The sequence below is a fragment of the Massilia consociata genome, from assembly GCF_042432755.1.
Classification (GTDB): Bacteria; Pseudomonadota; Gammaproteobacteria; order Burkholderiales; family Burkholderiaceae_D; genus Telluria; species Telluria consociata.
Window position 1 is genome coordinate 228,716 of record NZ_JBHLWP010000001.1, and the last position, 110,424, is coordinate 339,139.

103 protein-coding genes and 1 pseudogene (1 of these 104 running past the window's edge) are annotated in these 110,424 nt (G+C 66.6%); 58 read left to right on the plus strand and 46 right to left on the minus strand.

Annotation, left to right across the window (positions count from 1 at the left end):
• From ACFFJK_RS01025 to ACFFJK_RS01045, 5 genes are all read left to right on the plus strand, one after another.
• Positions 1–726, plus strand: the final stretch of a protein-coding gene (locus ACFFJK_RS01025) for an AMP-binding protein (RefSeq protein ID WP_379677207.1). The gene continues 969 nt to the left of window position 1, outside the view; the window shows 726 of its 1,695 coding nt (coding positions 970–1,695); its start codon lies off the left edge, out of view; its stop codon occupies positions 724–726.
• A 456-nt stretch (positions 727–1,182) separates the two neighbouring features.
• Positions 1,183–1,596, plus strand: a complete 414-nt coding sequence (locus tag ACFFJK_RS01030; protein WP_379677208.1) for a GreA/GreB family elongation factor — start codon at positions 1,183–1,185, stop codon at positions 1,594–1,596.
• Positions 1,597–1,651: 55 nt separating this feature from the next.
• Positions 1,652–2,038, plus strand: a complete 387-nt coding sequence (gene grpE, locus ACFFJK_RS01035) for a nucleotide exchange factor GrpE (protein ID WP_379677210.1) — start codon at positions 1,652–1,654, stop codon at positions 2,036–2,038.
• 77 nt (positions 2,039–2,115) lie between these two features.
• Positions 2,116–3,039, plus strand: coding sequence for a universal stress protein (locus tag ACFFJK_RS01040; RefSeq protein ID WP_379677211.1), 924 nt, complete (start codon positions 2,116–2,118; stop codon positions 3,037–3,039).
• Between the two features lie 358 nt (positions 3,040–3,397).
• Complete coding sequence (locus tag ACFFJK_RS01045; protein ID WP_379677213.1) at positions 3,398–3,646, plus strand: hypothetical protein; 249 nt, start codon at positions 3,398–3,400, stop codon at positions 3,644–3,646.
• Positions 3,647–3,677: 31 nt separating this feature from the next.
• Here ACFFJK_RS01045 and ACFFJK_RS01050 read toward each other — a convergent pair whose 3' ends face one another.
• Complete coding sequence (locus ACFFJK_RS01050) at positions 3,678–4,289, minus strand: response regulator transcription factor (RefSeq protein ID WP_379677214.1); 612 nt, start codon at positions 4,287–4,289, stop codon at positions 3,678–3,680.
• Between the two features lie 4 nt (positions 4,290–4,293).
• Entirely contained in the window at positions 4,294–5,874 is a 1,581-nt protein-coding gene (locus ACFFJK_RS01055) for an ATP-binding protein (protein ID WP_379677215.1), read from the minus strand.
• Between the two features lie 312 nt (positions 5,875–6,186).
• Between ACFFJK_RS01055 and ACFFJK_RS01060 the strand changes: the two genes are divergently transcribed.
• From ACFFJK_RS01060 to pncB, 6 genes are all read left to right on the plus strand, one after another.
• Positions 6,187–6,447, plus strand: a complete 261-nt coding sequence (locus tag ACFFJK_RS01060) for a hypothetical protein (protein WP_379677216.1) — start codon at positions 6,187–6,189, stop codon at positions 6,445–6,447.
• Positions 6,428–6,808 (plus strand): universal stress protein, encoded by a 381-nt coding sequence (locus ACFFJK_RS01065; protein WP_379677217.1) that lies wholly within the window; start codon positions 6,428–6,430, stop codon positions 6,806–6,808. The genes ACFFJK_RS01060 and ACFFJK_RS01065 overlap by 20 nt, the downstream gene beginning before the upstream one ends.
• A gap of 429 nt (positions 6,809–7,237) precedes the next feature.
• The gene (locus ACFFJK_RS01070; RefSeq protein ID WP_379677218.1) at positions 7,238–8,116 is read left to right on the plus strand and encodes a hypothetical protein; all 879 of its coding nucleotides are present in this window, start codon (positions 7,238–7,240) and stop codon (positions 8,114–8,116) included.
• 62 nt (positions 8,117–8,178) lie between these two features.
• A complete protein-coding gene (locus ACFFJK_RS01075) occupies positions 8,179–8,814 on the plus strand; it encodes an N-acetyltransferase (RefSeq protein ID WP_379677320.1) in 636 nt (211 codons plus the stop codon).
• Between the two features lie 147 nt (positions 8,815–8,961).
• On the plus strand, positions 8,962–9,486 hold the full coding sequence (locus ACFFJK_RS01080) for an SET domain-containing protein (protein WP_379677219.1): 525 nt from the start codon (positions 8,962–8,964) through the stop codon (positions 9,484–9,486).
• A complete protein-coding gene (gene pncB, locus ACFFJK_RS01085; protein ID WP_379677221.1) occupies positions 9,483–10,676 on the plus strand; it encodes a nicotinate phosphoribosyltransferase in 1,194 nt (397 codons plus the stop codon). The genes ACFFJK_RS01080 and pncB overlap by 4 nt, the downstream gene beginning before the upstream one ends.
• Before the next feature lie 45 nt (positions 10,677–10,721).
• Here pncB and ACFFJK_RS01090 read toward each other — a convergent pair whose 3' ends face one another.
• Positions 10,722–12,314 (minus strand): methyl-accepting chemotaxis protein, encoded by a 1,593-nt coding sequence (locus tag ACFFJK_RS01090; RefSeq protein WP_379677222.1) that lies wholly within the window; start codon positions 12,312–12,314, stop codon positions 10,722–10,724.
• Positions 12,315–12,515: 201 nt separating this feature from the next.
• On the opposite strand from ACFFJK_RS01090, the pseudogene ACFFJK_RS01095 reads away from it, so the two are divergent.
• From ACFFJK_RS01095 to ACFFJK_RS01105, 3 genes and pseudogenes are all read left to right on the plus strand, one after another.
• Positions 12,516–12,683, plus strand: a pseudogene (locus tag ACFFJK_RS01095) (helix-turn-helix domain-containing protein); the annotation flags it as partial.
• Positions 12,684–12,734: 51 nt separating this feature from the next.
• The gene (locus tag ACFFJK_RS01100; RefSeq protein WP_379677321.1) at positions 12,735–13,265 is read left to right on the plus strand and encodes a GAF domain-containing protein; all 531 of its coding nucleotides are present in this window, start codon (positions 12,735–12,737) and stop codon (positions 13,263–13,265) included.
• 115 nt (positions 13,266–13,380) lie between these two features.
• Positions 13,381–13,845: a DUF4019 domain-containing protein gene (locus ACFFJK_RS01105; protein WP_379677223.1), complete on the plus strand. Its 465-nt coding sequence runs from the start codon at positions 13,381–13,383 to the stop codon at positions 13,843–13,845.
• 17 nt (positions 13,846–13,862) lie between these two features.
• Here ACFFJK_RS01105 and ACFFJK_RS01110 read toward each other — a convergent pair whose 3' ends face one another.
• From ACFFJK_RS01110 to ACFFJK_RS01130, 5 genes are all read right to left on the minus strand, one after another.
• A complete protein-coding gene (locus ACFFJK_RS01110; protein ID WP_379677224.1) occupies positions 13,863–14,990 on the minus strand; it encodes an L-dopachrome tautomerase-related protein in 1,128 nt (375 codons plus the stop codon).
• Positions 14,987–16,213 (minus strand): DNA topoisomerase IB-related protein, encoded by a 1,227-nt coding sequence (locus tag ACFFJK_RS01115; protein ID WP_379677225.1) that lies wholly within the window; start codon positions 16,211–16,213, stop codon positions 14,987–14,989. Before ACFFJK_RS01115 ends, ACFFJK_RS01110 begins: the two co-directional genes overlap by 4 nt.
• 86 nt (positions 16,214–16,299) lie before the next feature.
• Positions 16,300–17,943 carry a Na+/H+ antiporter gene (locus ACFFJK_RS01120; RefSeq protein ID WP_379677226.1) on the minus strand — a complete coding sequence of 548 codons (1,644 nt, stop codon included), beginning with the start codon at positions 17,941–17,943 and terminating at the stop codon, positions 16,300–16,302.
• Positions 17,944–18,049: 106 nt separating this feature from the next.
• Positions 18,050–20,311, minus strand: coding sequence for a hybrid sensor histidine kinase/response regulator (locus tag ACFFJK_RS01125; protein ID WP_379677228.1), 2,262 nt, complete (start codon positions 20,309–20,311; stop codon positions 18,050–18,052).
• Positions 20,308–21,468: a pyridoxal phosphate-dependent aminotransferase gene (locus tag ACFFJK_RS01130; protein WP_379677229.1), complete on the minus strand. Its 1,161-nt coding sequence runs from the start codon at positions 21,466–21,468 to the stop codon at positions 20,308–20,310. Before ACFFJK_RS01130 ends, ACFFJK_RS01125 begins: the two co-directional genes overlap by 4 nt.
• A gap of 196 nt (positions 21,469–21,664) precedes the next feature.
• Here ACFFJK_RS01130 and ACFFJK_RS01135 point away from each other — a divergent pair, with 196 nt between their 5' ends.
• From ACFFJK_RS01135 to ACFFJK_RS01150, 4 genes are read left to right on the plus strand one after another with little or no spacing between them, the layout of a single operon-like run.
• Entirely contained in the window at positions 21,665–24,049 is a 2,385-nt protein-coding gene (locus tag ACFFJK_RS01135; protein ID WP_379677230.1) for a bifunctional salicylyl-CoA 5-hydroxylase/oxidoreductase, read from the plus strand.
• A gap of 22 nt (positions 24,050–24,071) precedes the next feature.
• A complete protein-coding gene (locus ACFFJK_RS01140) occupies positions 24,072–24,926 on the plus strand; it encodes an enoyl-CoA hydratase family protein (RefSeq protein ID WP_379677231.1) in 855 nt (284 codons plus the stop codon).
• A gap of 4 nt (positions 24,927–24,930) precedes the next feature.
• Positions 24,931–26,097 carry an acyl-CoA dehydrogenase family protein gene (locus ACFFJK_RS01145; RefSeq protein ID WP_379677232.1) on the plus strand — a complete coding sequence of 389 codons (1,167 nt, stop codon included), beginning with the start codon at positions 24,931–24,933 and terminating at the stop codon, positions 26,095–26,097.
• Complete coding sequence (locus tag ACFFJK_RS01150; protein ID WP_379677322.1) at positions 26,097–26,489, plus strand: RidA family protein; 393 nt, start codon at positions 26,097–26,099, stop codon at positions 26,487–26,489. Before ACFFJK_RS01145 ends, ACFFJK_RS01150 begins: the two co-directional genes overlap by 1 nt.
• Before the next feature lie 153 nt (positions 26,490–26,642).
• Here ACFFJK_RS01150 and ACFFJK_RS01155 read toward each other — a convergent pair whose 3' ends face one another.
• On the minus strand, positions 26,643–28,085 hold the full coding sequence (locus ACFFJK_RS01155; protein WP_379677233.1) for a serine hydrolase domain-containing protein: 1,443 nt from the start codon (positions 28,083–28,085) through the stop codon (positions 26,643–26,645).
• Between the two features lie 250 nt (positions 28,086–28,335).
• Between ACFFJK_RS01155 and ACFFJK_RS01160 the strand changes: the two genes are divergently transcribed.
• Together ACFFJK_RS01160 and ACFFJK_RS01165 are read left to right on the plus strand one after the other, a co-directional pair.
• Positions 28,336–28,569, plus strand: a complete 234-nt coding sequence (locus tag ACFFJK_RS01160; RefSeq protein WP_379677234.1) for a hypothetical protein — start codon at positions 28,336–28,338, stop codon at positions 28,567–28,569.
• Positions 28,566–28,790, plus strand: a complete 225-nt coding sequence (locus ACFFJK_RS01165) for a hypothetical protein (RefSeq protein WP_379677235.1) — start codon at positions 28,566–28,568, stop codon at positions 28,788–28,790. The genes ACFFJK_RS01160 and ACFFJK_RS01165 overlap by 4 nt, the downstream gene beginning before the upstream one ends.
• A 39-nt stretch (positions 28,791–28,829) precedes the next feature.
• On the opposite strand, the gene ACFFJK_RS01170 is transcribed toward ACFFJK_RS01165, so the two are convergent.
• From ACFFJK_RS01170 to ACFFJK_RS01180, 3 genes are all read right to left on the minus strand, one after another.
• Positions 28,830–29,027, minus strand: coding sequence for a hypothetical protein (locus ACFFJK_RS01170; RefSeq protein ID WP_379677236.1), 198 nt, complete (start codon positions 29,025–29,027; stop codon positions 28,830–28,832).
• A gap of 66 nt (positions 29,028–29,093) precedes the next feature.
• Positions 29,094–29,534 carry an FKBP-type peptidyl-prolyl cis-trans isomerase gene (locus ACFFJK_RS01175; protein ID WP_379677237.1) on the minus strand — a complete coding sequence of 147 codons (441 nt, stop codon included), beginning with the start codon at positions 29,532–29,534 and terminating at the stop codon, positions 29,094–29,096.
• Between the two features lie 89 nt (positions 29,535–29,623).
• Positions 29,624–30,259 (minus strand): class I SAM-dependent rRNA methyltransferase, encoded by a 636-nt coding sequence (locus tag ACFFJK_RS01180; RefSeq protein WP_379677238.1) that lies wholly within the window; start codon positions 30,257–30,259, stop codon positions 29,624–29,626.
• Between the two features lie 119 nt (positions 30,260–30,378).
• Here ACFFJK_RS01180 and ACFFJK_RS01185 point away from each other — a divergent pair, with 119 nt between their 5' ends.
• A complete protein-coding gene (locus tag ACFFJK_RS01185) occupies positions 30,379–30,702 on the plus strand; it encodes a hypothetical protein (protein WP_379677239.1) in 324 nt (107 codons plus the stop codon).
• A 99-nt stretch (positions 30,703–30,801) separates the two neighbouring features.
• Here the strand turns inward: ACFFJK_RS01185 and ACFFJK_RS01190 are convergent, their stop codons facing one another.
• The gene (locus ACFFJK_RS01190; RefSeq protein WP_379677240.1) at positions 30,802–33,072 is read right to left on the minus strand and encodes a xanthine dehydrogenase family protein molybdopterin-binding subunit; all 2,271 of its coding nucleotides are present in this window, start codon (positions 33,070–33,072) and stop codon (positions 30,802–30,804) included.
• On the minus strand, positions 33,069–33,560 hold the full coding sequence (locus ACFFJK_RS01195) for a (2Fe-2S)-binding protein (protein ID WP_379677241.1): 492 nt from the start codon (positions 33,558–33,560) through the stop codon (positions 33,069–33,071). The genes ACFFJK_RS01190 and ACFFJK_RS01195 overlap by 4 nt, the downstream gene beginning before the upstream one ends.
• A 215-nt stretch (positions 33,561–33,775) precedes the next feature.
• On the opposite strand from ACFFJK_RS01195, the gene ACFFJK_RS01200 reads away from it, so the two are divergent.
• Positions 33,776–35,713: a diguanylate cyclase domain-containing protein gene (locus ACFFJK_RS01200; protein ID WP_379677323.1), complete on the plus strand. Its 1,938-nt coding sequence runs from the start codon at positions 33,776–33,778 to the stop codon at positions 35,711–35,713.
• 34 nt (positions 35,714–35,747) lie between these two features.
• Here ACFFJK_RS01200 and ACFFJK_RS01205 read toward each other — a convergent pair whose 3' ends face one another.
• The 8 genes from ACFFJK_RS01205 to ACFFJK_RS01240 form a co-directional block, all read right to left on the minus strand.
• Positions 35,748–37,082 (minus strand): erythromycin esterase family protein, encoded by a 1,335-nt coding sequence (locus ACFFJK_RS01205; protein ID WP_379677242.1) that lies wholly within the window; start codon positions 37,080–37,082, stop codon positions 35,748–35,750.
• Between the two features lie 11 nt (positions 37,083–37,093).
• Complete coding sequence (locus tag ACFFJK_RS01210) at positions 37,094–37,924, minus strand: hypothetical protein (RefSeq protein WP_379677243.1); 831 nt, start codon at positions 37,922–37,924, stop codon at positions 37,094–37,096.
• Entirely contained in the window at positions 37,921–38,634 is a 714-nt protein-coding gene (locus ACFFJK_RS01215; protein WP_379677244.1) for a phosphoribosyltransferase, read from the minus strand. The genes ACFFJK_RS01210 and ACFFJK_RS01215 overlap by 4 nt, the downstream gene beginning before the upstream one ends.
• Before the next feature lie 198 nt (positions 38,635–38,832).
• The gene (locus tag ACFFJK_RS01220; RefSeq protein WP_379677245.1) at positions 38,833–39,303 is read right to left on the minus strand and encodes an Hsp20/alpha crystallin family protein; all 471 of its coding nucleotides are present in this window, start codon (positions 39,301–39,303) and stop codon (positions 38,833–38,835) included.
• 170 nt (positions 39,304–39,473) lie between these two features.
• Positions 39,474–40,316 (minus strand): S-formylglutathione hydrolase, encoded by an 843-nt coding sequence (gene fghA, locus ACFFJK_RS01225; RefSeq protein ID WP_379677246.1) that lies wholly within the window; start codon positions 40,314–40,316, stop codon positions 39,474–39,476.
• Between the two features lie 82 nt (positions 40,317–40,398).
• Positions 40,399–40,989 carry a chromate transporter gene (locus tag ACFFJK_RS01230; protein ID WP_379677247.1) on the minus strand — a complete coding sequence of 197 codons (591 nt, stop codon included), beginning with the start codon at positions 40,987–40,989 and terminating at the stop codon, positions 40,399–40,401.
• Positions 40,986–41,585: a chromate transporter gene (locus tag ACFFJK_RS01235; RefSeq protein WP_379677248.1), complete on the minus strand. Its 600-nt coding sequence runs from the start codon at positions 41,583–41,585 to the stop codon at positions 40,986–40,988. Before ACFFJK_RS01235 ends, ACFFJK_RS01230 begins: the two co-directional genes overlap by 4 nt.
• 74 nt (positions 41,586–41,659) lie before the next feature.
• Positions 41,660–41,836, minus strand: coding sequence for a hypothetical protein (locus tag ACFFJK_RS01240; RefSeq protein WP_379677249.1), 177 nt, complete (start codon positions 41,834–41,836; stop codon positions 41,660–41,662).
• 202 nt (positions 41,837–42,038) lie between these two features.
• On the opposite strand from ACFFJK_RS01240, the gene ACFFJK_RS01245 reads away from it, so the two are divergent.
• Both ACFFJK_RS01245 and ACFFJK_RS01250 read left to right on the plus strand, forming a co-directional pair.
• Positions 42,039–42,254, plus strand: coding sequence for a hypothetical protein (locus ACFFJK_RS01245; RefSeq protein WP_379677250.1), 216 nt, complete (start codon positions 42,039–42,041; stop codon positions 42,252–42,254).
• 415 nt (positions 42,255–42,669) lie between these two features.
• Entirely contained in the window at positions 42,670–44,754 is a 2,085-nt protein-coding gene (locus ACFFJK_RS01250) for an ATP-dependent helicase (RefSeq protein WP_379677324.1), read from the plus strand.
• Between the two features lie 246 nt (positions 44,755–45,000).
• Here ACFFJK_RS01250 and ACFFJK_RS01255 read toward each other — a convergent pair whose 3' ends face one another.
• Entirely contained in the window at positions 45,001–45,849 is an 849-nt protein-coding gene (locus tag ACFFJK_RS01255) for an SIR2 family NAD-dependent protein deacylase (protein WP_379677251.1), read from the minus strand.
• The gene (locus ACFFJK_RS01260) at positions 45,836–46,483 is read right to left on the minus strand and encodes a phosphohydrolase (protein ID WP_379677252.1); all 648 of its coding nucleotides are present in this window, start codon (positions 46,481–46,483) and stop codon (positions 45,836–45,838) included. The genes ACFFJK_RS01255 and ACFFJK_RS01260 overlap by 14 nt, the downstream gene beginning before the upstream one ends.
• Before the next feature lie 121 nt (positions 46,484–46,604).
• Between ACFFJK_RS01260 and glpD the strand changes: the two genes are divergently transcribed.
• Entirely contained in the window at positions 46,605–48,236 is a 1,632-nt protein-coding gene (gene glpD, locus ACFFJK_RS01265) for a glycerol-3-phosphate dehydrogenase (protein WP_379677253.1), read from the plus strand.
• Between the two features lie 55 nt (positions 48,237–48,291).
• A complete protein-coding gene (locus ACFFJK_RS01270; RefSeq protein WP_379677254.1) occupies positions 48,292–48,906 on the plus strand; it encodes a glutathione S-transferase family protein in 615 nt (204 codons plus the stop codon).
• Between the two features lie 98 nt (positions 48,907–49,004).
• Here the strand turns inward: ACFFJK_RS01270 and ACFFJK_RS01275 are convergent, their stop codons facing one another.
• Together ACFFJK_RS01275 and ACFFJK_RS01280 are read right to left on the minus strand one after the other, a co-directional pair.
• Complete coding sequence (locus tag ACFFJK_RS01275) at positions 49,005–49,865, minus strand: CheR family methyltransferase (protein ID WP_379677256.1); 861 nt, start codon at positions 49,863–49,865, stop codon at positions 49,005–49,007.
• On the minus strand, positions 49,865–54,766 hold the full coding sequence (locus ACFFJK_RS01280) for a response regulator (RefSeq protein WP_379677257.1): 4,902 nt from the start codon (positions 54,764–54,766) through the stop codon (positions 49,865–49,867). The genes ACFFJK_RS01275 and ACFFJK_RS01280 overlap by 1 nt, the downstream gene beginning before the upstream one ends.
• Positions 54,767–55,116: 350 nt before the next feature.
• Here ACFFJK_RS01280 and ACFFJK_RS01285 point away from each other — a divergent pair, with 350 nt between their 5' ends.
• Positions 55,117–55,851 carry an autoinducer binding domain-containing protein gene (locus ACFFJK_RS01285; protein ID WP_379677258.1) on the plus strand — a complete coding sequence of 245 codons (735 nt, stop codon included), beginning with the start codon at positions 55,117–55,119 and terminating at the stop codon, positions 55,849–55,851.
• Here ACFFJK_RS01285 and ACFFJK_RS01290 read toward each other — a convergent pair.
• Positions 55,826–56,110 (minus strand): helix-turn-helix domain-containing protein, encoded by a 285-nt coding sequence (locus tag ACFFJK_RS01290; RefSeq protein WP_379677259.1) that lies wholly within the window; start codon positions 56,108–56,110, stop codon positions 55,826–55,828. The two genes, ACFFJK_RS01285 and ACFFJK_RS01290, sit on opposite strands and share 26 nt — an antisense overlap.
• Before the next feature lie 154 nt (positions 56,111–56,264).
• Between ACFFJK_RS01290 and ACFFJK_RS01295 the strand changes: the two genes are divergently transcribed.
• Positions 56,265–56,849: an acyl-homoserine-lactone synthase gene (locus tag ACFFJK_RS01295; RefSeq protein WP_379677260.1), complete on the plus strand. Its 585-nt coding sequence runs from the start codon at positions 56,265–56,267 to the stop codon at positions 56,847–56,849.
• Here ACFFJK_RS01295 and ACFFJK_RS01300 read toward each other — a convergent pair.
• Positions 56,846–58,921 carry a prolyl oligopeptidase family serine peptidase gene (locus ACFFJK_RS01300; protein ID WP_379677261.1) on the minus strand — a complete coding sequence of 692 codons (2,076 nt, stop codon included), beginning with the start codon at positions 58,919–58,921 and terminating at the stop codon, positions 56,846–56,848. The genes ACFFJK_RS01295 and ACFFJK_RS01300 overlap by 4 nt on opposite strands.
• Before the next feature lie 100 nt (positions 58,922–59,021).
• Here ACFFJK_RS01300 and ACFFJK_RS01305 point away from each other — a divergent pair, with 100 nt between their 5' ends.
• The 5 genes from ACFFJK_RS01305 to ACFFJK_RS01325 all read left to right on the plus strand — a co-directional run bounded on the left by ACFFJK_RS01305 (position 59,022) and on the right by ACFFJK_RS01325 (position 72,627).
• Entirely contained in the window at positions 59,022–62,024 is a 3,003-nt protein-coding gene (locus tag ACFFJK_RS01305) for a response regulator (protein ID WP_379677263.1), read from the plus strand.
• 126 nt (positions 62,025–62,150) lie between these two features.
• The gene (recC, locus tag ACFFJK_RS01310; protein WP_379677264.1) at positions 62,151–65,558 is read left to right on the plus strand and encodes an exodeoxyribonuclease V subunit gamma; all 3,408 of its coding nucleotides are present in this window, start codon (positions 62,151–62,153) and stop codon (positions 65,556–65,558) included.
• Positions 65,555–69,274 carry an exodeoxyribonuclease V subunit beta gene (gene recB / locus ACFFJK_RS01315; protein ID WP_379677265.1) on the plus strand — a complete coding sequence of 1,240 codons (3,720 nt, stop codon included), beginning with the start codon at positions 65,555–65,557 and terminating at the stop codon, positions 69,272–69,274. The genes recC and recB overlap by 4 nt, the downstream gene beginning before the upstream one ends.
• Complete coding sequence (gene recD / locus ACFFJK_RS01320; RefSeq protein ID WP_379677266.1) at positions 69,261–71,213, plus strand: exodeoxyribonuclease V subunit alpha; 1,953 nt, start codon at positions 69,261–69,263, stop codon at positions 71,211–71,213. The genes recB and recD overlap by 14 nt, the downstream gene beginning before the upstream one ends.
• A 289-nt stretch (positions 71,214–71,502) precedes the next feature.
• Entirely contained in the window at positions 71,503–72,627 is a 1,125-nt protein-coding gene (locus ACFFJK_RS01325; protein ID WP_379677267.1) for an RDD family protein, read from the plus strand.
• Between the two features lie 37 nt (positions 72,628–72,664).
• On the opposite strand, the gene ACFFJK_RS01330 is transcribed toward ACFFJK_RS01325, so the two are convergent.
• Both ACFFJK_RS01330 and ACFFJK_RS01335 read right to left on the minus strand, forming a co-directional pair.
• On the minus strand, positions 72,665–73,606 hold the full coding sequence (locus ACFFJK_RS01330) for a serine hydrolase (protein ID WP_379677268.1): 942 nt from the start codon (positions 73,604–73,606) through the stop codon (positions 72,665–72,667).
• Between the two features lie 306 nt (positions 73,607–73,912).
• Positions 73,913–74,932, minus strand: a complete 1,020-nt coding sequence (locus ACFFJK_RS01335) for a sulfate ABC transporter substrate-binding protein (protein WP_379677269.1) — start codon at positions 74,930–74,932, stop codon at positions 73,913–73,915.
• A gap of 229 nt (positions 74,933–75,161) precedes the next feature.
• On the opposite strand from ACFFJK_RS01335, the gene ACFFJK_RS01340 reads away from it, so the two are divergent.
• The 4 genes from ACFFJK_RS01340 (at position 75,162) to ACFFJK_RS01355 (ending at position 77,379) form a co-directional block, all read left to right on the plus strand.
• Positions 75,162–75,698: a GNAT family N-acetyltransferase gene (locus ACFFJK_RS01340; RefSeq protein ID WP_379677270.1), complete on the plus strand. Its 537-nt coding sequence runs from the start codon at positions 75,162–75,164 to the stop codon at positions 75,696–75,698.
• A gap of 105 nt (positions 75,699–75,803) precedes the next feature.
• The gene (locus ACFFJK_RS01345; RefSeq protein WP_379677271.1) at positions 75,804–76,427 is read left to right on the plus strand and encodes a YcbK family protein; all 624 of its coding nucleotides are present in this window, start codon (positions 75,804–75,806) and stop codon (positions 76,425–76,427) included.
• A 126-nt stretch (positions 76,428–76,553) separates the two neighbouring features.
• Positions 76,554–76,844 (plus strand): DUF378 domain-containing protein, encoded by a 291-nt coding sequence (locus ACFFJK_RS01350; protein WP_379677272.1) that lies wholly within the window; start codon positions 76,554–76,556, stop codon positions 76,842–76,844.
• A gap of 73 nt (positions 76,845–76,917) precedes the next feature.
• Positions 76,918–77,379 carry a metallophosphoesterase family protein gene (locus ACFFJK_RS01355; protein ID WP_379677273.1) on the plus strand — a complete coding sequence of 154 codons (462 nt, stop codon included), beginning with the start codon at positions 76,918–76,920 and terminating at the stop codon, positions 77,377–77,379.
• A gap of 72 nt (positions 77,380–77,451) precedes the next feature.
• Here ACFFJK_RS01355 and ACFFJK_RS01360 read toward each other — a convergent pair whose 3' ends face one another.
• The 3 genes from ACFFJK_RS01360 to ACFFJK_RS01370 all read right to left on the minus strand — a co-directional run bounded on the left by ACFFJK_RS01360 (position 77,452) and on the right by ACFFJK_RS01370 (position 81,084).
• Positions 77,452–79,224, minus strand: coding sequence for a glycoside hydrolase family 16 protein (locus tag ACFFJK_RS01360; RefSeq protein ID WP_379677274.1), 1,773 nt, complete (start codon positions 79,222–79,224; stop codon positions 77,452–77,454).
• A 232-nt stretch (positions 79,225–79,456) separates the two neighbouring features.
• The gene (locus ACFFJK_RS01365; RefSeq protein WP_379677275.1) at positions 79,457–79,966 is read right to left on the minus strand and encodes a hypothetical protein; all 510 of its coding nucleotides are present in this window, start codon (positions 79,964–79,966) and stop codon (positions 79,457–79,459) included.
• 173 nt (positions 79,967–80,139) lie between these two features.
• On the minus strand, positions 80,140–81,084 hold the full coding sequence (locus tag ACFFJK_RS01370; RefSeq protein WP_379677276.1) for an alpha/beta hydrolase: 945 nt from the start codon (positions 81,082–81,084) through the stop codon (positions 80,140–80,142).
• Positions 81,085–81,172: 88 nt separating this feature from the next.
• Between ACFFJK_RS01370 and ACFFJK_RS01375 the strand changes: the two genes are divergently transcribed.
• Positions 81,173–81,586 carry a hypothetical protein gene (locus tag ACFFJK_RS01375; RefSeq protein WP_379677277.1) on the plus strand — a complete coding sequence of 138 codons (414 nt, stop codon included), beginning with the start codon at positions 81,173–81,175 and terminating at the stop codon, positions 81,584–81,586.
• A 69-nt stretch (positions 81,587–81,655) separates the two neighbouring features.
• On the opposite strand, the gene ACFFJK_RS01380 is transcribed toward ACFFJK_RS01375, so the two are convergent.
• The 5 genes from ACFFJK_RS01380 to ACFFJK_RS01400 all read right to left on the minus strand — a co-directional run bounded on the left by ACFFJK_RS01380 (position 81,656) and on the right by ACFFJK_RS01400 (position 85,739).
• Positions 81,656–82,135 (minus strand): hypothetical protein, encoded by a 480-nt coding sequence (locus ACFFJK_RS01380; protein ID WP_379677279.1) that lies wholly within the window; start codon positions 82,133–82,135, stop codon positions 81,656–81,658.
• Complete coding sequence (locus ACFFJK_RS01385) at positions 82,113–82,562, minus strand: hypothetical protein (RefSeq protein ID WP_379677280.1); 450 nt, start codon at positions 82,560–82,562, stop codon at positions 82,113–82,115. The genes ACFFJK_RS01380 and ACFFJK_RS01385 overlap by 23 nt, the downstream gene beginning before the upstream one ends.
• Before the next feature lie 208 nt (positions 82,563–82,770).
• On the minus strand, positions 82,771–82,971 hold the full coding sequence (locus ACFFJK_RS01390; protein ID WP_379677282.1) for a hypothetical protein: 201 nt from the start codon (positions 82,969–82,971) through the stop codon (positions 82,771–82,773).
• Between the two features lie 123 nt (positions 82,972–83,094).
• Entirely contained in the window at positions 83,095–84,054 is a 960-nt protein-coding gene (locus ACFFJK_RS01395; RefSeq protein WP_379677283.1) for an alpha/beta hydrolase fold domain-containing protein, read from the minus strand.
• An 8-nt stretch (positions 84,055–84,062) separates the two neighbouring features.
• The gene (locus tag ACFFJK_RS01400; RefSeq protein ID WP_379677284.1) at positions 84,063–85,739 is read right to left on the minus strand and encodes an electron transfer flavoprotein-ubiquinone oxidoreductase; all 1,677 of its coding nucleotides are present in this window, start codon (positions 85,737–85,739) and stop codon (positions 84,063–84,065) included.
• A 174-nt stretch (positions 85,740–85,913) separates the two neighbouring features.
• On the opposite strand from ACFFJK_RS01400, the gene ACFFJK_RS01405 reads away from it, so the two are divergent.
• The 7 genes from ACFFJK_RS01405 to ACFFJK_RS01435 all read left to right on the plus strand — a co-directional run bounded on the left by ACFFJK_RS01405 (position 85,914) and on the right by ACFFJK_RS01435 (position 91,391).
• On the plus strand, positions 85,914–86,690 hold the full coding sequence (locus ACFFJK_RS01405) for an SDR family oxidoreductase (RefSeq protein WP_231060823.1): 777 nt from the start codon (positions 85,914–85,916) through the stop codon (positions 86,688–86,690).
• Between the two features lie 39 nt (positions 86,691–86,729).
• A complete protein-coding gene (locus ACFFJK_RS01410) occupies positions 86,730–87,155 on the plus strand; it encodes an acyl-CoA thioesterase (protein WP_379677285.1) in 426 nt (141 codons plus the stop codon).
• 556 nt (positions 87,156–87,711) lie between these two features.
• On the plus strand, positions 87,712–88,692 hold the full coding sequence (locus tag ACFFJK_RS01415; RefSeq protein WP_379677286.1) for an HD domain-containing protein: 981 nt from the start codon (positions 87,712–87,714) through the stop codon (positions 88,690–88,692).
• Positions 88,693–88,694: 2 nt separating this feature from the next.
• Positions 88,695–89,630: a nucleotidyltransferase domain-containing protein gene (locus tag ACFFJK_RS01420; RefSeq protein WP_379677287.1), complete on the plus strand. Its 936-nt coding sequence runs from the start codon at positions 88,695–88,697 to the stop codon at positions 89,628–89,630.
• A 301-nt stretch (positions 89,631–89,931) separates the two neighbouring features.
• On the plus strand, positions 89,932–90,111 hold the full coding sequence (locus tag ACFFJK_RS01425; RefSeq protein ID WP_379677288.1) for a hypothetical protein: 180 nt from the start codon (positions 89,932–89,934) through the stop codon (positions 90,109–90,111).
• Positions 90,112–90,141: 30 nt separating this feature from the next.
• Complete coding sequence (locus ACFFJK_RS01430; RefSeq protein ID WP_379677289.1) at positions 90,142–90,747, plus strand: 4'-phosphopantetheinyl transferase family protein; 606 nt, start codon at positions 90,142–90,144, stop codon at positions 90,745–90,747.
• 146 nt (positions 90,748–90,893) lie between these two features.
• The gene (locus ACFFJK_RS01435; RefSeq protein ID WP_379677290.1) at positions 90,894–91,391 is read left to right on the plus strand and encodes a DUF421 domain-containing protein; all 498 of its coding nucleotides are present in this window, start codon (positions 90,894–90,896) and stop codon (positions 91,389–91,391) included.
• Between the two features lie 27 nt (positions 91,392–91,418).
• On the opposite strand, the gene ACFFJK_RS01440 is transcribed toward ACFFJK_RS01435, so the two are convergent.
• The gene (locus tag ACFFJK_RS01440) at positions 91,419–92,018 is read right to left on the minus strand and encodes a LuxR C-terminal-related transcriptional regulator (protein ID WP_379677291.1); all 600 of its coding nucleotides are present in this window, start codon (positions 92,016–92,018) and stop codon (positions 91,419–91,421) included.
• A 176-nt stretch (positions 92,019–92,194) separates the two neighbouring features.
• Between ACFFJK_RS01440 and ACFFJK_RS01445 the strand changes: the two genes are divergently transcribed.
• The gene (locus ACFFJK_RS01445) at positions 92,195–92,893 is read left to right on the plus strand and encodes a CoA transferase subunit A (protein ID WP_379677292.1); all 699 of its coding nucleotides are present in this window, start codon (positions 92,195–92,197) and stop codon (positions 92,891–92,893) included.
• 20 nt (positions 92,894–92,913) lie between these two features.
• Complete coding sequence (locus ACFFJK_RS01450) at positions 92,914–93,564, plus strand: 3-oxoacid CoA-transferase subunit B (protein ID WP_379677293.1); 651 nt, start codon at positions 92,914–92,916, stop codon at positions 93,562–93,564.
• 79 nt (positions 93,565–93,643) lie between these two features.
• On the opposite strand, the gene ACFFJK_RS01455 is transcribed toward ACFFJK_RS01450, so the two are convergent.
• From ACFFJK_RS01455 to ACFFJK_RS01475, 5 genes are all read right to left on the minus strand, one after another.
• Complete coding sequence (locus ACFFJK_RS01455; protein WP_379677294.1) at positions 93,644–94,696, minus strand: S41 family peptidase; 1,053 nt, start codon at positions 94,694–94,696, stop codon at positions 93,644–93,646.
• A 45-nt stretch (positions 94,697–94,741) separates the two neighbouring features.
• Positions 94,742–95,158: an energy transducer TonB gene (locus ACFFJK_RS01460; RefSeq protein WP_379677295.1), complete on the minus strand. Its 417-nt coding sequence runs from the start codon at positions 95,156–95,158 to the stop codon at positions 94,742–94,744.
• A gap of 86 nt (positions 95,159–95,244) precedes the next feature.
• Entirely contained in the window at positions 95,245–96,519 is a 1,275-nt protein-coding gene (locus tag ACFFJK_RS01465; protein ID WP_379677296.1) for a TonB family protein, read from the minus strand.
• On the minus strand, positions 96,516–96,950 hold the full coding sequence (locus ACFFJK_RS01470; RefSeq protein WP_379677298.1) for a BlaI/MecI/CopY family transcriptional regulator: 435 nt from the start codon (positions 96,948–96,950) through the stop codon (positions 96,516–96,518). Before ACFFJK_RS01470 ends, ACFFJK_RS01465 begins: the two co-directional genes overlap by 4 nt.
• 159 nt (positions 96,951–97,109) lie before the next feature.
• Positions 97,110–98,432: a dicarboxylate/amino acid:cation symporter gene (locus ACFFJK_RS01475; RefSeq protein WP_379677300.1), complete on the minus strand. Its 1,323-nt coding sequence runs from the start codon at positions 98,430–98,432 to the stop codon at positions 97,110–97,112.
• Positions 98,433–98,762: 330 nt separating this feature from the next.
• Between ACFFJK_RS01475 and ACFFJK_RS01480 the strand changes: the two genes are divergently transcribed.
• The 4 genes from ACFFJK_RS01480 to ACFFJK_RS01495 all read left to right on the plus strand — a co-directional run bounded on the left by ACFFJK_RS01480 (position 98,763) and on the right by ACFFJK_RS01495 (position 101,648).
• Positions 98,763–99,020 carry a DUF4212 domain-containing protein gene (locus ACFFJK_RS01480; RefSeq protein WP_379677301.1) on the plus strand — a complete coding sequence of 86 codons (258 nt, stop codon included), beginning with the start codon at positions 98,763–98,765 and terminating at the stop codon, positions 99,018–99,020.
• Positions 99,021–99,030: 10 nt separating this feature from the next.
• On the plus strand, positions 99,031–100,839 hold the full coding sequence (locus ACFFJK_RS01485; protein ID WP_379677302.1) for a sodium:solute symporter family protein: 1,809 nt from the start codon (positions 99,031–99,033) through the stop codon (positions 100,837–100,839).
• 116 nt (positions 100,840–100,955) lie between these two features.
• Positions 100,956–101,315: a hypothetical protein gene (locus ACFFJK_RS01490; protein ID WP_379677303.1), complete on the plus strand. Its 360-nt coding sequence runs from the start codon at positions 100,956–100,958 to the stop codon at positions 101,313–101,315.
• Positions 101,316–101,348: 33 nt separating this feature from the next.
• Positions 101,349–101,648, plus strand: a complete 300-nt coding sequence (locus tag ACFFJK_RS01495) for a hypothetical protein (RefSeq protein ID WP_379677304.1) — start codon at positions 101,349–101,351, stop codon at positions 101,646–101,648.
• A 190-nt stretch (positions 101,649–101,838) separates the two neighbouring features.
• On the opposite strand, the gene ACFFJK_RS01500 is transcribed toward ACFFJK_RS01495, so the two are convergent.
• Both ACFFJK_RS01500 and ACFFJK_RS01505 read right to left on the minus strand, forming a co-directional pair.
• Positions 101,839–102,219 (minus strand): hypothetical protein, encoded by a 381-nt coding sequence (locus ACFFJK_RS01500; protein ID WP_379677305.1) that lies wholly within the window; start codon positions 102,217–102,219, stop codon positions 101,839–101,841.
• 32 nt (positions 102,220–102,251) lie between these two features.
• Complete coding sequence (locus ACFFJK_RS01505; RefSeq protein WP_379677306.1) at positions 102,252–103,046, minus strand: 3-hydroxybutyrate dehydrogenase; 795 nt, start codon at positions 103,044–103,046, stop codon at positions 102,252–102,254.
• 150 nt (positions 103,047–103,196) lie between these two features.
• On the opposite strand from ACFFJK_RS01505, the gene ACFFJK_RS01510 reads away from it, so the two are divergent.
• From ACFFJK_RS01510 to ACFFJK_RS01540, 7 genes are all read left to right on the plus strand, one after another.
• Entirely contained in the window at positions 103,197–104,099 is a 903-nt protein-coding gene (locus ACFFJK_RS01510) for an alpha/beta fold hydrolase (RefSeq protein ID WP_379677308.1), read from the plus strand.
• A gap of 11 nt (positions 104,100–104,110) precedes the next feature.
• Positions 104,111–104,461: a RidA family protein gene (locus ACFFJK_RS01515; protein WP_379677310.1), complete on the plus strand. Its 351-nt coding sequence runs from the start codon at positions 104,111–104,113 to the stop codon at positions 104,459–104,461.
• Between the two features lie 15 nt (positions 104,462–104,476).
• On the plus strand, positions 104,477–106,729 hold the full coding sequence (locus ACFFJK_RS01520; protein WP_379677311.1) for a RelA/SpoT family protein: 2,253 nt from the start codon (positions 104,477–104,479) through the stop codon (positions 106,727–106,729).
• Positions 106,730–106,821: 92 nt separating this feature from the next.
• Positions 106,822–107,628, plus strand: a complete 807-nt coding sequence (locus ACFFJK_RS01525; RefSeq protein ID WP_379677312.1) for an MlaE family ABC transporter permease — start codon at positions 106,822–106,824, stop codon at positions 107,626–107,628.
• A gap of 10 nt (positions 107,629–107,638) precedes the next feature.
• Entirely contained in the window at positions 107,639–108,571 is a 933-nt protein-coding gene (locus tag ACFFJK_RS01530) for an MlaD family protein (protein ID WP_379677313.1), read from the plus strand.
• Positions 108,568–109,212 carry a hypothetical protein gene (locus ACFFJK_RS01535; protein WP_379677314.1) on the plus strand — a complete coding sequence of 215 codons (645 nt, stop codon included), beginning with the start codon at positions 108,568–108,570 and terminating at the stop codon, positions 109,210–109,212. Before ACFFJK_RS01530 ends, ACFFJK_RS01535 begins: the two co-directional genes overlap by 4 nt.
• Positions 109,213–109,387: 175 nt before the next feature.
• Positions 109,388–110,194 carry a trypsin-like serine protease gene (locus ACFFJK_RS01540; RefSeq protein WP_379677315.1) on the plus strand — a complete coding sequence of 269 codons (807 nt, stop codon included), beginning with the start codon at positions 109,388–109,390 and terminating at the stop codon, positions 110,192–110,194.
• Positions 110,195–110,424 lie beyond the last annotated feature (230 nt).

Sequence of the window (110,424 nt, forward strand, 5' to 3'; positions counted from 1 at the left end):
GTGATCGAGCAGGTCGAGAAAGCCTGGGGCATCCGCATCCGTGACGGCTTCGGCCAGTCGGAGAGCACGGCGCAGATCGGCAACTCGCCCGGTCAGCCGATCAAGCCCGGCTCGATGGGCCGTCCGTTGCCCGGTTACCGGGTGGCGCTGCTCGACATCGACGACCAGCCCGCCACGGAAGGCGAAATCTCCCTCAGGCTCGACCCGGCCCCGCTGGGGCTGATGATGTGCTACGAAGGCGACGAAGCCAAGACCGCCGACGTCATGCGCGCCGGCCATTACCACACCGGCGACACCGCCACGGTGGACGAGGACGGCTACTATTTCTACGTCGGCCGCAACGACGACGTGTTCAAGTCGTCCGACTACCGCATCAGCCCCTTCGAGCTCGAAAGCGTCCTGATCGAACACGAGGCCGTACTGGAGGCGGCCATCGTGCCGAGCCCGGACCCGGTGCGACTGTCGGTGCCGAAGGCCTTCGTCACCCTGCGCCAGGGCGTGGCGCCGAGCCGGGAGGTGGCGGCATCGCTGTTCGCGTTCGCGCGTGAGCGCCTGGCGCCGTACAAGCGCATCCGCCGCATCGAGTTCCGCGAACTGCCCAAGACCATCTCCGGCAAGATCCGGCGCGTCGAGTTGCGCAAGGAAGAAGCGGGCCGCAACGATGAGACCGGGGCGCAGGGCGGCGCGCAGGGTGTCGAGTATCGCGAAGAAGCCTTCGCCGGCTGAACCCGCGGCAGCGCGGGCAGGCGGCGCGCGCCACGGCAGGGCGCCCGCCGCTCGCGCTGTTGACGAAAAAAACAGCTCGTATATACTGATTCACATCTTGCCAACCTGGGCTGTGTGAGCCTGTCCGAGGTTACCTGACGTGAACAAGCGCTGTATCGCATTATCCCGCATGTGCCTCGCCATCGACCGGCGAGCACGGCGCGTGCCTTCCGCACTTGCGTCCGCCCATCCCGATCACCTGCTGCCGCTCGGACTGAGCGTATTCCACGCTCGTCTCGCGCAATTGTCGACGCGCGATCTCGCCTGCCTCTCCTGAGCTCGGCGAGAGCCGGCGAAGCCTGAGCTTCCCGGACTCTCCCGAGCCATCCACAAGCATCGTCCAAGGGGCTCCTGCATTGCGCAGCGGGCTCCATTCGTTACTGTCGGCCAGCCTGCACAGGCTGGGAAAGGCATGCCATGTGTTCCACGCGTTACCTGAGCCAGCACGACCTGGCTGTCCTGACGAGGTTCGTCGCCGCCCGTACGCCAGGGGCGGCTTCCGACGACCCGGTCGGCCGCCGCCTGGCGGCCCTGCTCGAATCTTCCATCGTGCTTCCTGAAACGGACAGCGCGCGTCGCCATGTCTCGCTCGGCGCCACCGTGCGCTACCGCGCGCAGGGCGAGCGCGACACCAACTCCATCCTCATCGCCTGTCCGCAGGACGCCAACGCCTTGCTGGCGCGCGTCTCGATCCTGACACCCCTGGCGCTCGGGCTGCTCGGCCACGAACAGGGCCGCAGCGTCAGGATCGACCTGCCGCTCGCGCGCTCGCAGATCGTCGATATCGTCGAGGTACGGCCGCCCTGCACGGGCCACCACCTAGTTCGCTGAGGCGGGCGCACCGCGCCTCATTGATCGTGTTTGCACAAGCTGAAAGGAGGCATCCATGACTGATACCAACATCACCCAAGCGCACGATAGCCGGAGCGTTCCACCACAGGCGGGCAAGGAGGGCGCCCGATGCGCCATGCCGCCCACAGCCCAGCCCGGCATCGAGGAGCGCATCGCCGAGACCGGACTGCGGATCGCGGCGCTGCAGCGCCGGCTGGACGGGGCGCTGGCCGACGTGCGCCATGCACGCCGCCGTGCAGCGGCCGACCTCGCGCTGGCCAGCAACTACGCATTGGCAGACATGGCCCGGGCGCTGCTCCCCTTCAAGGACGCGCTCGAGGCCGCGCTCGCGGTCGAGACCACGGACGTTCCGGCGCTGCGCAGAGGCCTCGAGCTCGCCGGCAGGCAGCTCGAGGCGGCGCTGGCGCGCCGGCACGCCTGAGCCTGCGTAAGGACGACATGATCCCGCTTATCTCGCCCCTACCGAACCGGGGCATGCCTTGTTCAAAGGAGGTACACGTGCGTCGAATCAACAGGATCCTGCTGGCGATCCACCAGGCCCAGCCGGGCCGCGTCGAACTGCGCGCTTCCCTGCTGGGGCCGCAGCTGGACATCGGCTCCTTCGATGTGATCGCGGTGAAACGCGCCTGCACCGGCATGCGCGGCGCGACAACCACCTTCAGCCATGTCCAGGTAGACGGCAACAGGCTCAGTGCGCTGGTCGACGGACAGCCGCGCCTGCTTGGCGCCGGCGTCTTTCCCGACGAGCTCGAGAATGTGTGGACGGTACAGCGGGGCAACCCGGCCGACGTCATTGCGGGAACGGCCGAGCGCATCGGCGCGGACCTGACCCTGCTGGCGGGAGCCGGCCGCCCCGCGCTGCCGCAGTGGGTGCGGCCGGCGCGCAACGCGGACGTGATCCGCCTGTGCCGCAGCCCGGTCCTGCTGGTGCATACGGAGCCCAGGGACGTCTACCGCAGCGTCGTCGTGGCCACCGATTTTTCCCGTGCTTCCTTGTCCGCCGCGCGCACCGCGGCGCTGCTCGCGCCGGCTGCCCGCTTCGTGTTCGTGCACGCCTGCCCGCTGCCGGGCGAACTGATGATGATGCGCGAGCTCGAGCTGCCGGTGCGCGCGATCCGCGGGTGCCAGGATCACAGCGCGGCGGCGGTGCGCAGGCGGCTCGACGAATTCGTGGACCTGTTCTTGCAGGACCTGCCTGCGGGCGAGCGCGAAGTGCATGTCGGCAGGCCCTGTCATGTGATCGAGGAGTGCGCGCAGCGGCACGACGCGGACCTGGTGGTGCTGGGCAGGGGAGCGACCCATCCGGGGGCGCGGCTGTCGGTGTCCAAGCTCATGCCGAAGCTGCTGGACGAGGGCCGGCGCGACCTCCTGGTCGGTCCCGACCATTTCGGCGACGATACCGACCGCCGCCTCGCCGCATAACGGGCGGCATCAGGGAAACCCGTACGCGGTTTGCGGATGGCAGGCGCGGCGCCAGGGACGATAATGCCCGGTGGCGTCCGCCGTCATGCGCGGGCGCCTCCTTCCTTTTCCTTCACGTTCAGCGGGCTTCAACCCAAGCGATCGATACGATGTGGTCTTCCACGACAACGGTGATGTTCCGGATGCGCCGGATGCGGGGTCCCGCCGGCCTCTGCCGGGCTCGGAGAATGCGCGAGCGCGCCGCCCCAGGCGGCTGCGCCGCATTTTCCGAGCAGCCCGGCAGCAACGGGCCATGGCGCGCGTGCGCCATGGCGTGATCACGTTTGTCCGCGCAGGCGGATTCGTTGGGAGGCAACACATGATGCACCAGAGACCCCGGCCGCTCCAGGCCGATCCGGCTGTCCAGGCACAGCTTCGCATGCAGGGCCGCGGCAAGCGGCGGCTCGTCAAGCACATCCTCGAGCGCAATGCGCGATGGCGGCGCCTGGTCGCCAGGACGATGACGGCCCTGATGGCCGCGGTGCTCGCCGGCCAGCTCGCACTGGGCGAGCAGGCCGCGCTCGCGGCCGTGGAGCCGGACCGGCCGGCGCCTGTCCTGGCCGCCTGACCGGCGCGGCCGCCTGCCGCAGGCCAGGCGGCTAGGCGACGGGATTCTGCAGGTACTGGCGCACCAGGTCCGCAATGCTGCCGACCCCGAGCTTTTCCATCACCCGCGCCTTGTGGACTTCCACGGTGCGCACGCTGATCCCGAGATCTTCGGCGACTTCCCGGTTGTGGCGGCCGGCCACGACCAGTTCCATCACCTCGCGCTCGCGCGGGGTGAGGCTGGCATGGCGCCTGAGGTATTCCTCGCTCGCGCGACTGCCCTGCGGCTGGCGTTCCTGCCGCGCGAAGGCTTCCTCGATCGCATCCACGAGCTGTGCTTCCTGCAGCGGCTTCTCCAGGAAATCGACGGCGTGCGAGCGGAATGCTTCGCGCGCCGAATTCACGTCGCCGTGTCCGGTGATGATCAGGACCGGCAGGCGGCTGCCCAGTTCCAGCAGCTTTTTCTGCAGGTCCAGGCCGTCCATCCCCGGCATACGGATATCGAGCAGCAGGCAGCCGCGCCGCTCGGCCGACCAGGAACGCAGGAAGGAGGCCGCATCCGAGAAGAAGGCCGTCCGGTAGCCGTGCAGGCTCAGGAGCAGGCCGAGGGCGTCGCGCACCGCGGCGTCGTCGTCGACAATGTAGACCGTCTGGTTGCTGGGCATGGTGCTAGATCCTTTCGCCGGCCGCCGCCTGGGCCGGCAGGGTGATTTTCAGGATGGCGTGGCGCCCCGGTTCGACACTCAGCGTCCCGCCGTGGGTTTCGACGATCGAGCGGCTGATCGCCAGGCCGAGCCCGAGGCCGCTCGACTTGAGCGAGATGAAGGGCTCGAACAGGCGCGCCCGGATCTTGTCGGCGATGCCGGGACCATTGTCGGCGATCCTGATCCAGACCGAAGCCCCGTCGACGCCCGCGTCCACCGCGATGCGCCGCTCGATCCCGGCAGGCATCTGGGCCAGTGCCTGGATCGCGTTGGACAGCAGGTTGCGCAGCACGATCTCGAGCTGGACCCGGTCGCCGAGCAGGCCGGCTTCGGGGATGTCCCCGAGCGCAAGGCGCACGTTTTCCCTGCCCGCCTGCTCCGCGAACGAGTCGACCGCGCCCCGGACCAGGGCGGGAAGCGACAGGCGCTCGAGCGCGGTGGTCCCGGTGCGGAAGAATTCGCGCAGGCGCTTGAGCACTTCCGAAGCGCGCTGCGATTCGGCGACCATGGCCCGCATCGTCTTCTGCAGCAGTTCGTCGCTGTCGCCGCGCTGCATCAGGCGCTCGCAGGCGCTGCCGTAGATCGAGAGCGCGGTCAGCGGCTGGTTCAGTTCGTGCGCGACGGCGCCCGCCATCTCGCCCGCCGTCGCCAGGCGCAGCGAATGGCGCAGTTCATGGCTGGCGCGCCGCGCGACGTCGACCGCGATGCCGATCAGGAAGCCGGACAGCGTCAGCGTCAGCACCAGCATCTGGACGTTGGGCATCTGGGCCGGGTAGGCGATCGGGCGCAGGGCGGCGATCGTGACGCCCACTTCGAGGACCAGCGCGGCCGTGACGGCCCCGGCCATGCCCTGGCGCGCGGCGGCCCAGGCCAGCGGCATGATCAGGAAGTAGTAGGCCAGCGATTCCGGCGCCGGCCTTTGCAGCGCCACCGCCAGCACCAGGGCGATCAGGGTGATGTACGCGGCGGTTTCCCGGCACAGGATGCGGCCGAGATAGTCGGCGCGCCGTTCCCTGTCGAGCAGGAACTGGCTGACCGGTACCACCACCAGCATCCCCGCGGTTTCGGCGATCGCGTAGCGCGTGACCACGTCCAGCCAGGGGCGGGTGCCGACGACGTCCACCCCGTGCAGCATGCTTGCGTACACGACGGCGCCCGCCAGGCTGCCCAGCGTGACCAGCACCGACCACAACAGCAAGCCGTTGTGGCTGGCGTAGCAGGCGCTGCCCGGAAGATACTTGCGCATGGCCGCGCCCAGCGCCAGGTAGATCGGCACCGGCAGCAGGCCGGTCAGCCAGGACAGGCCGGGTTGGGCGGGCAGTGCCGGGGTGATGGTGGCGGCCAGCAGGGCCAGCGCGACCAGCGGCAGCACCGCCCTCGCACCGGCACTCAGCACCAGGTAGAGGGCCAGGCCGGCAGCCGGATGCCAGACCGGGGAAATCGTCTGGTAGCGGGCTTCGGGACCGCTGACCACGTCGAGAGCGATATAGGCAAGGCAGAAAGCACCGCCGAGCCAGGCTGCCCGGACGGTACGGAGATCAAACATGTCGGCTTCCTCGGCCGCGCACCGAACGGCTGACTGCAACAGGCCTCGCCGTTGCCGCCGGGGCGCGCGCGCGATGTCAACGCTGGGATACAGCTAGGGATTTCCCTTACGCGGACCACGGATGTGGTGACCATCAACCGCTCATTATACTGTAGACATCAAGCGAACATGGAGGCCATGGACGCGCGGAGGAACGGATGTCGGATTTGCGTATGGGCGCGGGCGCGCAGGAATGCATGGTGGTGTCGGTGCAGTGGTCGGACCAGGCCATGCGGGTGGCGCAGCGCGCTGGTCCACACGCACCATTACGGCATGCGGCATTTCTTGCGCGGCATGAAGGGCGAGGACTGCGTGCGTCACGAACAGGGCCGACTGGAGCAGATCGCGCTGGCGGTGCGGCGCCAGACCGGCTTCACGTTCGAGACCGCGGTGCGCAGCAGCTTCCTGGACGGGCACACGGACATCCGCGCCGGTGGCGGGCAGGCCAGCCTGGCGGTGGTCGGCGCCTGCGACGCCCGGGGCATGCGGCGGCTTGCCCGCCGCCCTGGACAGGGTGCGCACAATCGCTCTTGATGCGGACATGGTGCTGCTTGCCGTGCTGGACCGGAACGGCGAGTTCCGGCTGCGCCGGGCACGGGCCGGCGAGGACCGGATCGCCGCATTCCTCCAGCAGCAGCGCGAAGACGCGCTCGGACGCCTTGCACGGCTGCAACTGCCGTCAAGCCTGGCGCCCGTCAGCTTCACCCGCATCGTCGAACATGGCTTCTGGCCGACGGTGGTGCAGTACGTGGAGCGCCGTGTCGGCGCCGATTTGCTGGTCCTGCCGAACGACGCGGCGCCCCGGCTGCGGCGCTGGTTCTTCCGCAGCCTGGCAGGCGAGGCAATGGCGCGCTCGGATTGTGACGTCCTCCTGATACCGCATGGCGCCGCGTGAGGCCGCATGCGCTCGTCCCCGGGCGATCCCCTGGCAGTCACATGCGACGAGCCGCCCCGGCCCTGCAGAGCAGGAAGCGCGCACGGCGGGCTGGCGCTTTGTCGAACGTGCCGGGCCATGCGACGCACGGTTGTCGGTCCTGGTCGTCCGGCAGCCGCTGGTATCCGCGATCGTCTCGAATGCAAACCTGGCGGGGCCGGACGTGCTCGCCCTGCCGTCTGCGCCGGATGGCTGCTGGCAGGCGTGGCGCTGGCAGTCGGACATGCGCGAGGTGCTGGCCAGGAGCGCGTGCGACATACTCGCGATCCCTCCGGGCCGTTGACCCTTTAAGGGAATCCCTTACGCGCGCCCGCCAATAGGCAGCCCATCCGTTTTCGCCGATACTGCGGCCGGCCCGATACCGGGCCGCACCGTTTCGATTGGATTCCCATGGACCTGAACAAGAACTTCATCAAGATGAAACGCCCGTGCGCGGAAGGCTTCCGCTGGTTCCTGAAACACCATGCGTCCGGCGCCGACTACCAGCCGCTGCTAGACGCCCTGGTGGCCGACGGCAGGGCCGACGACGCGTGCTGGCTGCTGTCGCAGTTCGGCCCCAGCGACGCGGTCCTCGAGGTGGAGGCGATCGATGCCGACGCGCTGGTGTTCGCGGGGGCGCTCGAGGTGCGCGGCAATATCGAGGTCGGGACCATCCTGAAGACCGGTCGCGGCATCCGCGCCGGCGGCGGCATCCGGGCAGGCGGGTCGATCGCGGCGGGCGAGGATATCCGCGTGGCCGGCGGCATCCAGTCGGTCGGAAGCCTGGACGCCGGCGGCAGCGTCGACGCGCGCTGGGGCATCCACGTGCTGGGCGACCTGCGCGCAGGCGGCAACCTGCGGGCCGGCTGGGATATCGCGTGCGGCGGCAAACTGGTGCTGGAAGGGGAGTGCTGTGCCGGCCACGAAATCGTGCTCGGCGGCGCGGCGCACGCCCGCAAGGGCTTGCGTGCCGGCGGTGGGATCACCGGCCAGGACAGCATCCATGCGGGCCAGGGCATCGAGTCCGGCGCCAGTGTCGCCTGCGGCGGGCACCTCGAAGCGGCCTGGGGCATCAAGGCCGGCGCCGCGATCACGGCGCAAGCCGCGATCCGCGCGGGGGAGAGCATTCAGGCGGGGGAAGAGATCAGGGCCGGCGAAAGCTATGGCGTGTATGCCGGACTGGCGGTCCGGCAGGAATGCTGGGAGGCCAGCGGACAGGTGCGCGCCAGTTCCAGGCCGGAGCGGCTTTTCAGCGGATACTGGGTAGTAGAGGAACGGCGTCATGGCTAGCGACCGAATGGTTGGCCGCTGCACGGCGCCTGGCCGTGCGCGGGGCGCTCCCGGTGTCTAGCCTGGCACTGCCGGGGGCCGGCTGGTGGCAGTGGCCGTGGCCGGCGGAACTGAGGATCGACGTCGCCCACCGCCCCGAGGACCTGGAGAAGGAACTGGACGAACTATACCGACGGATGCAGCGGCCCGGCCACCGCCTGCATGGCATGGCCGCCGTCGCGGTCGATTTCCCTGGTCTGGTGTTCCGCCACCGCGAGGCCGACGGCGAACATTACGTGTATGCAGAAGACCTGGTCCGGCGCCGCCTTGCGGGCTACACGGTGTTCAACCGGCTGGTGGAGCTGGACCGGCGCGCCGACCGCCACCTGCGCGCCCCGCATTCGAAGTATGCAAGCGCGTACCAGCGTCGCGGCATCGCAACGGCGGTCTACCGCTGGTGGCTGCGGACCGGGAACTGCCTGATCAGCGGCGCGCGGCAGTCGGCCGGCGCGCATGCCCTGTGGCAGTCGCTGGCGCGCGACGCCAGCCTGGTTCATGCGGAGTTGCGCGACAAGCAGCTGGGTTACCTGGCGCCGGAGACGGACCCCTGGCGGCGCGACGATTTCAGCACCCGCATGATCCTGCTCGGCGCCGGCTGGGACCTGGAGCGCCTGGCGGCGTGCACCGGCATGCACGGGTGCGGACAGGCTGGCCGCTGACGGCGGTAGCGGTATGGCGGACGACAAGGGTAGTGCGAATTCCGTCAAAGTGTGCGGCACGCCGGCGCGGATTCGCCGCATAATGTGACCGATCGATAACATGCGTCGCCGCCGCCAAGCGGCTGGCCACCCTTGATACCCGACTCGATGACCACCACTAAACGCTCCGCCACCTCCAACCCCGCCTACGAAGTCAGGAAGTCCCCCATCCACGGCAATGGCGTCTTCGCGCTGAAGCCGATCGGCGCCGGCGAGCGCATCATCGAGTACCGGGGCGAACGCATCACCTGGGACGAGGCGACCCGCCGCGCAGCCGAGGCCGGTGGCCCCATCAACCATACCTTTTACTTCACGCTGGCCGACGGGCGTGTGATCGACGGCGGCAGCCGCGGCAACGCGGCGCGCTGGATCAACCATGCCTGCTCGCCCAACTGCGAAGCCTTCGAGGACGAGGGGCGCGTCTACATCCACGCGATGCGCGACATCGAACCGGGCGAAGAGCTCAACTACAATTACGCGCTGATCTACGACGAACGCCACACGCCGGCCCTCAAGAAGCTGTTCGCCTGCCGCTGCGGCACGCCGGGCTGCACCGGCACCATGCTCGCGCCCAAGAAGCGCACCAGGAATCGCGCACCCGCGAGCACGTCGTCGGGCGAGGCAGCAGCATGAGCCACGTCGTCCGCAGCCTGCTGGAAACCGACCTGTACAAGTTCACCATGTGGCAGGCGCTCCTGCACAGCCATCCGGGGGCGAACGGCGAGTACGAATTCCGCTGCCGGAACGAGCCGGCCTATCCGCTCGCCGAGCTGAAGGACGATCTCGAGCGCGAGCTCGACCACCTGTGCTCGATGATGTTCACCGAAGAAGAGGTGGCCTACCTGCGCGGGCTGCGCTTCATCAAGAGCGACTTTGCCGACTTCCTGACGCTGTTCCGCTTCCAGCGCAAGTTCATCCATGTCGGTACCGACGGCCCGCACCTGACCATCCGCGCCACCGGCCCGATCGTGCATGTGATGGGCTTCGAGATCTTCGTGCTCTACATCGTCAATGAGCTGTATTTCCGGCGCTTCGACCGCGAGGCGGCCCTTAAGGAGGCCCGGGTGCGCCTGGCGCAGAAGGTCGACGAGCTGCGCGCCTTCGGCAAGGAGCCGCCGCGTGCCACGCCCTTCGAATTCTTCGACTTCGGCGTGCGCCGGCGCTTTTCCGGGGACTGGCACGACGAAGTCGTGGCGACCATGGCGCGCGAGCTGCCGCAGTACTTCAAGGGCACCTCGAACGTCTACCTGGCGCGCAAGTACAACCTGGTGCCGATCGGGACCATGGCGCACGAGTACCTGCAGGCCTACCAGTCCTTCGGCGTGCGCCTGCGCGATTTCCAGAAGGCGGCGCTGGAAGACTGGGTGCAGGAATACCGGGGCGACCTGGGCACCGCGCTGACCGACGTGGTCGGCATGGACGCCTTCCTGAACGACTTCGACCTGTACTTCGCCAAGCTGTTCGACGGCCTGCGCCACGATTCGGGCGACCCGGTCGAGTGGGGAGAAAAGGCGCTGGCGCACTACGCCCGGCTGCGCATCGACGCGCGCACCAAGCGCCTGGTGTTCTCGGACGCGCTGACGGTGCCGAAGGCACTGAACCTGTACCGGCATTTCGCCGACCGTACGATGCTCGGCTTCGGCATCGGCACCAAACTCACCAACGACACGCCGTACCCGGCGCTGAACATCGTGATGAAGCTGGTGCGCTGCAACGGCCAGCCGGTGGCCAAGCTGTCGGATACCGCCGGCAAGTCGATGTGCACCGACGAGACCTTCATCGCCTACCTGCGGCAGGTGTTCAACCACCAGGGCGGCGGTTGATGTAGGGTGGGCGGCACAGCCGACCACCCATCGGTCTCAAGCGAATCAGGCGGCAGCCGATGCCAGGCGGCGCCGTGGCGTCGCGCCCGGCTCTTCCAGCTGGAAGGTATTGACCACCGCCGCCAGTTCGGCCGCCTGGGTGCGCAGCGACTGCGCCGCCGCCGCGGCTTGCTCGACCAGCGCCGCGTTCTGGAGCGTCATCTCGTCGAGGCGGGCGATGGCGCCGTCGACGCGCTCGATGTCGGCGCGCTGCGCCCCGGTCGCCGCGCTGATGTGGCCCATGATGTCGGTGACGCGGTGCACGCCGTCGACCACCTTGCGTATCGTTTCGCCGGCCTCGCCGACCAGCGCCGTGCCGGCGCCGACCTTGTTCACCGAATCCTCGATCAGCGCCTTGATCTCCCGGGCCGCCGCCGCCGAGCGCTGCGCCAGGTTGCGCACTTCGCTCGCGACCACGGCAAAGCCGCGGCCCTGTTCGCCGGCGCGTGCCGCCTCCACCGCGGCGTTCAGCGCCAGGATGTTGGTCTGGAAGGCGATGCCGTCAATGACGCCGATGATGTCGACGATCTTCTTCGACGAATCGTGGATCAGCCCCATGGTCGTGACGACCTGGTCCACCGCCGCGCCACCCTGCACCGACACGCTCGAGGCTTCGCGCGCCAGGGTGCTGGCCTGGGCCGCGTAGTCCGCGTTCTGGCGCACCGATTCGATCAGCTGCTTCATCGAGCCGGCCACCTGCGCCAGCGCGGCCGCCTGGGTTTCGGTACGGGTCGAGAGGTCCAGGTTGCCCGACGCGATCTCGGACGAGGCCGAAGCGATGGCATCGGTGCCGCCACGAACCTTGGCGACGATGCCGCCCAGCGCGTCGCGCATCGCGCTCATGGCGTACAGCAGGCTCGACGGCCTGGCGCGGGCGGTATCGACCGGACGGTGCAGCTCGCCGCTGGCGATGGCGCGCGCGACGCTGGTGGCGTAGGCCGGCTCGCCGCCCAGCTGGGTCAGCAGGCTGCGCACCAGCACCAGGCCGACGAGCACGCACAGCACGACCGACAATGCGCTCAAGCCTGTGATCCAGTAGCGCGTGCCGGAGGCTTCGGCCCTGGCGCCGGCGATCGCTGTCGCGGTGCGCCCCTGCAGGCTCTTGAGCAACACGTCGATGTCGGCCACGATCTGGCGGCGCAACGGACTGCATTCCTCGACCAGGAAGGTGCCGAAAGCCTCCATCTCGCCGCTGGCGCGGAAGGCGCGTGGACGCTCCAGTTCGCGCGCCATGGTCAGCATGCCGTCGCGCACCTTGGCGTACTGCTGGTCGTCGCGCAGGATCGGGTCAAGGCGGGAGAGGGCGGCCAGGTACTCGGCCTTGCGGGCATCGAGCAGGTCCAGTTCGCGGTTTGCGGCTGCCCCATCCTTGAAGATGTAGGCATTGCGGGCGGCGATGCCGGTCTGGACCAGCGCTTCGCGCGCCGCGTACAGCGGCTCCAGTTCGGTATTGCGGATCGTGTCGGCTGCCTGCAGTGCGCGTTCGATGCTGTCGATACGCGACACTGCGAAGGCCGCCAGGACGAGGGTGACAAACAGGATCAGGCCAAATGCCGCGTAAAGCCGCGTTGCGATGCCAGTGTGTCGGAAAAAATCCATGGGTCTTCCTTTATGAAGATGGCCTGTTATTGGACGACAAATAAAAATTGCCGAATTTGCCGGGTAGTTTGTCTGTGTAATTGCTTTTATGCAACTGAAATTGAGGAATTTGTCTATATCACCAGGTTATGCGCTTGAATCGGGATTGTCCCGGAGGATTTCGGCAAATCAGGTATACTGTCGGCATCTATAGGACCGCCAATGCAGAGCAAGTTCATCGAAGAGGATCCGATCCTGACCACGAGCGCCGCAGCCCGGATTCTTGGGGTCGCGACAAGTACCGTTCAATTATGGATGGAAAGTGGTGCTATTGCGTCTTGGAAAACCCCGGGCGGCCACCGCCGCACGCGCCAGAGTACGATTACATCAATGCTGGAGCGCGCCGGTCCCTTGTCCGGCGTCCTGTCCGGAGAGTCCCGGGTGCCCGATCCGACCGATCCCGAATACTTGGTGGAGGGCGATCCTTCCTACCCGACCGGGCCGGAAGAGGGGCGCCGGCTGGCGGCGCTTGCCGCGTCCGGCCTGATCGATACGCCTCCTGAAGAGCGCTTCAACCGCATCGTGCGCCTGGCCGCCACCGTCACCGGTTCGCCAATCGCGCTGGTCTCGCTGCTGACCGCCCGGCGCCAGTGGTTCAAGGCACGGATCGGCCTGGGGCCGCAGGAAACGCCGCGCGAGTGGGCCTTCTGCTCGCATGCGATCCTGCAGGATGCGCCCTTCATGGTGGAAGATGCCTCGACCGACGAGCGCTTCCGCGAGAACCCGCTCGTGCTGGCCGAGCCGCACATCCGTTTCTATGCTGGCGTGCCGCTGCGCGACCGTTCGGGCCTGCCGATGGGCACGCTGTGCGTGATCGACCGCGAGCCGCGCCGCCTGCGCTCGGCCGAATTGCAGGCGCTGTGCGACCTGGCCGACATCGCTTCGTCCGAAATCCAGAAAAAGCCCACCTGAGACGCTGCCGGGAAGGGCAGCCGGCACAGGTGTGACATTGCGCGACAATGTGGAGCGAGCGGGGCGGTATGCTGGTGGTTCCACGCATTCTGCCAGCCACGCACAGGAGACCGCCATGCGCCTTGCGACCGCCGTACTGTCCTTTTCCGTCCTGTCGGCCCTGGTGGCCGCGTCCGCCGTCCCCGCCGCCGCCCAGGAGGCGGCCGGCCAGGAAGCTGCCAGCCAGGCAGCCGCCGGTATTGCCGGCGCGACCCGGGCGGCACAAGCCTGGCTGGCCCTGATGGACGAGGGCCGGACTGCCGACACCTGGACCCAGGGCGCCGCCTTCCTGCGTGGCGCCGTCACCCAATCCCAATGGAACGAGGCACTGCGTGCCGTACGTGTACCGCTCGGAGCGGTCAAGTCGCGCAGCCTGGCCTCGACCACCCTCTCCCGTACGCTGCCGGGCCTGCCCGCCGGCGAGTATGTCGTGCTCGAGTACCGGACCGACTTCGCCAACCGGGCCGGCGCGGTCGAGACGGTGACGCCGATGCGCGAGGCGGACGGCAGCTGGAAGGTCGCTGGCTACTTCATAAAATGAGCATCAGGGACGGGGCGTCACAGTTGCACACCGGGCCCGGACTGCAGGCGCCATAGCCGGGTCGGCAGCGCGGCAGGCGCGTCGGGCTTGAAGAAGGCCGAGTCCTGGATGTGCGAGGCGGTCACGTAGATGGCGCCGTCCGGCCCCTGGGTAAAGGTGTCGGGCCAGCGCAGGCGCGCATCCTGGACCAGCACCTGCGGTTCGCCCGCCGGCCCGGCATCCAGGTCGCGCACCTTGACCGCATCGTCCTCCACAGCGCTGAGCAGCATCTTGTTGGTGCCGCGCGGGATCAGGAGGCCGTCCGACACGCCATTCCTGCCGAACTCTTCGACTGCATCGCCTATTTCCGTGTCCGCGTCCCCGCCCTGCAGGCCCTCGCCGGTCAGCACGTCGGTTGCGATGCGGTACAGGGTATCGCCCTTGATCGCCTGCCAGTACAGCCAGCGCCCGTCGTCGGACAGGGCGATGCCGTCGGCCGAGAATTCCACGCCGCGCCCGTCCGGGCGCCGCAGTTCCCTGCCGTCGGCCTTGACGTTCAGTCCCTTCTTCATCTGGGTCGAAGGATGGCCGTCGAGCAGGCGCATAACCTTGCCATTGCCATTGCCATTGCCATTGCCATTGCCGCTGCCCAGGTCGACCACCAGGATGGCGCCGACCACGCCGGAATCGGTGATGAAGGCGTACCTGCCGTCGTTCGAGAAACGCACGTCGTTCAGGTAGGAGCCCTGCGGGGCGGCGACCTCGTCGAAGACGATGCTGCGCACGACACGGTCGGTCGCCAGGTCGACCTGCACCAGCTTGGCGCCGCCGGAAACCAGGTGTGCCTGGGCCGGCGCGGCCGGGTCCAGCACCCACAGGCTGCCGCGGCCGTCGGCCACGATGCTCTGCACGCATACCCAGTGCTCGTCCGGAGGCAGTTCGTCCTTGCGCGCATTGCGCCAGGCGTTCCATGTCTCGTCCGGATAGGGGCGCAGCGTGCCGTCCTGCAGCAGTTCCGCCACCGAGACCGCCGTGTCCTCGGTCCAGCGCGGGAAGTTGACGAAGATGCGGTTGTCTTCGGACACCGACACGCCGGTGATCTGGTGCTCGAACGCGGCGACCTGTTCGATGGTCCATGCTTCTGCGTTGCCTGCGCTGTTGTTCATGCTGCTCCTCTCATCGGTTCGGTGGTTGTCGGGGGCGCCGGACGGGCGGCCCGGACCCGCTTTCCGGCCCGGGTTCCAGTCTTGCCAGCAGGCTTGCTTGCAGCCTTCTTCGCCGGCCGGGGATTGGCCAAGGCCTGCTCCTGTTCGTGCCGCAGGCGCTGCTGCAACATGGCCAGCACGGCGGCTTCTTCCGGCTGCAGCGCGTGCAGGTCGTCGAGCAGCTCCCGCTCGGTGCGTTCGCTCAGCGCCTCGAGCACCGTGCCGTCGAGGTAGGCGTCGAGCACCGCCGGGTGCACGTAGCACTTGCGGCAGATGCTGGGCGTGTTGCCGAGCTTTTCGGAGACCGACTCGATCGCGCGCACGATGTTCTTCTTGGCCTGGGCCTCGGAATCGAACTTCTCGAACTCCTGCAGGGCCAGGGCGGCCAGCACCGTGCCGGACCATGTGCGGAAATCCTTGGCGGTGTAGTCTTCACCCGTGATCGCGCGCAGGTAGTCGTTGACGTCGCTCGAATCGACGCTGTGGGTCTCGCCCTCGTCGTCCACGTACTGGAACAGTTCCTGGCCGGGCAGGTCACGCGTGCGCTGGATGATCCGCGCCAGCCGCCGGTCCTGCACGTGCACCTTGTGGTACACGCCGCTCTTGCCGCGGAAGCGGAACTCGACGTGGCTGCCGTCGACCCGCACGTGGCGGTCGCGCAGCGTCGTCAGGCCGTAGGATTTGTTGGTGCGGGCATACTCTTCATTGCCCACGCGCATCATCGTCGCCTCCAGCAAGTACACGATGGTGGCCAGCACCTTTTCGCGCGGCAGGCCGGGCAGGCCAAGGGCGCGGTCGACTTCCTTGCGGATGGCCGGCAGCGCCTGGCCGAAATTCAGCATGCGTTCATACTTGGCCTCGTCGCGCACGGTGCGCCATTTCGGATGGTAGCGGTACTGCTTGCGGCCCCGGGCATCGCGGCCGGTCGCCTGCAGGTGGCCGTTGGCCTGGGGACAGATCCAGACGTCCGTCCAGGCCGGCGGGATGATGAGCGACTTGATGCGCGCCAGGGTGGCTTCGTCGGTGACGGGCTCGCCTGCGGCATCGAGGTAGCGCCAGGCTTCTCCCGTCTTCTCGCGCCGGATGCCGGGCCGGTCGTCGTGCACGTAACGCAGCCCGGCGGCCTTGGCGGCGGTGGGCGGATCCTTGAGCGGGGTGGTGACGCCGGGTTCTTCGCTTTGCATGGCAGGCTTTCGCTGGGAGAAGGTCGCTTCATCCTACGCCGAACCGGGCCGGCGCACCGTTCGGGACCTAACCGAGACCCGGCCGCTCAGCGATAGCGGGCCTCGACCAGGTCGATCTCGCGCAGCAGCTTGCGGGCGGTCTCGTCCGAGATTTCGCGGCGGCGCGCCATGGCCAGCAGCACCTTGCGTTCGGCCGCCAGCGCGGCCAGGCGGTAGTGGCGCTCCGCCTGTTCAGCCACCCGGACGCGGGCCGGGTCCGAGCCGGGCATGACGCCGCCGAGCCGGTGCTGGTACAGGCCGCGCACCTGTTCCGCCGCGCTGGCATGCAGGTCGGCGTCCTTCTCGTCGACCGGGGCGGGGCGGCCCGCCGCGTCGATCGCGCCCAGCGCCGCCAGCAGCGCGGCCTGGCGGGCCCGGTCTTCCTCCGCATCGATGGCGGTTTCCGGCGGCAGTTCGAGTCCGCGCAGCACGCGCGGCAGGCCGATGCTGGCCACCGTGAGCGAGACCACGATGACGGCGCTGGCGAGAAAGATCGCCAGGTCGCGCCCCGGGAAGGGCGCGCCGCCGGGCAGTGCCAGCGGCAGGGTGAGGATGCCGGCCAGCGTGATCGCGCCACGCACGCCGGCCAGCGACATCGCCAGCAGCAGGCGCTTGTCCATCCTGACACCTTCGCGCCCCTGGCGCCGCGCCGCATAGTTGCTCAGGCGCAGCGATACCCAGACCCAGGCGAAGCGCAGGAGGATGAGTCCGGCGCTGATCGCCAGGGCCGTGCGGATCAGCCACCACGGGTCGCGCGGCACCGCCAGGTCCGGGCTCTGCAGCGCGGCGCGCACGATGTCCGGCAACTGTTCGCCCAGCAGCACGAACATCACGCCGTTGAGCGCGAACTGCACCGTGTCCCAGACCACGTTGCGCCGCACCCGCGTGGTGGCCAGGGCGCGCCCGCCCAGTTCCACGTAGCTCATGGTGATGCCGGCGGCGACGGCGGCCAGGATGCCGGATGCCCCCAGGTGCTCGGCGGCCAGGTAGGCGCCGAAGGGCAGCAGCAGATTGAGCAGGATCGAGGCGCCGGGTTCGTCGCCGAAGCGCGCGCCCAGCAGGCGCTGCAGGGAGGCCATGCCGAGGGTGAGCAGGATGCCGGTGGCGACCCCGGCGAATGCCAGCCACAGGAAGGTCAGGGTGGCGCTGCCGAGCGAGAAGACCCCGGTCATCGCTGCCGCGACGGCAAAACGGAAGCACACCAGGCCGCTGGCGTCGTTGAGCAGCGATTCGCCTTCCAGGATATGCATCAGCCGCGGCGGGATCGGCACCCGCGCCGCGATCGACGACACCGCCACCGGATCGGTCGGCGCCAGGATGGCGGCCAGCGCGAAGCACACCGGCAAGGGCAGGGCCGGCACCAGCCATTGGATCAGGAAGCCGGCGCCGACCACGGTGAACAGTACCAGCCCGAGCGCCAGCTCGAGGATCACGCCCTTGTCGCGGAACAGCCCGACCTTGGGAATGCGCCAACCATCGAGGAACAGCAGCGGGGGCAGGAACAGCAGGAAGAAGATATGGGGTTCCAGCCTGACCGGATGCCAGCCGAAGCCCGCGATGGCCGCGCCGAGGCCGATCTGCACCAGCGGCAAGGGCAGCGGGATCGGCAACACGGCGGGCAGCACCCGCACCAGGTAGGCGCTGGCCACCACCGCCAGCAGCATCGCCAGCACCACCCCCACTTCACCCATGCGCGCTCCTTCGCCGACGCTCGTTCGCCGGCCAGGCACGATGATAGGCGAACGGCCGGATCGGGCGCGTACGATGGCGCCGGGGCGCCGGGCGCCCCGGCGCCCCTTAGCGCGCTGCCTGCTCGCGGGTACTGTTTGCGCCCACCTGGGCCAGCAGTTCGCTCAGCTGCACGGTGTTGACGGGCTTGACCATGTAATGGTCGAAGCCTGCGTGGCGGGCCGCGTCGCGGTCCTGCTGGCGGCCGTAGCCGGTCGCCGCGACCAGGGTGGCGTCGGCGGTCTGCGGCAGGCGGCGCAGGCGGCGCGCCAGCTCGTTGCCGTCCATGTCGGGCAGGCCGATGTCGAGCAGGCAGACCTGGGGCGCCAGTACCCGCGCCACCTCGAGTGCGTCATGGGCGTTGTACGCGATCTCGACCCGGTGGCCGGCGGCGGACAGGAACAGGTTGAGCGTGTGGGCGGCGTCGAGGTTGTCGTCCACCACCAGCACCCGCAGCGGCGCGGCCGCCGCGCCTGGCTGCTGCCGCCCGTCCGCGCCCGCGGCCGCGAGCGGCGCCGGGGCCTGCGCCGCGAAGCGCGGCAGGCGCACGGTGAAGGTGCTGCCCTTGCCCAGGCCGGGGCTGGCCGCGGCAACCTTGCCACCGTGCAGCTCGACCAGGCTCTTGGCCAGTGCCAGGCCCAGCCCCAGGCCGCCCTGCGAACGGTCGGGCGTGCGCTCGGCCTGCGTGAACAGGTCGAACACCCGCTCGACCAGTGCCGGCTCCATGCCGATGCCGTCGTCCGTCACCGCCAGGACGTACTCGTCTCCTTCCTCGCGCAGCTGCAACTGGATGTGGCCGCCTTCGGGCGTGTACTTGGTGGCATTGTTGAGCAGGTTCGCGACCACCTGCACCAACCGCTTGTGGTCGCCCTTGACGCTCGCCGGGTCGCTCGGGAGGTCGAGCACCACTTTATGCCGGCGCGCCGCGATCAGGGGACGGATCTGCTCGGCCGCGTCGTCCACCACGCTGCGCAGGTCCAGTACCTGGGTCGACAGCGACACCAGGCCGCGCGTGACGCGCGAGACGTCGAGCAGGTCGTCCACCAGGCTGGTCATGTGCTCGACCTGGCGTGCGATGATCGCGCAGGTCTGCGTGATCTGGGCGTTGTCGGAGTGCAGGAGCTTGAGCAGGTGGGCGCCGGTGCTGATCGGCGCCAGCGGGTTGCGCAATTCGTGGGCCAGCATCGCCAGGAATTCGTCCTTGCGCTGGTCGGCCGCGCGCAGCTCGCGCTCGGCCTGGCTGCGCGCCGTTTCCTTCTTCTGCAAGGTGGCGGCCATCTCGTCGAGGGCGGCGGCCAGGCGGCCGATCTCCTCGCGGCCATACCTGATGCCCGTGCGGGCTTCGAGGTCGCCGGCGGCGATGCGGCGAGCGGTATCCATCAGTTTGCGCACCCGCTGGACGATCAGGATGTCGCCCGCCAGCCAGGCCGCCAGCAGCGCCAGCATGGTGGTTGCCCCCAGTCCCAGCAGCGACATCAGCTGGGTCTCGCGCGCCGAGGCGGTGATGGTCTCGACCGGCACGCCGATCGTCACCGTGTACTCGGACAGCGCGGGGCCGCCCACGCGCGCGAACGCGTGCAGGCGCTCGATGCCGTCCTCGCCGCGCATCACGATGGCGCGCTGGGCCGGGTCGCGCATCGCCGCCAGCAGCGTCGGGCTGATCTTCTGCCCGAACCAGCGCTCCGGATCCGGCCTGCGCGAAATGAGCAGGCCGCCGGAATCGGCGGTTTCGAGGATCGAGCCGGCCGGCAGGTTGATGTCGCTGACAAACGTATCGAGCCCGGCCAGGTCCATCGCCGCGAATACCACGGCCACCACCTTGCCGCTGCGGTCGATCACGGGGTAGGTGAGGTTGATGGTGTGCTTGCGGATGACGCGCCCGAACACGTAGTCGCCGGCGATGAAGCGCCGTTCGGCGACGGCGCGCTTGAAATGGCGCCGGTCACCCAGGTTCACCGGATGCAGCATCGGTACGGCGCTACAGGTCACGTCGCCGTTGAGCTGGATCAGGCCGAAGTTGACGTAGCCTTCGTTGCGGTCCAGCACGTCGGCCAGCAGGGCATTGCAGCGGTCCGCGGGGCCCATCAGGTCGGGCACGCTGACCAGGTCCACCAGGATCTGGCGCGCGCGCTCGATCGACTCCGCCTCGTTGGCCGCCGCCAGGCTGGTCAGGCGCTGCAGGTTCTCCTCGGAGGCGCGGATCGCGGCTTCGCGCTCGCGCAGGCCGCCCAGCACCGTCATGACGGCGATCGGCGTGATCGCCAGGGCGACCAGCAGCATCAGCCGGCTGCGCAGGCTGTTGAGGCGGAAGCGGGCCGGCCGGCTGTTCATGCGCGGGCGGCGGCGCGCAGGTACTCGCCGTAGGCGACGATGCGCCGCACGCCTTCGCGCAGGGTGACGATGTCGTCGGAAATGTAGCCGATGCGGATGAAGCCCGGCACGCCGAGCGCGTCGCCCGGCATCAGGGCCACCCCTTCCTCCTCCAGCAGCGATTCGGCGAAACCCAGCGTGTCCGAGGTCAGGGCGCGGATGTCGCCCCACAGGTAGGGGCCGGAATCGGGCGGCGCCATCGTGATCCAGGGCACCGGCGCGAGCATGTCCAGCACCAGGTCGCGGCGCGCGTGATAGTCCTCCAGCATGCCTCCGGGGCGGCCGCCGGCGAAGGCGGCGCGCGCCGCCACCTGCGACAGCCAGGGCGCGGCAGCCGTGATCGGTCCCTGCAGGGTGTGCATCGCGCGCGCCAGCGGCCGCGGCGCCAGCGCGAACCCGACCCGCCAGCCCATCATGGCGTAGCTCTGCGACGCCGAGAAGATGGTGACGACGCCCAGCTTGCGCCAGTCGCACAGCGAGGCCAGGCTGGTGTGGTTGCCGTTGAAGATCAGGTGCTCGTAGCTTTCGTCGACGACGATGTGGCCGCTGGAGCGCTGCGCCCAGTCGCGCAGGTGGCCGAGTTCTTCCAGCGTGTACACCTTGCCGGTCGGGTTGTGCGGATTGTTGACGATCAGGACGCGGGCTGGCCCGAGGGCGTCGAGCGCCTCGGGCGTGAGGCTGTCCGGCAGGTCGGCCAGCACGATGCGCAGGCCGAGCAGCTGGGCGGTCGTGACGTAGGCCGGCCAGTGCGGACGGAACACGATGACGGTGTCGCCCGGGTCGGTGAGGGCGAACAGCGCCTCGTAGAGGGCCTGCTTGGCGCCATTGGTGACGACCACCTCGTCCGGGGTGGCTTCGATGCCGTTTTCCGCGCGCAGCTTGGCGCACAGCGACGCGCGCACGTCCACTGCGCCGCCCACGTCGGTGTACGGCAGGATGCACTCGCGCCCGGCCTCGTGGGCGATCGCTTCGCGCACCGCGGCCGGCGCCGGGAAGTGGGAAATGGCGATGGAAAAATCGATAACGGGCTCGCCGGCTTCGCGGAGAGCGTCGGCACGCCCGTGCATGGCGGTCGTGGCAAGTGGTCGGGAACGGTTGATCCGGTCGGAGAGTTTCATCGTTATGATGGCCAAAAAGTGACGGTTGCCAGTTGCACGGGACCGGTCCTGTGCGGATATGTTGCCATATTGTACTAAAGTGGTGGAAAGCTGACGCACCGGAGCACATCCTGCCGTGCGCTCGGTGCCCAGCATTGGTTGACACCTAAAGCATTCGCGCATGTAATATACGCGCAACACCAGATCGGGAGCGGGAATGAATATCGTGTGCGTGGGTGGCGGCCCGGCCGGGCTGTATTTCGGGTTGCTGGCCAAGCGCCGCCACCGAGACTATACCGTGACCGTCGTCGAACGCAACCGGGCAAGCGACACTTTCGGCTGGGGTGTCGTATTTTCCGACCAGACCCTCGGCCACCTGGCCGCTGCCGACGAGGAGAGCGCCCGCGCCATCCTGCAATCCTTCAACCACTGGGACGACATCGACGTCCATTTCAAGGGACGCACCGTGCGTTCGGGCGGGCATGGTTTCTGCGGCATCGGGCGCAAGCGCCTGCTCAATATCCTGCAGGAGCGTTGCAGCGCGCTCGGGGTGCGCATGGTGTTCGAGCACGAGGTGCTTGACGATGCCGGCCTGGCGCGTACCTACGGGGCCGACCTGGTCGTGGCCTGCGACGGCGTCAACAGCGCCACCCGCAACCGCTACGCCGCCACCTACCGGCCCGAGCTCGAGCGCCGCCAGTGCCGCTTCGTGTGGCTGGGCACCCGCAAGCGCTTCGACGCCTTCACCTTCGCCTTCGAAGAAACCGAGCATGGCTGGTTCCAGGCGCACGCCTACCAGTATGACGGCGACACCTCGACCTTCATCGTCGAAACGCCCGAGGAAACCTGGCACGCGGCCGGCCTCGAAGCCATGAGCCAGGAACAGGCGCTGGCCTTCTGCGAGCGCCTGTTCGCGCGCCATCTTGACGGCCAGCCGCTGATGGCCAATGCCGCCCACCAGCGCGGTTCCGCGATGTGGATCCGCTTCCCGCGCATCGCCTGCCGCCAGTGGGTGCACTGGAACGACATCGAAGGGCGCCGCGTCCCGACCGTGCTGATGGGGGATGCGGCGCACACCGCGCACTTCTCGATCGGCTCGGGCACCAAGCTGGCGCTGGAAGACGCGATCGAGCTGGCGCGCTGCCTCGACGACCCCGGCGCCAGCCTGGAGCAGGCGCTGGCGGCCTACGAGTCCGCGCGCCGGGTCGAGGTGCTCAAGCTCCAGAGCGCGGCGCGCAACTCGATGGAATGGTTCGAGAACGTCGTCCGCTACACGGCGATGGAGGCCGAGCAGTTCGCCTACTCGCTGCTCACGCGCAGCCAGCGCCTGTCGCACGAGAACCTGCGCCTGCGCGACCCGGCCTACGTCGGCGGCTTCGAGCGCTGGTTCGCGGCACGCGCAGCAGCGCAGGCCGGGGTGCAGGCCCCGCAGGAGCCGACACCGCCGATGTTTACGCCATACAAGGTGCGCGGGGTGCTGCTGAAGAACCGTGTGATCGTCTCGCCGATGGCGCAGTATTCGGCGGTGGACGGGACGGTGGGCGACTTCCACCTGGCCCACCTGGGTGCCCGCGCGCTGGGCGGCGCCGCGCTGGTGATGGCCGAGATGACCTGCGTCTCCGCCGATGCGCGCATTACCCCCGGCTGTCCCGGCCTGTACGCGCCGGAACACACCGCCGCATGGAAGCGCATCGTCGATTTCGTCCACGGCAACGCCGACGCCCTGATCGGGGTGCAGCTCGGCCACGCCGGCGCCAAGGGCTCGACCCGGCCGATGTGGGACGGCATCGACCAGCCGCTGGAAAGCGGCAACTGGCCGCTGGTGTCGGCGTCGGGCCAGCAGTACCTGGCGGGCGTCTCGCAGGTCGCGCGCGAAGCCGCGCGCGAGGACCTGGATCGCATCAAGCGGGATTTCGTGCGCGCCACGCGGGCCGCCGCCGAGGCGGGCTTCGACTGGCTGGAGCTGCACTGTGCCCACGGCTACCTGCTGTCGAGCTTCATTTCGCCGCTGACCAACCGTCGCGACGACGAATACGGCGGCGGCCTGGAAAACCGCTGCCGCTATCCGCTGGAAGTGTTCGCCGCCATCCGCGCCGCGTGGCCGCAGGACCGTCCGATCAGCGTGCGCGTGTCGGCGCACGACTGGGTCGAGGGCGGGATCACGCCGGACGACGCGGTAGCGGTGGCGCGCCTGTTCAAGGCGGCGGGCGCGGACATGATCGACTGCTCGTCGGGGCAGGTCAGCAAGGACGAAAAACCCGTGTTCGGCCGCATGTTCCAAACCCCGTTCGCCGATCGCATCCGCAACGAAGCCGGCATCCCGACGATTGCGGTCGGCTCGATCTACGAGGCGGACCACGTCAACGGCATCGTCGCGGCCGGCCGCGCCGACCTGTGCGCCGTGGCGCGCCCGCACCTGGCCAACCCGGCGTGGACGCTGCTGGAAGCCGCGCGCATCGGCTACGGCGGCGCATCCTGGCCGCGCCAGTACCGTCCCGGCAAGCTGCAACTCGAACGCAACCTCGAGCGCGAGCGCCAGCTGCAGGCGGCGAACAACGGCTTGTCGCCGCAGCAGCTGGCGGCCCGCCTGCTCGAAGGCTAATTTACTTTCAGGAGCTATGCACATGCATTACCTTCCGGGTGAGGCGCACCGGCTGCCGGGCAGCCGCGCCAGCCTCGCCGCTTACCAGTCCATCCACTTCCAGTACGCCGTCCAGGACCGGGTGGCGACCGTCCTCCTGAACCGGCCGGAGCGCAAGAACCCGCTGACCTTCGATTCCTACGCCGAGCTGCGCGACCTGTTCCGCGCCCTGGCCCACGCCGACGACGTCAAGGCGGTCGTGATTGCGGGCGCTGGCGGGAACTTCTGCTCGGGCGGCGACGTGCACGAGATCATCGGGCCGCTCACGAAACGCGACATGCCGGGCCTGCTCGCCTTTACCCGCATGACGGGCGACCTGGTCAAGGCGATGCGCGCCTGCCCCCAGCCGATCGTGGCCGCCGTGGATGGCGTCTGCGCCGGCGCCGGGGCGATCCTGGCGCTGTCCTCGGACATCCGCTACGGCACCGCGCGCAGCAAGACGGCTTTCCTGTTCACCCGGGTCGGCCTGGCAGGCTGCGACATGGGCGCCTGCGCGCTGCTGCCGCGCGTGATCGGCCAGGGCAGGGCGGCCGAACTGCTCTACACCGGCCGCGCCATGCCGGGAGACGAGGCCGAGCGCTGGGGCTTCTTCAACCGCTTGTGCGAGCCTGACACCGTGCTGGCCGAGGCCAAGGCCTTTGCGGCAACGCTTGCCAGTGGCCCGACTTTCGCGCACGGGATGACCAAGAAGATGCTGCAGCAGGAGTGGAACATGGGCGTGGACGAGGCGATCGAGGCCGAAGCCCAGGCGCAGGCGATCTGCATGGCCACCAACGACTTCCACCGTGCCTACCACGCCTTCGTGGCCAAGGAACGGCCTCGCTTTGAAGGGGATTGAGGACATGCCGGACCGCGACTACCTCGACTGGCCCTTCCTGGAGCCGCGCCACCGCGCGCTGGCGCTGGAACTCGACGCCTGGGCCGGCCAACACCTGGCGCATGCGCACGGGCGCGACGTCGATGCCGTGTGCCGTTCGCTGGTCGCCGAGCTGGGGCGCGGCGGCTGGCTGCGCCATGCCATCGGCGGCAACGGTGCGCCGATCGACACCCGCGCCGTCTGCCTGATCCGCGAAACGCTGGCACGCCATGCCGGCCTGGCCGATTTTGCCTTCGCCATGCAGGGCCTGGGCAGCGGCGCCATTTCCCTGTTCGGCACCGGCGCGCAGCAGGCTGCCTGGCTGCCGCGCGTGGCAGAAGGCAGGGCGATCGCCGCCTTCGCGCTCTCGGAGCCGCAGGCCGGCTCCGACGTGGCGGCGATGCAGTGCGCGGCCCGCCGCGAAGGCGGCGACTACGTGCTCGACGGCGAGAAGACCTGGATCTCGAACGGCGGCATCGCCGATTTCTACGTGGTGTTCGCCCGCACCGGCGACGGCGGCGGCGAGGGAGGACGCGGTTCGCGCGGCATCTCGGCCTTCATCGTCGAGGCCGACGCGCCCGGTCTCACGATCGCCGAACGCATCGACGTGATCGCCCCGCATCCGCTGGCTCGCCTGCGCTTCGACGGCTGCCGCGTGCCGGCGGCGAACCGCATCGGCGAAGAAGGCCAGGGATTCAAGGTGGCGATGTCCACGCTCGACGTGTTCCGCACCTCGGTGGCAGCGGCCGCCCTCGGTTTTGCGCGGCGGGCGCTGGACGAAGGCTTGCAGCGGGCGCGCCGGCGGGCCATGTTCGGCAAGACCCTGGCCGACTTCCAGCTCACGCAGGCCAGGCTGGCCCAGATGGCGACCGACATCGATGCCGCGGCGCTGCTGACCTACCGCGCCGCCTGGCTTCGGGATCAAGGTAAAAGGGTGACCAAAGAAGCGGCGATGGCCAAGCTGACCGCCACCGAAACCGCCCAGCGGGTCATCGACGCTGCGGTGCAGCTGTTCGGCGGGCAGGGCGTGGTCAGCGGCGAGACCGTCGAAAGCCTTTACCGTGAAATCCGTGCGTTGCGCATCTACGAGGGGGCAAGCGAAGTGCAGCTCCTGATCGTCGCGCGCGAACTGCTGGCCGGGGAGGGCGCATGATCGAGATCCTGCAGCCGCCGGGCTGGCCGCGCCCGAAAGGCTACGCGAACGGCATCGCGGCAAGCGGCCGCCAGGTCCACGTCAGCGGCATGGTCGGCTGGGATGCCGGGGGCCGCTTCCAGACCGACGACTTCGTCGGCCAGACGCGCCAGGCGCTGGAAAACATCGTGGCCGTGCTGCGCGAGGCCGGCGCCGGGCCGCAGCACATCGTGCGCATGACATGGTACGTGCTCGACCGCCGCGAATACCTGGACGCCGGTGCGGCGCTGGGGGCGGCCTACCGCGACGTGATCGGCCGTCACTACCCGGCCATGAGCGCAGTGCAGGTGGCGGCCCTGATGGAAGAGCGCGCGCGGGTCGAGATCGAAGTGACGGCGGTGGTGCCCGATTGAATTCGCTGCCCCGGGCGCCCACGAGCTGCCGTAAACGACGCGTCCGGGCGCGACGAAGCGGGCCGCCATACTGGCAATAGCCTCCACCATGGCCGTTGCCTGCACCGATGACTCCGGGTACGGACCGGCTCCGCGAGCACCGGTGCTTCAGGCTTACCAGAGACCGGTCACGCGGGTATAAGCCCGCGACGACGATCCCACCACGGTGTGGCCGTTGTCGGCATCGATCGGGCGCACTTCGAGATTGCGCGACAGGACGAACAGCAGCTTGTCCGATTCGGCATACAGCGGTTCCCACTGGCCGGGGCGCAGGGCGATCATCAGCTGGCCGTCGCGTTCGGCGACATGGAACTTGCCCAGGCCAGCGATCGCATACTGGCCGACCAGGGCCTTGCGCGCCTCCGGCGTGAGGGCGACCGCCGGACGCAGCACGGTCTGGTTGCCGGCCCATTTGTATTCATGGGCGATCGCGCGCATCAGGCCGGCCGCGAGCTCACCGCCATTGTCGCCGTTGGTCAGGATCACCGCACCGTTGCCGCCCTCGACGAAGGCGACCAGCGAGGACTTGAAGCCCATGTTGCTGCCGCTATGGCCGAACGCCTTGCCTTTGTCCTGGATCTGCAGGCCCAGCGCGTAGTCGTTCATCACCGGCGCGAGCATGGTGCGCGTCATGGCCGGCGACAGCACGCCGTTGTCGCGTCCCGCCGCTGCCTGCTGGATGGCGATCGCGAACTTCGCCAGGTCGAGCGGCGTGCTCCACAGGCCGGCCGCGGACTGCTCGGGATACGTGTAGGCGCCGCCCGGGAAGGGCTTGCCGTCGCGGTCGTGCGGCCGCGCGGCTTTTGCCGACAGCGCGGCAGGCAGCGGCTGGGCATAGCTGCTGTCGGTCATGCCCAGCGGCCCCAGCACCAGTTCGCCCATCAGGACATCGAAGGGCTTGCCGGCGCGATCGATCATGGCTTGCTGGAATACGGTGTAACCGCCGCCGGAATAGCGCCACGCCGAACCCGGCGCGGCGTCGACCCGGACCGCCCTGGTGTTGGCCGGCCCCGTGCCGTCCAGCACCTGGACCAGGGAAGGTACCGGCTTGCCGGCAGCGTAGCCGGGGAAGCCCGAAACGCTCATGCCGCCGGTATGCGACAGCAATTGACGCAGGCTGGGCTTGCCGGCGCCGGCAGGCAGCTTCCAGCCCGCGAGCGCCGTCTCGATGGGGGCATCGAGATCCAGTTTGCCCTGTTCCACCATGCGCAGCGCCGCCATCGCCGAGACCGGCTTGCTGATCGACGCCGCCTGGAACAGGGTTTCCGGCGTGACGGCCGGCCCGCCGGTCCAGGCGACACCGTAGCTGCGCGTCCACGCCACCTTGCCGTCATGGATCACGGCGACACTCACGCCCGGCACCTTCAGGCGGACCATCGCGTCCTGCAGGCTTTCGGTCTTGACCGGCGCGTCCGCCAGCGCCACCTGCGGGCGCAGGCCGGCCTCGATGCGGGCGATGGCGGCGCCATCGTCGGCATGGGAGAACGGCGCCGCCAGGCACGCAGCCATCAGGAGACACAGGTGAATCCGGGGCGGCGCGGGTTGGCTGGGACGCATGTCTTACTCCATAAAAATTTACACAATGGCAATTAGTATAGAGATCGAGGACATGGTCAACAAGGAATAAGGCAATTCTATGCGGCAGGCATGTCGATCGAAGCCCTGGACGACCGGCTCATCCGTTACACTGACTGCCGGCGCACGGGGGGGGCAAACGAGCGGGCCAGGCCATCGACGGCAAGGCTGTGCCCGCCACACGGCGCGTCCCTCATCATTGCAACGACATGTACACGAAATCGACACAAGTATGCTGAAATCAGCCCTGGCGACCGTCCTGCGCAAGTACTGGATGTTGGCGATCGGTATCGTAATCAACAGTGTCCTGTTCCAGTACTGGCATGGCCATCTCTCCGCTTCGGTGGCGCTTCTCACGGTACTCGTTACGGTACTGGCCGTTCTCGTCGTTGCGCTGCCGGTCGAACTGCATGCAATGCGCAGATCCGATGCGCGCATGCCGGCTCGCGCTTCTTCGTCATCATGATGGATGCGCGGGTCTACTGGGTTCTCCTGCTCGCGCTGGCGGGAGTCGTCGCGCTCTGCCTCGCCGTCCGTTTCCGGGACCAGCGCTGGCCACGGGTGATCGCCGCGACGGCTGTGGGGGCGATCGTGTCGCTTTATATTGGTGACGCCGGCGCTACCCGGTCCATCCTGCTTGCCGGAGTCATCCTGGCTGTCGGCTCCGCGGCAGCGCGTCGTCGCTAGCCGTGCCGGCGCGCCGGAAGCCGGCGGCTGCCGATGGCATCAAGCCAGCGCTTCCTTGGCAGCCTGTTCCGGCGTCAAGCCATCGTAGAACTGGTCGGTAAACCATTCCACCTGTTCTTCGATATGCTCCTGCGCCTGCTTGACGGTGGCGCCGCCGGCAACCAGGAAGCCTTCCACTTCAATGCACCACTGGATGAACGCCAGGGTTTCTTCGTCCAGTTCTTCTTTCTTCGCCATCTTCATTTCTCTCTGCGGTTTCGTGCATGGCAGGGCGGCATCGGGCCGGATGCCGCCTGCGCGGGTTCAACGTACGTCGAGCAGTTCGACGTCGAAGATCAGGTTGGCGTGCGGCGGGATCGGGCCCGCGCCACCGGCGCCGTAGCCCATGTCGGGCGGCAGGATCAGCGTGCGCTTGCCGCCGACCTTCATGCCTTGCACGCCTTCGTCCCAGCCCGGGATGACCTGGCCGCCGCCGACCCGGAAGCTGAACGGCTCGCGTCCCTCCGACGAGTCGAAACGGGTGCCGCGCTGCGCCTCGGCATCCGGCTGGTACAGCCAGCCGGTGTAGTGGACGACGGCGGTGGAGCCGGCCGTCGCTTCCTTGCCGGTGCCGGCCACGGTATCGATCTTCTGGAAGGCCACGGCGGGGGCCACCGCCGCAGGCGGCGTGTCGGCGCGCTTGCAGCCGGACAGGGTGAACGACATGGCCAGGCCAAGGGCGCAGCAGGAAAGGAGGTGTTTCATCTTGATCTCTCGTGGTAAGTGCCGATAACTGTGCGGGATGCCGCCGCAGCATACAGGGCGGCCGCCATCGTGACAATGCCGGCGCAGCTTCAGCGCGGGTAGGTGAATCCAGTGCGGATATCCATCGGCAGCAGGCGCCCGCCCTCGCGTACCATCAGGCGCTGGGGCGGCTCGTCGCCGGCCAGCACGCGCCGCGTGATGGGCAGCCCTTCGGCCTTGCGCACCAGTTCGTCGGCTCGCTCGTAGACGTTCGGGCAGCCCGTGGCCTTGACGAGCGCCTGCACGATCGGCACCTTCCACAAGTCGACGCCGGCGCCGTTGAACTGGCAGACCAGGTAACCCCCGGCGCCGCCATAGCTGTGCGCCAGCAGGCCCGGCAAGCCGTCCCGGTCGCCGTCGACGAGCTGGACCAGCGCCTGCGGATCGGCGCCGCGCAGTGCCTCGATGCGGCCATCGACGGCAGCATGGACGCGGCGCTTCATCATGGCGTGGTCGACGGGCTCGTCCTCGCGCAGGGTCCAGATGCGGGCGGCGACCTGGGATTTGGCATTGTAGGCGGCGCGCGCCAGGAACTGGCGCGACGAGGATTGCACGATCGCCGTGGCGCCGGGCTTGTTGCGCTCCTGGGGCTTGCCGTCGACCCGTTCGACGGCAGAGAGATAAATCCAGGGGTCGCCGGACAGGAGACTTTTCTCCTTGCCCTGTTTGATGGTGATGATGAGCATACGGGGCTTTCGTTTCCAGGTCCGCGATGATACAGCACGCGGCTGCGCGCACCGAGGTGAGCGCCGGGCCGCGGGCCTTTCTGGTACGGTGGACGCCACCAGGAACCGATGGAGGCAGCATGAACAACCAGATCGTACGGGTGATCGAGAACGTCGAGGATGCGGAGCGCGCACGCCAGGCACTGCTGGACGCCGGCTTTGACCGCGACGGCATCGAGATCAGCCATACCGGCGACGAAGCCGGTCCTTCCGAAGCCAATTTCACGGTGGGCGACTCGCCCGCGGTGAAAGGCGGCACCGATTACAAGGATGTCTACACGCCGGGGCTGGAAATCGGCAAGTGCATCATCACGATCACCGCCGACGAATCCCGGCTGGAAAAGGCCGCGTCCATCCTCGAGTACCACGGGGCCAAGGACAACGACCCCGCGCATCGACACTGAGCGTCCGCCCGCGCGGCGACCGTCACCGGATGAACAGCCGTGTGCGGAGCTTCGAGCGGAAGTTGCTCGCGCGGTCGGCGAAGCCGACCACCCTGCGGATCAGCTCCAGCTCAGGTCGACCTTGCTCAGCGGAAGCTCGCGCACGCGCTTGCCGGTAGCGGCGAAGATCGCGTTGCAGACTGCGGGCGCCAGCGGCGGCAGGGCGGGTTCGCCCAGTCCGGTCACCGGATAATCCGTCTTGACGAAGTGCATCTCGATCTTCGTCGGCGCGTCCGGCATGCGCAGCAGCTGGTAGTCGTGGAAGTTGCTCTGCACGATGCGGCCCTTGTCGATGTCCAGGGCCGGGAACATCATCGTCGACAGTCCGTCGATCACCGAACCTTCGACCTGGTTCTCGGCGCCCGACAGGTTGACGATCTGGGCGCCGATGTCGGTCGCCACCACCACGCGGTCCACCTTCAGCTTGCCGTCGCGCGAGACGGTCACTTCGGCCACCTGCGCAACGTAGCCGCGGTGGCTGAAGTGGAAGGCGATTCCCTGGCCCTGGCCGCGCGCGAATTTCTTTTTGCCCCAGCCGGCCTGCTCGGCCGCGACGCCCAGCACCTTCTTCATGCGCGCCACGCTGTAGGGCTGGCCGCGCTCGCCCGTGCCGGCCATGATGTCCTGGTCGCCCAGCAGCTCCATGCGGAACGCGAGCGGATCACGCCCGCCGGCGTGGGCCAGCTCGTCGATGAAGCTGTGGAACACCCAGGCGAACACGCAGCTGCCCGGCGCGCGCCACGGGCCCATCGGCACGCGGCATTCGAGTGCGGTCTGCTCGAGCTGGCAGTTGGCGATCCAGCGCCCCGGGAACTCGTCGCCGGACAGGTTGCCGCCGCTGCCCGGCTGCAGCACGCTCTTGCCCTCGCGCTCGACCCGGTTGGCGAAGGTGACGAAGTGGTTCTGCCAGGCCACCGCCTTGCCTTGCGCGTCGACACCGCCGCGCAGGAAATGGAAGCCGCCGGGGCGGAAGTGGTCGTGCTGCAGGTCGTCCTCGCGGGTCCAGGTCAGCTTCACCGGGGCGGCGACTTTCTGCGCGATGGCGGTCGCCTCGACGATGAAGTCCGAGCTCAGCCTGCGGCCGAAGCCGCCGCCGCTGCGGATGATGTGCAGGACGATCTTTTCCTTCGGGATGCCGAAAGTGCTCGTGACCAGCGCCTGGCCGGAGCCCGGGTTCTGGGTCGGGGCCCACAGCTCGAGCGAGCCGTCGGCTGGCTTGAACCAGGCGGTGCAGTTCTGCGGCTCCATGCTGGCGTGCGAGATGAAGGGGTAGCTGTAGGCCGCCTCCACCACCTTGGCCGCGCCTGCCAGCGCCTTGGGGACGTCGCCGTCCTTGCGCATGGTGGCCGCGCCCGGCTTTGTCGCCGCAAGCTGGGCCTGGGCCGTGAAGTCGGCCCAGCTGTGGCCGGCGCCTTCGCCTTCGTCCCACTCCACCTGCAGCTCGCGGCGCGCGCGCATCGCGGCCCAGGTCGAGGTGGCGACGATCGCCACGCCCGGGCGCAGGCCGTTCAGGTTCGGCGTGCCTTCGACGATGAAGGCATCCTTCACGCCCGGCATGGCCTTGACCGCATCGAGGTTGGCCTTGAGCGGCTTGCCGCCGAAGACCGGGCACTTGGCATACACCGCGTACAGCATGCCGGGCAGGCGCACGTCGATGCCGAACAGCGGCTGTCCACTGACGATGGCCGCGTTGTCGACGCCGCCGATGCGGGTGCCCAGCAGTTTGTAGGTGGACGGGTCTTTCAGCACCACCTGCGCCGGGTCCGGGACCGGAAGCTTCGAGGCAGCGTCCACCAGGGCGCCGTAGCCGAGGCGGCGCTTCGTCGGGGCGTGGGTCACGGCGCCGTTCGCGGTGCTGCATTCGGCGGCCGGCACACCCCAGGTGTTGGCGGCCGCCTGGACCAGCATCGCGCGCGCGGCCGCGCCCAGGCGGTGGAAGTTCTCGTAGTTGGTCGGGGTCGAGGTCGAGCCGCCGGCGCCCTGGCCGCCATAGCGCGCGGTGTCCAGGTCGCCCTGATTGATGCGCACGTCCTTCCAGTCGACATCGAGCTGCTCCGCGATCACCATCGGCAGCGAGGTCTTGATGCCCTGGCCGATCTCGGGCTGTTTGGAGATCAGCGTCACGCGGCCGTCGCGGCCGATGCGGATGAAGGCGTTCGGTTCGAAGTCCGGCGCCGGGGCGCCCGCGGCGCGGGCGGTGGCAGCCAGCGCGCCATTGGCCGACATGCCCAGCATGAGGGCGCCGCCGACGGCGCCGGCGCGCAGGAAGCCGCGGCGGGCCGGGGAAAGTGGCGCGCCGGAGGCGCGCAGGGTGGTGCGAACGTCCGTCATTTCTTGCCCTTTCCATTGACAGCGCCAGTGGAAGCGATGGCGGCGGCGCGGTGGATGCCCGCGCGGATGCGGGTATAGGTGGCGCAGCGGCACAGGTTGCCCGCCATCGCGTCGTCGACCTGCGCGTCGGTCGGCTTCGGGTGCTGCTCCAGCAGGTGGCAGGCCGTCATGATCTGTCCGGCCTGGCAGTAGCCGCACTGCGGCACGTCGAGTTCCTGCCATGCCTGCTGCAGCGGGTGCTGCGCGTTCGGGTCGAGGCCCTCGATGGTGGTGATCTTCTGCTTGCCGACGCTGGAAACCGGCGTCAGGCAGGAACGTGCCGGCACGCCGTCGATGTGCACGGTGCAGGCGCCGCACTGGCCCAGGCCGCAGCCGTACTTGGTGCCGACAAGACCGAGCGTGTCGCGCAATGCCCACAGTAGTGGCGTGTCCGGCTCGACATCGACAGCCTGCGCCTTGCCGTTGATGTGCAGCGTGTATTTACTCATGGGGCGATCCTCATCCAGGGGCGAATCCGACATGCTAATCGAACGCAGCGGTCTCAACAATATTGACGGTTCGTAAGCGGTACCAGCGCGGGGCAATGTTCAAAAATATGTAATACTTTGTCATCCTGCCCAACAGTTTCGGTCACTACATGGTCTCACCTGGTTCACGCCTGACTTCCGCCACACTCAAGTTACGGCTCGCCAGCGTGGCAGCGATGCTCGTGTTCGTTGCAACCCTGCTGGTAACGCTGTCGACCCTGGGTGTGGCCGAGCGCGGCATGAAAGGCGTGATCGGCGACCAGGAGTACACCTTGCTGTCGGGGGCGGCATCGTTCCTCGACGACCGCATCGCTGCCCGCGTGACCCAGGTCGAGGCCCTGGCCAGCAGCATCCCGCCGCAACTGCGTACCGACTGGAGTGCGCTGCGTCCCCTGCTGGCCGAGCAGGTGCGCCTGTGGGGCGCCGACCAGTTCCTGAACATCGTCGTCTTCGACAACGACGGCGACATGCGCCTGTCCTTGCGCGCGCTGCGGGTCCCGCCGGACTTCAGCGCGCGCGGCACCGACTACTTCGACCGGGTGGTGGAAACACGCCGGAGCATGATCTCGGCGCCGCGCCGCAGCCGGCTCACCGGCGAGCACATCGTTGTATTCAGCGCGCCGCTGCTCGACGCTTCCGGCCGCGTGCTGGGGGTCCTCGCTGCCAGCGTCGACCTCCAGCACTCCGGCTTCCTGCGCCAGATCGGCACCCTCAAGCCCGGCAGGACGGGCTACCTGTTCGTGATGACGCAGCAGGGCGTGATCATCGACCATCCCGACGAATCGCGGCTGTTCCAGCACATCGGCATGACGCCGGGGGGCAACCGCGGCACCGAGATGGCGCTGGGCGGTTTCGAGGGCTGGGTGGAAACGCCCAGCAAGGACGGTACCGATGCGATCTACGCCTACAAGCGCCTGCGCACGACCGGCTGGATCCTGGCGGCGCGCTACCCGACCGACGAAGCCTTTGCGCCGATGCATGCGATGCGCCAGAACGCCTTCTTCAGCGCCGTCGGGCTGGCGCTGGCGGCCGGGCTGCTGGCCTGGGTGCTGGTGTTCCAGTTGCTCTCTCCCCTGCAGGCCCTGCGCGACAACGTGGCGGCGATCCGCGACGACGGCGCCGACATCGAGGTGCTGCGCGACGGACGCCGGGACGAGATCGGCGAGCTGGGGCGTGCGTTCCATGCGCTGATGGCCGAGCGCGAACGCGCCGAAAGCGCGCGCGCCGCCAGCGAAAAGCGCTTGCGGCTCATTACCGACAACCTGCCGGTCCTGATTTCCTACATCGACCGCGACTACCGTTTTCATTTCGGGAATGCCACCTTCGAGAAATGGTTCGGCGTCGCGCCGCCCCAACTGATCGGCATGGACCTGGCGGGCTTGCTGGGCGAGGAGGCGGCCGGCGACGTTGCTCCGCACCTCGAACAGTCTTTCGCAGGAAAGTCCGTCACCCACGAGATCGGAATCCCGCTGCGTGGCGAACCGCGGATCTTGCAGGCAACCTACATTCCGGACCTGCGGCCGGACGGCGGCGTGGCCGGTGTCTATGCGCTGGTACACGACACGACCCATGTGAAAGAGGTCGAGGAACAGCTGCTGCAGCTCGCACGGGTGGACACGCTGACCGGGATCGCCAACCGGCGCATGTTCGGCGAGGCCCTCCAGCACGCACTCGACCGCATGCGCCGCAGCGGCAAGCCGCTGGCGCTGGCCTACCTCGACATCGACTACTTCAAGAAGATCAACGACACCTGGGGCCACGGCGTCGGCGACGAGGTGCTCAAGGAGTTCGCGCGGCGCCTGACCCTGGGCGTGCGGGCGACCGACACGCCGGCGCGCTTGTCGGGAGACGAGTTCGTCGTCATCCTCGAGGAGATCGGCTCGCGTGAAGAGGCGGAGCGCATCGCGGCGAAGATCGTGGCAGCCATGCGCGTGCCGTTTCATACCAGCGCCGGCCCGGTGCAGGCCTCGACCAGTGTCGGCATCGCCCTGTCGCAGCCGGGCCAGACCCAGGAACAGCTGCTGGCTGCGGCCGACAGCGCGTTGTACGCGGCGAAAGGAAAAGGGCGCGACGGCTACGCCTTCTTCGAAGAACGGGCAGGGCAAGGACGGTAGCAGCACTTGCCGTGCCCGACGGCACCTGCGGCGGCTACAGGCCCTGCGGATAAGTCTCCGGCGGCTCGCCCGAATGCCAGCCGCTGGTCGGGTCCAGCGGCGTGACGGCGCTGGTGCGGTCGATATGGATCACCGCGTCGAACTGGCGCGGCAGCTGGGCCATGAAGTAGTGGCTCTGGCGCTCGGTGCGCGGCAGGTACAGCACGCCGATCGCCCGTTCCAGCCGTTCCTCCATCAGCACGTCGCGCGCGGGGCCCGGGTCGCGCAGCGGCAGGAAGAAGCGCTCCAAGCCGACGCTATGCAGCAGGTGTTCGTAACTGCCGGGCATCCCGGGGCGCACGTGCTTGTGCAGGGCCGGACCGTCCCACTCCGAGGCGGCCGTCACGCGGCCGTCGTAGGTGGTGAAGCCGATCAGGCAGGCGTCGTTGCCGTAGGCCTTGCGCGCCAGTTCGCCGACGTTCCATTCGCCCTGGCGCCCGATCTCGGTCGCGCGTGCATCGCCGATGTGGGAGTTGTGCTCCCAGACGACGATCTTGGCCGGCTTGCCGTCGCGCGACAGGTGGCGCGCCAGCGCGTCGAGGGTCTCGGCCATGTGGCTGTCGCGCAGGTTCCACGACGAGATGCGGCCCCGGAACATGGTGCGGTAGTACTCTTCGGCGTTCTTGACCAGGCGCGCGTTCTGCTGCGCGTAGAAGAACGCATCCTCCGAGCCGGCGCCGTCGGCCTGCATGTAGTCGAAGGCGCGCTGCTGCAGTTCCTGCAGTGCGGCGTGCACGCCCTGCTGGCAGGATTCGGACAGCCCGACGCCGGTGGCATAGCCGTAGTGCTGGCTGTCTTCGCCGTAGTGGTCGAAGCAGGCGTAGCGGCGGCGCGTTTCCTGCGCCGCCACCGGGTCGACTTCGTCGAGGTAGCGGATGACTTCCTGGATCGAGGTGAACAGGCTGTACAGGTCGAGCCCGTAGAAGCCGGCCTTGGTCGCGGCGGCGTCGTTGCGCCGGCGTAGCCACTCGACGAACTCCAGGACCGAGGTATTGCGCCACATCCAGGCCGGAAAGCGCTCGAAGCCGGACAGGGCGGCGCGGCCGTCGGCGTCGCCGCCTTCGCCGCGCACGTAGCGGTTGACGCGGTAGGCGTCGGGCCAGTCTGCTTCCACGGCGACGGCGGTAAAGCCTTTTTCCTCGATCAGGCGCTGGGTGATGCGGGCGCGCTCGTCGTAGAACTCGGCCGTGCCGTGGGTGGCTTCGCCCAGCAGGACGAAGCGCGCGTCGCCGACCAGGTCCAGCAGCGGATCGTAGTCGGACGCCGCGCCGGACAGCGGGTGGGCGGCGGAGCGGATCACGCCGGTTTCATAGTCGGTGACGGTCGCCATGGCCCGGTACTTTAATGCAGGTAGCGGCTGCCCTGCTGTTCGGCAGCGGGCGTGAAGGGCACGTCCTCGACATCGGTGGCGAGCTTGTTGCTGTAGCCGGCGCCGGTCCAGGTCGAGGTGCCGCGCAGCAGGCCGCCCAGGCCCTGGGTGCGCCCGCTGCTGCGTGCGAGCAGGGCCAGGCCGGCCAGTCCGGCCAGCAGCCCGAGCGGCGAACGGCGCACCAGGCCGAGCATGCCGATGAGGCCGCCGCCGACCAGGGCGGTGTTCGAGCCGCGCGGACCGCTCACGCTGTCGCCCAGGCCGTGCAGGAATTGCGACAGGCGGCTCGGCTCCTGGTAGCGCGCATCGTAGCGGCGGTCGGATTCGTAGCGGTTGTGATGGCTGTCGCGGTGGCTGTCGCGGTAGCTGTCGTGGCGCGGGGCCGGCGCGCGGCCCGTGTCGGAGATGGCGCGTTCCATGCCGCGGCCGGAGCCGGAATCGAGCCGGTCCATCGTGCGCTGGGCGGCGTATTCGGTGCGGTCCCTGGCCTGCCTTGCGCTGTCCTGCAGGCGCTCGACCATGGGGGCGGTCGTGGCATGCAGCCGGCTGGCGCCGCGGGCGAGGGCGTCGGCCGCGCTGTCCTTGACGGCGCCGATGCTGCCGGCCGCGCTGTGCAGCGCGTGGCTGGCGCTGGCGCCGGTGCGTGCGCCCGCTTCGCGCAGCGTCGACAGCGCGCGCCTGCGGCGCGTCGCACCCCGCTCGGGGTCGAGCAGGTACATCATCAGGGCGCCGGCTGCTGCTGCACCTATCCATTTGCCGACGCTGCCCACGTCGGTTGCCGTCTCGGTTGGTATCGGTTTCATGTCCGCTCCTTTCTGTTGTTCTGGTTGTCATGCTCCGGGCTGCTGCCGCGCACGGCAGGCGTGGCCCATGCCTGCGCCAGCAGGTCCTGCACTTCCTCGTCGCTCGTTTGTCCGAACGCACGGTAAAACTGGCCCACCGCATGGAAGCGGGGCGGGGCGAGCGGGCAGACGACCTCGTTGGCCTCCTGCTCCAGCCGCTGCACGGTATCGGGCGCGCCCACCGGGGCCGCCACCACGATACGCTCCGGTCCCTGTCGCCGTACGACCTGCACCGCCGCCAGCATGGTGGCGCCGGTCGCGATCCCGTCGTCGACCAGGACCACGCAGCGGCCCGCGATCCGGGGTGGCGGGCGTCCCCCTCGGTAGAGGCGGTCGCGCCGCCCGAGTTCGGCCAGCTCGCGTTCGGTCACCTGGTCCACCTGTTCCTGCGTGACGCCGAGCAGGCCCGGGACGCCCGGGTGCAGCACACGTACGCCGCCGCTGCCGATCGCGCCCATCGCGTATTCCTCCTGGTGTGGCATGCCGAGCTTGCGCACCAGCAGGACGTCGAGTTCGGCGCCGAGCGCGCGTGCCACCTCGAAGGCGACCGGAACACCGCCGCGCGGCAGGCCCAGCACGATGACGTCGCCGTGCCCGGCGAGATGGGCCAGCGCGCGCGCCAGCTGCCTGCCGGCGTGAAGCCGGTCCTTGTAGCCCTGGGTGTCGAACATGGTGCGGCGAATCCAGCGTGAAACCGTAAAGTACAAAACAAGCGACAAAGCAAGCGCAGCTGCACGGCACACAGCAGGGCAGCTGCCCGGTACAAGGTAAAGCACAGCCGCATCGCGCCACGGCAGGGCGCCGCAACGCGATGCGCGGACCACCTGGCGGCGGTCCGCTGGCCGTTGACGCGATGGCCGGAGGAATGCCTACTGGATGGTCAGCCGGCGTGCTTCAGTGCCCTGCTTTTTCGGCAGGCTCAGCTGCAGTACGCCGTTCTCGAGCCGCGCCTGCGCCGAAGCATCGTCGACTTCGGAGGGCAAGGCGAAGCTGCGCATGAACTTGCGTGCGGTACGTTCAGCATACACCACGGTTTCGCCGTCCCGGCGTTCGTTTGCCGTGCGGCATTCTGCTTCGATCGTGATGCGCTGCCCGTCCACCGAGACCTTGATGTCCTCCTTCGACACACCCGGCAGGTCGGCCTGGATCTCGTAGGTCTTCTCGGTTTCGGTCACGTCCAGGCGGGGTGCCGCGGCGCCGTCGCCGGTCCAACGCTGCCCCTGGGCAAGTGGGGAGAAGAAGTCTTCGAACATGCTCTCGACCATGCGTCCGAACTGGTCTTCGACTGCGCCCGGACGGTAGGCCGGCAGCGAGGGGGTGCCCCTTCTGATCAGATTCATGATGGCCTCCATGGATGAATATTGATGTTCGCCGGCGGATGCCGGCAATGTCTTTATAGGATGGGAGGAGGCGGATTTCAAGCGGGCCCGGCGAGAGCGCGGAGGGCTTGCGCATGGGGGGTAATACAGGATTTCATGCGCCAGCCCTAGCCCATATGAGGCGCAAGTGGTCAACCCAGCAGTCGGCGATGGAAACGCAGGTGATCCTCGACGAAGCTCGAGATGAAGTAATAGCCGTGGTCATAGCCCGCATGGCGGCGCAGGGTCAGGGGCTGGCCTGCACGGGCGCAGGCTTCCTCGAAGGCATCCGGATACAGCTGCTCGGCCAGGAATTTGTCGGCCAGTCCCTGGTCGATGAGGATGCCGCCGGGGAAGGGGGCCGTCGTCATGTCGTTCATCAGTTCGGTCGCATCGTAGGCCCGCCATGCCGCCTCGTCCGCACCCAGGTAGCCGCCGAAGGCCTTCTTGCCCCAGGGGCAGCGCATCGGCGCGGCGATCGGGGCAAAGGCCGAGACCGAGCGGAACAGGTCCGGATTGCGCAGCGCCAGCATCAGGGCGCCGTGGCCGCCCATCGAGTGGCCGAAGATGCCGACCCTCGCCGGATCCGCCGGCAGCGTGGCCAGTACCAGTTGGCGCAGCTCGAGGATGTGGCTGTACATGCGGTAGTGGCGCGACCATGGCTCCTGGGTCGCATCGACGTAGAAACCAGCGCCCGCGCCGAAATCCCAGCTGTCGGTTTCGCCCGGCACGCCGGCGCCGCGCGGGCTGGTGTCCGGGGTCACCAGGATCAGGCCTTCCTGCGCCGCCACGCGCTGGGCGCCGGCCTTGATCATGAAGGTCTCTTCGGTGCAGGTCAGGCCGGCCAGGTAGAACAGCACCGGCAGGCGCTTGCCTTCGGCGCCCGGCGGCAGGTAGACGGAAAAGCGCATCGGCAAGCCGATGACCTCGGACGCGAAGGAGTAGAAACGCTGGACGCCGCCGAAGCAGGCATGTTCGCTGAGCAGTTCAGGCATGGGTATCGTGTTAAGGATGACAATACCGCCAGTATGCCCTGCGCAGCGCCAACCTGCCAGTCAGACGACATTCAGACGCACTTCAGACAAACCCGAGCGCACCGAGCACGGCGCCGGCGCCGAGCATCCATAGCAGGTGCAGGCGGGTGCGCCAGATCACGAGGCAGCTCACGCCGGCCAGCAGCCAGAGCGGCCAGCCGCTGCGCTGCGGTCCCGCCGTCGCCAGCAGCCAGCTGGTTGCCAGCAGCATCGCGATGACGACCGGCGCCATGCCCTGCTTGAAGGCGCGCACCGCGCGCAGCTCGCGGTTGCGGTGTCCCCATTGCGCTACCTGGTAGGTAAAGATGGTGGAGGGCAGCATGATGCCGACCATGGTCGTGAGCACGCCAGCAAAGGCGGCGAGGGTGCTGCCGGTGTTCATGCCCACATGCCAGCCCATCAGTGCGACGAACAGCACGTTCGGTCCGGGCGCGGCCTGGGCCAGGGCGATCGATTCGCTGAACTGGGACTGGCTCAGCCAGCCCTTGTCCTCGACCAGGTAACGGTGCATGTCGGAGGTGGTCGAGATGGCGCCGCCGAGCGACATCAGCGACAGCATCAGGTAATGGACGAACAGGCTCAGCCAGTCGCCCCAGCCAAGGACGAGTGCGGGCGCCGCCCCGGAAGCGGTCATGGTCGCAACCTGCGCCAGGCGAGCAGGCAGCCGAGGCCGCCGAGCGGCGGCAGCACCCACACGAGCGGCACGCGCACCCACGCCAGCAGCACGAAGCCGGTGGCGGCAATGCCCGCGCACCAGGCCAGCGGCATCGCGTTCTTCGTCAGCGCCGTGGACAGCTTGAGCCCGGCTGCGGCGATGAGCCCGGCCGATACCGCCGCCATGCCGCGCAGGGCGCCGGCCACCGCCGGATTGTCTGCAAACCGTGCATGGACCGCCACCAGCACCAGCACCACGACCAGCGGCACGGCCAGCAGTCCGGCCAGGGCGCACATGGCGCCGGCCAGGCCGTACCAGCGCGCACCGATCATCATCGCCAGGTTGACCACGTTCGGGCCCGGCATGATTTGCGCCACCGCCCAGTCTTCGATGAATTCCTCCTGCGTCAGCCAGCGCTTGCGCTCGACCATTTCGCGCTGGACGACCGGCAGCACGCCGCCGAAGCCTTGCAGGGCAAGGACGGTGAAGGATACGAAGACGTCGGCCAGCGAGGTGGGACGCGGCCGGTCGGCGGGCAGGCCGGTTGGGGGCGGAGCGGTAGCGGGTACTGTCATCCCGGCATTATTACTGGATGGCGGCCAGGCTGTCCACGCGCCGCGTCGCCGGGCGGGCTTGCCCGCCCGGGTATTCAGCCTCCGCCGATGCCGCGCATGACCTTGCCGCTGCCGCCGCAGTTGGGGCAGGGCTTGCCGTCGGCCAGCTTGCCGCTGCCGGAGCAATCCTCGCAGATGTCTTCGCCGGCGCCGGGGGTGCCCGGTTCGGCTTCGTCGCCGGGGTTCATGTCGGGATCGGTATGCATGTTCATGGAAACCTCGCTCGTGTTCGTTCGGTCACAGGTCCGGCCAATTGTAGGCAACGTGCGCAACCGGTGGCGCAGCGCTGAGAAGCGAGTGGGCGCCAAGCATAAAAGTAGATCCAGGTGTTTGATTTATCCCTGATATTGACATTGATCGTTCTTGGGCCATACTCATGCAACGCAGCCCTCCACTCCCTGAATGGCCGGGAACATGATGCAGCCAGACGCCGTCTTTCCACGTACCGATGCGCGGCGCGACTTCCGCCAGCGCGATATCGTCGACCTTGCCCTTGCGCTGGCGCCTGCCTACGGCACCATGTCCGCATTGGAATACCTGAAATCCCACTGCGTCGATGCGCGCGTCATTGCGCGGGTGTTGCTGGAGCCGGGCCGACGCCGTAGCGACCGGCTCGCCCAGCCGGCATGAGTCACCGCCTGGCCTTGGCCGCGCGGCGCAAGTCCCCTACCGCTTATACACATTAATTTCCCAAGAATAATTTTACTGCCGTGGGTGATGCGCACGCGAGACAGTGACGTAAACCCTTGATTTATGGGGTTATCAAAGCTGCCTTCCCAATAGGCAAATTGTTGAAACCCGCATGTATGGCCGCGTTCGCCATGTCAAGTCCCCGCTTTTCCACATAGTTATTCACAGACTTTGTGGATATCCGGAAAACTTTTTATAGATCCGCCACTTAGCGTGACTTCTACATGTAATGCATGACGAATTTTCATCGTTGCCCGAGCCGCCTTGCGTGGCCGCCGCAGCGCACGCGCGGGCGGGACTTGCGTGTTGGAACTGGATAAATGTACAGTATGTCATTTCCCGCGTTGTCCACATGATGCCCGCCGTTCTCGACCCGCCCACGACCGACGACCCTTTCGCCAGCCTGAACGCCGAACAGCGCGCAGCCGTCGAGCATGACATCGGCGCAGCGCTGGTCCGGCCGCTGCTGGTCGTTGCCGGCGCCGGCTCCGGCAAGACCAATACGCTGGCGCACCGGGTGGCGCGGCTGATCCAGTCCGGCGCCGATCCGCAGCGCATCCTGCTGCTGACCTTCTCGCGCCGTGCAGCGGGAGAAATGGGCAAGCGCGCCAGCGGGGTGCTGCAGCGCCTGCTGGGCAAGGGCAGGACGCAGTCTCCGGTCACGCTGCCCTGGGCCGGCACCTTCCATGCGATCGGCGCGCGCCTGCTGCGCGACTACGCGGGCCGCATCGGCCTGGTCGACTCGTTCACCATCCACGACCGCGGCGACGCCGAAGACCTGATGGGATTGGTGCGCCACGAGATCGGCTTGTCGAGGACGGAAAAGCGCTTTCCGCTGAAAGGCACCTGCCTGTCGATCTACTCGCGGGTCGTCAACAGCCGCGAGCCGCTCGACAAGGTGCTGCAGTCGACCTTCCCGTGGTGCAGCGAGTGGGAGGGGCGGCTCAAGACCCTGTTCGGTGCCTACGTGGATGCCAAGCAGGAACAGAACGTCCTCGACTACGACGACCTGCTGCTGTTCTGGGCCGAGATGGTGGCCGATCCCGAGCTGGGCCCCGAGATCGGCGCGCTGTTCGACCACGTGCTGGTCGACGAATACCAGGACACCAACCGCCTGCAGGCGGCCATCCTTGCCGGCATGAAGCCGGGCGGCGAGGGCGTCATGGTGGTCGGCGACGACGCGCAGTCGATCTACGCCTTCCGCGGCGCGACGGTGCGCAACATCCTCGACTTCCCGAAACAGTTCTCGCGCCCTGCCGAAGTCATCACACTCGAACGCAACTACCGTTCCACGCAACCCATCCTCGATGCCTCGAACGCCGTCATCGCGGCCAGCGTCGAGCGCCATGCCAAGACCCTGTGGACCGACAGGGCTTCCAGCCTCAAGCCCCAGCTGGTCCTGATCCCGGACGAGGCCGAGCAGGCGCGCTGGGTCTGCAACCGCATCCTGGAGCACCGCGAGGCCGGCATCGCGCTGACCCAGCAGGCGGTGCTGTTCCGCGCTGCCAGCCACAGCGCCGCGCTGGAGCTGGAACTGATGCGCCGGAATATCCCGTTCGTGAAATTCGGCGGGCTGAAGTTCCTCGAAGCGGCCCACATCAAGGATGTGCTGGCGGTGCTGCGCTTTGCCCAGAACCCGAACGGACGCCTGGCGGGCTTTCGCGTGGCCCAGCTGATTCCCGGCGTCGGTCCGGCGACGGCCACGCGCCTGCTCGATGCCGTCGGCGAGGCCGCCGACCCGGTCGCGGCGGTCGAGGCTTTCGTGCCGCCAGCGCGCAGCAAGCAGGACTGGGAAGCGTTCTGCGCGCTGTACCGGCGCCTGCGTACGCCGGGCTTGCGCTGGCCCGCCGACATCGAGCTGGTCAAGGCCTGGTACTTGCCGCACCTGGAACGCATGCACGACGATGCCCAGGTGCGCGCCGCAGACGTCGAGCAGCTGGCGCTGCTCGCGGGCGGCCACGCGACGCGCGAGAGCTTCCTGGCCGAGATCACGCTCGACCCACCGGAAGCGACCAGCGACCGCGCCGGGCCGCCGCTGCTGGACGAGGATTACGTGATCCTGTCCACCATCCATTCCGCCAAGGGCCAGGAGTGGAAGTCGGTGCACGTGCTGAACGTGGTCGACGGCTGCATCCCGTCGGACATGAGCACGGGCACCCAGGACGATATCGAGGAAGAGCGGCGCCTGCTGTATGTGGCGATGACCCGCGCCCGCGAGCACTTGCACCTGGTCGTGCCGAACCGCTTCTTCATCAGGCAGCAGGCCCAGATGGGTGACCGCCACGTGTACGCCGCACGCACGCGCTTCATCACGCCGGCCATGCTGAAGCATTTCGAGGAGGCCGCCTGGCTCAGCGCCGATACCCCGCAGGTGCGCAAACCGATGCCGGAAACGGTGCGGATGCTGGTACGGGAGCGCGCCCGGAACGCGTGGAAATGACGGCAAATGCGCTCACGTTGACGACTTATCCCCTACGAACAGATTTTGTAGGAATTTGCCGCATTACACCACACTGCAGGCTTTCGGCTCTTCGCTAAGCGATTGATTTCATGGGATTTTTGTTTTGCCTGCAGAACGGGCATTTTGTTGAAACCCGCATTCCTACTAGGCTTCCGGCTTGTCAAGAGGTGCTTTTCCACACAGTTATCCACAAATCTTGTGGATAGCAAAAAATGCTCAACAAAATCAGTCGTTTAGCGGCGCAATTTGAGAAAGATCAAGAGCTAACGCCGTTGCAATTGACTGCAAGGCAGCAAGTGCATTCATCTCCAATGCAACACCATGGTGGACATCGGCTGCGCGCGGGTTGATCCGGATGAGCGGTACACCTTGTGCTTCGGCCATGCGGCGGACCGACGGGATGTCCACGCCGGCGCCGAGTTCGACCACGGCGAGACGGCGCACGCCTGCCCGCCACCGCGCGAAGCGTTCGTACTGCGCTTCGGTGCGCTCCGGCAGCCAGGCGCTGTCGTTGAACATCAGGATGTTGGGCCGGGCCAGGGCACCGCAGCGCGGACAGTGTGGCAGGGCCGAGACGAGGCGGCATGTGCCCGGGTCGACCTCGGGCACGAAGCCGTCCGCAGGCCAGATATCGTCCGTGCAGGGGCGGGTGCACTGCAGGTGAAGGATCGACCCGTGGCATTCGACGATCGTCTGCGGTGCGAATCCGGCCGCCTGGAATTGCCCGTCCACGTTGCTGGTGAAGACGAATCCGCCCCGCGCCATGCGCGCGGCGATCGCGCGCAGGATCTGGAAGCCGTCGTGCGGCCGGGTTGCGCGGTACAGCGCCAGCCGGTGTCCGTAGAAGCCCCAGGCCAGGTGCGGATCGTTCCCGAAGCTGTCCGGGCAGGCGATCTCGTGGAAGGCCAGGCCAAGGCGGGCCAGCGGCGGGTAGGCGCGCCAGAAGCCGGTCGTTCCGCGGAAGTCCGGCAGGCCCGAATCGACGCCCATTCCGGCGCCGGCCGCGACCAGCACTCCGTCGGCGCCCGCCAGCAGCGCCGCCGCTTCGGCGATGGCGTGCTCACGCGGCTGCATGTCGGGTGGCCTGTTTCAGGCGGTCGAGTTCGGCCAGGAAGCGTTCCGCGGCCAGGCCCGGCGCCCACGGTTCCCATGGCGCGCAGCCGTAGTGGCTCGCCAGCGGGTCCTGCTCCAGCACCTGGGCGCGGATCTTGAGCGTGCGCCGCACTTCCTCGCGCGTCCAGCCGGTCACGTGCACCGCCTCGGTCGCGGCGGCGAGCCGGTCGGCCTGCTTGTGCAATCTGTGCTCCTTCTCGGTCCAGGCCGGCAAGCCGTAGCGCAGGAACACCGCCTGTTCCAGGCGCCGGGTAAGTGCGCGGAAGCCTTCGCCCAGGAACGGCTTGATGACCGACACGGCATCGAAGCCGAGCAGGCCTTCCTCGGCGTCATGCAGCAGTTCGCGCAGTTCCTGCAGCGGGGTGGGGGCGGGCGCCAGCGCGCGCCGCAGCAGCATGACGGCGATCGAGTGCTGGGCGACCGACAGCGGCAGCGGCCAGGCCGAGTGGCCGCCCCAGCGGTAGGTGCGGGCCAGGCCCAGTGCCAGGTCGGCATCGTCCCAGTCGAACGGGGTCGGGTTGAGCAGGTCCAGCCGTTTGCCCGAAGGCATGCGGACCCAGGCGCGTGCGTCGAAGGCGCTGGATGGGGTGTGCATGTGGCGATTTTACACATGGGCCGGCGCATTCTCCGCATAATTGATGCAAGCAAAGACGCTTTGCGGGCGTGTCCTTACACTGGACCGGTTGGGCGGGCCGGCCCGGGCACAGGAGGCGAACATGACGGAAGGTAAGCTGCTGGATCCACAGCCGGGATCGCGGCCGGATGCACGGGGGGATTCGCAGTTGCATTGCGATCTGCTGGTCGTGGGCGGCGGCATCAACGGCGCCGGCATTGCGCGCGACGCAGCCGGACGCGGCCTGCGGGTGATCCTGTGCGACAAGGACGACCTCGGCGCCCACACCTCGTCCGCCTCCAGCAAGCTCATCCATGGCGGCCTGCGCTACCTGGAGCACCGCGAATTCGGCCTGGTGCGCAAGGCCCTGCAGGAACGCGAGACCCTGCTGCGCATCGCCCCCCATATCATGCGGCCCTTGCGCTTCGTGATGCCGCATTTGCCGGGCCACGCGGGGCAACGTCCGGCATGGCTGATCCGCGCCGGACTGTTCCTCTACGACCGGCTGGCGCCGCGCGAATTCCTGCCGGGTTCGGAAGCGGTGGACCTCGTCAACCATCGCGCCGGCGGCTCCCTGAAGCCGTCGTTCACGCGCGGCTTCGTGTACTCCGACGGCTGGGTCGACGATGCCCGGCTGGTGGTGCTCAACGCCCTCGACGCGCATGAGCGCGGTGCGCAGGTGTTCACCCACACGCGCTGTACCGCCTTCGAGCGCCATCCTGCGCACTGGATGGCGACGCTGGTGCAGGCAAACCGGGACGGGGACGGTGCCACGACGCGCCGCGTCAAGGCGCGCTGCCTGGTCAATGCGGCCGGTCCGTGGGCGGGGAGGGTGGCCCATGTCGCGCTGGGCAGCGCGCCGAAGCGCCGGCTGCGCCTGGTCAAGGGCAGCCACATCGTGGTGCCGCGCCTGTTCGACCACTCCTACGCCTATATCTTCCAGCACGCGGACGGCCGCATCGTGTTCGCGATGCCCTACGAAGGCGCGTTCACCCTCATCGGCACCACCGACGTCGAGTTCCAGGGCGACCCGGACGAGGTCGGCATCGCGGCCACCGAGACCGCCTACCTGTGCGAGCTGGCCAACAGCTACTTCCGGCGCCCGATCGCACCGTCGGACGTGGTGTGGAGCTATTCCGGCGTGCGCCCCCTGCTCGAGGACGAGGCGGCAAGCGCCGCAGCGGCCACGCGCGACTACCTGCTCGGGCACGACACCGCGGCCGCGCCGATGCTGTCCGTTTTCGGGGGCAAGATCACGACCTACCGCAAGCTCGCCGAGCAGGCGGTCGACTGGATCGGCCCCGCACTCGGCCGGCCGGCGCCGGCCTGGACCGCCGGGGCCGTGCTGCCCGGGGGCGACCTGTTCGGCGGCGCACCCGACAGCCGCAGCGTGCTCGAGTTCGACCGCTGGCTGGTCGCCCTGCAGCGCCGCCACGGCTGGCTGCCCCCTGGCCTGGCGCAGCGCTGGGCACGCGCCTACGGCACCCGCATCGACGCCCTGCTTGCCGGCGCGCGCCGCATCGAAGACCTGGGCGAGGAGGTGGCGCCCGGCCTGTACGCCGCCGAGCTGCACTACCTGATGCGGCACGAGTGGGCCCGCTGCGCCGCCGACATCCTCTGGCGCCGCAGCAAGCTGGGACTGCACCTGCCGCCGGGCTGTGCCGACGAGCTGGACGCCTGGATCGCGGGCCGGCGCAGCCCGCACCATTGCGTGGCGCTCGGCGAACCGGCATAGGCCAGCCTTCCGGGCTATGATGGCGGTCCATTTGCCACTCGACAGGACTGCCGTCATGCGCCTCTACACCAGTTCCCGCGCCCCCAATCCGCGCCGCGTCGCCATGTTCATGGCGGCCAAGGGCATCACGGGAATCGAACAGGTCGAGGTGGACCTGAATGCGGGCGCGCACCGCAGCGGCGAGTTCCTGGCCCTGAACCCGCTGGCACGGGTGCCGGTGCTGGCGCTCGACGACGGCCGCGCCCTGAGCGAAACACGGGCCATCTGCACCTACCTGGAGGGGCTGTACCCGGAGCCGAACCTGATGGGGGTGGACGCCACCGAACGCGCCTTCATCGAGATGGCGGACCGGCGCATGGAACTGCACCTGATGCTGGAGATCGCCCAGTGCGTGCGCCACACGCACCCGGGGCTGGCGGTGCTGGAGCAGCCCCAGTTCCCCGAGTTCGGCGCGGCGCAGGGGCAGAAGATGCGCACGACGGCGCGCTGGCTCGACGGGGAGCTGGCCAGGCAACCCTATGTGGCGGGAGAGCGCTTCACGATCGCGGACATCACGGCGTTCTGCGCGCTGGAGTTTGCGCGCGGGTTGATGCGGTTCCGGCCGGGGGAGGAGGGGATGGCGAATCTGCAGGCGTGGCGGGACCGGATTGCGGCCATGTACAAGGGTTGAACCGCGGCCATGCCAGCATGGGCCGAACGCGCGGACGGCGAAGCCGTCCACCCTACGACAACCGTTTTCCTCCTTCGCGCGTTCAATTATCGGATGTCTCAGCGCACCCGCTTGTACCAGCCGCCATCGTCGAACAGCCGCTGGTAATCTCCCACGCAGGCATCGGCCGGCCCCAGCTCGCGGTCCAGTCCCAGCACCCCGAACAGCGACAGGCTTTCGCGGAACAGGCGCAGCACGCGCTGGCGCAGCAGCGGCCCGAAGTCGGGCAGGACCCGGCGGCAGACGATCGCATGGAATTCGTTGAACGAGGCGTCCGTCACCAGGCTGTACTGCGCCCACGTGATGCGCTCGCGCAGCCGCGGGAGCAGCCGCGCCTGGTCGCCCGATACCTCGAAGTAGTCGGCCAGGCGCCCCAGGCCGCCGCTTTCCTCGTATCCCTGCTGCGCCTGGGCCAGCTGGGCCAGCGGCACCGTGGCGTCGCGCAGGTCCGCCAGCAGCTCGTCGCTGCCCAGCGTCGCGAACACCTCGGTGCGTCCGTACAGCTTTTCCTCGGCCAGCAGGATCGCCAGCGTCCAGGCCTCGCCCACGCCGCCCGGTTCGGCCAGCCAGACCTTGGGCAGCGCGGTCGGGCGCAGGCTGTCGCCCAGCGCCGTGCGCAGCCTGCGCGTGTCCGCGGGTTGGTCGAACAGCGCCACCTTCTGCACCGCCAGCGCACGCACCAGGGCCGAGGCCACGCCCGGTTCGTGCAGCACCCGTTCCTGCAGGCTGGAGAGGGTTGCCAGCCCGCGCTGGCGCAGCATGGCCTGCAGCTTGTCGCGCAGGCCTGCCCTTGCATAGCCGCGGAAATCGACGCCGAAGCGCTGGTAGAGGGCTTCCAGCAGCAGTTCGGTCTCGAGTTCCTCGGTCGCCTGGAGGCTGGCAAACCCGGCGACCCCGCTCCATGCGGTCAGTTCGCCCATCAGTGCAACCACACCCGCATCATCGACAGCAACTGGGCCACATCGACCGGCTTGGTGATGTAGTCCGAGGCGCCGGCGGCGATGCACTTGTCGCGGTCGCCCTTCATCGCCTTGGCGGTCAGGGTGATGATCGGCAGCGAGCGGAACTTCGGGATGCGGCGGATCGCCCGCATGGTGTCGTAGCCGTCCATCTCCGGCATCATGATGTCCATCAGGACGATCTCGATGGTCGGGTCCTTTTCCAGCACCTCGATGCCGTCGCGGCCGTTCTCGGCGAACAGCACCTGCATCTGCTGGCGCTCGAGCAGCGTCGACAGTGCGAAGATGTTGCGCAGGTCGTCGTCGACGATCAGTACCTTGCGTCCGGCCAGGCCGCCGTCGAGCGCGTGGATCTCCTCCAGCATGCGGCGCTGGGTTTCCGGCAGGCTGGCCTGCGAGCGGTGCAGGAACAGCGCTGTCTCGTCCAGCAGGCGCTCCGGCGAGCGGGCGTCCTTCATGACGATGGTCTTGGCGTAGCGCTTGAGCTTCGTGACTTCCTTGCGGTCCAGCTCCTTTGCGGTGTAGATCACCACCGGCAGGTCGCGCAGGCGTTCGTTCGCGCCGATGCGGTCCAGCAGCTCGAAGCCCGAGATGTCCGGCAGGGTCAGGTCCAGCACCATGCAGTCGAAACGCGCGCTTTCCAGCGCTTCCAGGGCGGCGGCGCCGGTGTCCACGGTCACCATGTGGATGTCGGCATTGCCAATCAGCGAGACGATCGATTCACGCTGCGCCATGTCGTCTTCCACCACCAGCAGCGAACGCTTGCCACCCAGCAGGAACTTCTGGATGCGCTTGAATTCCTCCTGCAGCGCCTCGCGGCTCACCGGCTTGTTGATGTACGAGATGGCGCCCTGGCGCAGCGCGCGCTCACGCTCGCGCAGCGAGGACATCACGTGCACCGGGATGTGGCGGGTGCTCGGGTCGCGCTTGAGGCGGTCGAGCACCGTGAAGCCGTCGATGTCCGGCAGGTCGATGTCGAGCAGGATCGCCGAGGGCAGGTAGTCGCGCGCCAGCGACAGCGCCGAGTCGCCGCGCTGGGTGACCACGCCCTTGAAATTCTTCTCGCGCGCAAATTCGAGCAGCACCTTGGCGAAGCGCTCGTCATCCTCGACGATCAGCACCGACGGGTCGCCCGGGGTCACCAGGCCGCGGTCGTCCAGCACCGACGAGTACTCGACCAGCGAACCGCTTTCGATCGCGTCGATGGTGGCCACCTCAAGCGGTTCCTGCGCGACCGGCTGGTAGGTCACCGGCGCCGGGGCCGGCGGCGGGGCCAGGCGCGCCGGCTGCGGCTGGCGCGCCTGTTCGTAGTTGATGAAGCCGGCGCGGTTGTACGGCAGGTACAGCGTGAAGGTCGAACCGACGTTGACGGTCGACTCGACGCGGATCTCGCCGCCCAGCAGGCGCGCCAGTTCGCGCGAGATCGACAGGCCCAGGCCGGTGCCGCCGTACTTGCGCGCGGTCGAGCCGTCGGCCTGCTGGAACGCCTCGAAGATCAGCTGCAGCTTGTCGGACGGGATGCCCACGCCGGTGTCCTGCACCGAGAACGCGAGCACGGCATCGGCGTGCACCAGGTTCGGGTGGTCGGCGGTCCAGCCGCTGTTGACCAGGCTGATGGTGAGCGATACCTGGCCGTGGCTGGTGAACTTGAACGCATTCGACAGCAGGTTCTTCAGGACCTGCTGCAGGCGCGTGGTGTCGGTCATCACGGCGGTCGGCAGGTTGTCCGCCAGCTCCACCTGGAACCCGAGGTGCTTGGCTTCGGCCATGTGCCGGAAGGTGCGGTCCACGTAGTTGCGCAGGTTCGAGAAGCGGTACTCCGACACGTCCAGCGTGACGGTGCCGGATTCGATCTTCGACAGGTCCAGGATGTCGTTAATCAGGGTCAAGAGGTCGGAGCCGGAGCCGTGGATGGTCTTCGCGAATTCCACCTGCTTGCCCGACAGGTTGCCCTCCGGGTTGTCCGAGAGCTGCTGGGCCAGGATCAGGAGCGAGTTCAGCGGGGTGCGCAGTTCGTGCGACATGTTGGCCAGGAACTCGGATTTGTACTTCGAGGACAGGGCCAGCTGGGTCGCCTTTTCTTCCAGCGCCAGCTTCGCCTGCTCCACCTCGCGGTTCTTGCGTTCCACCTCGATGTTCTGCTCGGACAGCAGGCGCGCTTTCTCCGCCAGCTCCTGGTTGGTCTGCTGCAGTTCCTGTGCCAGCGACTGCGACTGGGTCAGCAGCGACTCGGTCCGGCTGTTGGCCTCGATGGTGTTCAGGACCACGCCGATCGATTCCATCAGCTGGTCGAGGAAGGACAGGTGGGTTTCGGTGAAGCGGTCGAGCGAGGCGATCTCGATCACCGCCTTGACCTGCTGTTCGAACAGGATCGGCAGCACCACGATGTTGTTCGGCGGCGCCGAGCCCAGGCCCGACGAGACCACGATGTAGTCGCGCGGGACGTCGGTCAGCCAGATGCGGGTCTTCTCCAGCGCGCACTGGCCCACCAGGCCTTCGCCCGGCAGGAAGGAGGTCGGCAGCTTGCGGCTGGAACGATATCCATACGAAGCGATCATGCGCAGGCGTGCATCGGCCTCCTGCGAATCCATCATGTAGAACACGCCGTGGTGCGCCGACACCAGGGGCGCCAGCTCGGACAGGATCAGCTTGGTCACCGCCTGCAGGTCGCGCTGGCCCTGCAGCAGGCGGGTGAAGCGCGCCAGGTTGGTCTTCAGCCAGTCCTGCTGCGCGTTCTTCTGTGTGGTCTCCTTCAGGTTGCGGATCATCTCGTTGATGTTGTCCTTCAGGTAGGACACTTCGCCGCGTGCTTCCACCTGGATGGAACGCGACAGGTCGCCACGGGTCACCGCGGTCGCCACCTCACCGATCGCGCGCATCTGGTTGGTGAGGTTTGCCGCCAGCTGGTTCACGTTTTCCGTCAGGTCCTTCCAGGTGCCGCCGACGCCCGAGACGTTTGCCTGGCCGCCGAGCTTACCTTCGGTACCCACCTCGCGCGCCACGCGCGTCACCTCGGATGCGAACGAGGACAGCTGGTCCACCATGACGTTGATGGTGTCCTTCAGTTCGAGGATCTCGCCCTTCACGTCCACGGTGATCTTCTTTGACAGGTCGCCACGCGCCACCGCGGTGGTCACCGCCGCGATGTTACGCACCTGGCCGGTCAGGTTCGAGGCCATGAAGTTCACGTTGTCGGTCAGGTCCTTCCAGGTGCCGCCCACGCCCGGCACGTAGGCCTGGCCGCCCAGCTTGCCTTCGGTACCCACTTCACGGGCCACGCGGGTCACTTCGGATGCGAACGAGGACAGCTGGTCCACCATGACGTTGATGGTGTTCTTCAGCTCGAGGATCTCGCCCTTCACGTCCACGGTGATCTTCTTGGACAGGTCGCCGTTCGCCACCGCGGTCGTCACGTCCGCGATGTTACGCACCTGGCCCGTCAAGTTCGAGGCCATGAAGTTCACGTTGTCGGTCAGGTCCTTCCAGGTGCCGCCCACGCCCGGCACGTTCGCCTGGCCGCCGAGTTTACCTTCGGTGCCCACCTCGCGCGCCACACGGGTCACCTCGGACGCGAAGGAGTTCAGCTGGTCGACCATGACGTTGATGGTGTTCTTCAGCTCGAGGATCTCGCCCTTCACGTCCACGGTAATTTTCTTGGACAGGTCGCCGTTCGCCACCGCGGTCGTCACGTCCGCGATGTTACGCACCTGGCCGGTCAGGTTGCCCGCCATCGAGTTCACCGAGTCGGTCAGGTCCTTCCAGGTACCCGCCACGCCCTTCACCTGCGCCTGGCCGCCGAGTTTCCCTTCGGTACCCACTTCACGGGCCACGCGCGTCACTTCGGATGCGAACGAGGACAGCTGGTCCACCATGACGTTGATGGTGTTCTTCAGTTCGAGGATCTCGCCCTTCACGTCCACGGTGATCTTCTTGGACAGGTCGCCGTTCGCCACCGCGGTCGTCACCGCCGCGATGTTACGCACCTGGCCGGTCAGGTTCGAGGCCATGAAGTTCACGTTGTCGGTCAGGTCCTTCCAGGTGCCGCCCACGCCCGGCACGTAGGCCTGGCCGCCCAGCTTGCCCTCGGTACCCACCTCGCGCGCCACGCGGGTCACCTCGGAGGCGAAGGAGCGCAGCTGGTCCACCATGACGTTGATGGTGTCCTTCAGCTGCAGGATCTCGCCGCGTACGTCCACCGTGATCTTCTTCGACAAGTCGCCGTTCGCCACCGCGGTGGTCACTTCCGCGATGTTACGCACCTGCGAGGTCAGGTTGCCCGCCATCGAGTTCACCGAGTCGGTCAGGTCCTTCCAGGTGCCCGCGACGCCCTTCACCTGCGCCTGGCCGCCGAGTTTACCTTCGGTACCCACCTCGCGCGCCACGCGCGTCACCTCGGACGAGAACGAGGAGAGCTGTTCCACCATGGTGTTTGCGGTCATGGCCGCGCGCAGGTACTGGCCCTTGAGCGGGTGGCCGTCGACTTCCAGCGCCATGGTCTGGGACAGGTCGCCTTTCGCCACAGCGCCGATGACGCGCGCCATCTCGGTGGTCGGGCGCACCAGGTCGTCGATCAGGGTGTTGACCGAGCTGATGATCGTGCTCCAGCCGCCCACCACGCCGGGCAGATCGGCACGCTGGGTCAGGTGGCCTTCGCGCCCCACCACGCGCGACACGTCGGTGACCGTCTCCACCATTTTCTGCTTGGTTTCGATGATGTCGTTGAGGGTGTCGGCAATCTTGCCTGACACGCCGGTCCAGTCCGAGGGCATGCGCACCGAGAAGTCGCCTTTTTTAAGCGCCATCAGGGTGGCCAGCAGTAGTTTGACGTCCAACTGTTCGCCCATGTCGGTCATGTTGTTCATCGACTAAATCCTTGTTTCGGTAAGAGGGTGGGGCAAGGGCAGCGCGCTGCGACTGTTACAAACGAATTTACGAGAAGATACTCTTGTATATTCCCAAGTCAATAGCCAAGCGATCTGGGCTGACAAATATTGCCAAGAAGAAAATACATGAGGGTAATCTCGCGGAGAGTAACCGAAACGACATACTGAAGGCGCACAATTGATGAGCTGTTGTTGTATTGCTACGACACGGCCGTCGAGCTATCTATTGGCAGAAGAAGAAAATGATAGTTTTGGTGAGTCTTCGGAGACGGCAAGTCATCTAGCATACCCATAAGTTGTTTACACGTTTCGCTTACCGGTATGAGCTCATGATCGATACAGCCTTGTTGCTGGCGTTGCTGGAGGCCAGGGATGACCAGACATGGGGTCAGTGCCTGTTCGCCGTTGCGCATGCCCAGGGGTTTGACCAGGTACTGTACGGGGTCGTACCGTCGCGGCACGTGCGCTTCGAGAATGCTTTTGTCCGCAGCAATTATTCGCATGAATGGCGTGACCGCTACGACAGCAACGGTTTCGCCTACGTCGACCCGACCGTCGGCCACTGCCTGTCGAGCACCTTGCCGCTGGTCTGGGCGCCGGCCACCTTCAATACGCATGAGCAGGGCGCCCTGTATGAAGAGGCGAGCGCCCACGGCATCCGCAGCGGGGTGACGCTGCCCGTGCATGGCCCCCATGGCGAGGTCGGAATGCTGAGCTTTGCTTCGGATACGCGGGCCGACGCGCCGTTCCAGCGTTCGATCGACGAGGTGCTGCCCTTGTTGTGCCTGGTCCGCGACTATGCGTTTGCCTCGTCGGCAAGGTTCCGCGAGGCGCGGATGGAGCCGGAACCGCCGCGCCTGACCCGGCGCGAGCTCGAAGTGCTGCAATGGGTCATGGCCGGCAAGTCCTCATGGGAGGTCGCCCGGATCACCGGGTGTTCCGAAGCGACCGTCAATTTTCACCTGGCGAACATACGCCAGAAGTTCGGCGTCAACACGCGCCAGCAGGCGGTCGTCAAGGCGATCGCGCTCGGCATCATCACGCCTGAAGATCACCATCGCTGAGCTTGCCGTTGACGTAGAGGCGCAGCAGGATCGCGACCGGCCCCGGAATCGCCAGGCCGGTTTCGAAACGGCTGCCGCTCGATTGGGTCACCCCGAAACGGCTCCAGAATTTCTCCTGGCTTTCGCGCTTGGCGATGCGCAGGCGCCGCAATTCATGCGGCATGGCGGGCTTGCCCCTGCCGTCGAACGTGCCTGCGTGTACCGCATGCTGTGCTTCCAGTTCCGCCGCCAGCGCCCCAACCATCATGTCGTTTGCCATGTCTGCTCCTTTCCGTTCCGGCTATGCAAAATGCAAGTATTCCATTTGCCACCGGAATCGCCACCTAGCAGAGCTGATAGTAGATTGCCTGCCCGAATTGCATGAATCTTATATGCGTAGCGCATAAATCTATTCACATAATTAGGGGCCAACCATGACGATGCAGATCAAGATTGCAGCACGCCGCGAGTTCAAGTCGAAGGATTTGTGGGAGATGCACGCGCTGCGTGCGAAGGTGTTCAGCGGACGGCTGGGCTGGGAGGTGCCGATCCTGTCCGGGATGGAGATCGATGGCTACGATGCCCTCGAGCCCCGCTACATGCAGATGCGCGAGCCCGGCGGACAGCTGCGCGGCTGCTGGCGCCTGCTGCCGACCGAAGGCCCGTACATGCTCAAGGATTCGTTCCCCCAGCTGCTCGAGGGCAGCGAGGCGCCGAGCGACCCGCGCATCTGGGAGCTGTCGCGCTTTGCCCTCGAGACCGACGCCAGCAGCCGCTACGGCTTCTCGGAAATGACGCTCGACTCGTTCGAGGCGATCGTCCGCCACGGGGTCGAGAACGGCCTGACGCACTACGTGACGGTGACGACCACGGCGATGGAGCGCCTGACGCGGCGCGCCGGCGTGGTCATCCGCCGCCTGGGCAGCCCGCAAGTCATCGGGGTCGAGACCGCCGTGGCGTTCTACGTGGACGTGCAGGCCACCTGGGACGCGCTGTACTCCAGGCGGATGGCGTCCTAGCCGGCAGCTTGCCCGGCGCTTGCACCGCGGCGCAGCTGGCGCCGCAGGAAGGTCCAGGTCAGCGCCCACATGCGCGCGGTCTGGGCGTTGTCGGCGGCGCCGGCGTGGCCGCCTTCCGTGTTTTCCCAGTACAGCACGTCATGGCCCTGTTCCAGCATGCGCGCCGCCATCTTGCGCGCGTGTCCCGGGTGGACCCGGTCGTCGCGCGTCGAGGTGGTGAACAGGGTGCGCGGGTAGCGCCGGTCCGGGCGCACGTTCTGGTAGGGCGAATAGCGGCCGATCCATTCCCATTCTTCGGGGTCGTCCGGGTTGCCGTATTCGCCCATCCAGGATGCCCCGGCCAGCAGTTCGTGGTAGCGCCGCATGTCCAGCAGCGGGACCTGGCACACGGCCGCCCCGAACAGGTCGGGGCGCTGGGTCAGCACCGCGCCGACCAGCAGGCCGCCATTGCTGCCGCCCATGATGCCCAGCCTGCCCGGTGCGGTCAACTGGCGCGCGACGAGGTCCTCGGCCACCGCGATGAAGTCGTCGAACGCGCGCTGGCGGTTTGCCTTCAACGCGGCCTGGTGCCAGCGCGGCCCGAATTCGCCGCCGCCGCGGATGTTGGCCAGGACCCAGACGCCGCCCGATTCGAGCCAGGCCGCGCCACTGACCGCGCCGTAAGACGGCTTGAGCGACACCTCGAATCCGCCATAGCCGTACAACACCGCGGGATTGCTGCCGTCGAGGCGGGTGTCCTCGCGCATCACGACGAAGTAGGGCACGCGGGTGCCGTCGCTCGAGCGTGCTTCGGCCTGGCTGACCACCAGGCCGGCGGCATCGAAGTAGGCGGGCATGGCCTTGAGCCGTTCGCCATGGGCGCTGCCGGCCTCCATCAGGTAGAGCGTGGTCGGCTCGGTAAAGCCGGTCACGGTGAGAAAGTACTGGTTCGACTCCACGGCGTCGAGCGCCCATGTGTCCAGCGAGCCGATCGCGCAGGCCGACGAGGGGGTGTCGACGTCCCGCCGGGTCCACCCGCCATCGACCAGGCGCAGTTCGACGATGCGGTTCTTGACGTTGTCGAGCACGGTGAGCAGCAGGGCGTCGCGCGTGACCGTCAGGCCGTCGAGCGAGGTCGAGGGCGTCGGTTCGAACAGCACTTCGAAGGCGGGCTGTCCGGCAAGCGCCGCGTCGAAGTCGGCAGCCAGCAGGGCGCCCTGCGGATAGCTGCGCCCGTCCACCTGCCAGCGCGAGCGCAGTTCGAGCACGAGCTGGCCCCGCACCGCGAACGCGTTGGCATCGAGCGGCTTCGGGACCCGCGCCAGCCGCCCCTTGTCGCGCACGAACAGTTCGCTGGTATAGAAATCGACCTGGCGCTGGACGAACTCGCGTTCGAAGCCCGGCGTCGGGTCGCGCCAGCCGGAAGCCGACAGGTCGCCGGCGGACGCCTCGTACACCGTGGCCGCCGCTTCCAATGGCTGCCCGCGCTTCCATTCCTTGACGATGCGCGGGTAACCGGAGCTGGTGAGCGACCCGGGACCGAAGTCGGTGCCGACGAACAGCGTGTCGCGGTCGATCCAGGCCACGTTGCTCTTGGCCTCGGCCAGGCGGAAGCCATCCGCCACGAAGCTGCAGCCGGCCAGGTCGAACTCGCGCACCACGGTGGCGTCGCCGCCGCCACGCGACAGCGACACCAGGCAGCGCTCGCCGTGCGGCTCCAGCCAGGTAACGCCGCCCCAGACCCAGTTCTCGTTTTCGCTGCTGGCAAGCAGGTCGAGGTCGATGACGGTTTCCCATGCCGGCTCCGGCTTGCGGTATTCGTCGAGCGTGGTGCGGCGCCAGATGCCGCGCACATGGACGGCGTCGCGCCAGAAGTTGTAGAGCCGCCCGCCATGGCTACCCGGGTACGGGATCTTGTCGGTCGAGTCCAGGATGGACCTCAGGCGCGCGCAAAAGGCGGGAAAGCCGGGATCGGCTTCGAGTTCGCCCTCGCTGGCGCCGTTGCGCTCGCCGACCCAGGCGCGGGCCTGCTTCCCGTCGATGTCTTCGAGCCACCGGTACGGGTCGTCGGGAGCAGGGGATTGTGGCGGCATTGCAATCCTAATAAGATGGAATGGTATCGATGAGAATGTGTTGCGTCCAACCACCTATACTAGCAATATCGAGCGGCCAGATCCGCACGCCTGGAGCCCCATGCAAGCACCGCAGTCCGCCAGTTCCGCACCAAGCACCCCGCGCCGGGGCGCGCGCGCCGCGCCGTGGGCCCTTGGGGTGGCCTTGTCGCTGGCGGTCGGGGCGCTGCTGTACCGCATCGCGGCCGGGGCGGTCGAGGACGATGCGCGGCGCCGCTTCGATGCCGTGGCCAGCGTGGCCCAGGAGCGGGTCGCCGCCGCCATCGCATCGTATGCGCGGGTGGTGCGCGGACTGTCGGCCCTGCACGTGGCCCGCGACAAACCGCTGGACCGCCTGAGCTTCCACCGCTACGTCAAGACACTCGACCTGCCGACCCACTTCCCGGCCATCGAGTCGGTCAACTTCGTCGCCCATGTGGACGATGCCGGGCGCGAGGCCTTCGTGGCGGCCGTGCGCAACGACCGCAGCCTGGATCCGGCCGGTTACCCCGGCTTCGACATCCGGCCTCCGGGGCGCCGGCCCTATTACGAGGTGCTGACCTGGATCGAGCCGCCGGGATTGCCGGTCGACCGCTCGGGCGTGGACATCGCCGTCTCGCCCTTGCCGGCGGCGGCGCTGGCAAGGGCACGCGACACCGGCGGCATCAGTGCTTCGGGACATCCGATCCGGATCCCGAAGCCCGTGCCCCATGTGGCGCTCGGCATGCGCGAGCCGCTGTACCTCGGCGGTCCGCTCCCGGCCACGCTCGAGGAGCGCCGCGCGCGCTACTTCGGCAGCGTCGGCATCGCCTTTTCGGTCGACCAGCTGGTCAAGCTTGCGCTCGGCTCGCTGTCGGCCCAGCCGGTGACGCTGTCCCTCTACAGCGAGACCGAGGCCGGCCCGGTCGCCGGCGGGACGCTGGCGCTGCAGGCTTCCGACCGGCTGCTGGTGGGGCCCGAAGTGCGCGGCGAGGCGGCGCGCCGCGGCCGCTTCACGACCCTGCGCGAGATCGACTACGTCGGCACGCGCTGGAAGGCGCACTTCGCGGCCGACCGCGACGCCATGGTGGCGACCTATGACCGCTACCTCCCTCTGCTGGCGCTGGCCTGCGGCATCTGCGGCACGATGCTGGTGTACGCGCTGTTCCTGAACCTGTACCGCTCGCGCCGCGCCGCGCTGGACCAGCGCCGCCTGCTCGATTCGGTGCTCGACAACCTCGACGCCTATGTCTACCTGAAGGATGGCGAGCGCCGCATCCGCTACCTGAACGCCAAGAGCGCCGCGCTGGTCGGCAAGCCGGCCGCCGCCATCGTCGGCCGGCGCGACCAGGACCTGCTGCCGGCCGCGAACGCCGACGCCATGTGGGAACGCGACCGCGCCGTGCTGGAAAGCGGCGTGCGCAGCGCCGGCCAGGTCGAGATGATGCTGCCGGACGGCGCGATCCGGCAGATGTGGAGCGTGCGGGTGCCGGTCCAGGCCGAGGACGGGATGCCCGCCGTGCTGTGCATCGCCACCGACGTGACCACCCTGCACGAGCTGAAGGCGGGGGCCGACGCGGCCAACCAGGCCAAGAGCGACTTCCTGTCGAACATGAGCCACGAGATCCGCACGCCCATGAACAGCATCATCGGGATGACGCACCTGGCGCTGCAGTCGAGCAGCGACCCGCACGTGCGCGGCTACCTGGAAAAGATCCACCACTCGGGCCAGCACCTGCTGCGCATCATCAACGACATCCTCGACTTCTCCAAGATCGAGGCCGGCAAGCTCGAACTCGAGACCGTCGGTTTCACGCTCGAGGCCGTGATGCGCAATGTCGCGCAGCAGCTGGGGCCGGCCGCCGCCGGCAAGGGACTGGGCTTCGACGTCGAGATCGCGCCCGAGCTGATGCGTCCCCTACGCGGCGATCCGATGCGCCTGGAGCAGGTGCTGCTGAACTTCGCGGGCAATGCGGTCAAGTTCTCCGACCACGGGCGGATCGCGCTGCGCGCCCGCATCGTGCGCAGCTTCGGGCCGGAACTGCTGGTGCGCTTCGAGGTGGAGGACAACGGCATCGGCATCGCGCACGACAAGATCGCACGCCTGTTCGCGCCGTTCGAGCAGGCCGACCCGTCGGCAACGCGCCGCCATGGCGGCACCGGCCTCGGGCTGGTGATCAGCAAGCAGCTGGCCGAGCTGATGGGCGGCGAAGCCGGCGTGGAGAGCACGCTGGGGTTCGGCAGCACCTTCTGGTTCACGGCTCGCCTGGCGTTGGAAGAGGGGGTGGACGGGCCAACCCAGGGTGGCGAGCGGCGCAAGTCTCCCTTCCAGACCGAGCGGCTGGATGGCTGCGCGGTGCTGCTGGTCGAGGACAACCTGTTCAACCAGCAGGTCGCGCGCGAGCTGCTGGCGCAGGCCGGCGCCGACGTGGTCGTGGCCGGCAACGGCCGCGAGGCGCTCGAGACGATGGCGCAGCAGCGCTTCGACTGCGTGCTGATGGACGTGCAGATGCCGGTCATGGACGGGCTGGAAGCAACCCGCCGCATCCGTGCCGATCCGGCGCTGCGCGGCACCCCGGTGATCGCGATGACGGCCAACGCCGGCGTGGAGGACCGTAGCCGCTGCCTGGAAGCGGGCATGGACGAGTTCCTGACCAAGCCGGTCGTGCCCCAGCTGCTGGCGGCGACGATCGCGCGCTGCGTCGGGCGCGGCACGGCCGCGCTGCCGGACCTCCCGGTCGCAACCGGGCAGGCCCACGGGCTGGTGGATCTCGAGATGCTCGCCGCCACGTTCGGGGGTGACCGTGACAAGATGCGTAAATATGCCTTCATGTTCCTGGAGACGGCGCGCGTGGCCCTGGCCGAGATCGACGTGGCGCTGTCCGGCGGCGACGTGGCGCAGGCCGCGCGCGTGGCGCACCGGGTGAAGTCGTCGGCGCGGGCGGTCGGCGCCAACGCCTTCGCCGCCGTGTGCGAGGAGCTGGAAAACCAGGCCACGCGGCCGGCCCAGGCGCGCGCGCTGGCGGCGCGGCTGCGGGCCAAGCTGGCGCGCATCGAGCGCGACATCACTGCCCAGCTCGGCGCGCGGGCGGCCGACCGGCGCTGACCGGGCGCACCGGTCCCCCGGCAACACGTGCCGGCATTGCTGTTCCGGCACTGTGCTGTGGCGTTAACACTTTCGTGATAACGCCAAACGGAGTATCCTTGCCGCCTGAGCAGCCCAACCATACCGATGTCTTCCCCGATCACTCCCGGCTTGATAATCTTGCACGGCAACCAGATGGAGTTGCTGCGCAGCGCCATGTTCGACTGGATCCGCAGCCATCCGCTCGGCCCCCTCGAGCAGGAAACGATCCTGGTGCAGTCGAACGGGGTGGCCGAGTGGCTCAAGATCGCCCTGGCCGAGGACATGGGCGTGTGCGCCGCCACCCGGGTGGCGCTGCCGGCGCGCTTCCTGTGGGAAGCCTACCGCGGCATGCTGGGGCGCGAGCGCGTCCCCACCCGTGCACCGTTTGACAAGGATCCACTGACCTGGCGCCTGATGCGCCTGCTGCCGTCCCTGTTGCACGACGAGAGCTACGCGCCACTGAAGCAATTCCTTGGCGACGGCTGTCCCGAGCGGCGCCTGCAACTGGCCGAGCGCCTGGCCGACCTCTACGACGGCTACCAGGTCTACCGCGCCGACTGGCTGGCGGACTGGGAAGCGGGGCGCGACCAGCTGCGGCGCGCCGCCGGCGATCCGGTCCGGCTCGCGCCGGACCAGAAATGGCAGGCCTGCCTGTGGCGTGAAATCCACGCCAGCCTGCCGCCGGAAGCGCGCGTATCGGGGCGGGCGACCATCCACGAACAGTTCCTGGCCGCGGTCGAATCGGGCCGCGAGCCGGCCTCGACCCTGCCGCGCCGCGTGATCCTGTTCGGCATGTCGACCTTGCCGTACCAGACCCTGCAGGCCATCGCCGCGCTGTCGCGCCACACCCAGGTGCTGTTCGCGGTGCCGAACCCGTGCCGCTTCCACTGGGGCGACATCATCGAGGGCCGCGAACTCCTGCGCGCCGCGCGGCGGCGCCAGCAGCCGCGCGCAAGCGTCGATCTGGCGGCCGTGCCGCTGGAGGAACTGCACGCCCACGCCCATCCGCTGCTGGCGAGCTGGGGCCGCCAGGGGCGCGACTTCGTGCGCATGCTCGACGAGTTCGACAATGGCGAAGGCGCGCGCTACGACAACCTGCGCGTCGACCTGTTCGACGAAGCCGAAGGGGGGACCCTGCTGGCGCAGGTGCAGGCCGCGATCCGCGACCTGCTGCCGCCCTCCGAGCATCCGGGCATGCCGCCTGCGAACGACGACCGTTCGATCGAATTCCACATCGCCCACAGCGTCCAGCGCGAGGTCGAGGTGCTGCACGACCAGTTGCTGTCCTGGTTCGCCCGGGACCCGAGCCTGCGCCCGCGCGACGTGGTGGTGATGGTGCCCGACATCGACACCTTCTCGGCCGCGATCCACGCCGTGTTCGACCAACACCGCCGCAACGACCCGCGCCATATCCCGTTCGAGATCGGCGACGTGCGCGACCGCAGCGTGAACCCGCTGCTGGTGGCGCTCGAATGGCTGCTGCGCCTGCCGCACCAGCGCTGCCGCCAGAGCGAGGTGCGCGACCTGCTGGACGTGCCGGCCGTGGCGGGCCGCTACGGCCTGGAGTCCGACGACCTGCCGACCCTCGGCCGCTGGATCGAGGGTTCGGGCGTGCGCTGGGGCCTGGACCGCGAACACCGCGCCGGCCTGGGCCTGGCCTCGGTCGGCGAACAGAACGCCTGGATCTTCGGCGTGCGCCGCATGCTGCTCGGCTATGCGAGCGGCGCCGGCGCCAGCTTCGGCGACATCGAACCGTATGCCGAGGTGGGCGGGCTCGATGCCGCGCTGGCCGGCTCGCTGGCCCAGTTCATCGAGGCGCTCCTCTACTGGCGCGGCGAGCTGGTGAAGCCGCGCACCCCGGCCGAGTGGGGCGTGGCCGCGCGCGCCCTGCTGCACGCCTTCTTCCACGCGGCCAGTGAAGCCGACCGCCTGACCCTGGCCCAGCTGAACGAAGCGCTGCAGTGCTGGCTCGAGACCGTCGATGCCGCCGGCTTCGGGGAACCGGTGCCGCTGGCGGTGATGCGCGAAGCCTGGCTCGGCCAGCTCGACCAGCCGACCCTGAACCACCAGTTCGTCTCGGGCGGCGTCACCTTCTGCACCCTGATGCCGATGCGCGCGGTGCCGTTCCGCGTGGTCTGCCTGCTCGGCATGAACGACGGCGATTTCCCGCGCCGCGTCCACCAGGCCGATTTCGACCTGCTGGCCTTGCCCGGCATGGCGCGCCCGGGCGACCGTTCGCGCCGCGACGACGACCGCTACCTGATGCTGGAAGCGCTGCTGTCGGCGCGCGACAAGCTGTACGTCAGCTGGGTCGGCCGCAACGTGCGCGACAACAGCGAGCAGCCGGCCTCGGTGCTGGTGGCCCAGCTGCGCGACTACCTGAAGGCCGGCTGGCAGCTCGACCTGTCCGGACGCACCACCGAGCACGCGCTGCAGCCTTTCAGCCGCCGCTACTTCGAGCAGGGCGGCCTGCTGACCTATGCGGGCGAGTGGCGCTCGGCCCACGGCGCGGACGAGGGCAGCGCGGTCGATGCATTGCCGCCGTACGAACTGGAGCCGGGCTTCGTGCTGAAGCTCGGCGAACTGGCGGCCTTCCTGCGCCAGCCGGCGCGCTACTTCTTCCGGCGCCGCCTCGGCGTGGTGTTCGCCGACGCCGCCGTGGTCGGCGAGGACGAGGAGCCGTTCTCGCTCGATGCACTGGAGCGCTATTTCATCGAAGACCACCTGCTCGACGACAGCGGGCCGGCCGAAGCGCCGGACGAAGTGCGCGCGGCCTTGCACGCGCGTGCGCAACGGCTGGGACGCGAAGGCGTGCTGCCGATCGGCCTGCTCGGCCGCCAGTGGCAGCAGGAACTGGTCGATGGCCTGGTGCCGGTGCGCACGGCCTGGCTGGCGCTGGGCGCGCGCTTCCCGCATGCGGCGCCGAAGCGCGCGGTGAGCCTGGCCCTGGGCGACGCGCAGGGCAACACGATCGTCCTCGATGACTGGATCGACCGGCTGCGCACGAATGGCGACGAAACGGCCTGGCTGATGCAGGTATCCTCGAAAGTGCTCGACAAGGAAGGCCGTCCGCGCGGCGACAAGCTGATCGGCCCATGGCTGCGCCAGCTCGCCGCCAGCGCCGCGGGGGCGCCGGTGGCCGGCCACCTGGTGGCGCGCGATGCCGTGCTCACCATGACGCCGCTCGACCCGGTCGAGGCGATGGCCTCCCTGCACGACCTGGCCGCGCTGTGGCGCAGGAACCTCGACCGTCCGCTGGCCGTGGCCTGCAAGACCGCGCTCGCACTGCTGCGCGAGGGCGCGCAGGAGAGCGACGCCCGCAGCGTGTACGACGGCGGATACGAGGTGCCGGGCGAGGTGGCGGAACTGTGCCTGGCGCGCCTGTGGCCGGATTTCGGCGCCCTGGTCGCGGCCGGCGACTGGCCGCATATCGCGCGCGACCTGTACGGGCCGCTGGCGGAGTGGATCGAGGCCGCCGTGCATGTCGCGCCGCTGGCCGGAGGCGAGGAATGACCCAACAGCGGAGCCAGCACCTCGATCCCCTGGACTTTCCCCTGCACGGCACGCGCCTGATCGAGGCGTCGGCCGGCACCGGCAAGACCTGGACCATCGCCGCGCTCTACCTGCGCCTGGTGCTCGGCCACGGCGGCGCGGACGGCAGCAGCGCCTTCGCGCGCCCGCTGCTGCCGAGCGAGATCCTGGTGATGACCTTCACCCGCGCCGCCACCCGCGAGCTGGCCAACCGTGTGCGCGAGCGCCTGGTCGAGGCGGCAGCGTACTTCCGCGGCCAGCTCGACGAGGATGATCCCGCACTGCGCGATCCCTACCTGCGCGAGCTGGCGGATGCCTACCCGACGGAGGGTGAACGCAGCGTCGCCGCCCACCGCCTGGTGCTGGCGGCCGAGACCATGGACGAGGCGGCGATCTTCACCATCGATGCCTGGTGCCAGCGCATGCTGCGCGAGCACGCCTTCGATTCCGGCAGCCTGTTCGACGAAGAACTGGTGAGCGACGAGCGCGCCCTGTTCGAGGACGCGGCCCACGACTACTGGCGCCAGCACGTCTATCCGCTCGGCGCCGGCGCGCTCGCCTCGGTGCTCGAATGCTGGAAGGACGTCGAGGCGCTCAAGGGCGGCGTGCGCGAACTGGTCACGCGCACCCACCTGCTGGGCCCCTGCGAGCTCGAGCCGCTCGGCGTGCTGGTGGCGCGCATGCAGCACGCCCAGCGCGCCGAGCTGGCGCGCCTGAAGGAGGGGTGGCGCGCGCGCGCCGACGAGATGGAGCGCTGGATCGCCGCCCACCGCGAGCGCCAGCCCAAGTGCTTCAACGGCAACAAGATGCGCCCGGATTCGCTGGTCAAGTGGTTCGAGGCGCTGCGCGCCTGGGCCGACGACCCGCACATGGTGCTGCCGGCGCTGAACGAGACGGCGTGGAAGCGCCTGTGCCCGGACGGCATCGTGGACGCCTTCAGCAAGGATTTCGCGGCCGAGGTGCCGGCGTGCTTCGGCTTTACCGAGCCGCTGCGCCAGGCGCTGGAGGCGCTCGATCCGCTGTCGCATGCGCTGCTGCGCCACGCCGCCCACCACATCGCCGCGCGCGTGCGCGAGCTGAAGGCGCGCAACCGCCAGTTCGGTTTCGCCGACATGCTGGAACGCCTCAAGGCGGCCCTCGAAGGACCGAATGGGGAAGCACTGCGCCAGCGCATCGTGTCGCAATACCCGGTGGCGATGGTCGACGAATTCCAGGACACCTCGCCCGACCAGTACCGGATCTTCGACCTGCTGTACCGGGTGGCCGACAACGACCCGGGGCGGGGCCTGTTCCTGATCGGCGACCCGAAGCAGTCGATCTATGGCTTTCGCGGCGCCGACATCCACAGCTACCTGGCGGCGCGGCGCGCCACCGCGGGACGCCATTACCAGCTCGGCACCAACTACCGCTCCACCAGCGAGCTGGTCGAGGCGGTGAACCAGCTGTTCCGCCACGCCGAAGGCGGCGACGGCCACCCGGGCTACCCGGGCGGCGCCTTCCGCTTCCGCAAGGGCGAAGACAATCCGCTGCCCTTCGAGGCGGTAGCGGCCAAGGGCCACCGCGAGCGCCTGGTCGGGGCCGACGGCGCGTCGCATGCAATGTCGGTGTGCTGCGCCGGGCCGATGAACCAGGAGGAGTACCGCGAGTTCTTCGCTCATCACTGCGCCGAACACATCGTCGGCCTGCTGGGCGACGAACGCGTGGGCTTTTCCGACGGCGAGCGCTTCCGGCGCCTGATGCCGGCCGACGTCGCGATCCTCGTGCGCGACCGGCGCGAGGCGGCCGCGGTACGGCGCGCCCTGGTCGAGCGCAAGGTCGCCAGCGTCTACCTGTCGGACAAGGATTCGGTGGTCGAGAGCGAAGAGGCGGCCGACGTGCTGCGCTGGCTGTACGCGGTGGCCAACCCGCTCGACGGCCTTCTTGCACGCGCGGCCTTCGCCACCCGCACCGCCGGCCTGCCGCTGGGCGAGCTGGCGCGCCTGTCGAGCGACGAAGTGGCCTGGGAGGCGCGCGTCGAGCAACTGAAGAACCTGCACGGGGCCTGGCAGCGCCAAGGCGTGCTGGCCATGCTGCGCCGCTTCGTCCATGAGCTCGGGCTGCCGGCGCGCCTGCTGCGCGAACCGGGGGGCGAGCGCCGCCTGACCAACCTGCTGCACCTGGCCGAATTGCTGCAGGAAGCCAGCACCCAGCTCGAGGGCGAGCAGGCGCTGATCCGCTGGCTGTCGGAGCAGGTGGACGGCCTGGGCGAGGGCCAGGGTGAGGATGGCGAGCGCGTGCTGCGCCTGGAAAGCGACGCCGAGCTGGTGAAGGTGGTCACGGTCCACAAGTCGAAGGGCCTGGAGTATCCGCTGGTGTACCTGCCGTTCGCGGTGACGGCGCGCCGCACCGACAAGCGCAACCGCGCCTTCTTCGAATTCGTCGGCGAGGACGGCACCCGCAGGCTGGACCTGTCGCTCGGCGAGGAGGCACTCGAGGCGGTCGACCGCGCCCGCCTGGAGGAAGACCTGCGCCTGCTGTACGTGGCCCTGACGCGCGCGCGCCACTTCCTGTGGCTGGGCGCCGCGCCGATCAGCGGCCGCGGCAAGAACGATGGACGTACGCAGAATCGCCTGCACGACTCGGCCCTCGGCTACCTGCTTGGCGGCGGCGAGAAGATCGAGGCCGAACAGCTGCGCGAGCGCCTGGAGCGCCTGCGCGGCGGCGTCGAAGGCATCGTGCTGCACGAGCTCGGCGAGCCCAGGGACCGCACCGTGCTGTCGCGCGAGGATGCGCGCCCCGACCTGCTCGCCGCGCCGCGCTACGAGGCACGCTTCGAGCGCAACTGGTCGATCGGTTCGTTCACCTCGCTGGTACGCCATGCCGTGCACCTGACGGCGGCGCCCACGCCGCCGGTGCCCATGACCGCGCAGGAGGAAACCCTGCTCGAAGAAGCGCCGCAGCTCGCCACGCCGCCGCGCATCGACGACGCTCCATGGCACCGCTTCCCGCGCGGCTCGGTGCCCGGCAACTTCATGCACGAGCAATTGGAGTGGATGGCCCAGGAAGGCTTCCACCGTGCCGACGAGCCGGAGTTCCTGGCGCGCCTGGGCCAGCGCATCGACCGCGCCGGCTGGGGCCATCGCCAGGAAGACGCGCTGGCCTGGCTGCACGCGGTGGCGACCACGCCGCTGCCGCCCCTCGGGGTGGCCCTGTGCGGCCTGCGCGACGTGGTGCCGGAGCTGGAGTTCTGGTTCCCGAGCGAGGGACTGGATGCCGTGAAGCTCGACGCACTGTGCCGCGCGCACATCCTGCGCGGCATCGAGCGTCCGGTCCTGCCCGAGCGTGTGCTGCACGGCATGCTCAAGGGTTTCGCCGACCTCGTATTCGAGCACGAAGGCCGTTATTGGGTGCTCGACTACAAGACCAATGCGCTGGGGCCGGGCGACGCGGCCTATACGCGCGCCGCGATGGAGCTCGGCATGCTCGAGCACCGCTACGACATCCAGGCCACGATCTACACGCTGGCGCTGCACCGCCTGCTGCGCAGCCGCCTGGGGGAACGCTACGAGCCGCGGCGCCAGCTGGGCGGCGCGCTGTTCCTGTTCCTGCGCGGGATCGCGAACCCCGACACCCGCGGCTGCTGCGTGCTGCCGCCCGACTTCGACCTGCTGGGCGGGCTGGAACGACTGCTGGACAAGGACGACGATGGGCAAGCCTGAAGCGAACATCGAGACATTGTGGGGCGAGCTGGCGCGTCTCTCCGAGGCGGGCGAGCTGCGCCGCCTGTCCTGCGCCTTTGCGCGCTTCGTCGCCTCCCTCGGCGCTGCGCCGCCTGCGCTGGTGCTGGCCTGCGCCGTGCTGTCCGAGCTGGAGGGCCATGGCCACAGCTGCGTCCAGCTGTCCGACCTGGGCGCCGGTCCCGCGGAACTGCTGGGCTGGAGCGACGAGCAATGGAAGGACCTGGCGCGCGCAGCCGGGCCGCTGCCGAAGACCGCGCGCGCCTGGGCGGCGCAGCTGGCGGCCTGCGCGCAGGTGTGGGAAACCGGCTCCTTCGACTACGACCAGCCGCTGGTGCTGGACGGCGAGCGGCTTTACCTGCGCCGCTACTGGCGCGACGAGACCCTGGTGGCCCAGGCCGTGCGCGAGCGCGCCGCCCAGGTGCGCGAGGTCGATGCCGGCAGCGTGCGCGCCTGGCTCGACGTGCTGTTTGCGTCCCAGCGCGCGGCCGAGAAGCCCGACTGGCAGAAGCTGGCCTGCGCCATCGCGCTGCGCGGCTCGGTGGCGATCATCACCGGCGGCCCCGGCACCGGCAAGACGTATACCGTGGCGCGCCTGCTGGCGCTGCTGTTCGCCACCGCGCCGGAAGCGGCAAACCAGCGCATCGCCCTGGCCGCGCCGACCGGCAAGGCGGCCGCGCGCCTGAAGCAGTCGATCGACAGGGCCCTGAACGAACTGGCCGACAAGGTGGGTTCGCGCTTGCCGCTGCGCGAGCTCACCCTGCGCATGGGTGCGGCGCGCACGTTGCACAGCCTGCTCGGCGCGCGGCCCGACAGCCGCGCCTTCGCCCACCACCGCGGCAATCCGCTCGACGTGGACGTCCTGATCGTCGACGAAGCCTCGATGGTGCACCTGGAGATGATGGCCTCGCTGCTGGACGCGCTGCCGCCGTCCGCGACCCTGGTGCTGCTGGGCGACAAGGACCAGCTCGCCTCGGTGGAGGCGGGCGCCGTGCTGGGCGACCTGTGCCACGATGCCCAGGCCGGCGCCTACGACGCGTCCACCTGCGACTACGTACGCGCGGCCAGCGGCGAAGCGCTGCCCGGAGAATTCCGCGGCAACGGCGGCCCGCTGGCCCAGCAGACCGTGATGCTGCGCCACAGCCGCCGCTTTGGCGGCCCGATCGGCCAGCTCGCGCTGGCCGTCAACGAGGGCGACGCCGTGCGCGCCGAAGCGGTGCTGCGGGCCGGGGAGGCGGGCGTGCGCTGGATCGAGAATGCGCAGCAACAACATGTCCTGCAATTGGCGCAGTCCGGGTACGGCGCCTACCTCGAGGTGCTCAAGGCCGGCCCTGCCGCGGGCGCCGGCCCGGCGGCGCACGAGGACTGGGTGCGCCGGGTGCTGCAGCGCTTCGAGTCCTTCCGCATCCTGTGCGCGGTGCGCGACGGCGAGTGGGGCGTGGCGGGGCTGAACGATGCCGTGGCCGGGCGCCTGGCCCAGGCCGGGCTGCTGCGCCCGGCCGGCGAGTGGTATGTCGGCCGTCCGGTCATGGTCACCCGCAACGACTACGGCACCGGGGTCTATAACGGCGATATCGGCCTGACCCTGCCCGACCCCGGGCGGCCGGGCGCACTGCGCGTGTACTTCCTGGAAGGCGAGACCGTCCGCAGCGTGCTGGCGACGCGCCTGCGCAACGTCGAGACGGCCTACGCGATGACGGTCCACAAGTCGCAGGGCTCGGAATTCCGCCACACCGTGCTGGCGCTGCCGCGCGAGCGCGGCGCCATCCTCACGCGCGAGCTGGTGTACACCGGCATCACCCGCGCCAGCGAGCAGTTTACGCTGGTGTCGCCGGCCGGCGCCGTGCTGGCCGAGGCGATCGCGTTGCGCACCCACCGCACCAGCGGCCTGCGGGAGATGGTCGCCCCTGCAGCGCGCTGATCGCGGGCTTGCCCCTCGAGCCGGCTTGATCGGGGCCAAGGAGACGTCGAATCGGGCGGGTAGTTGCGAACTCGGCCGTGCCCAAGCGGTCATAGTTCTGTCTGCGAGCAAAGGTATCGAAGATCCGCTTGCATGGGGCCGCGTTTCCGTCGATTCTACCTGTGCCGCGCGTGTGCCTTTGTCTTGCCTGTGCCTTGCCTGTGCCTGCTGTCACGGCTTGTTCTCCATGTGTGGTCGAACACGGGAACCGGGAGGCGCAACAACCAGCCGAGTCGATCACGGAGCATGCATGCAGCTAACCGGTCAGGAGACGCACCTGCTTTCTGCCGACGCCGGCAACCCGGCGGCGCGGGCGGCGGCATGCGATCTCGCGTCCGGCGTGCTCTGTGCCGACCAGCCTGCGGCGGCGTGGCCGCGCTGGTTCGCCCGCACGTTCGACGTCTGGTGGCAGACCAGCCTCGTGGCGGTCGTCGCGGGCGTCGTCCTCGCCCGCACCTCGCCTGCCTTCCTGCATTGGCTCGAAACCCCGTTCGGCTGGAAGTCGTTCGGCCTGATGTGCATCCCGGCAGGCCTGGTCCTGGACGCGCTGCTGCAAGCGCTGGCCGGCAACACGCCCGGGAAAGCGATGCTTGGCCTGAAAGTGGTCATGGCCGACGGACGTCGCCCGCGCCTGCGCGAGCTGCTGGGACGAAACATGAACCTGTGGAGGGCCGGCCTCGGTTTCGGCCTGCCGCTGGTCAGCCTGTTCACGATGGCGCGCCAGTGGCTGCGGCTGCGCAAGGGAGGGGCGGCCAGCTACGACGACAAATACTTCCTGGTGCATGCCGGTCCGGTCGGGTGGTTCAGGAAAACCGTCTTCGGCATCCTGTTCTGCCTGATGTTTGCCACATTGGTGGCCCTCGACGCGGCCGACCGGCAGGACAGCCGCGAAACGGCCGCCATGCTGGCCGCCCCGCATTACGGCTGGACCAATCCCGCTACCGGCCGGACGGTGCGAATCGCCCCGCACTGGAAGGCCGAGGCGCACACCGGCGACGACGGCGCGGTGCTGTACCAGTTCACCCAGCACAGCGATCATGCATTCGTGCTGTTCGCGTCAGAGGAGGCCGGCGCACGGACCTTGCGGGAATACACGCATGAACTGGCGGGTGGCCTGGCCGACGGGTTCGACCTGGAGGCCGGCCATTTCGAAGACTTCCGCGGGGAGCCTTCCTGGGTCGGCGCCGGGGAAGAAAAGGATGGCGCGGCGCGGGTGCGGCTGCGGGTCGTGCTGTCGGGCGGGAAGGCCTGGCGGGTGATGGTGCTGCAGGCGCCGCCGGTGGGCTATACCGACGACCTGGTGCACGAGCTGACCGATACGCTTTGGGACAGCGTCGCGCCTGCGGGTGCGCTGCCGCCGGCGCCGCAACCATGAAAAAGGGGCCTCGCGGCCCCTCGTGTCACTTCCGGGTTTACTTCTTGCGCCGCTTCGGCACCACCTTCGCCTTGGTGCGTTTCTTGACCGCCTTGGCCTTGGCCTTGCCGCCCGCCGAGGCCTTGACGCGCGGACGGGCGGAACTCGCCTTGATGCCGCTGCTGCTGGCGGCCTTCGCCACCCGCACCGGCTCGTCGCCGGTGAGGAAGCGGCGCACGTTCAGCGCGTCCAGGATGCGAGCCGAAGAAGCGCTGGCATTGAGCAGCACCATGGTCGCGTTCTTGCCGCCGGCCTTGATGTTCATGATCAGGCAGCGGCCCGCTTCCGAGATATAGCCGGTCTTCGACAGGCCGATGTCCCAGCCATCGGCGCCGACCAGGCGGTTGGTGTTGCGGTACTCGACCTTGCGGCCGCTGATGTTGATCAGCTCCTTCGACTCGGTGCTCATGCGCGTGATCTCGGGATACTTGCTCGATGCGGCTGCCATCTTGACCAGGTCGCCCGCATTCGAACGGTTGCGCGGCGACAGGCCGGTCGGCTCTTCGATGACGGTCTGCGTCATGCCGAGCGCGGCGATCTTGCGCTTGACGGCGGCCTTGAAGCCCGCGTTGCCACCCGGGAAAGTCCGGGCCAGCGCGGCGGCGGCGCGGTTGTCCGACGACATCAGGGCGAGCTGCATGACGTCGCGGCGCGAGATTAGGGACCCGACCGGCACGCGCGAGCTGCTGTGCTTGAAGGTGTCGACGTCGCTGCGGTCGATTTCGATCAGCTCGTCCATGTCCTGGTTGGCGTCGAGCACGACCATCGCGGTCATCAACTTGGTCAGTGAGGCGATCGGCACCACGGCATCGGCGTTCTTTTCGAGCAGAATCTTGCCGGTGTCATCTTCTACCACGAGCACCGATTGCGAGCCGAACGGCACCGCGAATGCGGCAACCGAAAACGACATCAATGCGGCGGCAAACAATTTTTTGAACATTGTCGGGTCAGGAATAGTGTGCGTTGAGCGGGAGGCGCGGCGTACATACATGGGCGCGCAGTCAACTATCTAGCTGTAGGGCAACTACAGGTGTTGGAAGATAGCATCAAGCACCTTGCATGTCTATGGCACACAAGCAAAAACGGGCTTGTGAACTGGAATTTTTATCTGAAACAACGACTCCCTTTGCATCGTGTCTACGAGAATTGCCGCGACGATGCAAATCTGGCCTCAATGCATGACGCATGGCCGACCCGCGTCCCGGAATGAAAAAGCCCTGCGCGGGGCAGGGCTTCTCGGGAAGGTTTATTTCGGCTGGTAGATCTTGTCGAACTCGCCGCCATCGTCGAAGTGGCGCTTCTGGGCGTTGCGCCAGCCGCCGAACAGCTCGTCCACGGTGAACAGCTGGATCGGCTTGTAGTTGGCGGCGTACTTCTTCATCACTGCATCCGAACGCACACGCAGGTAGTGCTTGGCGCCGATCTCCTGGCCTTGCGGCGAGTACAGGAAGTTCAGGTAGGCGGTCGCTTCCTTGCGCTGGTTGCGGCGGTCGACCACCTTGTCGACGACGGCCACCGGCGATTCGGCCAGGATCGAGGTCGACGGGTAGACCACCTCGAAGTCGTTGCCGAATTCCTTGCGGACCATGCTCACTTCGTTCTCGAAGGTCACCAGCACGTCGCCGATCTGGCGCTGGGTGAAGGTGGTGGTGGCCGCGCGTCCGCCCGCGTCGAGGATCGGCACGTTCTTGAAGATGCGGCCGACCAGGTCGCGCGCCTGGGCTTCGTTGCCGCCTTTCTTCAGCACCGAACCCCATGCCGCCAGGTAGGTATAGCGCCCGTTACCCGCGGTCTTCGGGTTCGGGATGATCACCTGCACGCCGGGGCGGGCCAGGTCTTCCCAGTTGCGGATCTGTTTCGGGTTGCCTTTGCGCACCAGGTAGACCATGGTCGAGTAGTAGGGCGCAGCGTTGTGCGGGAACTTCTTGGCCCAGTCCTTCGTCACCAGGCCGCGGTCGGCCAGCATGTCGATGTCGTTGGCCTGGTTCATCGTGACCACCGAGGCTTCGAGGCCGTCGGCGACGGCGCGCGCCTGCTTGCTCGAACCGCCGTGCGACTGCTTGATGGTGACGGTCTGGCCGGTCTGCTGCTTGTAGGCGGCGATGAAGGCCGGGTTGACGTCCTTGTACAGCTCGCGCGCCACGTCGTAGGAAACGTTCAGCAGCTCGGTGCCGGCGGCGCTGGCCGACAGCGGCAGCGCGGCGCCCAGCGACAGGGCCACGGCCAGGCGCAGGAGCGGGCGGCGGAGCGGGGAGGTGAGGGTCATGGTTTCTCGCTTTTCAAAAAAACTTGTCTGGACAAGCTAAATCATGCGCAATTTCGTCAAAGTACGGAACAATACTTTTGTCATATGCTTAGTACGGTTGAGCGGATATGCATCCCGGCAGCAAGGCGGCGTGCTTTCGGTGTATAGTCGGGCCCTGCAATGCGCCGGCCGCAGCTTGTCGCTGCCGGTCCGTACCGCTGGTATTTACAGTTTCCATGTCCTTATATTGATGTCCACGCGTTTTGAAATTCGTAAGGCGGCCCCTGGCGATGCATCCGCTGCCTGCGCGCTGCTGCGCCGTTCCATCGAGATCGGCTGCAAGGCCGACCACGACGGCAAGCCGGCCGTGCTGGAAGCGTGGCTCGGCAACAAGACGAGCGCCAATGTCGCGACCTGGTTTTCCTCGCCCAGCAATTTCGCCGTGGTCGCGGAAAGCGACGGCATGCTGGTCGGCCTGTGCCTGCTGACGCAGGCGGGCAAGGTGGCGCTGTGCTACGTCTCGCCGGACCTGCTGCGCACCGGAATCGGCCGGGCCTTGCTGGCAGCGGCCGAGGAGCAGGCGCGTGCCTGGGACATCAGAAAGGTCCACCTGCACAGCCCGGCAAGCGCGAGCGCCTTTTTCGAGCGCCAGGGCTATGTCAATGCCGGCAAGGACAAGTCCTGCTTCGGGATGGAATGTGACCTGCTGTGGAAGGGGCTCGACGCGGCCTGCGAGACGGGCCCGGGCGCGGCCGCGCGCAAGCGCTTTTGCAACTGCAACGCCTGATCTTGTCGCCGGTTTCACGCCGGTTACGCCACACACCATCCGAACACATCTTTTGTCATCTAGAAGCTTAAGTTATAGTGACTGCTTCGAATAGATGAGTGTCTTATGGCTTCACGTAGAGATTTCCTTCAACGCGGCGCCGGCCTGTGCGCCCTCGGCGCCCTCGGCGCACCCCTGAGCAGCGCCGCCCGGAGTACGGGCCTCGAACCGCCACCCGACCTGTTCGACGCCCAGTTGCTCGACATCGACTTCTGGGTCAAGCCGCGCACCCTGTCGATGGTCCGCCCGCAAAGCGGCGAGCGCGTCAAGGTGCTGTACTGGAAGGATGGCGAAGTCATCGATTCCGCTTACCAGGAACTGTGCCATATCCTGCGCGACGTCAACGGCCGCGCGAGCATGCCGATCGACCCCAAGCTGTTCGAGATCCTGTGGGGCACCCAGGCCTTCATCGCGCGCTACGGCATGCACCAGCCGCTCGAGATCCTGTCCGGCTACCGTACCGAGGCGTCGAACCGGCGCCTGGTCGAAGAAGGCGTTCCGGCGGCGCGCAAGTCGCTGCACACGGTCGGCAAGGCGGCGGACATCCGCATTGCCAGCCTGAACGAAGAGGTGCTCGGCGGCCTGATCCGCAGCTTCCGTCAGGGCGGCGTCGGCTACTACTATCGTTCGGGGCCGAAAGGCGGCTGGATCCACGCCGATACCGGCCTGAACCGCACCTGGAAGGGGTGAGCGGCGGCGGCAGGGCAGCGAATAACGCGTGCGAGCGCGGCACCGGACTTGGGCTACACTAAGTTGTCAGGGTCGGGGCGGGACGCCCTTGGCTTATCCACGTCACTTTTACCAAAGGAGGCAGTGATGGCAACGATGAACACTCCCACGATGGACCGCAGGACGATGGGCGAACGGCGCGTCTCGGCGCGTTCGCACGAGCGCTCCGCCATGTCGGCGCTCGACTACCTGGCGATGGCCCTCCTGATCATTGGCGGCCTGAACTGGGCAATGGTCGGCCTGTTCGACGTCGACATGGTCGCCACCCTGTTCGGTCCGGGTAGCCCGGCAACGCGCGTCGTGTATGTCGTCGTCGGCCTGGCCGCGCTGTATTCGATCTACACGACTGCCAAGATGGCCGGCAGCAAGCGGCATTGACGCGCGGCCTGCCGAACCGCCGCGGGTGCAAGCACTCGCGGCCAGGTAGCGCAGCAGGTCTGGCGAGGTGTCCATGCGTGTTGGGCTGATTTCCGACACGCACGGGTTGCTGCGCCCGGAGGCACTTGCCTTCCTCCGGGGCAGCGACCATATCATCCACGCGGGCGACATCGTCGGCCCCGAGATTCTTCCTCCCCTCGAAGCGATCGCGCCGCTGACGGTCGTGCGCGGCAACAATGACCGCGGCGCCTGGGCCGGGGCATTGCCGGAAACCGCCGTGCTGCGGATCGGTGCGCTTGGCATCTACGTCATCCACGACCTCAAGGAGCTGCCGATCGATCCGGCGCGCGAGGGCATGCACGTCGTCGTGTCCGGCCACTCGCACAAGCCTGCCCGCTTCATGCAGGACGGCGTGCTGTACGTGAATCCCGGCAGCGCGGGGCGCAGGCGTTTCACCCTGCCCATCTCGATCGGCGAGCTGCTGGTCGACGGCGGCCAGGCCAGGGCGCGGCTGGTCACGCTCGACGTCTCCTGAGCCGGGCAAAAAAAGCTCCCGGACCAATGATCCGGGAGCGCACTCACGCCAGCGTGCCGTCCTGCTTCACGCTCATTTCATCGTGTAGCTCTGCCACGCGGTATCCACTGCGAAATTGCGCGTCGTATCCCAGTACGTGAAGTTGTAGCGCACCACGTCGCCGATCTTCAGGCCGCCGGCCACGAAGGTGTTGGTGCCGCCGTCGAGCCGCATGCGCACGTTCTGCTGCGCGCCGTTGTTGACGGTGTAGTGCACGTCGGCCCAGCTGCCGGTGTTGGTGTTGAATTGCAGGGAGGTAGCGGACGCCTGGGTCACCCAGGTCGGGCCGGTCGGCGTCGGCGTCGGCGTGCTCGTGCTGCCCGAGTCGTAGACGATGTCGTCGATGGCGAACTGGAAGGTCGTCGCCGGCAGGCGCGCGGCGTCGCTCGAGATCATGAACATGTCCAGCAGCGACTGCGGCGCGACCTTCGTGCCGAGCAGGGTCGAGACCGGGATGCTCGCGCTCGCCCATTCGCCGTTGCGCACCAGGCCGTAGGCCGTCGTATTGGCCGGGAAGCTGACCCAGTTCTGGTTGGTGTAGGTATCGCCGACGCCGATGTTGAAGGACACGTTGGCCGGGATCTTGATGCGGAACTTCAGGGTGCCGTTGCGGAAGTTCGACAGGTCGCGTGCCTGGCGCGCCTGCACGCCGCCGCCGAACCACTGGTTGGGCGCCGTGTAGTTCCAGGCGATCACGTTGCTGCCCTCGGCCGGCGGTGTGTTGCCGGCGCCGGTGGAGGCGGCGTTCCACAGGAAGATGTCGGAACTGGTGCCGGCCACGAGCTTGTTGTTGACGGTCGTGTTATCGGTGAACACGCCGAACTTGCCGACCTCCGGCACCGTCTGGTTGCCGAGCTTGACCGTGCCCTTGCCGTCGAGCTGGTAGACGCGCACGTAGTCCACGTACATGGTGCCCGGCAGCGGCGCCGTCACCTGGCTCGGGTTGGCGGCGTCGGTGAAGTTGCCGCCCACGGCCAGGTTCAGCAGCAGGTAGAAGGGCGCCTGCAGCGCGCTGGAGTTGACCGGCAACGGCGCATCGTACATGTTGCGCTCGACGCCGTTGTCCACCACGGTGAAGCGCATCTGGCTTTCGTCCCAGTACAGGCGGTAGGTCACGAAACGGTTCGCCAGCGAGGTCGAGGGGATGTACCAGTTCTTGGTCTGCCAGGCGGTGGATGCGGCGCAGGTCTCGTTGCCGGGTACGCAGGCGGCCTGCTGGTAGGTGATCACGTTGGAGCCGACGAAGTGGTTGGCCGACGGGTTGCCGGCGCCGGCGCGCACCGAGGCTTTATGCCCCATCTCCATGATGTCGATCTCGCCGTTGCGCGGCCAGGTCTGCGGGCTCACGCCCAGCAGCCAGGCGGCCGGCCACAGGCCGGTGGCGATGTTGGGGGTGCTCATGCGCACCTCGATCATGCCGTACTGCACCTGCACCTTGCCCTTGGTGTCGACCTTGCCGGACGTGAAAGCGTTGCTGCCGACAGTCTCCCTGCGCGCCTGGATCGCCAACGCGCGGGTGCCGGATTCGAAGGGCACGTTGACGATCGAGAGGTTGTTGGGGCTGTAGGTCTGCAGCTCGGCATTGCCGTAGCCGCACAGGTTGATCTGGCAGCCGTTGCCGTCCGATGCCGTCCAGGTGCTGGTGTTCAGGCTGGTGCCGTTGAACTCCTCGGACCACAACAGCTGGCCGATGACGGGATTGGTGACGCTGGCCGCCGCCTGCGCCCCACAGGCCAGCAGGACCGCCGCAGCCACTGTATGGAAAGGTTTCCATCCCGAGTGACGATGTTGGTTATGATTGTTCACTTCGACTCCTCATTTAACTCCGAAGAAAAGCGGAGACACCGGACCGGCGCTCCACGACCTGCCAACTTGATCTGTTGGTCTTGATATTCCTGGTAAAGTTGGTGATGGAAACGTTTCCAAGCAATGTCAAAAAAGAATATTCCGCTTTTGCAAAGGTGTCAAACGCAATCGTGCGTGGATATTTGATCTGCCACAGCTCAGTAATTGGTGGATGTGCTAGCGGCAGATCCGTTCAAGCGACGGCGCGCAGATAGGCTGCAGGAATCTGCAAACCGTTGCCAACACCGGCCATCGCCGCCACGATGAGTGCGGACAGTACCGCACCGACGGCGCCGGCAAGCAAGGGCGCCGCGCGCTTTCCCTTTGACAGGTAACGCCCGGCGGCAAGGCCGAGATGGACGAACACCGCAAGCACGGCAAGGAAGTAGTAGGGTACGAAGAAGGCGGCGGACGGCCAGGCGTGCAACCCGGCGGCCGCAAAATGGATGTTGGTGTCGAGTTGCAGGCCATGGCGGCCCCAGAACACGGCGCCGAGATGGACCGCCAGGAAGAACAGGAGATAGTAAGCACTGATCCTCGTCGCCCTGGCGCCGGGCGTGCTGCCGGGCAGCCGGCGTGCAAGCAGCAGGCCAGTGGCCATCTGCACGGCGACACAGGCAAGCACCAGCGCTTCGACGGGTAACCAGCGGTAGACCTGCCGGGCATTGTCCATGAACGCAAACGCGGCGGCAGGATCGACCACGAGTACGGCATGGTTGAGCAGGTGGACCGCGACGAATACTGCCAGTACCAGGGCAGAGCATCGGTGCAGTGTCGTGAGCGGGGAGCGGACCTGGTGCGATGTTGGATGCATGGTGATCGTGGATGTGGTGGAAGAGGGACTTGGATATCCCTGAATTCGCTCTTCCTGCGTTCTTATTTCGAGGATTTCAGGTAGGCGCGCAGGCCATGCGTCAGCACGAAGGGGAAGACGCTTGCGTGGTCTTCGTCGTCGAACACGCGCAGGCGCGTCTTCAGGCCCGGGAAGCGGCGCGCGTTCAGGGCCGCATCGAACTCGCGCAGGTCTTCCACCATGTCCGCGTCTTCCTCCGAGCGCGAGCGCCGCTTGCCCGGCGCCAGCCGTTCCAGCCCGCCGATCCCGAAGAACACCGAGGCCGGCAGGTCCCGGTGCTGCGCGGCGTAGGCCTTCTCGCGTTCGAACATGATGCCGGCGTCGTACCACAGCGAAGGGCTGCCGAGGATGTAGTGCTCGAAGCTGCGCGGCTGGGAGAGCAGCATCTGCAGGCCGAGCAGGCTGCCGTAGGAATGGCCGACGAAGACCTTGCGCCCCATGTCGGCGCGGTACAGGCGGGCGACAAGCGGGAACACCTCGGCCGTGACGAAGCGGCCGTAGGCCGCGGCCTCGCCGAAGGCCGGTTGGCGGCCCGGCATGTCCGAGCGGTAGCTGTGCCTGCGCGGCGTCGTCGGGGTGTAGTCGCGGCGGCGGCTGTAGGTGCCGGCGTCGCCCTTCGCATACGACAGGCCGACGACGATGACTTCTTCCATGCCCGCGTGCTTGTGCAGCCGCGAGGCGATATTGCGCACCACCGGAAAGGCGTAGTTCGCATCGACCACGAACAGCACCGGGTAACGCTTGCGGCTGTCGCGGTAGGAGTCGGGCAGGGCGACGTAGAGCTGGTAGTCGCGTCCCAGCACCTGCGCGCGGATGTCGCGGACTTCAGTGTTGTCAAGCAGGTAGGGCGGGGCGGCGGGGCTTTGGGCGAAGGCGCTGCCGGCGGGGGAGACGGCTGAGCAGAGGGCTGAGCACAGAACGAGGCAGCGGGCCAGGCGCTGCGCCAGAAACGGGGAAAGCGCTTTCAATCGGCATCCTTCGGTAGAGACAAGGATCGCCATCCTGCCATGGAAAAATCCCGTAAGATACGTCCTTACCTGTTTTTACCCGTTTCACATGACTTCGCCAGCAGAAAACCCGCCGCAGCCGCGCTTTCGCCCCCGTCCCTGGGACCACCTCGAGACCCCGCAGGACGTCGAACTCTGGATCGACGAGCACAACCGCGCCTTGCAGGAACTGGTCAAGCCGCAGGAAACCGGTGTCGGCATCTGCTTCACCCTGGCCGAGGGCGGCAACGTCTACATGCAGACCACGGGCGATGCCGTGATCCTGGATGTGGAGCCGGAGGCCGACTGGATCGCACCCTTGATCACTGCCGCCACCGGCGCCGAACCGCCGCGCGGGCAGGTCTGGGTGCTCCCCGACGACAGGCTGGTGCAGCTGATCCTGGGCCTGTCGATGCTGGTGCAGAGCACGACCCTGGTCGTGGGCCATCCGTTCGGCGCCAGGGCGCGCAGGCCGGCCTACTGAGTCTTCCCGGCTTCCCGGCACCGGAGCTGTCGGCCATGAAGGCTTCACTGCCGGCGCAGCGCGGCGAAATCAGATACCCCGGAGCTTGCCGGCCTTGCTGTTTTGCCGGTTGAACGATTGGGACTGCGATGCATTCTGGGCCGGCTGGCCGCCGGAAGCCTGCCGGCCTTGTTGTTGATTACCCTGCTGGCCCGCCTGCTGGTTGCCCTGTGCGGACTGTTGTCCGCCTTGCTGCTGTCCGGACTGCTGGCTGCCGGATTGCATGGCTTGTCCTTCCGTGCTGACCAGGTCCTTGCTCGGATCCGCCACGGCAGGGTCGGGAATCGCGCCCTTCATCCGGGTTTCTTGATGTTGAGTCATGCCAGCCTCCTTTGCTGATTGGTTCGTTTGCTTGAGCAGTTCGTGATAGGCCGCCTGCCGGCAGCGTGAATCGGATTGCAGGCGCCGCCATGGACGCTGCGCACGCTGCCGGCCGGGCCCGTGAAGAATGCAGGTGACAGGCGCGCGGCGAACGCGCGCCCTTTGTTCAACGATTGCCTTGCTGGCCACCGGCGTTGCCGCCCTGGTCGTTCTGCTGGTTGAACGCTTCCGCCGCCTGCTGGGCGCTTTCGGTCTGGTTCTGGTTGCCCAGGTCGTCCAGGGCAGGGGTCCCGCCGGACGCATGCTGGCCAGTGTCCTGGTTGCCCTGCCTATTGCCCTGCTGGCCCGACTGCTGGCTGCCGCCCTGGCCATCGTCGCCCTGGCGGTTCGGCTGGCTGCGCTCGGACTTGCCCAGCGCCGGGGTACCGCCCGGCTGGCCGTGCTCGGCCTTCTGCAGGTTGCCGCTGTCGGCGATGTCCGGCGTGCCGACGCCACCGTCCTTGCCGTTGTCGTTCAGGTTGCCCGTGGTGCCGGTGATCCCGGCGGAGCTGGTGCCGACGCCGCTGAGTTCGTCGAAGTTGCGGCCCTTCTGTTGATGTCCCTTGTTTTCACCCATGTCCTTCTCCTGGCTTGATAGGTCGAGACCTGATGGTAGTCTTCCTGGCCGCCGGGACAATCGGAGCGCAGACGTCCCGCGCGTAGGAACTTTCGGACATAGTCAGCTGTGGAGGCAAGAGGCGGATCGCCATGCGAATGCACCGCGGCAAGCCGATGGCCCGCCACGGTGCGTGGAAGTGTTCAAGAAGAGAGGATACGCCCCAGGGTCAGCGGTTGGCACGCTGCTGGTCGCCGTCCTGTTCGCCGTCCTGCTGGCCGGATTGCTGGTTGCCTTGCTGCTGTCCCGATTGCTTGTTGCCCGACTGCTGCCAGATCTTTTCCAGCTTCTTGCGTCCGATATCGGCGTTCAGGTCTTCCATGTGCTGGTAGCTGGGCCCCTGCGCGGCGAAATCCTTGTCGTCACCCATGCCAGACTCCTTTCACTCTATGTTCGGAAAGTTCATGATAGGCGACATCAGGATTTTCGCTATCGGAATTGGCGACGCCGCCGCATAGGACGGCTCGCACAAAGCCAGCAATTCAATGCGGGGTCAAGGTTGGGCCGGTGCGATGCCGAGGGAGCGCAGGAAGCCGTGTACCGCTTCGTAGGCGCCGACGTACTGCTCCGCCGTGAAGCCGCCGTGCCCGCCGCCCTTGATCGTGTGCAGCACGTTCTTCACGCCCGCCTTGTCGAGCGCCGCCTTCAGCCGCACGCCGTGGGCGTAGGGCACCAGCGGATCGGCGTCGCCATGGATCGTGAACACGGCCGGGCCGCCCGCACGCACATGGGTGAGCGGCGACACCGTCCGCGCGAGTCCTTCGCGCCCCGGCATGCTGCCGAACCAGGCTACCGCATAGGAGCGCACGTTCGGCCCCTGCAGCATGTCGGCCACGTCGGTGATGCCATACCAGTTGACCACGGCCGCCACCTTCGGCGCCGGATTCGTATAGGGGCCGCTCCACGTGAATTCGTTGGCGGCGCACTGGTGCGTGAGCGGGGAGTCCGATGGAATCATCGCCGTGGCCAGCGCCAGGTGCCCGCCGGCCGAGTCGCCGGTGGTGACCACCCTGGACAGGTCGAAGTTGTACTTCTTCGCATGACGGCCGACCCACTGCAGGGCGCACAGCGCGTCCTCGACGGCCGCCGGGGCCAGCGCCACGTTCGCCAGCCGGTAGCTGACGTTCACGAAGGCGAAGCCCATCTCCATGTAAGGCAAGGCGGACAGCGCGGCGCCTTCGCGGCGGCCCGCAACCCAGCCGCCGCCATGGAAGTGCATCGCCACGGGCATGGGCTTGTCGCGCTTGTTTACCGGAAGGTAGACATCGAGCTTGAGCTCCTTGCCGCTCGCCGTCAGGTAGGTGACGTTCGCATCGATCCACCAGCCGTGATCGAGCAGGGCGGCGCTGCGCACGCCGGCCTCGCCCGCCTTTGCTGCGAGCGGGAAGGCCAGCGCGCAGGCCACGCAGGCAATTGCTGCGGCGGTAGCCGGCCGCCAGCTCAGGGTCGGCATGCCCGCCCTTACATGTTCGGGTAGTTCGGGCCGCCGCCGCCTTCCGGCGTCACCCATACGATGTTCTGGGTCGGGTCCTTGATGTCGCAGGTCTTGCAGTGCACGCAGTTCTGCGCGTTGATCTGCAGGCGGTCCTTGCCTTCGTCGGTCTTCACGTACTCGTACACGCCGGCCGGGCAGTAGCGCTGTTCCGGGCCGGCATACTTGGCCAGGTTGACGTCCACCGGGATGGCCGGGTTCTTCAGCGTCAGGTGGATCGGCTGGTCCTCGCCGTGGTTGGTGTTCGAGATGAACACCGACGACAGGCGATCGAAAGTAAGCTTGCCGTCCGGTTTCGGATACGCGATCGGCTGGAACTGCGAGGCGGGGCGCAAGGCTTCGTGGTCGGCGTGCTTGTGGTGCAGCGTCCACGGCGCCTTGCCGCGGAAGAGCATCTGGTCGATGCCGGTCATGATGGTGCCGATGTACAGGCCCTTGCTCATCCACGGCTTGAAGTTGCGGGCCACGTGCAGTTCCTCGTGCAGCCAGGATTGCTCGAACGCGGCCGGGTAGGACGCCAGTTCGTCGTGCTGGCGGCCTTCGCCCAGCGCCGCGAACGCGCTTTCCGCGGCCAGCATGCCGGTCTTGATCGCCGCGTGGCTGCCCTTGATGCGGCTGGTGTTCAGGAAGCCGGCATCGCAGCCGATCAGGGCGCCGCCCGGGAACACGGTCTTGGGCAAGGATTGCAAGCCCCCTGCGGTGATGGCCCGCGCACCGTACGAGATGCGCTTGCCGCCCTCGAAGAAGTGGCGGATCGCCGGATGGGTTTTATAGCGCTGGAACTCCTCGTACGGCGACAGGTAGGGGTTCTGGTAGGCCAGGCCCACCACGAAGCCGACCGCCACCTGGTTGTTCTCCAGGTGGTACAGGAAGGAGCCGCCATAGGTGCTGTTGTCCAGCGGCCAGCCGGCGGTGTGGATCACCAGGCCCGGCTGGTGCTTGGCGGGGTCGATCTCCCACAGTTCCTTGATGCCGATGCCGTAGGTCTGCGGGTCCTTGCCCTTGTTGAGGTCATACCTGGCCATCAGCTGGCGGCCCAGGTGGCCGCGCGAGCCTTCCGCGAACAGCGTGTACTTGGCGTGCAGTTCCATGCCGAGCTGGAAGTCCGAACCGGGCTGGCCGTCGCGCTTGACGCCCATGTTGCCGGTGGCGACGCCCTTGACCGAGCCGTCCTCGTTGTACAGCACCTCGGCTGCCGGGAAGCCCGGGAAGATCTCGACGCCCAGGCTTTCCGCCTGCGCACCCAACCAGCGCACCACGTTGGCCAGCGAGATCACGTAGTTGCCGTGGTTGGTCAGCATCTTCGGGACCATGAAGTTCGGCGTCTGGATTGCCTTGGTCTCGGTGAGGAACAGCACACGGTCTTCGGTGACCGGGGTATTGAGCGGTGCGCCTTTTTCCTTCCAGTCCGGGATCAGCTCGTTCAAGGCGATCGGGTCCATGACCGCGCCGGACAGGATGTGCGCACCCAGCTCGCCGCCTTTTTCGAGCACGCAGACGGAGACTTCCTGGCCCTTTTCCGCAGCCAGCTGCTTGAGCCGGATCGCCGCGGACAGACCGGCCGGGCCGCCGCCGACGATGACCACGTCGTACTCCATTGCTTCACGCGGTCCGTATTGTTCGAGGAGGTTGCTTGGCTCAGTCATGGTCTTTTAATAATAGTTGGAAGATTTAAGCACGAGTGTGCACTTTTTCATTGCCGAATGCAATGTTGGCCGCCATTTTACGGACATTATTAGATGCGGCAATCTAATACTGATGATTTGTGTAATCATGATGGCTTCGCCACGAGCGTGGCGCGCTAAACAGGGGAGCCGGACGTGGGTATCGAAGTCAACTACGAAGGAAAAATCGCCATGGTCACCGGCGCCTCGAGCGGCCTGGGCGCGCGTTTTGCCAAGGCGCTGGCCGGTGCCGGGGCGCAGGTGGTGCTGGCCTCGCGCCGGGTCGAGCGCCTGAAGGAGCTGCGCGCCGAGATCGAGGCCGACGGCGGCGCCGCGCACGTGGTGCGGCTCGACGTGACCGACCTGGGGTCGATCAAGGCGGCCATCGCGCACGCCGAGACCGAGGCCGGGCCGATCGACATCCTGGTGAACAACTCGGGCGTCTCGAGCACCCAGCGCCTGCTGGACGTGACCGAGGACGACTACAACTACATCATGGACACCAACCTGCGCGGCGCCTTCTTCGTCGCGCAACAGACCGCCAAGCGCATGATCCAGCGCGCCAAAGGCGACCCGCGCAAGCAGCATCGCATCGTCAACATCGCCTCGGTGGCGGGCCTGCGCGTACTGCCGCAGATCGGCGTGTACTGCATGAGCAAGGCCGGCGTGGTGCAGATGACCAAGGCAATGGCGGTGGAGTGGGGCAAGTACGGCATCAACGTCAACGCCATCTGCCCGGGCTACATCGCCACCGAAATGAACGAGGACTACTTCGACACCGAGCAGGGACGCAAGCTGATCGACATGCTGCCCCGCAAGCGTCCGGGCAAGCCCGAAGACCTCGACGGGCTCCTGCTGCTGCTCGCGGCCGAGGAAGCCCACTTCATTAATGGCGCCATCATCACGGCCGACGACGGGATGACGGCGCAGTAACAGTTTTTTTGTTTGTGTGTTTTAAATCGTAAGGAAGCAATGAGCAATAAGCAGTTCGTGCATTCCATGAGGATCCCCATCCGCTGGGGCGACATGGATGCGATGGGTCACGTCAACAACACCGTCTATTTCCGCTATATCGAATCGGCCCGCATCGCCTGGCTGGAAGCGTCCGGGGCGCTGCCCGACCCGACCGCATCAAGCGAAGGGCCGGTCATCGTCAACGCCTACTGCAGTTTCCTCAAGCAGCTGACCTATCCGGGCGAGATCGAGGTCAGGACCTTTGTCGGACCGCCGGGCCGATCGAGCATCGAGGTCACGCACGAGATCCGCCTGGTCGGGCCCGATGGCCAGGCCGGGGCGCTGCACGCCGAAGGCGGCGCCAAGGTGGTGTGGATCGACTTCAAGGCCGAGAAATCGACGCCGCTGCCGGAGCGGCTGCGGGCGCTGCTGCCAAGTGGGTGAGTGCGGAGGGTACTGACGTATTGCGGTCGCGAACTACAGTGCCAAGTCTTCGCAATCGGCAACCGCGCCTTTTGCGCACGGATTGTGTGGGTCGCTGAGTTACTCGCCCCGCTGCTGCACGACGATTGAATGAGATATAGCGCAACACTGGCTTGGAAGTTCCCGCGGGAGGGCATCTGGAACTTTTTTCGTGCTGCTGCGTCCGCTGATCATTGTAATTCTGTGGATTGGTGCTGACTTACTGGTGAAGCTTACATAAATTCAGTAGGGAGCTTTGATTCTCATCGTAAATTTAGTGGGGTAAGAGAGCTTCTTAGGTCCATACGTAACGAGACCTTTAGGGGCCGCAGGCAACATCTAAAGCTGTCGCACCATCCTTGCACTACTGTCCTAGAAGAGCTGGTTCTACCACTCTTCGAAATTTCCGTCTAGAACTCTCGTGCAACAAGCGTTTTTTGAGTGTGGTGAACATGTAGTGTATGCTTGCAAAATTATGAACGAACTTTGGTAGAGATTGCATCTTTGCCAATTTTGCGTCAGAAATTATAGAACAGCAATGGAAGATTATTTAAAATTTAAGTATACCCATGAGGACATATTTCGCTTGTTCGTGGACAGTATTGTGCCGTCCATTTGCGAAACTGCTGCTTTTCAGAGGCTAAAAGGAATATCATTTCTCGGGGCAGTAGAAAGGACGCCAGAATATTCGAAGCGACGTAATAACCGGTTTGATCATAGTATTGGTGTGGCATTGTTGGCGCAATATTATGCCCAAAAGATGGGGTTTAGTGAGCGAGATCGGATTGCAGTAGTAGTTGCTGCCCTTTTGCATGATATTGGACACGCGCCTTTGTCTCATTCTATAGAACCTCTTTTTGCGGAACGATTTGGTTTAGATCACCATGTTGCGACAGAAAAAATTTTAAGAGGCGAAGTAGGACTTGGTAAAGGATTGCATTCAACACTCTCAAAGTACGCTATTGACGCAGACGAACTCATCAATTTAATGTCTGGTGCTGATCGCACAAAAACGGGGCGTATCTTTTCTTCTCCTATCAACGTTGATACTGTCGAGGCAATTTGGCGGGGCGGTAGTTACGTAAGAAAACAGTTCTTTCATCCGTTGTCGGTGTTAGATGCATTTATCGAATGCGACTTCAAGACCGGTTCAATTGTTGATAGATTTTGGGCTGAAAAGCATTCATTTTACTGGCTGATGATTTACAGTAAAGATGGAGTGGCCGCAGATTATTGGGCCCGTGATCGTGTTGGAGGTAATAAGAGACTGGCGCCTGATGATTTTTATCTTACAGAGAAACATTTCATGTGTAAGTACGTGGCAGAAACTGTGAGTAAAGTTGATCCGGTTGAAGTTAGTATTAAGGTGCGACATTTTGAAGTTGATGAGCGACAAGAAGTGTCTTGCTATGACACACTTTCAGCTAGATACAAGGTCGTGAAATCTAAAAAATCAGTTTTGCTACACCCGCCCAAGAAGTTAGAATCATTTAGAAATTCCACTCTTCTACTAATTTAATTATGCCTTATATTGAAACAGCCAAACAAAATTCTGTGAAAAAAGTTGAGGAGCTGCGGCGGGTACTAAAAAACGATGACACAACGTTCACAATTGTTGTTGGGGGGTCGCTAGCTCGGGGAGAAGCGTCTGATGAATCAGATATTGACTATTTCTTCTTTGGGGACGATGAAGCTAGCGTAGAGCGTGCGAAAGATTTTCTACGTTCGAAAGAAATAGAGATTGCCGCAATCGTCGGAAAAGCGCCTTCTGCCGATGGAGCCTTTGGTTCTGCAGCCTGTGAAACGCGTCAAGCGTTGATTACCGATATTGGGGGTAATAATGATGATAATGCGAAGATCACTCGGCGGATATTATTCTTGCTTGAAGGCTCTTGGTTGACCTCACCAGATACTTTCAAGCGCTATCGGCGGGCTGTTTTAAGTCGGTACGTTTCGGAACACGTCGAGCCACACCACTTAACGCGTTTCCTCTTGAATGATGTAATCCGTTATTATCGAACGATTTGCGTCGACTTTGAGTTTAAGACGGTAGAGAAAAACAAGGAGTGGGGTCTTAGGTATATTAAATTAAGATACTCGAGGCAATTTCTTTATTTCAGTGGCATTGTTGCGATTGCGCAAACGGTGGGATTAAGCCCTTTGGCAAAGGTCGAGCGATTAATTGAGCTGTTTGACTTGACGCCAATCGAACGGGTCCGCACCATTTGCGGTACTAGTGCTGATGAGGCTCTGCGCTTGTACGACAACTTCTTGCAAAAAATTTCGTCGGGTGCAACGCGTACGGAACTGAATACTGTCGGGCAGGACAGGCAGACGCATACTGAAGATTTTAAAGATTTGCAGTCGAAAGGTCGCTTATTTACTGCTGAACTGTCTAAAATTTTAGACGGGACATATGGTCCGCAGCATCCAATCCATAAGGCCCTCGTTTTTTAAGGCTCCTAGAGTATAGGGCGCCATTAGCTCCGACGCGGACGCTGCCGCGAACTTTTGTATCTGCTTGATGCTATGCGCTCAATAGTTCGCCGGCTCAGTTTGTTCACGCGTGCGTTGATCCTGGTGTTCATCAGGGTGGGCAGCTCAAGTTCGCCTGAGTCCACCCAGCAGATGCCAGGTGGTTGTCATTCGTATCCTTGTTGAGTTGGATATGCCCAAGGGCCAGTGGCTGGGCGGGCACCGTACCTCGCTTGGCTGGAACACGCCGGAGCGTCCCTGACCCGACCAGCGCCGGTGAAGGTTGGTCATCGCCCGTGCCTACTGCAGCTTCCTCAAGCAGTTGGGGGCAAATGCCGTCGTCAACATCGTCAGCAACTACAAGAACGTGGAAAACTCGAGCGCGACCGAGTTCGAATGCCACGACGGCGCGATGATGACCGGTGTCGCACTCAAGGGAGAATTCGTCAGGATCAAGCAGTAAGCCTGCGGGATGGATGCGGCGGCAGCAGGAATGGACACGCTCGTGTGGATGGCAGACATCACGGCCCTCCCGGTCGTCCGGCTGGCGGCCTATGCCGACTGGCTGGGCGAATCCGAGCGGCAGCGCCATGTGCGATTCATCAGGCCCGAGCGGCAACGCCAGTTCGTTGCCGGTAGAGCCCTGTTGCGCCGTGTACTTGGCCAGCTGCTTGGCGTAGAGCCCGGCGGCGTTCTCTTGCAGGAGCGGCCCGGACAAGCCCCGGTGCTCGTGCATCCTTTCCGTACCGATGTGAGCTTCAGTATCTCGCATAGCGGCTCGCTGGTCGCCTGTGCCGCCAGTACCGCCACCGCCGTGGGAGTGGATATCGAGCGAATCGATCCGGCCCGCGACGTGCTCGCGCTGGCGGGACAAGCATTTACTCCCGACGCTGTCACGCGGCTAAGCGCCTGCCTGGAAGAGGAGCGTGTCGAGACGTTCTACCGGATGTGGTGCCTGCATGAGGCAGGCATCAAGCTCGGGACGGGCAGCGCTATTGGGTACGTCTTTATGCATGCCGGCTTTGCCGGTGCGCTGTGCTGCGCGCGAGCGCTTGCCGCCGCGCCGGTTCCGATCCTCGTCGATCTGGCTTGCCAATAGCGCCAGGCGCTGCCGTCGGCATGTCGCAGGCCTCCTTGCTCCTGCCGCCGGCGGATGAGCGTTGCGCCCCGGTACGCAAGCTCCTGTTTAAATACGGTCCATGAACGCGCCTTTTCAAGGCGGGCCGTAGCTGCAGGAGGAACACGTTGATCACCAAATTCGCTCAGCCCGACTGGGCTGCCTTGTTCGCAGTCAATACCCCACTCGCCGAGCTGGGCGCGCGCGCCACAGTGCTGTACGTGGTCATCCTGGTGCTGATGCGTGTGATGCCGCGACGCACCGGGGGAGAACTGGCAACCATCGACCTGATTTTCCTGCTCCTGATCGCCGGCGCGGCGTCGAACGCCTTTGGCGAGTACAAATCAGTGACCGAAGGGCTGCTCCTGATCGGGGTGCTGGTGATATGGGATTACGTCTTGAACGCCGCGAGTTACCGTTTTCGTTTCATCGAACGGCTGGTGTCGGCGCCGCCCATTCCGGTGGTTCGCGACGGAAAGCTACTGAGGCGGAACATGCGGCGCGAATTCCTGACCGAAGAAGAGCTGATGAGTTCTCTTCGGCAGCAGGAGATTACCAACCTGGAAGAGGTAAAGATTGCCTATATCGAAGCCGAGGGGGCGATCACGGTAGTGCGTCGCCGATAGCGCTGCCGGCATCGCGGCACGGGAAGGTCAGCGCCCCCCGACCAGCTTGTGCACCAGCTCCGACGAGGTCGACGCCGCGAACTTGCGCATCAGGCTGGCCCGGTGCATCTCCACCGTGCGCGGGCTCAGGTCGGTTTCGCGGGCGATGACCTTGCTGGTCTTTCCCTCCACCAGCAGCGCGGCGATCTCGCGCTCGCGCGGCGTCAGTTCGGCCGACACCGGCCGCTTTTCGCTCACGTCCTCGAAGGTCCAGACGCCGGCGCCCAGCGGCTGGCCCGGGTCGAGCGCGCGCCCGGTGACGTGGCACCAGAACAGCTCGCCGTCGGCGCGGCGCATGATGCGCTCGTCCGAGTAGCGCCCCTTGGCGTTCATGATCGGCACGATGCGATCGCCCGTGCGCAGGAATTCGTCCATCGTCGGGTACAGCACGCTGAACGACTGCCCGTTCAACTGGCCCGGCGCATAACCGAACATCGCCGCCAGCGCCCCATTGCAGGACTGGATCACGCGGTTGGCCGAGACGCACATGCCCACCGGCGCATGCTGGAATATCATTTCGTAATCGATGGCGGCGCCGGGCGGCGGTTCGGCTGGGTTCACTTGAGGTGGATCGACTGCTCGGTTCATGGCGGGGCCGGCCCGTATTTCTACGGTATTGTTATTCGGTACAGCGTATTTTATGCTGAGAATCGACTCTTGGAGGAAAGATCGGCGCACCGCCGCAGGCTGCCACGCCGCCTGCGCAGGTCGCCGGGTTCCAGAAGTAAAAAGGCTTGTTGGCTTAACCTATAAAAGGGACGGGTATGAACAAAGTGTATCCTGATGCGAAGTCGGCGCTGGCCGGCATCGTTGCAGATGGCCAGACCATCGCCGTGGGCGGTTTCGGCCTGTGCGGCATTCCGGAAGCGCTGATCGCGGCGCTGCGGGACTCCGGCGTGAAGAACCTCACCGCCATTTCGAACAACGCCGGCGTGGACGGCTTCGGCCTGGGCCAGCTGCTGGAGACGCGCCAGATCAAGAAAATGATCGCGTCCTACGTCGGCGAAAACAAGGAATTCGCGCGCCAGTTCCTGGCCGGCGAGCTCGAACTCGAATTCACCCCGCAGGGCACGCTGGCCGAAAAGCTGCGCGCCGGTGGCGCCGGCATCCCGGCCTTCTTCACCAAGACCGGCTACGGCACCATCGTCGCAGAAGGCAAGGAAACCCGCGAATTCGACGGCGAGCACTATGTCATGGAGCGTTCGCTGCTGCCGGACGTCTCCCTGGTCAAGGCCTGGAAGGCGGACAAGGCAGGCAACCTGTTGTACCGCAAGACCGCGCGCAACTTCAACCCGAACGTCGCTACCGCAGGCAAGATCTGCATCGTCGAAGTCGAAGAGCTGGTCGAGATCGGCGAGATCGATCCGGACCAGGTGCACACCCCGAGCATCTTCGTGCACCGCATCGTCCACAACCCGACGCCGGAAAAGCGCATCGAACAGCGCACCGTGCGCGCGAACTAAGCACCCCTCGGAGACAGAACATGGCATGGACTCGTGATGAAATGGCCGCGCGCGCGGCGAAGGAACTGCAGGACGGTTTCTATGTGAACCTGGGCATCGGCCTGCCGACCCTGGTGGCGAACTACGTTCCCAACGATATGGAAGTGTTCCTGCAGTCGGAAAACGGCCTGTTGGGCATCGGCCCGTTCCCGACCGAGGAAGAGGTGGACGCCGACCTGATCAACGCCGGCAAGCAGACCGTGACGGCCCTGCCGGGCGCCGCCTACTTCAGCTCGGCCGATTCCTTCGGCATGATCCGCGGCGGCAAGATCAACCTGGCGATCCTGGGTGCGATGCAGGTGTCGCAGCAGGGCGACCTGGCCAACTGGATGATCCCGGGCAAGATGGTCAAGGGCATGGGCGGGGCGATGGATCTCGTCGCCGGCGTCAAGCGCGTGGTCGTGGTGATGGAACACGTCGCCACCGCCAAGGACGGCAGCACCAGCCACAAGATCCTGAAAAAATGCGACCTGCCGCTGACCGGCGTGGGCGTGGTGGACCGCATCATCACCGACCTGGGCGTCATCGACGTCACCGATACCGGCCTCAAGCTGGTGGAACTGGCGCCGGGCGTGACCACGGAGCAGGTGCTGTCGGCGACCGGCTGCGAGCTGGACGTCTCGGCGGTATAAACAATACCGCGGGGGCGGCGTTCCGGCCTTGCGGTGTGCTGGTGTGGATGAAAGCCCGCAGGATGCCCTGCGGGCTTGTTTATTTCAGGGCATCCAGACGCTTGCGCAGCGACGCCGCATGCTCGTCGTCGTTCGGCGACTTCAGCAACTCCGTGAGGGCAAGGCGCTCGGCGGTCTTGAGCGCGTCGGCCGCTTTCACCCGCACGTCCGGCACGACGCCGGTGCCTTCCCAGTTGGTCTTGCTGACCGGGTTGATGGCCTGGCCGCCCGGGATGAATACCTGCATGTGGGGATGGATCCGGTGCGTCCTTCCGGGATGGGCGCCGCCGCCGGTGGTCTCGCCGACGATGACGCCGCGCCGCAGCTGCTGCAGGTTGTAGCTGAATTCCTCGGCGCCCGAGAAGGTGTCCTTGCTGGTGAGGACATACACCTTCTTCGCGCCGCCGAACTTCTTCCCCGGCACGTCCTCTTCGGTCCAGAACGATTCCGTGCGCGCGCCTTCGCGCCAGTGCATGTCGTTCAGGTGGGTGCGCCGGTCGAACAGGTAGCTCGACATGTAGGCAACCGCGTGGGGATCGCCGCCGCCGTTATGGCGCAAGTCGACGATGAGCGCATCGGTGTCGGCGACCAGGGTCATGGCCGCACCGAGCGCGGGTTTGGCGAACCGGGCGGAAGGGAAACTCCGCAGGTCGATGTAGCCGATGTTCCCGGGCAGGGTCTCGACCTTGCGGATGCCGTAGTTCCTGGCCTTGAGATAATCCGCGAGCTTGCGGTCCATGTCCGGCGTCTGCGCAGGGCCGTTGGCGAGGTCCGGGACGGGCTGCGCGCTGTACCAGACGCCGAGATGCTTGTCCCGCGTCGGGTGCCGCAGGTCCTTGGTGAGCATGCTTGCGAATTGGTCGAGGTTCCTGGCCGCGCGGTAGGCCCCGCGTTGTTCCTGTTCCTGCAGGCGATCGACGACCAGTTTCGCCTTGTCCGGGAAGACATACACCTCGCTGATCCTGGCGCCGAGCTCGGACAGGACCTGCTTGCGGGTCGCGTCGTCGAGCCGCGTCTTGTCGGCGGCAGCCGCATCGAAGGCCAGGGTCGCAAGGATTGCAGGTAAAAACAGGAGGGTCGAGGGAAGTTTCATCGTCGTACGTGTCGGGGAAAGGGGAAGTTCCTTGTCGCGGCGTGCTCAGTTCCAGACGTACTGGACCGGCACCCAGGCACGGGCAGGCTTGCCGTCGCGCGTGAGGGGAGGCTTGAACCTGCATTTCACCAGCGCCGAACGGGCCGCTTCGTCAAGGGCGGGGTAGCCGCTCGACTTGTCGAGCTTGGCGTCGACGACCCAGCCGTCCGCACCGATCAGGAAACGCCATTGCACCGTGCCGCGGTGCTGTTGTGCCGCTTCCTCGCTGGGATACTCGGGTCTCGCGCACTTGTTGGTGTCGATGCCTGCGCGGGTGTTTGGCGGGGCTGGCGCGGCAGTTTCTGCGGGCGCCGCCTGAACCGGGCCGATGGCGCCCATCGTGCCCAGGCCAAGCGCAAGGATGAGCGGTTTCCAGAACGCCGCCCTGGGCGCAGGAAGAATGGAAGCGTTAAAACGGGACATGCAATCTCCTTTGTTCTTGTTGGCGCGGCGACGAAGCGGGCAGGCGTCCCTGCCCGACTGCCGAGCGTAGCACGGCAGCTGCGAACTTACTCCAGTGTCCAGACGTACTGGACGGCGGCCCAGGCCTCGACCGGCTTGCCCTTGGTGGTGGCCGGCTTGAACCTGCACTTCGTCAGCGCTGTATGCGCCGCCTCGTCGAGCGCCACGTGGCCGGACGATTTCGTGACTTTCGATCCCTTCACCGTGCCGTTCTTCGCGACCAGGAAGCCGAGGGTGACGGTGCCGGTATGGTGCTGCTTGATCGATTCGGCTGGATAGTGCGGTCTCTCGCAGGTCTCGAAATTGGCGATCGCGGGTTTTTCGGGCGCCGCCAATTTTGCGGCCGGCCCCGCATGAGCGAACACCGCGGCGCTCATGGCCGCCAGCCCCAGTACGGGAATGGCCGCCTTCCAGTTCAATGCCTGTCTCAGGGATTCGGAATCAGGGCGAATCAAGCGTTTGATGCGTGACATGAGATCTCCTCCGTTGGCCGCCTGGGCCAGGTGGTGGGTTGAGAACTGGAGTTTCTCCAGCTCGGAAAGGGCCAGGGCCAGGCGCCGCGGTTCGCCCAGACTCCTTGCTGCGAAATCGTCGGCGATCTGTTCCCGTTCCACCCGGATGCGGGTAGAAATCCACCAGACCGCCGGATGGTAGAAGAGCAGGGTCTCGACCACGTTCTGGCACAGGTTCACCAGGTAGTCGTGACGCTTGATGTGGGCCATCTCGTGGGCCAGCAGCGCGTCGAGCAGGTGCGCCGGCATGCCGGTGACGAGCGCGGCGGGTACCAGCACCGCCGGGCGCCACCAGCCGGCCGTGATCGGGCTGGCCAGGTGCTCGAGCACGCGCAGGCGCACCGATCGGTCCACGCCGAACTGCGCGGCAAGGCGTTCGATGCGCGCCTGCCAGGCCGGGTCCTGGCGTTCATGCTTCACGGCGCGGTCGATCCAGAGCATGCCCAGGACCATGCGCGCCGCCAGGGCCAGCGCGCACACGAACCAGGTGCCGACGATCCACGCCAGGTGGTCGGCGAGCAGCACGCTCCAGCCGGCGTCGAGCGGCGAGCCGGCCATCAGGCCGGCCGCGAACAGCACCGCCGCGTCGCCCCTGCTGCCGGCGCCGCCGTGCAGCCGCAGGCCCAGTTCGAGCGCGGGCCAGGCCAGGCACAGGAGCAGGCCGGTGCAGGCGACGAGGTAGCGCGATTGCGGACGCGCGTTGCGCAGGAGCGTGAGCAGGAAGGCGGTCGCGCAGCCGATCGGCGCACCCTGCCACAGGAAGTGGACCAGGGTCCAGCCGATGCTGGCGACGATGTCGGCGGGGCTCATCGCCGCTTCTCCGGCTGGACTCCCTCCGGCCTGGCGCCGGTGTCGTCCTGCCCCTTGTCTTCACGCAGCAGCTGTTCGATCTCCTCGCGTTCCTTCCTGGAGATGCCGCTCTTGAGCGCGGCCAGCACCAGGGCCTTGGCCGATCCGGCGAAGGCGCGCTGCATCAGGTCCTTCAGCAGATTGGTCTCGACCGAGTCCTGGGCGTGGGCCGGGGCATAGACATGCGAGCGTTCGCTCTCGTCGCGCACCAGGAGGCCCTTGCCGTGCATGATCTGCATCAGGCGCAGCACGGTGGCATAGGTCACGTCCGGCTTGGTCTTCTGCATTTCCTGGTGCACCTGCTTGGCGGTGCCGGAGGCCATCGGCCACAGGACCTGCAGCAGTTCGAGTTCGGCCGGGGTCGGCTTGGGGGTATCGGGTTTGCGTGGCATGCGCGTCCTCATTGGGTAATCGAGGACTAGAATAGTCTGTCTAGACACGCATGTCTATTGATTTCCTGTGCCATGCGTGTTTTATGCGGGCAGGGTAGGGACGAAAAAAAACCGCGCCCGGAGGCGCGGTCTTGCGTGGCGTGCTTGCGGCGTATGCGGTTACGCTGCCTTGGCCGCCTGCGGCACCGGCTGCAGGTCCGGGGTCGAGTCCATGCCGCTTTCGACCGGCACGCGGCCGCTCAGGACATCGTCCATGCGCTGCGTGTCCAGTTCCTTCTCCCACTTCGACACCACCACGGTGGCGACACCGTTGCCGACGAAGTTGGTCAGGGCGCGGGCTTCGCTCATGAAGCGGTCGATGCCGAGGATCAGCGCCATGCCTGCCACCGGGATGGTCGGGACCACCGCCAGGGTTGCGGCCAGGGTGATGAAGCCGGCGCCGGTGATGCCCGATGCACCCTTCGAGGTCAGCATCGCCACCGCCAGGATGGTCAGTTCCTGCATCAGGGTCAGCTCGGTGTTGGTCGCCTGGGCAACGAACAGGGCCGCCATCGTCATGTAGATGTTGGTGCCGTCCAGGTTGAACGAGTAACCGGTCGGGACCACCAGGCCGACCACCGGCTTGGAGCAGCCGAGGCGTTCCAGCTTGCGCATCAGGGCCGGCAGGGCGCTTTCCGACGAGCTGGTGCCGAGCACGATCAGCAGTTCTTCCTTGATGTACTTGATGAAGCGGAAGATCGAGAAGCCGGTGTACTTGGCAATGCCGCCCAGGATCACGACCACGAACAGGAAGCAGGTCAGGTAGAACGAGCCCATGAGCTTGGCCAGCGGCAGCAGCGATTCCAGGCCGTATTTGCCGATGGTGAAGGCCATCGCGCCGAAGGCGCCGATCGGGGCGACCTTCATGATGATGTTGACGACGCCGAAGATGGCATGCGAGAAGTCCTCGATCATCTTCGTCACCGGACGGCCGCGTTCGCCCATCAGCGACAGCGAGAAGCCGAACAGCATCGCGATCAGGAGCACCTGCAGGATGTCGCCCTTGGCGAACGCATCCACGAAGGTGGTCGGGATGATGTTCATCACGAAGTCGACGGTGCTCTGGTTCTCGGCCTTGGACGTGTACTGGGCGATCGACGAGGCATCGAGCTGGGTGGCATCGACGTTGAAGCCGGCGCCCGGCTTGAGCATGTTGGCGACCACGAGGCCGATGGCCAGCGCGATGGTCGAGACCACCTCGAAATACAGCAGGGCCTTGCCGCCGACGCGGCCGATCTTCTTCATGTCCTGCATGCCGGCGATACCGGCGACGACGGTACAGAAGATCACCGGGGCGATGATCATCTTGATCAGTTTGATGAAGCCGTCTCCCAAAGGCTTCATCTTGGTGCCCAGTTCAGGGTAGAACACCCCGAGCAGCACGCCGAAGACGATGGCGAACAGCACCTGGACATACAAAATTTTATAAAAAGGCTTTTTCATGGCAACTCTTATAAGAGAAGTGTGTGAGATGCCATCTTCTCGGATTCCCTTCGCGCCATCTATTGTGGATATCCGCAGGCCTTATATCTTGTTTCCGTTATGCCGCATCCTTATGGCGTGATATTTCCGGAACCCCGCCACACTCCCGTAGGGGGGCGGCAGCGCCGACCGCCCTACAGACCTCGCTCATTTCATCACTTAGCTTGCAAGAAAGTTCGCAGATGCAAGGATGCTGTAAGTAAAACATGTAATATGGACAGCAGGCCGCGTTGAAGATTCGTTAAGAAATCATGTTGCGGAATCCTCTCGACAATAAACAAGGAGACATCCATGCAAAGCCATGACAGCAATGGATACTGGAAAGCGACGCTCAAGTTGCTAGGTATCATCTTAACCATCTGGTTCCTGTGCTCATACGGCGCCGGAATCTTGTTCGCTCCGTTTCTCAACCAGTTTTACCTAGGTGGATATCCCGTGGGCTTCTGGTTCGCCCAGCAAGGGTCGATCTACATCTTTATCGCACTGATTTTCTACTACGCGAAGAAGATGGGCCAAATCGACCGTGAATACGGCGTCCAGGAAGACTAAGGAGAACAGTGTGGATCTGCAAACAACGATTTACCTCTTCGTAGGTGCGAGTTTTGCCCTGTACATCGGTATCGCTGTCTGGGCACGCGCAGGCAGCACGAGCGATTTCTACGTCGCCGGCAGCGGCGTGCACCCGGTTACTAACGGCATGGCAACCGCCGCCGACTGGATGTCCGCGGCATCGTTCATTTCGATGGCCGGCCTGATCTCGAACATGGGATATGGCGGGGCGGTGTTCCTGATGGGCTGGACCGGGGGATATGTCCTTCTAGCGATGTTGTTGGCGCCGTACCTGCGGAAATTCGGCAAGTTTACCGTGCCACAATTCATCGGTGACCGGTTCTATTCGAACGGCGCCCGTACCGTTGCCGTCATCTGCCTCTTGACCGCTTCCATCACCTACGTCATCGGCCAGATGACCGGTGTCGGGATCGCGTTCTCGCGTTTCCTGGGGGTCTCGTCCGAAATGGGCATTTATATCGGCATGGCCATCGTGTTCATGTACGCCGTGTTTGGCGGCATGAAGGGAATCACCTATACGCAGATCGCCCAGTATGTGGTGCTGATCTTCGCCTACACGATCCCGGCGATCTTCATTTCCCTGAATTTGACCGGCAACCCCCTGCCGCAACTTGGCCTTGGCGGCGATTTGTCCGGTACCGAGGTGTCGCTCCTGTCCAGGCTGGACCAGGTCGTGACGGACCTCGGCTTCAGCGAATACACGACCACCTCGGCCGGCAGCATGCTGAACATGTTCTTCTTTACCGTCTCCCTCATGATCGGTACGGCAGGACTCCCGCACGTCATCGTCCGCTTCTTCACTGTCCCGAAGGTCGCCGACGCCCGCAGCTCGGCCGGATGGGCCCTGGTGTTCATCGCCATCCTGTACACGACCGCTCCAGCCGTCGGCGGCATGGCCAAATACAACCTGCACCAGACTGTCAATAGCGCCGTTGCCAGCGGTGGCGACCTGTATGCGCCGGAAGCAAGTATCCTGGCCGAAGGACGCCCCGACTGGATGAAGCGCTGGGAGGTGACCGGCCTGCTGAAGTTCGAAGACAAGAATGGCGACGGCCGCATCCAGTACTACAACGACGCGACCAAGGACGAAGCGGTCCTGGCAAAGGCAAACGAAGCAGGCTGGAAAGGCAACGAGCTGACCGTCAACCCCGACATCATCGTCTTGGCCAACCCTGAAATCGCGCTGCTGCCCAACTGGGTGATCGCACTGGTTGCAGCCGGCGGCCTGGCCGCGGCGCTGTCTACCGCTGCAGGCCTGTTGCTGGCAATTTCGTCCTCCATTTCGCACGACCTGATCAAGGGTGTGTTCGCACCGAATATCAGCGAAAAAAATGAGTTATTGGCGGGGAAAATTGCAATGGCCTTCGCCATCGTGCTGGCCGGTTACCTGGGCCTGAATCCACCCGGTTTCGCAGCCGGTACGGTAGCACTGGCATTCGGTATTGCGGCCAGTACCATTTTCCCGGCGCTCATGATGGGCATTTTCAACAAGAAAATGAACAATACCGGCGCCATCGCCGGCATGCTCGCTGGCCTCTTCGTCGTCCTGTTCTACGTTTTCGCTCACAAAGGCATCTTCTTTGTGAAAGGAACGGAATATGTCGAGCTGGTCGGCGGTACGAATGGCTTCTTCGGCATTTCACCGGAAGGTTTCGGCACGGTGGGAGCGCTGGTGAATTTTGCTGTGGCGTATGTGGTCAGCAAGCTTTCCAAGGAAGCGCCGCTGGAGATCCAGCACCTGGTCGAGGGTATCCGCATTCCCAAGGGCGCTGGCGCGCCGACCGGCGATCATAGCTGACATCGGGACGGACGGTAGGGATCCTTTCCCGGGTCTCTGAACCGGGTGGAGCCAGGCCCCGGTGCCTGGTTCCACATGTTGTTTTCTCGCTATGAGATTTTGAAAGCAGAGGGGATATGTTTGCCTGGGTAGACCTGATTTTGACGTGGATTTTATTCCTGTCGTTGTTCCCAATGGCTTTTTTCTGGCTCCGTCATGCCTGGCGTATCGCAGTGCTGAAGGACATGTCCGGCGTTGCCTTGCGCCGAGGGGTGCCGCCTGCCAACCCTGCCAGATTTGCGCCATATGCCTTGCTGATTAATGGAACCGCAGGGTGTGCCGCATTGTTCGTGATCCTGTCGGTCCTGTTCGGACAAATCGCCTATGCCCACTGGACTGCGATGGCAGGTATCACGGTGTGGTGCAAGTTGACCCTGGACTTTATCTTGCGACATCACGCGCATCACCGAAATACCACGCAGAATCGTGGCGTGTAAGTGCCAGCGAGCGTTACCAAGAGGCGTAGTTCGATGGGCATGTCCACGCTTCGGTTCGCCAGAACCGTTCTCGCCGTCCTTGCCGGCCTGGGCGCGTTGTCAGGCGCAGTCCTGACGGTGCAGGCTTACGAGCTGCTTGTTGACGGGCTTCGCCTCAATGCAGCCTTGGTTCTCGGTCTCTGCAGCGCTACCTTGTTCATTGCTTCCGGATGGCTGGTGCTTGGGCGGCGTGGCGCGCTGCACCTAGTGTCGGCAAGCGCAGCAGCCATGATCATGGCCGTCGTGCTGGGCCTTTTTTACATGGGCGAGGGGACCGTGCATGAGGCATTCTAGCAGGCTTCCTGTGCGCCGGGGTATGGCTTGTGTTTCACGCAGGCGTCTACCGTGCTTCGGCTATGCATCGCACTGGTTCTGGGCTGCGTCGCCTTGGTGGCCTGCACATTCTTCTTCCCGGAGCGGGCCGTCCAGCAACGCGTGCGCGCCAGCCGCTAAGGCGGCACGCCGGCTGATAACGCGGCGCGGCTCAGCCCTCCAGATCCCCCAGCGACTGCTCGACCCCGAGCTGCACGTCGCGCAGGAATGCGCCCCCTTTATCGGAGAGCGCGATCCCCGGCACCGCCAGCTCGACCAGGCAGACCAGCGTCTGGCGGAACCATTCCATGTCGGTGCCCATGAGGGGCAGGGCATGCGCGTCGATCAGGTAGTACACCGCACGCGTCAGCAGGTTCGGATCGCGCCCGGCGCGGGCGATGCCGGGCGCGAAATCGACGACTTCCCGGTAGAACCGGTCTGCCAGCGTCTCGAGGATGTCGTTCGAGACCTGGGGCTGGCCGGCGGCAAGCACCACCCGGGCCAGGTCGAGGCAGGCGTCCCGCAGTTCGGGTTCGTCGAGGCGTAGCGTCATGGCGTCGTCGCGGCTATGGCCTTACTGCGGCCTTACTGCGCGGCCCAGCCGCCGTCCATGTTCCAGGCCACGCCGCGCACCTGGTCGCCGGCCGGGCTGCAGAAGAACACGGCCAGCGCGCCCAGTTCGTCCGGGGTGACGAATTCGCCCGAAGGCTGCTTTTCGAGCAGCAGCGCCTTGCGCGCCGCGTCGTTGGACAGGCCGTCTCGGGCGGCGCGGTCGTCCACCTGCTTCTGGACCAGCGGCGTCAGGACCCAGCCCGGGCAGATCGCGTTGCAGGTGATGCCGGTCTGGGCGTTCTCGAGCGCCGTCACCTTGGTCAGGCCCACCAGGCCGTGCTTGGCCGCGACGTAGGCCGACTTGCCCGCCGATCCGACCAGGCCATGCACCGAGGCCAGGTTGATGATGCGCCCCCAGTTCTTCTGCTTCATGCCCGGCAGCGCCAGGCGGGTGGTGTGGAAGGCCGAGCTCAGGTTGATGGCAATGATCGCGTCCCACTTCTCGACCGGGAACGCGTCCACGGTCGCGACGTGCTGGATGCCGGCATTGTTGACCAGGATGTCGACGCCGCCGAACTTCTCGGCCGCAAAACGCATCATGGCTTCGATCTCGTCCGGCTTGGACATGTCGGCGTTGTGGTAGGCGGTCTGGACGCCGAATTCGGTGCCGATGTCGGTGTAGAGCTTTTCGATCTGCTGGGCGTCGCCGAAGCCGTTGAACACGATGTTGGCGCCCTGTTCCGCGAGCGAGCGGGCGATGCCGAGGCCGATGCCGGACGTCGAGCCGGTGACGAGTGCGGTTTTACCACTGAGCATACTGGAATTCATTGCGTCCTCTAGTTTTGGGGGTGAACGGGTTGCTTCCTCAGAATTGGTAGAATTCTAATCGCAACGCCCTGTAAAATGGTGAGATGCGTGGTGAGCTGCGTGGTGCGTGGCGATGGAAAGACCAGCAATATTGCCATGATGGAGAGCGGGATGACCGAAGCCAGATTAAAAAGCGTGCAGTGCAGCTCGCCCGACGGCCTGCACCGCATGGCGTACAAGGAGTGGGGCGACCCGTCGAATCCGAAGGTGCTGGTCTGCGTGCACGGCGTCACGCGCGTGGGCGACGACTTCGACCACCTGGCGCGCGCGCTGTGCGATACGTACCGGGTGGTGTGCCCGGACGTGGTCGGCCGCGGCCGCTCGGGCCGCCTGCGCGACCCGCAGTACTACACGGTGCCGCAGTACGTCGCCGACATGGTCACGCTGGTCGCCCGCGTGACATCGGACGACGAGGGCGTGCACTGGTTCGGCACCTCGATGGGCGGCCTGATCGGCATCATGCTGGCCGCGCTGGAAGACAGCCCGGTGCGCAAGCTGGCCGTCAACGACATCGGCCCGGTGCTCGACGGGGGCGCGATTGCGCGCATCGGCGAGTACATCGGGCAGGACATCCGCTTCCCGGATTTCGACAGCGGGGCAGCCTACGTGAAGGCGGTATCGATGTCCTTCGGGCCGCATACCGACGAGCAGTGGCACAAGCTGGCGAGCGACGTGCTGCGCCGCGACGCGGACGGCCAGTGGGTGCGCCACTACGACCTGGGCCTGGCCCAGCCGTTTCGCGCCATCACGGCCGACAAGGCGGCGCACGACGAGGCCGGGCTGTGGGCGGCCTGGGACGCGATCCGCTGCCCGACCCTCCTGGTGCGCGGCGAACTGTCCGACCTGCTGTCGCGCGAGACGGCGCGGGAAATGTGCATGCGCGGCCCGAAGCCGCGCCTGGTCGAGATCGCCGGCGTGGGCCACGCGCCCACCTTCGTGCAGCCGGACCAGATTGCGATTGCACGAGAATTTTTAGTCGGCGAAGGGTCCCAGGGCCCCGAGCCACGTTTTTGAAGAAAGCAGCTATGGAAATCAAACGACTCCACGTAGGCAAGCGCCTGTCCGAAACCGCCATCCACAACGGCACCGTGTACCTGGCCGGCCAGATCGCCGAAGACACCAGCCAGGGCATCGAGGGCCAGATGCGCGAGGTGCTGGGCCACGTCGACCGCCTGCTGGGCGAAGCCGGCAGCGACAAGACCTGCATCCTGATGTGCCAGATCTTCATCGCCGACATGGCGCATTTCGCCGGCATGAACGCGGTGTGGGACGAGTGGGTCGCCCAGGGCCACACCCCGCCGCGCGCCACCGTCGAGGCCAAGCTGGCCAACCCCGCCTGCCTGGTGGAGGTCTGCATCACCGCCGCACTGCGTTAAGGCGGCGACGGCTTAATGGTATCGACCGCCTTACTGGGCGACGCCACCACCCAGCTGGTCCAGGGACTGAGCGCGCAGGACTGCGAACGGGTCCAGGCCGCGCTCGACTATGCGAGCGGCGCCTACGGCGAGCGCAGCACGGCCTCCGGCCAGGACGCGCTCGAGTTTTCGCTCGGGGTGGCGGGCACGCTGTCCTACCTCAGCACCGATGCCGAGACCCGCATCGCCGGCCTGCTGTTCGAGCTGGCGATGATGGAGCCGGAGGTGGCCGGGTCGCTCGAGGAACGCTTCGGCAAGGAAGTGTCGGACCTGGTGCAGGGCGTGTACCAGCTGGTCAGGCTGCGCGACCTCACTGCCGGCAAGGAGCCGGTCGCAGCCGGGAAAAATGCGGGCAAGAACGCCGCCCAGCAGGCCGCCGCCCAGGTCGAGACGCTGCGCAAGATGCTGCTGGCGATGGCCTCGGACATGCGCGTGGTGCTGATCCGCCTGGCCTCGTGCGCCGCCTGCCTGCGCTTCTTCGCCGAGCAGAAGCGCTTCGACGAGTCCACCCGCGCCTATGGACGCGAGGTGCTCGACTTCTACGCCCCGCTGGCCAACCGCCTCGGCATCTGGCAGCTCAAGTGGGAGCTGGAAGACCTGTCCTTCCGCTTCATCGAGCCGGAGGCCTACAAGCGCATCGCCAAGATGCTCGAGGAAAAGCGCACGCAGCGCGAAGGCTTCGTGCAGTCCTCGATCGAGCGGCTCCAGGGCGAGCTGGCCGCGGCGGGCGTCCAGGCCGAGGTGTCGGGCCGGCCGAAGCACATCTACAGCATCTGGAACAAGATGCGCGGCAAGGAGCTCGACTTCAGCGAGCTGTACGACGTGCGCGCGTTCCGCGTGATCGTCGCGGACGTGAAGACCTGCTACACGGTGCTGGGCATCGTCCACAACATCTGGACCCCGATCCCGAAGGAATTCGACGACTACATCTCGCGCCCGAAGCCGAACGGCTACCAGTCGCTGCACACGGTGGTCACCGCCGAGGACGGGCGGCCGCTGGAAGTGCAGATCCGTACCCAGGAAATGCACAACTTCGCCGAGTACGGCGTGGCCGCGCACTGGCGCTACAAGGAAGAGGGCGGCTCGAACTTCAAGAGCGAGCAGTACGACGAGAAGATCGCCTGGCTGCGCCAGCTGCTGGCCTGGAAGAGCGACGTGGCCGACGCCGTCGCCGGCCAGGAAGACCTGCAGAAGGAATGGGTCGAGAAGCTCAAGGCGGCCACGCTGGACGACCGCATCTTCGTGCTCACGCCGCAGGCGCGCGTGATCGAGCTGCCGCAGGGCGCGACCCCGATCGACTTCGCCTACCACCTGCACAGCGAGGTGGGCCACCGCTGCCGCGGCGCCAAGATCGACGGCGTCATGGTGCCGCTCAACACGCCGTTGAGAAACGGCCAGACCTGCGAGATCATCACCGCCAAGGGTCCGGCCGGCACCCAGGGCCCGTCGCGCGACTGGCTCAGCCCCGGCTACACGGTCAGCAGCCGCACCCGCTCCAAGATCCGCGCGTGGTTCCACGCGCTGGAACAGGCCGAGACGCTGGCGCAGGGGCGGGCGCTGGTCGAAAAATCGCTGCAGCGCGAGGGCAAGACGGCCGTCAACCTGGAAGCGCTGGCGCACAAGCTGGGCTTTGCCAAGGTGGACGAGCTGTTCATCCAGGTCGGCAAGGAGAAGTTCAGCCTGCGCCATGTGGAAGCGGCGCTGCACGACACGGCGGAGGCGCCGCCCCCGAGCGACGAGGCGGTGGTCAACAAGAGCCGCGCCTCGAGCGTGGAGCAGGGCGCCAAGTCGGGCGTGCTGGTGGTGGGCACCGAAGGCTTGATGACGATGCTGGCCAGGTGCTGCAAGCCGGCGCCGCCGGACCCGATCGTCGGCTTCGTCACGCGCGGCAAGGGCGTGTCGATCCACCGCCTGAGCTGCAAGAACTTCGCCGAGATGCGCGCCAAGGCGCCGGAACGCGTGATCCAGACCGCCTGGGGCTTGGCCGAGGCGGATACGGTCTACCCGGTGGACATCTTCATCCTCGCGGGAGACCGCCAGGGCCTGCTGCGCGACATCTCGGACGTGTTCATGCGCGAGAAAATCAACGTGATCGGCGTGAATACCCAGACCACGAAGGGCCAGGCGCGCATGGTGTTCACGGCGGAGATCGCATCGACCGGGCAGCTGCAGAAGGCGCTGGCGGCGATCGCGGAGGTGAAGGGAGTGTTGCAGGTGAGGCGGCAGTAACAGGCGGGAATCCAAGGGAACTGCATACCGCACAGTATCAATTTGATACAAAAACCAGGCACTCTCATCAAAATTCGTATCATATCGACACCATGCGCCGAACCATCCACTTCTACGCAAACCCGCGCCTCTGGGGCCTTGCCTTCGCGCGCTACCTGCGCAGCTGGTGGTACATGGTCCACCTGGGCGCCATCGCCATCGTGATGGCGCTCTCGCCCTCGACCTACAACCGCGAGAACCGCCTGGCCGCCGCCCGCTACATCTACGCCAGCACCTGGCAGGTGCTGCCCTGGTTCGCGCTGGCCTCGGCCCTGATCAGCCTGGTCATCATCCGCATCGTGCTGGTCACGGCCAAGAGCTACGGCCTGTCGAACTTCGCGCTGGAGATGGTGGTGCGGGTGCTGGTGCTGGAGCTGATTCCGCTTTCCGCCGCCATGTTCGTGGCCCTGCGCGCCAGCATGGCTTTCGACGCCTCGGCGCTGGGGCTGGCGCGCGCCGGCATGTCGCCGCAGGCGGCCAACGACGAGGCGCTGCGGCGCATGCGGCGCGACATGGTGCCGCAGCTGCTGGCCAATTCCGTGGCCGTCCTGAGCCTGGCCATGGTCACCATCACCATCGTGCTGGTGCTGGCCTACCTGAACGTGTACGGCCTGCTGCCGTGGGGCGTCGAGGATTACACGCGCACCGTCGGCCGCGTGTTCACCCCGACGGTAACCATCGGCTTCGTGCTCAAGACCGTGTTCTTCGGCCTGGCCGTGGCCCTGATCCCGACCGCCGCCATCCTCGAACTGCAGCGCTATCCGCGCCGGATCAACTCCACCGTGCAGCCGGGCGCCATGCGCCTGCTGTTCGTGCTGCTGGTGATCGAGGCGGCATCGCTGGCACTTAAATATATTTGAAGGCAAGCCAATGACCGAACCCCTGCCGGACGAACCGAAACACGTCGAACTCAAGGCCATGATCCTGCTGGCGGCGGTCGGCATCCTGGTCGCCGCCTTCCTCGGGTATGTGATGCATGCGCGCGGCGTGTTCGAGCCCACCCAGCGGCTGATCCTCGAGACCGACGACTCGTCCGGCGTCATCCCCGGCATGGACATGAGCTTCGCCGGCTTTCCGATCGGGCGCGTGAGCCAGGTCGAGCTGGCGCCGGACGGCAAGGTCCGCATCCTGGTGGACGTGCAGAGCAAGGACGCCAAGTGGCTGCGCACCTCGAGCGTGTTTACGCTGGAGTCGAGCATCGTCGGCGAGACCCGCCTGCGCGCCTTCACCGGCCTGCTGAACGACCCGCCGCTGCCGCCGGACGCCGTCCGTTCGGTGCTGCGCGGCGACGTCTCCGCCGAGATCCCGCGCATGGTCGCCACCGCGCGCGCGCTGCTCGAGAACCTCGAAAGCATGACCGCGGCCGGCTCGGACATCAATGCCAGCCTGGCCAACATCAACACCCTCACCGGGCGCATGTCCGGTCCCGGCGGCGTGCTGGGCGGCGTGATGGGCGGCGACGCGGAGGCGCGCAAGCTGCGCGAGGCGCTGGACCGCATCAACTCGCTGCTGGGCAAGACCGAGCAGCGCGTGTACGGCAAGGATGGCGTGATGGACGACACCCAGGCCGCCATCCGCCAGCTGCACGTGGTGCTGCAGGACGCCAGCACGACCCTGAAGAAGATGGACGCGGTGCTGGTCGAGGCCCAGGCCGTCGGCGCCAACGCGCGCGAGGCGACGCAGGACCTGGGCGCGCTGCGCGGCGAAGTCGACGCCAGCCTGCGCAAGGTGAACCGCCTGGTCGACGAGATCAACCGCAAGTGGCCCTTCGCCCGCAGCAACCAGGAGATCAAGCTGCCATGAAAATCCCTGCCTTCCTCGTTGCGCTGTCCGCTGGCGCGTTGCTGGCCGCCTGCGCCAGCAAGCCCTTGCCGCCCGACTGGCAGGCGGACGCCAAGGGGGCGCTCGACGCCTCGACGGACGACTACCTGAAGGGCCACACGGCGGCCGCCGCTGCCGAGTTCCGCAGCGCGCGCACGGCCACCACCGCCACCGGCCGGGCCGACTACGTGGCCCAGGTCGAACTGGTGCGCTGCGCCGCCCGGGTCGCGAGCCTCGATTTCGACGACTGCCCCGGCTACGCGGCACTCGCCGGGGAAGCCACGCCGGCGCAGCGCGCCTACGCCGACTACCTGTACGGCCGCTGGCAGGGGCTCGATGCGGCGCTGCTGCCCGAGCAGCACCGTCCCGTGCTCGCCGGCGGACAGGTCGCCGCGGTGGCCGATCCGCTGGCGCGGCTGGTCGCGGCCGGCGCCGCGTTCAGGGCAGGGCGCATCACGCCGGACGGCATCGCGCAGGCCATCGACACCGCCTCGCACCAGGGCTGGCGCCGTCCGTTGCTGGCCTGGCTGGGCGTGCAGGCGCAGCGTGCCGAGGCGGCGGGGGATGCGCAGGAAGCCCAGCGCATCCGGCGCCGGATGGCGCTGGCGTCGGGGCAGGGCTAGGCTCAGGTTTGGAGCAGCTGCGCGCTTCGTGCATGAGCCCGCGTAAATCAATAATTTGCGTGCCTGTACGAAATCATGCATCACTGAAGCTTGACTAAAAATCAATTCGGGCAGACACTCCGCAGCTGTCACAGAGCAACTTGCTTACTTCCAGATGCCCCAAAAGGTACTGTATATGGTCCAACTGTTGTTTCTCACATTGCTTACTGTGTCCTTTAGTGCGAGCGCGATCGTCATTCGCGCCGACGTTGAAGACGCCAAGTATCGAGTTCCGGCGTCTGAACTTCCCGCCCTGGTTGATCTGCCTGGCGAGGGGCATGGGGTACTGATTGCATCGCAATGGATTATTACCGCTGCTCATGCGATCACATGGCAATCTGAAATCAAGCAGGTAACTATTAACGGGATTCCGAGAGCGGTTGAGCGTCACGAAATACATCCAGGATACAGAAAGCCGCCGCAGAAGTTACTTGAGCAGGCACTGGCAACCTGGGACTGGACGCTTTTTCGGGTTCTGCTTTCGTCGTCGGATGACATTGCACTTGTTAAATTAGCACAACCTGTTACTGACGTTCTGCCTGTCGCAATCTACAGGAACGACAACGAGTATGGCCAAATAATAAAGATCCTGGGAAAAGGCGCTACGGGTAACGGCGTCACCGGATACGAATTCAATAGCTCCCACCGCACTGAGTTGCGCCGCGCTTACAACAAAATCACAAGCGCACACGACCGCTGGTTATGCTATATCTTCGACAAGCCATCGGACGCCCTGTCCCTTGAGGGCGGGTCGGGAAGTGGTGACAGCGGCGGGCCAATTCTTATCCAGGCCGAGGCGGATTGGCTTTTGGCTGGACTGACTTCATGGGCAGATCCACAAAGTACCGTCAGGACGCCTGGGCGGTATGGCCAAATCAGTTGTAACGTCCGCCTGAGTCATTATAGAGATTGGATTCGAAGTGTTATGTCTGCCGAGCGGTGATCGGATACCGATGCAGTACCGCGCGAGGGCGGCCATGGCGGGCAGTCATGATTGGCGATTCATTCGCTGATTTCGCTGGAGCATTTGAACTGGCCGCCGAGTGACCGTATATGGACTCCTCCTCGTTTGCAAACAATCCGTCTTCAGGCCGTGAGGTACGACTGCTCACGTATATCCGGTCTCGTACTGCTGCACCTGCTCCAGGTGCTGGACCCTGATGGGCTATTCGC

Coding starts and splice junctions, on each gene's coding strand:
- fghA (WP_379677246.1), bottom strand. CDS start 40,316: ATGCCTGAACTGCTCAGCGAACATGCCTGCTTCGGCGGCGTCCAGCGT.
- ACFFJK_RS01535 (WP_379677314.1), top strand. CDS start 108,568: ATGAAAATCCCTGCCTTCCTCGTTGCGCTGTCCGCTGGCGCGTTGCTG.
- ACFFJK_RS01270 (WP_379677254.1), top strand. CDS start 48,292: ATGCGCCTCTACACCAGTTCCCGCGCCCCCAATCCGCGCCGCGTCGCC.
- ACFFJK_RS01510 (WP_379677308.1), top strand. CDS start 103,197: ATGACCGAAGCCAGATTAAAAAGCGTGCAGTGCAGCTCGCCCGACGGC.
- ACFFJK_RS01080 (WP_379677219.1), top strand. CDS start 8,962: ATGACCACCACTAAACGCTCCGCCACCTCCAACCCCGCCTACGAAGTC.
- ACFFJK_RS01045 (WP_379677213.1), top strand. CDS start 3,398: ATGATGCACCAGAGACCCCGGCCGCTCCAGGCCGATCCGGCTGTCCAG.
- ACFFJK_RS01130 (WP_379677229.1), bottom strand. CDS start 21,468: ATGAAACTCTCCGACCGGATCAACCGTTCCCGACCACTTGCCACGACC.
- ACFFJK_RS01530 (WP_379677313.1), top strand. CDS start 107,639: ATGACCGAACCCCTGCCGGACGAACCGAAACACGTCGAACTCAAGGCC.
- ACFFJK_RS01285 (WP_379677258.1), top strand. CDS start 55,117: ATGATCGATACAGCCTTGTTGCTGGCGTTGCTGGAGGCCAGGGATGAC.
- ACFFJK_RS01300 (WP_379677261.1), bottom strand. CDS start 58,921: ATGCCGCCACAATCCCCTGCTCCCGACGACCCGTACCGGTGGCTCGAA.
- ACFFJK_RS01275 (WP_379677256.1), bottom strand. CDS start 49,865: ATGGGCGAACTGACCGCATGGAGCGGGGTCGCCGGGTTTGCCAGCCTC.
- ACFFJK_RS01110 (WP_379677224.1), bottom strand. CDS start 14,990: ATGAACAACAGCGCAGGCAACGCAGAAGCATGGACCATCGAACAGGTC.
- ACFFJK_RS01215 (WP_379677244.1), bottom strand. CDS start 38,634: ATGTTCGACACCCAGGGCTACAAGGACCGGCTTCACGCCGGCAGGCAG.
- ACFFJK_RS01515 (WP_379677310.1), top strand. CDS start 104,111: ATGGAAATCAAACGACTCCACGTAGGCAAGCGCCTGTCCGAAACCGCC.
- grpE (WP_379677210.1), top strand. CDS start 1,652: ATGACTGATACCAACATCACCCAAGCGCACGATAGCCGGAGCGTTCCA.
- ACFFJK_RS01280 (WP_379677257.1), bottom strand. CDS start 54,766: ATGAACAACATGACCGACATGGGCGAACAGTTGGACGTCAAACTACTG.
- ACFFJK_RS01410 (WP_379677285.1), top strand. CDS start 86,730: ATGAGCAATAAGCAGTTCGTGCATTCCATGAGGATCCCCATCCGCTGG.
- ACFFJK_RS01445 (WP_379677292.1), top strand. CDS start 92,195: ATGAACAAAGTGTATCCTGATGCGAAGTCGGCGCTGGCCGGCATCGTT.
- ACFFJK_RS01390 (WP_379677282.1), bottom strand. CDS start 82,971: ATGGGTGACGACAAGGATTTCGCCGCGCAGGGGCCCAGCTACCAGCAC.
- ACFFJK_RS01295 (WP_379677260.1), top strand. CDS start 56,265: ATGACGATGCAGATCAAGATTGCAGCACGCCGCGAGTTCAAGTCGAAG.
- ACFFJK_RS01420 (WP_379677287.1), top strand. CDS start 88,695: ATGCCTTATATTGAAACAGCCAAACAAAATTCTGTGAAAAAAGTTGAG.
- ACFFJK_RS01055 (WP_379677215.1), bottom strand. CDS start 5,874: ATGTTTGATCTCCGTACCGTCCGGGCAGCCTGGCTCGGCGGTGCTTTC.
- ACFFJK_RS01245 (WP_379677250.1), top strand. CDS start 42,039: ATGATGCAGCCAGACGCCGTCTTTCCACGTACCGATGCGCGGCGCGAC.
- ACFFJK_RS01115 (WP_379677225.1), bottom strand. CDS start 16,213: ATGCAAAGCGAAGAACCCGGCGTCACCACCCCGCTCAAGGATCCGCCC.
- ACFFJK_RS01375 (WP_379677277.1), top strand. CDS start 81,173: ATGACTTCGCCAGCAGAAAACCCGCCGCAGCCGCGCTTTCGCCCCCGT.
- ACFFJK_RS01170 (WP_379677236.1), bottom strand. CDS start 29,027: ATGGCGAAGAAAGAAGAACTGGACGAAGAAACCCTGGCGTTCATCCAG.
- ACFFJK_RS01195 (WP_379677241.1), bottom strand. CDS start 33,560: ATGAGTAAATACACGCTGCACATCAACGGCAAGGCGCAGGCTGTCGAT.
- ACFFJK_RS01250 (WP_379677324.1), top strand. CDS start 42,670: ATGCCCGCCGTTCTCGACCCGCCCACGACCGACGACCCTTTCGCCAGC.
- ACFFJK_RS01140 (WP_379677231.1), top strand. CDS start 24,072: ATGCATTACCTTCCGGGTGAGGCGCACCGGCTGCCGGGCAGCCGCGCC.
- ACFFJK_RS01495 (WP_379677304.1), top strand. CDS start 101,349: ATGGGCATGTCCACGCTTCGGTTCGCCAGAACCGTTCTCGCCGTCCTT.
- ACFFJK_RS01160 (WP_379677234.1), top strand. CDS start 28,336: ATGCTGAAATCAGCCCTGGCGACCGTCCTGCGCAAGTACTGGATGTTG.
- ACFFJK_RS01240 (WP_379677249.1), bottom strand. CDS start 41,836: ATGAACATGCATACCGATCCCGACATGAACCCCGGCGACGAAGCCGAA.
- ACFFJK_RS01060 (WP_379677216.1), top strand. CDS start 6,187: ATGCGGCATTTCTTGCGCGGCATGAAGGGCGAGGACTGCGTGCGTCAC.
- ACFFJK_RS01455 (WP_379677294.1), bottom strand. CDS start 94,696: ATGAAACTTCCCTCGACCCTCCTGTTTTTACCTGCAATCCTTGCGACC.
- ACFFJK_RS01290 (WP_379677259.1), bottom strand. CDS start 56,110: ATGGCAAACGACATGATGGTTGGGGCGCTGGCGGCGGAACTGGAAGCA.
- ACFFJK_RS01120 (WP_379677226.1), bottom strand. CDS start 17,943: ATGGGTGAAGTGGGGGTGGTGCTGGCGATGCTGCTGGCGGTGGTGGCC.
- ACFFJK_RS01430 (WP_379677289.1), top strand. CDS start 90,142: ATGGACACGCTCGTGTGGATGGCAGACATCACGGCCCTCCCGGTCGTC.
- ACFFJK_RS01460 (WP_379677295.1), bottom strand. CDS start 95,158: ATGTCCCGTTTTAACGCTTCCATTCTTCCTGCGCCCAGGGCGGCGTTC.
- ACFFJK_RS01180 (WP_379677238.1), bottom strand. CDS start 30,259: ATGCTCATCATCACCATCAAACAGGGCAAGGAGAAAAGTCTCCTGTCC.
- ACFFJK_RS01415 (WP_379677286.1), top strand. CDS start 87,712: ATGGAAGATTATTTAAAATTTAAGTATACCCATGAGGACATATTTCGC.
- ACFFJK_RS01145 (WP_379677232.1), top strand. CDS start 24,931: ATGCCGGACCGCGACTACCTCGACTGGCCCTTCCTGGAGCCGCGCCAC.
- ACFFJK_RS01325 (WP_379677267.1), top strand. CDS start 71,503: ATGCAGCTAACCGGTCAGGAGACGCACCTGCTTTCTGCCGACGCCGGC.
- ACFFJK_RS01050 (WP_379677214.1), bottom strand. CDS start 4,289: ATGCCCAGCAACCAGACGGTCTACATTGTCGACGACGACGCCGCGGTG.
- recC (WP_379677264.1), top strand. CDS start 62,151: ATGTCTTCCCCGATCACTCCCGGCTTGATAATCTTGCACGGCAACCAG.
- ACFFJK_RS01355 (WP_379677273.1), top strand. CDS start 76,918: ATGCGTGTTGGGCTGATTTCCGACACGCACGGGTTGCTGCGCCCGGAG.
- ACFFJK_RS01230 (WP_379677247.1), bottom strand. CDS start 40,989: ATGACCGCTTCCGGGGCGGCGCCCGCACTCGTCCTTGGCTGGGGCGAC.
- ACFFJK_RS01220 (WP_379677245.1), bottom strand. CDS start 39,303: ATGAATCTGATCAGAAGGGGCACCCCCTCGCTGCCGGCCTACCGTCCG.
- ACFFJK_RS01450 (WP_379677293.1), top strand. CDS start 92,914: ATGGCATGGACTCGTGATGAAATGGCCGCGCGCGCGGCGAAGGAACTG.
- ACFFJK_RS01465 (WP_379677296.1), bottom strand. CDS start 96,519: ATGAGCCCCGCCGACATCGTCGCCAGCATCGGCTGGACCCTGGTCCAC.
- ACFFJK_RS01345 (WP_379677271.1), top strand. CDS start 75,804: ATGGCTTCACGTAGAGATTTCCTTCAACGCGGCGCCGGCCTGTGCGCC.
- recB (WP_379677265.1), top strand. CDS start 65,555: ATGACCCAACAGCGGAGCCAGCACCTCGATCCCCTGGACTTTCCCCTG.
- ACFFJK_RS01105 (WP_379677223.1), top strand. CDS start 13,381: ATGCGCCTTGCGACCGCCGTACTGTCCTTTTCCGTCCTGTCGGCCCTG.
- ACFFJK_RS01335 (WP_379677269.1), bottom strand. CDS start 74,932: ATGACCCTCACCTCCCCGCTCCGCCGCCCGCTCCTGCGCCTGGCCGTG.
- ACFFJK_RS01400 (WP_379677284.1), bottom strand. CDS start 85,739: ATGACTGAGCCAAGCAACCTCCTCGAACAATACGGACCGCGTGAAGCA.
- ACFFJK_RS01210 (WP_379677243.1), bottom strand. CDS start 37,924: ATGAAACCGATACCAACCGAGACGGCAACCGACGTGGGCAGCGTCGGC.
- ACFFJK_RS01480 (WP_379677301.1), top strand. CDS start 98,763: ATGCAAAGCCATGACAGCAATGGATACTGGAAAGCGACGCTCAAGTTG.
- ACFFJK_RS01470 (WP_379677298.1), bottom strand. CDS start 96,950: ATGCCACGCAAACCCGATACCCCCAAGCCGACCCCGGCCGAACTCGAA.
- ACFFJK_RS01330 (WP_379677268.1), bottom strand. CDS start 73,606: ATGTTCAAAAAATTGTTTGCCGCCGCATTGATGTCGTTTTCGGTTGCC.
- ACFFJK_RS01155 (WP_379677233.1), bottom strand. CDS start 28,085: ATGCGTCCCAGCCAACCCGCGCCGCCCCGGATTCACCTGTGTCTCCTG.
- ACFFJK_RS01490 (WP_379677303.1), top strand. CDS start 100,956: ATGTTTGCCTGGGTAGACCTGATTTTGACGTGGATTTTATTCCTGTCG.
- ACFFJK_RS01255 (WP_379677251.1), bottom strand. CDS start 45,849: ATGCAGCCGCGTGAGCACGCCATCGCCGAAGCGGCGGCGCTGCTGGCG.
- ACFFJK_RS01030 (WP_379677208.1), top strand. CDS start 1,183: ATGTGTTCCACGCGTTACCTGAGCCAGCACGACCTGGCTGTCCTGACG.
- ACFFJK_RS01190 (WP_379677240.1), bottom strand. CDS start 33,072: ATGACGGACGTTCGCACCACCCTGCGCGCCTCCGGCGCGCCACTTTCC.
- ACFFJK_RS01235 (WP_379677248.1), bottom strand. CDS start 41,585: ATGACAGTACCCGCTACCGCTCCGCCCCCAACCGGCCTGCCCGCCGAC.
- ACFFJK_RS01475 (WP_379677300.1), bottom strand. CDS start 98,432: ATGAAAAAGCCTTTTTATAAAATTTTGTATGTCCAGGTGCTGTTCGCC.
- ACFFJK_RS01525 (WP_379677312.1), top strand. CDS start 106,822: ATGCGCCGAACCATCCACTTCTACGCAAACCCGCGCCTCTGGGGCCTT.
- ACFFJK_RS01540 (WP_379677315.1), top strand. CDS start 109,388: ATGGTCCAACTGTTGTTTCTCACATTGCTTACTGTGTCCTTTAGTGCG.
- ACFFJK_RS01070 (WP_379677218.1), top strand. CDS start 7,238: ATGGACCTGAACAAGAACTTCATCAAGATGAAACGCCCGTGCGCGGAA.
- ACFFJK_RS01500 (WP_379677305.1), bottom strand. CDS start 102,219: ATGACGCTACGCCTCGACGAACCCGAACTGCGGGACGCCTGCCTCGAC.
- glpD (WP_379677253.1), top strand. CDS start 46,605: ATGACGGAAGGTAAGCTGCTGGATCCACAGCCGGGATCGCGGCCGGAT.
- ACFFJK_RS01135 (WP_379677230.1), top strand. CDS start 21,665: ATGAATATCGTGTGCGTGGGTGGCGGCCCGGCCGGGCTGTATTTCGGG.
- ACFFJK_RS01175 (WP_379677237.1), bottom strand. CDS start 29,534: ATGAAACACCTCCTTTCCTGCTGCGCCCTTGGCCTGGCCATGTCGTTC.
- ACFFJK_RS01505 (WP_379677306.1), bottom strand. CDS start 103,046: ATGAATTCCAGTATGCTCAGTGGTAAAACCGCACTCGTCACCGGCTCG.
- ACFFJK_RS01090 (WP_379677222.1), bottom strand. CDS start 12,314: ATGGATTTTTTCCGACACACTGGCATCGCAACGCGGCTTTACGCGGCA.
- pncB (WP_379677221.1), top strand. CDS start 9,483: ATGAGCCACGTCGTCCGCAGCCTGCTGGAAACCGACCTGTACAAGTTC.
- ACFFJK_RS01205 (WP_379677242.1), bottom strand. CDS start 37,082: ATGGCGACCGTCACCGACTATGAAACCGGCGTGATCCGCTCCGCCGCC.
- ACFFJK_RS01520 (WP_379677311.1), top strand. CDS start 104,477: ATGGTATCGACCGCCTTACTGGGCGACGCCACCACCCAGCTGGTCCAG.
- ACFFJK_RS01395 (WP_379677283.1), bottom strand. CDS start 84,054: ATGCCGACCCTGAGCTGGCGGCCGGCTACCGCCGCAGCAATTGCCTGC.
- ACFFJK_RS01200 (WP_379677323.1), top strand. CDS start 33,776: ATGCTCGTGTTCGTTGCAACCCTGCTGGTAACGCTGTCGACCCTGGGT.
- ACFFJK_RS01125 (WP_379677228.1), bottom strand. CDS start 20,311: ATGAACAGCCGGCCGGCCCGCTTCCGCCTCAACAGCCTGCGCAGCCGG.
- ACFFJK_RS01385 (WP_379677280.1), bottom strand. CDS start 82,562: ATGGGTGAAAACAAGGGACATCAACAGAAGGGCCGCAACTTCGACGAA.
- ACFFJK_RS01340 (WP_379677270.1), top strand. CDS start 75,162: ATGTCCACGCGTTTTGAAATTCGTAAGGCGGCCCCTGGCGATGCATCC.
- ACFFJK_RS01260 (WP_379677252.1), bottom strand. CDS start 46,483: ATGCACACCCCATCCAGCGCCTTCGACGCACGCGCCTGGGTCCGCATG.
- ACFFJK_RS01350 (WP_379677272.1), top strand. CDS start 76,554: ATGGCAACGATGAACACTCCCACGATGGACCGCAGGACGATGGGCGAA.
- ACFFJK_RS01165 (WP_379677235.1), top strand. CDS start 28,566: ATGATGGATGCGCGGGTCTACTGGGTTCTCCTGCTCGCGCTGGCGGGA.
- ACFFJK_RS01440 (WP_379677291.1), bottom strand. CDS start 92,018: ATGAACCGAGCAGTCGATCCACCTCAAGTGAACCCAGCCGAACCGCCG.
- ACFFJK_RS01185 (WP_379677239.1), top strand. CDS start 30,379: ATGAACAACCAGATCGTACGGGTGATCGAGAACGTCGAGGATGCGGAG.
- ACFFJK_RS01305 (WP_379677263.1), top strand. CDS start 59,022: ATGCAAGCACCGCAGTCCGCCAGTTCCGCACCAAGCACCCCGCGCCGG.
- recD (WP_379677266.1), top strand. CDS start 69,261: ATGGGCAAGCCTGAAGCGAACATCGAGACATTGTGGGGCGAGCTGGCG.